This window comes from Paenibacillus sp. GSMTC-2017 (assembly GCF_016019935.1).
Lineage (GTDB): Bacteria > Bacillota > Bacilli > Paenibacillales > Paenibacillaceae > Pristimantibacillus.
Map to the genome: position 1 here is coordinate 1 of NZ_JAECMT010000004.1, position 115,343 is coordinate 115,343.

Annotated in this window: 104 protein-coding genes, 2 tRNA genes, 1 rRNA gene and 3 pseudogenes (1 of these 110 running past the window's edge); 81 read left to right on the forward strand and 29 right to left on the reverse strand. The window is 41.4% G+C overall.

Features of this window, described 5'->3' with window-relative positions; genetic code table 11:
• The 3 genes from I6N90_RS15930 to gyrA all read right to left on the reverse strand — a co-directional run.
• Positions 1 to 1,033 (reverse strand): 16S ribosomal RNA (locus tag I6N90_RS15930); the annotation flags it as partial.
• 372 nt (positions 1,034 to 1,405) lie between these two features.
• Positions 1,406 to 2,479, reverse strand: a complete 1,074-nt coding sequence (locus I6N90_RS15935) for an HD-GYP domain-containing protein (RefSeq protein WP_197936633.1) — start codon at positions 2,477 to 2,479, stop codon at positions 1,406 to 1,408.
• Positions 2,480 to 2,536: 57 nt separating this feature from the next.
• The gene (gyrA, locus tag I6N90_RS15940; protein WP_197936634.1) at positions 2,537 to 5,020 is read right to left on the reverse strand and encodes a DNA gyrase subunit A; all 2,484 of its coding nucleotides are present in this window, start codon (positions 5,018 to 5,020) and stop codon (positions 2,537 to 2,539) included.
• A 348-nt stretch (positions 5,021 to 5,368) separates the two neighbouring features.
• Between gyrA and I6N90_RS15945 the strand changes: the two genes are divergently transcribed.
• Positions 5,369 to 6,127 carry a YheC/YheD family protein gene (locus tag I6N90_RS15945; RefSeq protein ID WP_197936635.1) on the forward strand — a complete coding sequence of 253 codons (759 nt, stop codon included), beginning with the start codon at positions 5,369 to 5,371 and terminating at the stop codon, positions 6,125 to 6,127.
• A gap of 64 nt (positions 6,128 to 6,191) precedes the next feature.
• Here I6N90_RS15945 and gyrB read toward each other — a convergent pair whose 3' ends face one another.
• From gyrB to dnaA, 6 genes are all read right to left on the reverse strand, one after another.
• Entirely contained in the window at positions 6,192 to 8,102 is a 1,911-nt protein-coding gene (gyrB, locus tag I6N90_RS15950; protein ID WP_197936636.1) for a DNA topoisomerase (ATP-hydrolyzing) subunit B, read from the reverse strand.
• Between the two features lie 36 nt (positions 8,103 to 8,138).
• Positions 8,139 to 8,390 (reverse strand): extracellular matrix regulator RemB, encoded by a 252-nt coding sequence (gene remB, locus I6N90_RS15955; RefSeq protein WP_197936637.1) that lies wholly within the window; start codon positions 8,388 to 8,390, stop codon positions 8,139 to 8,141.
• Between the two features lie 28 nt (positions 8,391 to 8,418).
• The gene (gene recF, locus I6N90_RS15960; protein WP_197936638.1) at positions 8,419 to 9,528 is read right to left on the reverse strand and encodes a DNA replication/repair protein RecF; all 1,110 of its coding nucleotides are present in this window, start codon (positions 9,526 to 9,528) and stop codon (positions 8,419 to 8,421) included.
• A 27-nt stretch (positions 9,529 to 9,555) separates the two neighbouring features.
• Positions 9,556 to 9,771, reverse strand: coding sequence for a S4 domain-containing protein YaaA (gene yaaA, locus I6N90_RS15965; RefSeq protein WP_197936639.1), 216 nt, complete (start codon positions 9,769 to 9,771; stop codon positions 9,556 to 9,558).
• A gap of 33 nt (positions 9,772 to 9,804) precedes the next feature.
• Positions 9,805 to 10,947: a DNA polymerase III subunit beta gene (dnaN, locus tag I6N90_RS15970; RefSeq protein WP_197937159.1), complete on the reverse strand. Its 1,143-nt coding sequence runs from the start codon at positions 10,945 to 10,947 to the stop codon at positions 9,805 to 9,807.
• Between the two features lie 159 nt (positions 10,948 to 11,106).
• The gene (gene dnaA, locus I6N90_RS15975) at positions 11,107 to 12,459 is read right to left on the reverse strand and encodes a chromosomal replication initiator protein DnaA (protein WP_197936640.1); all 1,353 of its coding nucleotides are present in this window, start codon (positions 12,457 to 12,459) and stop codon (positions 11,107 to 11,109) included.
• Between the two features lie 566 nt (positions 12,460 to 13,025).
• Here dnaA and rpmH point away from each other — a divergent pair.
• The 12 genes from rpmH to I6N90_RS16035 all read left to right on the forward strand — a co-directional run bounded on the left by rpmH (position 13,026) and on the right by I6N90_RS16035 (position 24,057).
• A complete protein-coding gene (rpmH, locus tag I6N90_RS15980; RefSeq protein ID WP_197936641.1) occupies positions 13,026 to 13,160 on the forward strand; it encodes a 50S ribosomal protein L34 in 135 nt (44 codons plus the stop codon).
• A 100-nt stretch (positions 13,161 to 13,260) separates the two neighbouring features.
• Positions 13,261 to 13,599, forward strand: coding sequence for a ribonuclease P protein component (rnpA, locus tag I6N90_RS15985; RefSeq protein WP_197936642.1), 339 nt, complete (start codon positions 13,261 to 13,263; stop codon positions 13,597 to 13,599).
• Between the two features lie 231 nt (positions 13,600 to 13,830).
• Positions 13,831 to 14,610, forward strand: coding sequence for a YidC/Oxa1 family membrane protein insertase (locus I6N90_RS15990; RefSeq protein WP_197936643.1), 780 nt, complete (start codon positions 13,831 to 13,833; stop codon positions 14,608 to 14,610).
• Positions 14,607 to 15,227, forward strand: a complete 621-nt coding sequence (gene jag / locus I6N90_RS15995) for an RNA-binding cell elongation regulator Jag/EloR (RefSeq protein WP_197936644.1) — start codon at positions 14,607 to 14,609, stop codon at positions 15,225 to 15,227. The genes I6N90_RS15990 and jag overlap by 4 nt, the downstream gene beginning before the upstream one ends.
• 150 nt (positions 15,228 to 15,377) lie before the next feature.
• Positions 15,378 to 16,757, forward strand: a complete 1,380-nt coding sequence (gene mnmE, locus I6N90_RS16000; protein ID WP_197936645.1) for a tRNA uridine-5-carboxymethylaminomethyl(34) synthesis GTPase MnmE — start codon at positions 15,378 to 15,380, stop codon at positions 16,755 to 16,757.
• A 9-nt stretch (positions 16,758 to 16,766) separates the two neighbouring features.
• The gene (mnmG, locus tag I6N90_RS16005; RefSeq protein ID WP_197936646.1) at positions 16,767 to 18,653 is read left to right on the forward strand and encodes a tRNA uridine-5-carboxymethylaminomethyl(34) synthesis enzyme MnmG; all 1,887 of its coding nucleotides are present in this window, start codon (positions 16,767 to 16,769) and stop codon (positions 18,651 to 18,653) included.
• A gap of 3 nt (positions 18,654 to 18,656) precedes the next feature.
• Positions 18,657 to 19,382 carry a 16S rRNA (guanine(527)-N(7))-methyltransferase RsmG gene (gene rsmG / locus I6N90_RS16010; protein WP_197936647.1) on the forward strand — a complete coding sequence of 242 codons (726 nt, stop codon included), beginning with the start codon at positions 18,657 to 18,659 and terminating at the stop codon, positions 19,380 to 19,382.
• Between the two features lie 362 nt (positions 19,383 to 19,744).
• The gene (gene noc, locus I6N90_RS16015; RefSeq protein ID WP_197936648.1) at positions 19,745 to 20,563 is read left to right on the forward strand and encodes a nucleoid occlusion protein; all 819 of its coding nucleotides are present in this window, start codon (positions 19,745 to 19,747) and stop codon (positions 20,561 to 20,563) included.
• A 109-nt stretch (positions 20,564 to 20,672) separates the two neighbouring features.
• The gene (locus I6N90_RS16020; protein ID WP_197936649.1) at positions 20,673 to 21,446 is read left to right on the forward strand and encodes a ParA family protein; all 774 of its coding nucleotides are present in this window, start codon (positions 20,673 to 20,675) and stop codon (positions 21,444 to 21,446) included.
• The gene (locus I6N90_RS16025; RefSeq protein WP_197936650.1) at positions 21,427 to 22,278 is read left to right on the forward strand and encodes a ParB/RepB/Spo0J family partition protein; all 852 of its coding nucleotides are present in this window, start codon (positions 21,427 to 21,429) and stop codon (positions 22,276 to 22,278) included. The genes I6N90_RS16020 and I6N90_RS16025 overlap by 20 nt, the downstream gene beginning before the upstream one ends.
• A 107-nt stretch (positions 22,279 to 22,385) precedes the next feature.
• Complete coding sequence (locus I6N90_RS16030) at positions 22,386 to 23,558, forward strand: aminotransferase class V-fold PLP-dependent enzyme (protein WP_197936651.1); 1,173 nt, start codon at positions 22,386 to 22,388, stop codon at positions 23,556 to 23,558.
• 16 nt (positions 23,559 to 23,574) lie between these two features.
• A complete protein-coding gene (locus tag I6N90_RS16035) occupies positions 23,575 to 24,057 on the forward strand; it encodes a DUF4446 family protein (protein WP_197936652.1) in 483 nt (160 codons plus the stop codon).
• A 23-nt stretch (positions 24,058 to 24,080) separates the two neighbouring features.
• Here the strand turns inward: I6N90_RS16035 and yyaC are convergent, their stop codons facing one another.
• Positions 24,081 to 24,689 (reverse strand): spore protease YyaC, encoded by a 609-nt coding sequence (yyaC, locus tag I6N90_RS16040; protein ID WP_197936653.1) that lies wholly within the window; start codon positions 24,687 to 24,689, stop codon positions 24,081 to 24,083.
• Positions 24,690 to 24,798: 109 nt separating this feature from the next.
• Here yyaC and I6N90_RS16045 point away from each other — a divergent pair, with 109 nt between their 5' ends.
• The 16 genes from I6N90_RS16045 (at position 24,799) to I6N90_RS16120 (ending at position 37,931) form a co-directional block, all read left to right on the forward strand.
• Positions 24,799 to 25,050 (forward strand): DUF3343 domain-containing protein, encoded by a 252-nt coding sequence (locus I6N90_RS16045; protein ID WP_197936654.1) that lies wholly within the window; start codon positions 24,799 to 24,801, stop codon positions 25,048 to 25,050.
• Positions 25,051 to 25,074: 24 nt separating this feature from the next.
• Positions 25,075 to 25,929: a mechanosensitive ion channel family protein gene (locus tag I6N90_RS16050; RefSeq protein WP_332262465.1), complete on the forward strand. Its 855-nt coding sequence runs from the start codon at positions 25,075 to 25,077 to the stop codon at positions 25,927 to 25,929.
• Positions 25,930 to 25,932: 3 nt separating this feature from the next.
• On the forward strand, positions 25,933 to 26,148 hold the full coding sequence (locus I6N90_RS16055; RefSeq protein ID WP_197936655.1) for a DUF951 domain-containing protein: 216 nt from the start codon (positions 25,933 to 25,935) through the stop codon (positions 26,146 to 26,148).
• A 315-nt stretch (positions 26,149 to 26,463) separates the two neighbouring features.
• Positions 26,464 to 26,805: a zinc ribbon domain-containing protein YjdM gene (locus I6N90_RS16060; RefSeq protein WP_197936656.1), complete on the forward strand. Its 342-nt coding sequence runs from the start codon at positions 26,464 to 26,466 to the stop codon at positions 26,803 to 26,805.
• 112 nt (positions 26,806 to 26,917) lie between these two features.
• Positions 26,918 to 27,451, forward strand: coding sequence for an RNA polymerase sigma factor (locus I6N90_RS16065; protein WP_197936657.1), 534 nt, complete (start codon positions 26,918 to 26,920; stop codon positions 27,449 to 27,451).
• Entirely contained in the window at positions 27,448 to 28,524 is a 1,077-nt protein-coding gene (locus I6N90_RS16070; RefSeq protein ID WP_197936658.1) for a hypothetical protein, read from the forward strand. The genes I6N90_RS16065 and I6N90_RS16070 overlap by 4 nt, the downstream gene beginning before the upstream one ends.
• Positions 28,525 to 28,638: 114 nt before the next feature.
• Positions 28,639 to 28,729 (forward strand) — tRNA-Ser (locus tag I6N90_RS16075).
• A gap of 228 nt (positions 28,730 to 28,957) precedes the next feature.
• Positions 28,958 to 29,869 carry a hypothetical protein gene (locus tag I6N90_RS16080; RefSeq protein WP_197936659.1) on the forward strand — a complete coding sequence of 304 codons (912 nt, stop codon included), beginning with the start codon at positions 28,958 to 28,960 and terminating at the stop codon, positions 29,867 to 29,869.
• Positions 29,870 to 30,041: 172 nt separating this feature from the next.
• On the forward strand, positions 30,042 to 31,724 hold the full coding sequence (locus tag I6N90_RS16085; RefSeq protein WP_197936660.1) for a stalk domain-containing protein: 1,683 nt from the start codon (positions 30,042 to 30,044) through the stop codon (positions 31,722 to 31,724).
• Positions 31,725 to 31,994: 270 nt separating this feature from the next.
• Positions 31,995 to 32,843 (forward strand): STM4015 family protein, encoded by an 849-nt coding sequence (locus tag I6N90_RS16090; protein ID WP_197936661.1) that lies wholly within the window; start codon positions 31,995 to 31,997, stop codon positions 32,841 to 32,843.
• Between the two features lie 2 nt (positions 32,844 to 32,845).
• Positions 32,846 to 34,084 (forward strand): STM4014 family protein, encoded by a 1,239-nt coding sequence (locus I6N90_RS16095; protein WP_197936662.1) that lies wholly within the window; start codon positions 32,846 to 32,848, stop codon positions 34,082 to 34,084.
• On the forward strand, positions 34,081 to 34,866 hold the full coding sequence (locus tag I6N90_RS16100) for an STM4013/SEN3800 family hydrolase (protein WP_197936663.1): 786 nt from the start codon (positions 34,081 to 34,083) through the stop codon (positions 34,864 to 34,866). Before I6N90_RS16095 ends, I6N90_RS16100 begins: the two co-directional genes overlap by 4 nt.
• 37 nt (positions 34,867 to 34,903) lie before the next feature.
• Positions 34,904 to 36,280, forward strand: a complete 1,377-nt coding sequence (locus I6N90_RS16105) for an STM4012 family radical SAM protein (RefSeq protein ID WP_232243058.1) — start codon at positions 34,904 to 34,906, stop codon at positions 36,278 to 36,280.
• On the forward strand, positions 36,277 to 37,143 hold the full coding sequence (locus I6N90_RS16110; protein WP_197936665.1) for an STM4011 family radical SAM protein: 867 nt from the start codon (positions 36,277 to 36,279) through the stop codon (positions 37,141 to 37,143). Before I6N90_RS16105 ends, I6N90_RS16110 begins: the two co-directional genes overlap by 4 nt.
• Before the next feature lie 87 nt (positions 37,144 to 37,230).
• Positions 37,231 to 37,590 (forward strand): DUF805 domain-containing protein, encoded by a 360-nt coding sequence (locus I6N90_RS16115; protein ID WP_197936666.1) that lies wholly within the window; start codon positions 37,231 to 37,233, stop codon positions 37,588 to 37,590.
• Positions 37,584 to 37,931, forward strand: coding sequence for a DUF805 domain-containing protein (locus I6N90_RS16120; RefSeq protein WP_197937162.1), 348 nt, complete (start codon positions 37,584 to 37,586; stop codon positions 37,929 to 37,931). The genes I6N90_RS16115 and I6N90_RS16120 overlap by 7 nt, the downstream gene beginning before the upstream one ends.
• 465 nt (positions 37,932 to 38,396) lie before the next feature.
• Here the strand turns inward: I6N90_RS16120 and I6N90_RS16125 are convergent, their stop codons facing one another.
• A complete protein-coding gene (locus I6N90_RS16125) occupies positions 38,397 to 38,579 on the reverse strand; it encodes a YjzC family protein (protein ID WP_197936667.1) in 183 nt (60 codons plus the stop codon).
• A 224-nt stretch (positions 38,580 to 38,803) separates the two neighbouring features.
• Here I6N90_RS16125 and rpsF point away from each other — a divergent pair, with 224 nt between their 5' ends.
• From rpsF to rpsR, 3 genes are read left to right on the forward strand one after another with little or no spacing between them, the layout of a single operon-like run.
• A complete protein-coding gene (gene rpsF / locus I6N90_RS16130) occupies positions 38,804 to 39,088 on the forward strand; it encodes a 30S ribosomal protein S6 (RefSeq protein ID WP_197936668.1) in 285 nt (94 codons plus the stop codon).
• Positions 39,089 to 39,123: 35 nt separating this feature from the next.
• Complete coding sequence (gene ssb / locus I6N90_RS16135) at positions 39,124 to 39,648, forward strand: single-stranded DNA-binding protein (RefSeq protein WP_197936669.1); 525 nt, start codon at positions 39,124 to 39,126, stop codon at positions 39,646 to 39,648.
• A 25-nt stretch (positions 39,649 to 39,673) separates the two neighbouring features.
• On the forward strand, positions 39,674 to 39,955 hold the full coding sequence (rpsR, locus tag I6N90_RS16140; protein WP_197936670.1) for a 30S ribosomal protein S18: 282 nt from the start codon (positions 39,674 to 39,676) through the stop codon (positions 39,953 to 39,955).
• A 59-nt stretch (positions 39,956 to 40,014) separates the two neighbouring features.
• Here rpsR and I6N90_RS16145 read toward each other — a convergent pair whose 3' ends face one another.
• The 3 genes from I6N90_RS16145 to I6N90_RS16155 all read right to left on the reverse strand — a co-directional run bounded on the left by I6N90_RS16145 (position 40,015) and on the right by I6N90_RS16155 (position 41,890).
• Positions 40,015 to 40,668 carry a hypothetical protein gene (locus I6N90_RS16145; RefSeq protein WP_232243060.1) on the reverse strand — a complete coding sequence of 218 codons (654 nt, stop codon included), beginning with the start codon at positions 40,666 to 40,668 and terminating at the stop codon, positions 40,015 to 40,017.
• Between the two features lie 233 nt (positions 40,669 to 40,901).
• Positions 40,902 to 41,258: a HesB/IscA family protein gene (locus I6N90_RS16150; protein ID WP_197936672.1), complete on the reverse strand. Its 357-nt coding sequence runs from the start codon at positions 41,256 to 41,258 to the stop codon at positions 40,902 to 40,904.
• Between the two features lie 20 nt (positions 41,259 to 41,278).
• Positions 41,279 to 41,890: a superoxide dismutase gene (locus tag I6N90_RS16155; RefSeq protein ID WP_232243061.1), complete on the reverse strand. Its 612-nt coding sequence runs from the start codon at positions 41,888 to 41,890 to the stop codon at positions 41,279 to 41,281.
• A 171-nt stretch (positions 41,891 to 42,061) separates the two neighbouring features.
• Between I6N90_RS16155 and I6N90_RS16160 the strand changes: the two genes are divergently transcribed.
• The 3 genes from I6N90_RS16160 (at position 42,062) to I6N90_RS16170 (ending at position 43,569) form a co-directional block, all read left to right on the forward strand.
• Positions 42,062 to 42,214, forward strand: coding sequence for a riboflavin kinase (locus I6N90_RS16160; RefSeq protein WP_197936673.1), 153 nt, complete (start codon positions 42,062 to 42,064; stop codon positions 42,212 to 42,214).
• A gap of 22 nt (positions 42,215 to 42,236) precedes the next feature.
• On the forward strand, positions 42,237 to 42,776 hold the full coding sequence (locus I6N90_RS16165) for an NADPH-dependent FMN reductase (protein WP_197937166.1): 540 nt from the start codon (positions 42,237 to 42,239) through the stop codon (positions 42,774 to 42,776).
• A 148-nt stretch (positions 42,777 to 42,924) separates the two neighbouring features.
• A complete protein-coding gene (locus tag I6N90_RS16170) occupies positions 42,925 to 43,569 on the forward strand; it encodes a helix-turn-helix transcriptional regulator (protein ID WP_332262466.1) in 645 nt (214 codons plus the stop codon).
• Between the two features lie 51 nt (positions 43,570 to 43,620).
• Here I6N90_RS16170 and I6N90_RS16175 read toward each other — a convergent pair whose 3' ends face one another.
• The 4 genes from I6N90_RS16175 to I6N90_RS16190 form a co-directional block, all read right to left on the reverse strand.
• On the reverse strand, positions 43,621 to 44,619 hold the full coding sequence (locus I6N90_RS16175; protein ID WP_197936674.1) for an NAD(P)/FAD-dependent oxidoreductase: 999 nt from the start codon (positions 44,617 to 44,619) through the stop codon (positions 43,621 to 43,623).
• 264 nt (positions 44,620 to 44,883) lie between these two features.
• Positions 44,884 to 46,275, reverse strand: a complete 1,392-nt coding sequence (locus tag I6N90_RS16180; RefSeq protein WP_197936675.1) for a TrkH family potassium uptake protein — start codon at positions 46,273 to 46,275, stop codon at positions 44,884 to 44,886.
• A complete protein-coding gene (locus I6N90_RS16185) occupies positions 46,262 to 46,924 on the reverse strand; it encodes a potassium channel family protein (RefSeq protein ID WP_197936676.1) in 663 nt (220 codons plus the stop codon). Before I6N90_RS16185 ends, I6N90_RS16180 begins: the two co-directional genes overlap by 14 nt.
• Positions 46,925 to 47,008: 84 nt before the next feature.
• Positions 47,009 to 47,272: a hypothetical protein gene (locus tag I6N90_RS16190; RefSeq protein WP_197936677.1), complete on the reverse strand. Its 264-nt coding sequence runs from the start codon at positions 47,270 to 47,272 to the stop codon at positions 47,009 to 47,011.
• A gap of 295 nt (positions 47,273 to 47,567) precedes the next feature.
• Between I6N90_RS16190 and I6N90_RS16195 the strand changes: the two genes are divergently transcribed.
• The 6 genes and pseudogenes from I6N90_RS16195 to mnhG all read left to right on the forward strand — a co-directional run bounded on the left by I6N90_RS16195 (position 47,568) and on the right by mnhG (position 53,295).
• Positions 47,568 to 50,444 carry a Na+/H+ antiporter subunit A gene (locus I6N90_RS16195; protein WP_197936678.1) on the forward strand — a complete coding sequence of 959 codons (2,877 nt, stop codon included), beginning with the start codon at positions 47,568 to 47,570 and terminating at the stop codon, positions 50,442 to 50,444.
• A gap of 1 nt (position 50,445) precedes the next feature.
• Entirely contained in the window at positions 50,446 to 50,784 is a 339-nt protein-coding gene (locus I6N90_RS16200; RefSeq protein ID WP_197936679.1) for a Na(+)/H(+) antiporter subunit C, read from the forward strand.
• A complete protein-coding gene (locus tag I6N90_RS16205) occupies positions 50,777 to 52,303 on the forward strand; it encodes a Na+/H+ antiporter subunit D (protein ID WP_197936680.1) in 1,527 nt (508 codons plus the stop codon). The genes I6N90_RS16200 and I6N90_RS16205 overlap by 8 nt, the downstream gene beginning before the upstream one ends.
• A gap of 11 nt (positions 52,304 to 52,314) precedes the next feature.
• Positions 52,315 to 52,647: pseudogene (locus I6N90_RS16210) on the forward strand (Na+/H+ antiporter subunit E); the annotation flags it as partial.
• Positions 52,644 to 52,937 carry a Na(+)/H(+) antiporter subunit F1 gene (locus tag I6N90_RS16215; protein ID WP_197937171.1) on the forward strand — a complete coding sequence of 98 codons (294 nt, stop codon included), beginning with the start codon at positions 52,644 to 52,646 and terminating at the stop codon, positions 52,935 to 52,937. The pseudogene I6N90_RS16210 and the gene I6N90_RS16215, both read left to right, overlap by 4 nt.
• Positions 52,918 to 53,295 (forward strand): monovalent cation/H(+) antiporter subunit G, encoded by a 378-nt coding sequence (gene mnhG / locus I6N90_RS16220; RefSeq protein WP_197937169.1) that lies wholly within the window; start codon positions 52,918 to 52,920, stop codon positions 53,293 to 53,295. Before I6N90_RS16215 ends, mnhG begins: the two co-directional genes overlap by 20 nt.
• A gap of 106 nt (positions 53,296 to 53,401) precedes the next feature.
• Here the strand turns inward: mnhG and I6N90_RS16225 are convergent, their stop codons facing one another.
• A complete protein-coding gene (locus I6N90_RS16225; RefSeq protein ID WP_197936682.1) occupies positions 53,402 to 53,755 on the reverse strand; it encodes a DUF4870 domain-containing protein in 354 nt (117 codons plus the stop codon).
• 205 nt (positions 53,756 to 53,960) lie between these two features.
• Here I6N90_RS16225 and I6N90_RS16230 point away from each other — a divergent pair, with 205 nt between their 5' ends.
• From I6N90_RS16230 to I6N90_RS16260, 7 genes are all read left to right on the forward strand, one after another.
• Positions 53,961 to 55,019 (forward strand): LCP family protein, encoded by a 1,059-nt coding sequence (locus I6N90_RS16230; RefSeq protein WP_197936683.1) that lies wholly within the window; start codon positions 53,961 to 53,963, stop codon positions 55,017 to 55,019.
• An 8-nt stretch (positions 55,020 to 55,027) separates the two neighbouring features.
• Complete coding sequence (locus I6N90_RS16235; protein WP_197936684.1) at positions 55,028 to 55,453, forward strand: CBS domain-containing protein; 426 nt, start codon at positions 55,028 to 55,030, stop codon at positions 55,451 to 55,453.
• Positions 55,454 to 55,569: 116 nt separating this feature from the next.
• Positions 55,570 to 56,481: a DUF2232 domain-containing protein gene (locus tag I6N90_RS16240; protein ID WP_197936685.1), complete on the forward strand. Its 912-nt coding sequence runs from the start codon at positions 55,570 to 55,572 to the stop codon at positions 56,479 to 56,481.
• An 18-nt stretch (positions 56,482 to 56,499) separates the two neighbouring features.
• Positions 56,500 to 58,461, forward strand: coding sequence for a DHH family phosphoesterase (locus I6N90_RS16245; protein WP_197936686.1), 1,962 nt, complete (start codon positions 56,500 to 56,502; stop codon positions 58,459 to 58,461).
• Positions 58,458 to 58,901 (forward strand): 50S ribosomal protein L9, encoded by a 444-nt coding sequence (rplI, locus tag I6N90_RS16250; protein ID WP_197936687.1) that lies wholly within the window; start codon positions 58,458 to 58,460, stop codon positions 58,899 to 58,901. Before I6N90_RS16245 ends, rplI begins: the two co-directional genes overlap by 4 nt.
• A 49-nt stretch (positions 58,902 to 58,950) precedes the next feature.
• Positions 58,951 to 60,306 (forward strand): replicative DNA helicase, encoded by a 1,356-nt coding sequence (dnaB, locus tag I6N90_RS16255; protein ID WP_232243109.1) that lies wholly within the window; start codon positions 58,951 to 58,953, stop codon positions 60,304 to 60,306.
• Positions 60,307 to 60,485: 179 nt separating this feature from the next.
• Positions 60,486 to 61,769, forward strand: coding sequence for an adenylosuccinate synthase (locus tag I6N90_RS16260; RefSeq protein WP_197936689.1), 1,284 nt, complete (start codon positions 60,486 to 60,488; stop codon positions 61,767 to 61,769).
• Positions 61,770 to 61,854: 85 nt separating this feature from the next.
• On the opposite strand, the gene I6N90_RS16265 is transcribed toward I6N90_RS16260, so the two are convergent.
• Genes I6N90_RS16265 through I6N90_RS16280 form a run of 4 tightly spaced genes read right to left on the reverse strand, consistent with a single transcriptional unit; the run spans position 61,855 to position 66,019 of the window.
• Positions 61,855 to 62,994 carry a GerAB/ArcD/ProY family transporter gene (locus tag I6N90_RS16265; RefSeq protein WP_197936690.1) on the reverse strand — a complete coding sequence of 380 codons (1,140 nt, stop codon included), beginning with the start codon at positions 62,992 to 62,994 and terminating at the stop codon, positions 61,855 to 61,857.
• 27 nt (positions 62,995 to 63,021) lie between these two features.
• Positions 63,022 to 63,243: a hypothetical protein gene (locus tag I6N90_RS16270; protein ID WP_197936691.1), complete on the reverse strand. Its 222-nt coding sequence runs from the start codon at positions 63,241 to 63,243 to the stop codon at positions 63,022 to 63,024.
• Positions 63,244 to 63,274: 31 nt separating this feature from the next.
• Positions 63,275 to 64,465, reverse strand: coding sequence for a Ger(x)C family spore germination protein (locus I6N90_RS16275; protein WP_197936692.1), 1,191 nt, complete (start codon positions 64,463 to 64,465; stop codon positions 63,275 to 63,277).
• An 18-nt stretch (positions 64,466 to 64,483) separates the two neighbouring features.
• Positions 64,484 to 66,019: a spore germination protein gene (locus I6N90_RS16280; protein ID WP_232243064.1), complete on the reverse strand. Its 1,536-nt coding sequence runs from the start codon at positions 66,017 to 66,019 to the stop codon at positions 64,484 to 64,486.
• A gap of 151 nt (positions 66,020 to 66,170) precedes the next feature.
• Between I6N90_RS16280 and I6N90_RS16285 the strand changes: the two genes are divergently transcribed.
• The 7 genes from I6N90_RS16285 (at position 66,171) to I6N90_RS16315 (ending at position 74,559) form a co-directional block, all read left to right on the forward strand.
• Positions 66,171 to 66,911: a hypothetical protein gene (locus tag I6N90_RS16285; protein ID WP_197936693.1), complete on the forward strand. Its 741-nt coding sequence runs from the start codon at positions 66,171 to 66,173 to the stop codon at positions 66,909 to 66,911.
• Positions 66,912 to 67,051: 140 nt separating this feature from the next.
• Positions 67,052 to 68,647, forward strand: a complete 1,596-nt coding sequence (locus I6N90_RS16290; protein WP_197936694.1) for a M23 family metallopeptidase — start codon at positions 67,052 to 67,054, stop codon at positions 68,645 to 68,647.
• A gap of 209 nt (positions 68,648 to 68,856) precedes the next feature.
• Positions 68,857 to 69,609 (forward strand): response regulator YycF, encoded by a 753-nt coding sequence (gene yycF / locus I6N90_RS16295; RefSeq protein WP_197936695.1) that lies wholly within the window; start codon positions 68,857 to 68,859, stop codon positions 69,607 to 69,609.
• Positions 69,606 to 71,444 carry a cell wall metabolism sensor histidine kinase WalK gene (walK, locus tag I6N90_RS16300; protein WP_197936696.1) on the forward strand — a complete coding sequence of 613 codons (1,839 nt, stop codon included), beginning with the start codon at positions 69,606 to 69,608 and terminating at the stop codon, positions 71,442 to 71,444. Before yycF ends, walK begins: the two co-directional genes overlap by 4 nt.
• Entirely contained in the window at positions 71,444 to 72,943 is a 1,500-nt protein-coding gene (locus I6N90_RS16305; protein WP_197936697.1) for a YycH family regulatory protein, read from the forward strand. The genes walK and I6N90_RS16305 overlap by 1 nt, the downstream gene beginning before the upstream one ends.
• A 10-nt stretch (positions 72,944 to 72,953) precedes the next feature.
• Complete coding sequence (gene yycI / locus I6N90_RS16310; protein ID WP_197936698.1) at positions 72,954 to 73,709, forward strand: two-component system regulatory protein YycI; 756 nt, start codon at positions 72,954 to 72,956, stop codon at positions 73,707 to 73,709.
• 43 nt (positions 73,710 to 73,752) lie between these two features.
• Positions 73,753 to 74,559 carry an MBL fold metallo-hydrolase gene (locus I6N90_RS16315; RefSeq protein WP_197936699.1) on the forward strand — a complete coding sequence of 269 codons (807 nt, stop codon included), beginning with the start codon at positions 73,753 to 73,755 and terminating at the stop codon, positions 74,557 to 74,559.
• Here I6N90_RS16315 and I6N90_RS16320 read toward each other — a convergent pair.
• Positions 74,528 to 74,749, reverse strand: coding sequence for a hypothetical protein (locus I6N90_RS16320; protein ID WP_197936700.1), 222 nt, complete (start codon positions 74,747 to 74,749; stop codon positions 74,528 to 74,530). The genes I6N90_RS16315 and I6N90_RS16320 overlap by 32 nt on opposite strands.
• 165 nt (positions 74,750 to 74,914) lie before the next feature.
• Between I6N90_RS16320 and I6N90_RS16325 the strand changes: the two genes are divergently transcribed.
• From I6N90_RS16325 to rlmH, 3 genes are all read left to right on the forward strand, one after another.
• Positions 74,915 to 76,258 carry a S1C family serine protease gene (locus tag I6N90_RS16325; RefSeq protein ID WP_197936701.1) on the forward strand — a complete coding sequence of 448 codons (1,344 nt, stop codon included), beginning with the start codon at positions 74,915 to 74,917 and terminating at the stop codon, positions 76,256 to 76,258.
• Positions 76,259 to 76,508: 250 nt separating this feature from the next.
• Positions 76,509 to 76,676, forward strand: a complete 168-nt coding sequence (locus I6N90_RS16330) for a CxxH/CxxC protein (RefSeq protein ID WP_197937174.1) — start codon at positions 76,509 to 76,511, stop codon at positions 76,674 to 76,676.
• A 157-nt stretch (positions 76,677 to 76,833) separates the two neighbouring features.
• Complete coding sequence (rlmH, locus tag I6N90_RS16335) at positions 76,834 to 77,313, forward strand: 23S rRNA (pseudouridine(1915)-N(3))-methyltransferase RlmH (protein ID WP_197936702.1); 480 nt, start codon at positions 76,834 to 76,836, stop codon at positions 77,311 to 77,313.
• A 377-nt stretch (positions 77,314 to 77,690) separates the two neighbouring features.
• Here the strand turns inward: rlmH and I6N90_RS25290 are convergent.
• Positions 77,691 to 77,765, reverse strand: a pseudogene (locus I6N90_RS25290) (septation regulator SpoVG); the annotation flags it as partial.
• Here I6N90_RS25290 and I6N90_RS25465 point away from each other — a divergent pair.
• From I6N90_RS25465 to I6N90_RS16375, 6 genes are all read left to right on the forward strand, one after another.
• The gene (locus I6N90_RS25465) at positions 77,739 to 77,975 is read left to right on the forward strand and encodes an IS3 family transposase (RefSeq protein ID WP_197936703.1); all 237 of its coding nucleotides are present in this window, start codon (positions 77,739 to 77,741) and stop codon (positions 77,973 to 77,975) included. The pseudogene I6N90_RS25290 and the gene I6N90_RS25465 overlap by 27 nt on opposite strands.
• Positions 77,976 to 78,337: 362 nt before the next feature.
• Complete coding sequence (locus tag I6N90_RS16350) at positions 78,338 to 80,971, forward strand: RNA-binding domain-containing protein (protein ID WP_232243111.1); 2,634 nt, start codon at positions 78,338 to 78,340, stop codon at positions 80,969 to 80,971.
• A 315-nt stretch (positions 80,972 to 81,286) separates the two neighbouring features.
• The gene (locus I6N90_RS16355; RefSeq protein WP_197936705.1) at positions 81,287 to 82,213 is read left to right on the forward strand and encodes a restriction endonuclease; all 927 of its coding nucleotides are present in this window, start codon (positions 81,287 to 81,289) and stop codon (positions 82,211 to 82,213) included.
• A 379-nt stretch (positions 82,214 to 82,592) separates the two neighbouring features.
• Complete coding sequence (locus I6N90_RS16365) at positions 82,593 to 82,811, forward strand: Abi family protein (protein ID WP_197936707.1); 219 nt, start codon at positions 82,593 to 82,595, stop codon at positions 82,809 to 82,811.
• A gap of 15 nt (positions 82,812 to 82,826) precedes the next feature.
• Positions 82,827 to 82,991 (forward strand): hypothetical protein, encoded by a 165-nt coding sequence (locus I6N90_RS16370; protein ID WP_232243065.1) that lies wholly within the window; start codon positions 82,827 to 82,829, stop codon positions 82,989 to 82,991.
• 521 nt (positions 82,992 to 83,512) lie between these two features.
• A complete protein-coding gene (locus I6N90_RS16375; protein ID WP_197936709.1) occupies positions 83,513 to 84,214 on the forward strand; it encodes a DUF4145 domain-containing protein in 702 nt (233 codons plus the stop codon).
• Positions 84,215 to 84,861: 647 nt separating this feature from the next.
• On the opposite strand, the gene I6N90_RS16380 is transcribed toward I6N90_RS16375, so the two are convergent.
• Positions 84,862 to 84,938 (reverse strand) — tRNA-Met (locus I6N90_RS16380).
• Between the two features lie 159 nt (positions 84,939 to 85,097).
• Here I6N90_RS16380 and I6N90_RS16385 point away from each other — a divergent pair.
• From I6N90_RS16385 to I6N90_RS16410, 6 genes are all read left to right on the forward strand, one after another.
• Positions 85,098 to 86,672 (forward strand): ABC-F family ATP-binding cassette domain-containing protein, encoded by a 1,575-nt coding sequence (locus tag I6N90_RS16385; protein WP_197936710.1) that lies wholly within the window; start codon positions 85,098 to 85,100, stop codon positions 86,670 to 86,672.
• Positions 86,673 to 86,952: 280 nt separating this feature from the next.
• Positions 86,953 to 88,692 carry an ABC-F family ATP-binding cassette domain-containing protein gene (locus tag I6N90_RS16390; protein ID WP_197936711.1) on the forward strand — a complete coding sequence of 580 codons (1,740 nt, stop codon included), beginning with the start codon at positions 86,953 to 86,955 and terminating at the stop codon, positions 88,690 to 88,692.
• A 316-nt stretch (positions 88,693 to 89,008) separates the two neighbouring features.
• Entirely contained in the window at positions 89,009 to 89,905 is an 897-nt protein-coding gene (locus I6N90_RS16395; RefSeq protein ID WP_197936712.1) for a phosphotransferase family protein, read from the forward strand.
• Between the two features lie 223 nt (positions 89,906 to 90,128).
• The gene (locus I6N90_RS16400) at positions 90,129 to 93,236 is read left to right on the forward strand and encodes a BTAD domain-containing putative transcriptional regulator (RefSeq protein ID WP_197936713.1); all 3,108 of its coding nucleotides are present in this window, start codon (positions 90,129 to 90,131) and stop codon (positions 93,234 to 93,236) included.
• Positions 93,237 to 93,434: 198 nt separating this feature from the next.
• Entirely contained in the window at positions 93,435 to 100,496 is a 7,062-nt protein-coding gene (locus tag I6N90_RS16405) for an InlB B-repeat-containing protein (protein ID WP_197936714.1), read from the forward strand.
• 243 nt (positions 100,497 to 100,739) lie between these two features.
• Positions 100,740 to 101,654 (forward strand): GNAT family N-acetyltransferase, encoded by a 915-nt coding sequence (locus I6N90_RS16410; RefSeq protein ID WP_197936715.1) that lies wholly within the window; start codon positions 100,740 to 100,742, stop codon positions 101,652 to 101,654.
• A 128-nt stretch (positions 101,655 to 101,782) separates the two neighbouring features.
• Here I6N90_RS16410 and I6N90_RS16415 read toward each other — a convergent pair whose 3' ends face one another.
• A complete protein-coding gene (locus I6N90_RS16415) occupies positions 101,783 to 102,655 on the reverse strand; it encodes an SDR family NAD(P)-dependent oxidoreductase (protein ID WP_197936716.1) in 873 nt (290 codons plus the stop codon).
• Positions 102,656 to 102,865: 210 nt separating this feature from the next.
• Here I6N90_RS16415 and I6N90_RS16420 point away from each other — a divergent pair, with 210 nt between their 5' ends.
• Both I6N90_RS16420 and I6N90_RS24840 read left to right on the forward strand, forming a co-directional pair.
• Entirely contained in the window at positions 102,866 to 103,156 is a 291-nt protein-coding gene (locus I6N90_RS16420) for a winged helix-turn-helix transcriptional regulator (RefSeq protein ID WP_232243066.1), read from the forward strand.
• A gap of 71 nt (positions 103,157 to 103,227) precedes the next feature.
• A complete protein-coding gene (locus I6N90_RS24840; protein WP_232243155.1) occupies positions 103,228 to 103,446 on the forward strand; it encodes a hypothetical protein in 219 nt (72 codons plus the stop codon).
• On the opposite strand, the pseudogene I6N90_RS24845 reads toward I6N90_RS24840, so the two are convergent.
• Positions 103,402 to 103,599: pseudogene (locus I6N90_RS24845) on the reverse strand (MFS transporter); the annotation flags it as partial. The gene I6N90_RS24840 and the pseudogene I6N90_RS24845 overlap by 45 nt on opposite strands.
• 56 nt (positions 103,600 to 103,655) lie before the next feature.
• Positions 103,656 to 104,666, reverse strand: coding sequence for an alpha/beta fold hydrolase (locus I6N90_RS16430; RefSeq protein ID WP_197936718.1), 1,011 nt, complete (start codon positions 104,664 to 104,666; stop codon positions 103,656 to 103,658).
• A 135-nt stretch (positions 104,667 to 104,801) separates the two neighbouring features.
• Between I6N90_RS16430 and I6N90_RS16435 the strand changes: the two genes are divergently transcribed.
• The 9 genes from I6N90_RS16435 to I6N90_RS16475 form a co-directional block, all read left to right on the forward strand.
• Positions 104,802 to 105,692 carry a LysR family transcriptional regulator gene (locus tag I6N90_RS16435; protein ID WP_197936719.1) on the forward strand — a complete coding sequence of 297 codons (891 nt, stop codon included), beginning with the start codon at positions 104,802 to 104,804 and terminating at the stop codon, positions 105,690 to 105,692.
• A gap of 301 nt (positions 105,693 to 105,993) precedes the next feature.
• Entirely contained in the window at positions 105,994 to 108,126 is a 2,133-nt protein-coding gene (locus I6N90_RS16440; protein ID WP_197936720.1) for a sensor domain-containing diguanylate cyclase, read from the forward strand.
• Positions 108,127 to 108,622: 496 nt separating this feature from the next.
• Positions 108,623 to 110,461 carry a putative bifunctional diguanylate cyclase/phosphodiesterase gene (locus I6N90_RS16445; RefSeq protein WP_197936721.1) on the forward strand — a complete coding sequence of 613 codons (1,839 nt, stop codon included), beginning with the start codon at positions 108,623 to 108,625 and terminating at the stop codon, positions 110,459 to 110,461.
• Between the two features lie 570 nt (positions 110,462 to 111,031).
• On the forward strand, positions 111,032 to 111,604 hold the full coding sequence (locus I6N90_RS16450; protein WP_197936722.1) for a hypothetical protein: 573 nt from the start codon (positions 111,032 to 111,034) through the stop codon (positions 111,602 to 111,604).
• A gap of 124 nt (positions 111,605 to 111,728) precedes the next feature.
• Complete coding sequence (locus I6N90_RS16455; RefSeq protein ID WP_197936723.1) at positions 111,729 to 112,340, forward strand: hypothetical protein; 612 nt, start codon at positions 111,729 to 111,731, stop codon at positions 112,338 to 112,340.
• An 81-nt stretch (positions 112,341 to 112,421) separates the two neighbouring features.
• A complete protein-coding gene (locus tag I6N90_RS16460; protein ID WP_197936724.1) occupies positions 112,422 to 113,171 on the forward strand; it encodes a hypothetical protein in 750 nt (249 codons plus the stop codon).
• Between the two features lie 37 nt (positions 113,172 to 113,208).
• Positions 113,209 to 113,775, forward strand: coding sequence for a hypothetical protein (locus tag I6N90_RS16465; RefSeq protein WP_197936725.1), 567 nt, complete (start codon positions 113,209 to 113,211; stop codon positions 113,773 to 113,775).
• Between the two features lie 61 nt (positions 113,776 to 113,836).
• On the forward strand, positions 113,837 to 114,295 hold the full coding sequence (locus tag I6N90_RS16470) for an SMI1/KNR4 family protein (protein WP_197936726.1): 459 nt from the start codon (positions 113,837 to 113,839) through the stop codon (positions 114,293 to 114,295).
• Positions 114,296 to 114,348: 53 nt separating this feature from the next.
• Positions 114,349 to 115,343: the 5' portion of an ankyrin repeat domain-containing protein gene (locus I6N90_RS16475; protein WP_197936727.1), read on the forward strand. 85 nt of this gene lie beyond the right edge of the window; the window shows 995 of its 1,080 coding nt (coding positions 1-995); it begins with the start codon at positions 114,349 to 114,351; its stop codon lies off the right edge, out of view.

A 115,343-nucleotide genomic window follows, 5' to 3' on the forward strand; every position in this document is an offset into this window, starting at 1 on the left:
GCACTATCTCTAATGCGGTCAGAGGGATGTCAAGACCTGGTAAGGTTCTTCGCGTTGCTTCGAATTAAACCACATACTCCACTGCTTGTGCGGGTCCCCGTCAATTCCTTTGAGTTTCAGTCTTGCGACCGTACTCCCCAGGCGGAATGCTTAATGTGTTAACTTCGGCACCAAGGGTATTGAAACCCCTAACACCTAGCATTCATCGTTTACGGCGTGGACTACCAGGGTATCTAATCCTGTTTGCTCCCCACGCTTTCGCGCCTCAGCGTCAGTTACAGCCCAGAAAGTCGCCTTCGCCACTGGTGTTCCTCCACATCTCTACGCATTTCACCGCTACACGTGGAATTCCACTTTCCTCTTCTGTACTCAAGTTAACCAGTTTCCAATGCGAACCAAGGTTGAGCCTTGGCCTTAAACATCAGACTTAATTAACCGCCTGCGCGCGCTTTACGCCCAATAATTCCGGACAACGCTTGCCCCCTACGTATTACCGCGGCTGCTGGCACGTAGTTAGCCGGGGCTTTCTTCTCAGGTACCGTCACCTTGAGAGCAGTTACTCTCCCAAGCGTTCTTCCCTGGCAACAGAGCTTTACGATCCGAAAACCTTCATCACTCACGCGGCGTTGCTCCGTCAGACTTTCGTCCATTGCGGAAGATTCCCTACTGCTGCCTCCCGTAGGAGTCTGGGCCGTGTCTCAGTCCCAGTGTGGCCGATCACCCTCTCAGGTCGGCTACGCATCGTCGCCTTGGTGAGCCGTTACCTCACCAACTAGCTAATGCGCCGCAGGTCCATCTATAAGTGACAGATTGCTCCGTCTTTCCCGATTCRGCCATGCGACCAAATCGTGTATCCGGTATTAGCATTCGTTTCCGAATGTTATCCCAGTCTTATAGGCAGGTTACCTACGTGTTACTCACCCGTCCGCCGCTAACCATCAGAAGTGCAAGCACTTCATCAAGTCCGCTCGACTTGCATGTATTAGGCACGCCGCCAGCGTTCGTCCTGAGCCAGGATCAAACTCTCCAAATTGGTGTTTGACTTGCTCATTACTTTATATTGCTTTTTCATTACATCCATTAGGATGAATGAGGCAGTTTCGCTCGTTGTTCAGTTTTCAAAGAACAATCTTTTCTTTCATGTTTCTTGCTTGTCGGCCGTTTGTCTCAGCGGCGACTTAGATAATATATCATGTATGCCTAGTGGAATGCAAGTACTTTTTTCATTTTCTTTTAAAAAACTTTAAAATACATTAAAATCATAGCTAATTCCTTGTTAGACAACAGTTTTTAAGCACTTTAAACAATCATTTGAACATCTTTCTTCTATATAAAGAAACGCACCATACCTCAATTATCATAGTTATTGCTCCATGACGATTGATTTAGGTGCGTTTATTAAGCCTTATTTTATAACTTCTATAATATGCAGCTGTCTATTTAACGTTAAGTTCTCGATTACCCCGCCAATGGATACCCATGGTCTTGTTGGATGAGATCGATCCGAGAATATAATCTCACCAATACGGTCATCACTTAATCGTACAACTGTACCATTATGGAACTGTGTTACTTTCTCCACAAAGATTCTCACATAAGTTGGATCAAGCTTGCCAAATGCGTCGCTCTGTATTTGTTCAAGGACAAGATACGGAGATGTAGCCTTTCGGTATGCCTTATTTAGTGTCATGGCGTGGAAAATATCCGCGATACTAACGATTTTGGCGAATGGATGAATCTGCGTTGAATCAATACCTAATGGATAACCTGTACCATCTACCTTTTCATGGTGCTGTAATGCGGCTAACTTTGCCCCTTCAGTTAAAGCTGCCACACTTTTAAGTAGCTGGTAACCATGTACAGTATGACGTTGCATCTCTTCCTTCTCTTCAGAAGTGAGCGCATTAGGTTTTCCGAGTATTGTACGATCAATTCGCACGTTGCCAATATCTTTAAGCAGGCCGGCCAGCGCAACTTGCATCCAATCCTTCTGCGGTAAGCCAACCCATTGTGAAATGAGATAAGATGTAAGTGAGGACGTAACACTATTGTGTAATAGATAGTCCTTCTCTTGAAAAAGTCTCGGTACAAATGTTAATACCCTGTAGCTATCTATATGCTTCAGCAGTTTCTCCAGTTGAACGCGAATATCCATAATCGGCAAACCTTGCCCTGTGACGTATGAGTTGAAAATAAACCGTAGCACTTCGATCATCGCTTCATACTCACGATGAAGCGATGATTGTGGAACTACAGTGTTAATTCCCTGCGTTGCCTCATCTGACCGATCTTCGCCTAATTTCACTTCGCTGAAGCCATTCTCTACTGTCACACTTGGCACAAGGAAAGCTTGCAGAATTTCTATTTCCTTAGGTGTAATGATCTTGCCCTTCTGAAACAATACGCTCCCAAGCGGGGTGAGGACATCTTCTCCGATTTTGTCGCCTAGCTTTAATTGAGCTACTACTACTGTACCCACGGAAGTCCTCTCCCCTTGTGCCTGTTAATCGTTATGAATCAACTTGCAAAAATCAATCTATTCCGTAGTCGTTGAATTTTCGTCCTGTCCTTCTTCATCGGACAAAACTTCATTCTCTTCACTACGTGCAACGCGAGTAACTGTAGCTACCGTATCGTCCTCACGTGTATGAATCAATCTTACCCCTTGTGTATTTCTTCCCATCGAAGAAATACCTTCCATGCTTGTACGGATAAGTGTACCAAGAGATGTCATGATCATAAGGTCTTCTTCATTCTCAACAACTTTAAGAGAAACGATCGGACCATTCTTCTCAGTTACATTAAGTGTCTTAATCCCTTTACCGCCACGGTTTTGGATACGGTATTCACCAATTGGCGTACGTTTTCCATAACCTTTCGAAGTAACGATAAGCACTTCTTTCTCCGGTACAACAACATCCATATCGATTACAGCATCTGCTTCATCAAGACCGATACCCTTAACGCCAGTGGCTGAACGTCCCATAGAACGAACATCCTGTTCTGAGAATCGGATAGACATGCCTTGTGCAGTACCCATAATAATTTCTTGGTTACCGTCTGTCAGCTTCACGCCGATTAGATCGTCATCCTCACGTAAGGATATAGCGATTAGACCAACCTTACGAATATTGACATAATCGTCCAAAGGTGTCTTCTTAACAACACCCTGTCTTGTCGCAAAGAACAAGTAATGTTCAGCATCGAATGCTTGAACCGGGATAACAGCGTTTATCGTCTCACCCTGCTCAATTTGAATCAGGTTGATGATTGGAGTTCCACGTGCTGTGCGGCTAAGATCAGGAATCTCGTACGCTTTAAGTTTGTATACTTTACCTTTGTTCGTGAAGAACAATAGGAAGTGATGTGTATTCGATACAAAGAGATGTTCAACGAAGTCATGCTCCTTCGTATCCATACCGATTACTCCTCTGCCGCCGCGTTTTTGACTGCGGTACGTTGTTACTGGCAGACGTTTGATGTAACCAGAATTTGTGATGGAGATAATGACATCTTCGCGAGGAATAAGATCCTCGTCCAAAATCTCTTCGTCACTTGCCGTAATTTCAGTACGGCGTTCGTCTCCGAATCTCTCTTTGATTTCGTTAAGCTCGGTACTGATAATATCTAGTACAAGCTGCTCATCAGCAAGAATAGCTTTATATTCAGCAATCTTACGCATTAATTCTGCGTATTCCGCTTCAATCTTATCGCGCTCAAGTCCAGTAAGACGTTGAAGACGCATATCCAAGATCGCTTGAGCTTGTTCATGGCTAAGAGAGAATCTTGTAATTAATCCTTCGCGTGCTTCATCAGCATTTAATGATGCACGGATAAGTTTAATAACTTCATCCAAATGATCTAGCGCAATACGCAAGCCTTCAAGTATATGTGCGCGAGCTTCAGCTTTTCTCAAATCAAATTCCGTACGACGACGGATAACGATAATTTGATGCTGTAAGTAGTGATAAAGCATTTCGCGTAAGTTAAGTGTTTTCGGTTCTCCATTAACTAGCGCAAGCATGTTAATACCGAAATTAGATTGAAGCTGTGTTTGTTTGTAAAGATTGTTAAGTACAACACTTGGATTAACATCCCGACGAAGTTCTATGACGACACGCATACCATTACGATCGGATTCATCACGCAGATCTGTTATACCTTCGATCTTTTTTTCACGAACAAGTTCAGCAATTTTCTCAACTAAACGTGCTTTTATAACTTGGTACGGCAGTTCGTGTATAAGAATACGAGCTTTACCATTGTTTTCTTCAATCGTCGCTCTAGCACGCATCGTAACCGATCCGCGTCCTGTTAAATAGGCTTGACGAATACCTTGACGTCCCATAACGAATGCTGCTGTAGGGAAATCTGGTCCTTTTACAAATTCCATTAGCTCAAGCGGTGTAATATCAGGATTACGAATCATCGCTTGTGCACCGTCAATAACTTCATTTAAATTATGTGGTGGAATATTTGTTGCCATACCTACAGCAATACCGGTTACTCCGTTAACGAGTAAGTTTGGATACCGCGCTGGCAACACAACTGGTTCATGTTCTTCACCATCATAGTTCGGAATAAAATCAATTGTTTCTTTGTTAATATCGCGAAGAAGCTCCATTGCCATCTTAGACAAACGTGCTTCTGTATAACGCATGGCTGCTGCCATATCACCGTCAATCGATCCAAAGTTTCCATGACCATCGACTAGCATATAACGCATGGAGAAATCTTGCGCCATCCTAACCATAGACTCATAAACTGCTGAATCACCATGTGGATGGTACTTGCCGATGACCTCGCCTACGATTCTTGCAGACTTCTTATGTGGCTTGTCTGGTGACATGCCCAGCTCAGACATTGCAAACAAAATACGGCGATGTACCGGCTTAAGTCCATCCCTTACATCTGGCAACGCGCGGCTTACGATAATACTCATCGCATAATCCATAAAGGAATCTCGCATCTCCGTACCAATATCGCGGTCTGTCACTGACATTCGTTGTTCTTCCGCCATGCTTTACCTCCCTGACGTCATCTATCTGTAGTCCTTAATAACTAATTCCATTATATTACTTTCTCAAATGAAGCACATATAAACCTTGTACTTACATATGTTCCGATTTGGTCCCTCATATGACTTGTAGAAGGCTGACAAAAAATAGGCCAACGAACAATCTCCATATATGAAAAAAAGTCATAAATTAAACAGAACCAACTTTTATTATACCATTCATTCCATAGTCTGTCTTGTGCCTAGCCGATTGCCATGAAGAAAAACTTAGGGCTTTATCCACTTTAAGCAGGTTCAGTAACAAGCGATAAGATATCATTTATTTCTTTTAAAGAGAGAGGTGCCATTTCGTTGTCCATACAACGGGTAAGAAGCAAATGGGCGAAAACAAAAGTACTTGTGAGATCCAATGATTTAAAGCAATACATTCCACAAACGAAACGCTTCAATCGCGAATCGTTGCTATTGATGATTAATCAACACGAAATGATCTATGTAAAGCCGGATAATGGTACTTTTGGGAAAGGTGTTATTCGCGTTGAGAAAGTAACAGAGCCTTCTGCGGGTTATCGCTATCAAATCAAAACGGATCAAATATTCGTCTCTACGTTTGAAGCACTTTATAACGGTTTGCAGAGTTATACCAGACATAAGGATTATCTTGTACAAAAGGGAGTTTATTTGCTCAAGCACCAAAAGAGGCGTTTCGACATTCGTGTTATGGTACAAAAAAACTTGAGTGATCATTGGGAGACAACAGCAATTATCGGGCGCCTATCGCATCCTGAAAGAATAGTTACAAATTATCATAGCGGCGGAACTATGGTCACATACGAGCGGCTATTATCGACTCATCTATCCCCGACGGAAACTACAGCTTACAAGAAACGACTCGAAAAACTGGGTGCTTCTATCGGTCGTCAGCTTCAGACAGCCTATCCTAGACTAAAAGAGATCGGAGTGGATGTTGCTATTGATACGAAGCTGCATCCTTGGGTACTTGAAGTGAATACAAAACCTCATCCATACATCTACAAAATACTTCCTGACAAAAGTATTTATCGTAAAGTTCGCCGCTACTCTCTCGCGTACGGGGGTATGAAAGCATAACGTAAGTAGGGTGTTGTACAAAAAAAGGAGCAACCATCTCTTAAGATGATTGCTCCCACTTTCTCTATACATCGAGATTCGTTACATATCTCGCAAACTTTTGAATAAACTCACGACGAGGCTCTACATTGTCACCCATAAGCGTATCGAATATTGTATCTGCTTCGATTGCATCTTCAATCGTAACTTGTAGCATAGAACGGCTCTCAGGATCCATCGTTGTTTCCCATAGCTGAATAGCATCCATCTCGCCAAGACCTTTATAACGTTGAATATTAACTTTAACGCCTTCACCGAATTCCGCGAGAATGACGTCTCTTTCTCTCTCTGTTAGAGCATATCGTACATTTTTACCACGCTCGATCTTAAATAGCGGCGGCTGTGCGATGTAAATATAACCTGCTTCGATAATCTCCTTCATATAGCGGTAGAAGAATGTAAGCAGTAGCGTACGAATATGTGCGCCATCGACATCGGCATCCGTCATAATTATGATCTTATGGTAACGTGCTTTTGCGATATCAAAGTCATCGCTAATTCCTGTACCAAGAGCAGTAATAATTGCGCGAATCTCTGCGTTGCCGAGAATACGATCAAGACGTGCTTTTTCAACGTTCAATATTTTTCCACGCAGAGGAAGAATTGCTTGGAAGTGACGATCACGACCCTGTTTCGCAGAACCACCAGCGGAATCTCCTTCGACGATGTAGAGCTCGCTTATTGCTGCATCTTTTGATGAGCAATCCGCTAGTTTACCTGGAAGTGAACCAACCTCTAGCGCACTCTTACGACGAGTTAACTCACGAGCTTTACGTGCGGCTTCGCGAGCACGAGCAGCTTGCAAGCCCTTCTCTACAATACGACGGGATACAGAAGGATTTTCTTCAAGAAACATTTGCAATTTCTCAGCAAAAAATGATTCTACAATTCCACGTACCTCACTATTGCCAAGCTTAGTTTTCGTTTGCCCTTCAAATTGCGGCTCAGGAATTTTCACCGAGATGATAGCTGTTAAGCCTTCGCGTACATCATCACCGGAGAAGTTGGAATCATTATCTTTAAGTAAATTATTTTTACGAGCATAGTCGTTAATTATCCGTGTTAATGCACTCTTGAAGCCAGACTCATGCGTTCCGCCTTCATGTGTATTAATATTATTCGCAAAGGAATAAATATTTTCGGCATAACTATCGTTATATTGAAGCGCTACTTCCACATGAATATGGTCCTTAGCGCCTTCTACGTATATTGGGTTTTCATGCAAAGCGACACGATTACGGTTCAAATAGTTAACGAATTCGATAATACCACCCTCGTATTTAAAAGAGTTGCTAATATCTGTTCGCTCATCTGACAGAACGATTTCAATTCCTTTGTTTAGGAATGCCAGCTCACGTATACGCGATTGCAATATATCATAGTCATACTCTGTCGTTTCAGTGAAAATTTCTGGGTCAGGTTGGAATGTTACTTGAGTACCTGTCTCTTCTGTTTCACCAACAGCCTTAATATCGTATTGTGGTGCACCTCTACGATATTCTTGTTGATAGACCGTTCCGTTACGCTTTACTTGTACGGTAACAAGCTCAGACAATGCGTTAACGACAGATACACCGACGCCATGTAGACCACCGGATACTTTGTAACCCTCACCGCCGAATTTACCGCCTGCGTGGAGCACGGTCATAACGACTTCAAGCGTCGATTTCTGCAGCTTTTCATTCATCCCAATTGGAATGCCTCGACCGTTATCAATTACAGTTATGCTATTGTTTTTGTGAACAATAACATCGATCTTCGTACAATAACCCGCTAGAGCTTCGTCTATACTATTATCGACAACTTCCCATACAAGATGATGAAGTCCTTTGCCACTAGTGGAGCCAATATACATCCCGGGACGTTTGCGTACCGCCTCTAGTCCTTCTAGAACCTGTATCTGACTCTCGTCATACGTATGCTGTTCCAAAGACATGCAAGCTCACTGCTCCTCTCAACTGCTTTCCTGTCATTATCCATTCGCTGCAAAGTGATGAGCCCTTTTTTTCAGCGTTGAGGATGATATAGGGGAATAATATATTTTTTTCTTTGTAACAACGATCGACTTCGGATCTTCTTCGCCTATCGTTTCAACGTCCTTGCGCTTACGCGCACCTGCAACGAATTGCTTGGATAGCTTGGAGGATTGCTCGATGGAAATATCGAATATGGCTACCAGTTCAACAGCTCTGATAATTTTTTCGCCGCCCAAATGTATATACATCTCTCCGCCTCACCTCTCCTCAATCGTGCTATACCGTCACTTTACCTTCTTGCACATAATAGATACCGGCATCGTGGAGTCTGCTTGTGTTGACGCTCTCCAGGCCGGTCGTTGTAATAAACGTTTGTACTTTGTTTTGAAAGGTTTCTATGAGCTGCGTTTGCCGATTCTGATCCAGTTCGGACAATACGTCATCAAGCAGCAGAAGAGGATATTCTCCTATTTCTTCGTTGATGAGCTCAATCTCTGCCAGCTTAAGGGATAGTGCGGTCGTGCGCTGCTGTCCTTGTGATCCGAATACTTGTGCTTCTTTATCGTTAATAAAGAACGCCAAATCATCGCGATGTGGACCAGCCAGTGTAACACCTCTCCGAATCTCCTGATCTTTCACCTGTGTTAACTTTATCATAAATTGATCAAATAAAACAGATTCATCTTGCAGTGCATCCGTATCAAAGGACGGGCGATACGATATGGTTAGCTTCTCAGCCCCGTTCGTAATACCTGCATGAATCTGTTCTGCATAAGTTTGAAGTTTATTAATAAAGTGTTTCCTTTTTTTCATAATCTTAACACCAAGCTCTGCAAGCTGAATATTCCATACTTCGAGCATGGCATTATTCACATTACCTGGAGATGCACTCTTCAAGTAATTGTTACGCTGTTGAAGAACTTTGCCGTATTGCTGAAGCGTATATAAATAGCTGGGCTGTACTTGTCCGATTTCCATATCAAGAAATCTTCGTCTTACTCCCGGTGTCCCTTTTACAATTTCAAGATCTTCTGGAGCGAACATGACAACATTCACCGAGCCAATAAAGTTGCTTAGTTTACGCTGCTCTAATCCATTGATCTTTGCCTTCTTGCCTTGTGTAGAAAATAATAAATCCAAACTTACGGAACCATACTTTTTGTCCACCACACCAGAAACTCTAGCGGATTCAGATTGCCATCCAATAAGTTCCTTATCCTTCGATGTTCGATGTGACTTCGATAAGGCGAGTGTAAATATGGCTTCCAGTAGATTTGTTTTACCTTGTGCGTTAGGTCCTAAAAAAACGTTAACCTTATTCGTTGTAGACAATTCAAGATTGCTATAGTTGCGGTAATTTTGTAATTCAATGCTCGTTAAGAACACGATTTAACCTCCCGGTCCCTATGCGCATTATGATTTTGTTACAACAAAAACGCCGCAGCCCTCTACTTCTACTTTATCTCCTGCGTAAAGCTTTCTGCCCCGACGGTTATCAACATCTCCGTTTATGTGGATAACATTTTCCTGAAGGAAAAACTTCGCTTGTCCACCTGTGGATATACAATCGGATAGTTTCAAAAACTGTCCAAGCGCGATATATTCCGTACTAATTGCTATTTCTTTCATCTTGTTGACTTCCTCTCTTTGCCCCTTTGGACGTTAACCCGGAATCCTGTATGGCAAAATGACATACATACTGTAATCATGATCCATCGGTTTGATAATGATTGGGCGCATTGGTCCCGTAAATCCAAAAAACAGCTGTTCACTGTCAATAACCTTTAGAACATCAAGCATATATTTAGAGTTGAAAGCGATACGTAGTGGATCACCCGTAAATTGTTTTGCATCCAGCTGCTCTGTTACTCTTCCTAGCTCAGTTGAGCTCGAAGAAATTTCAATAATACCATCTTCCATCGTCGCCAAACGAACGATATTTGTTTTTTCTTCACGAGACATCAAATAAGCACGATCAATTGCATCCATTACTTTTTTTGTATCTAACACAAGTTCTGTTTCGAAAACTTGTGGAATAATTTTTGAAGTATCGGGATATGTGCCATCAAGGATACGTGTGTAGAATAACACGTTATCAACTTTAAATAAAACTTGATTGTCTGCAACTACGATATCGATAAGTGTATTTTGATCTGGAATTAGTCTCGATAGTTCGTTAAGCGTCTTTGCAGAAATAACGATATTGCTGAAGTTTATGGTGCTATCAACATCGACCTTTGTTGTGCGGCTAGCAAGGCGATGACGATCCGTAGCAACAAACTTCAGTTCACCTTCCTGCAGCTTCCAAAGAACACCTGTAAGAATTGGCGTTTGTTCGCTTGTTGATGCTGCAAGCACCGTTTGTCTAATCATCGACTTGATTAGATCACCTGGAATTTGAAGAATGTTTTCTTGTTCAATCGATGGCAGGATCGGGAATTCTTCAGGATCTAGACCAACCATCTGAATTTCTGTTGATCCAGAACGAATGACTGTCTGATACTGTGATCCAACCTCAATGCTAACTTCTTCAGAGGGCAATTTTTTAACGATTTCTACAAAAAACTTTGCAGGAAGAACAACACTACCTGGCTTTTCTACTTGTGCATTAATAATATCGTCTTGTTCTACTGTGATAAAACTTTGAATAGATATATCTGTATCACTTGCAGTTAGTGTTACAAATTGATGGTTGACGTCAATTTTAATGCCTCCAAGGATCGGAATGGCTGGACGAGTCGAGGCGGCTTTTGCCACTTGTTGAATTGCATCGTTTAGCTTATTTTTGGAGATCGTTAATTTCAATTTCGTCACCCGTTTCAGCGTTATTTTGATGATATGTTTTTAAAGATTTTTTAGTAGTAGTAGTAGTAGGGGCACTGAATATGTGGATAACCCCAAAAAACAGGGATAAAGCAAGCCTATCCACATGTGCATAGCTTGTGCATAGGCTTGCTTAGTTGTTCACATATTATTTTTGATTTTTTCGGTTAAATTTTGGAGAATTTTGAATAGCTCTTGATCGACCTTTAGCTGCTGTGTAATTTTCTCGTGTGCATGGATTACGGTAGTGTGATCTCTACCTCCAAATGCTTCCCCGATCTTCGGCAACGAATAGTCGGTAAGTTCCCTTGAAAGATACATAGCGATCTGTCTCGGATAAGCAACAGCTTTCGTACGTTTCCGTGCTTTAAATTCCTCCATACGAAGACCGTAGAATTCTCCTACTTTCGCTTGAATATCTCCCATTGTGATCATTCGTGGTCTACCCGATGGAATAATATCTTTTAGCGCTTCAGCTGCTAGATGAGACGTAATATCTGCATTTATGAGCGAAGAATAGGCTACTACTCGAATAAGAGCACCTTCCAGCTCTCGAATATTCGTATTGATTTGACTGGCAATATAGTTCATCGCTTCGTTTGGAATATCAAGGTTTTCTGAACGTGCCTTTTTACGCAATATGGCGATTCTAGTTTCCAAGTCTGGCGGCTGAATATCGGTTATTAATCCCCATTCAAACCGTGAACGCAAGCGATCTTCAAGCGTTGGAATCTCTTTCGGTGGACGGTCACTTGAGATGACGATATGTTTCCGTTCTTCATGCAGCGCATTGAATGTGTGGAAAAATTCCTCTTGTGTTTGTTCCTTTCCAGCCAAAAATTGAATGTCATCGATAAGCAAGACGTCTATATTTCGGTATTTTGTCCGGAAACTCTCACCTTGATTGTCACGAATAGCATTAATGAACTCATTCGTAAACTTTTCGGAGGAGATATATAGCACTTTCGTGTTTGGGTTGTGGTCCATAATATAGTGGCCAATTGCATGCATTAAATGCGTTTTACCAAGTCCAACGCCTCCATATAAGAACAAGGGATTGTAAACTTTGGCCGGAGCTTCCGCTACAGCTAGCGATGCTGCATGTGCAAATCGGTTATTTGCGCCAACAACAAAAGTGTCGAACGTATATTTTGGATTTAGCATATGTGAATGCGTTTCTTCTACTGCAACATTCGATTTGGACGGTTTATGCTGTACAACTACATTTTGCTCGTTGTTTTTTGGTTCACCAATCGAAAATTTCACATCAACCTGTCTGCCTAAAAATTCATACAAGGTCGTTCTAATTAGCTTGGTATAGCGACCTTCCAGCCATTCTGCAGCAAATGTTGTTGGCGCGGTTACTTCAAGTACTGAATCATCAACAAACGAAGCTTTCGTTTCTTTAAACCAGGTGTCATAACTTGGCTTGCTTAGTTTTGTCTGGATGATTGACAATACTTGTTGCCATAAATCATAAGTATGGCTGTCCACAGACTGTCACTCCTTATCTTCAATCGCCGGATGGCGCAGTTACGCAGAATTATGTCGAAAACCTTTCTTTATATACGAAAATATCCACATTATGACGGATAATTAAGTTACGAGTTATAAATAGGGGATAAGTTTGTTCACAATGTTATCCACAGGCTGTTAATAAGATTGTGGGCATAGTGGTGTAATCCACAACGAAAACATAATAATCATAGCAAATGAATCCTTATATTTCAACGAATTTACTGATTTTATCCACATCGTCAATAACTTGTGTATAAAAGCTATCCACAACACTACATATTGTTTATATCATGTTAAGAATTCGACAAAGTTCGTTTTGACCTCTTACATTTTATCCACATGTTATTACTTTTTGACGAAGGGAATAGATCCTTACTTTTATCCACATGCTGAATAAGTGAACGTGCGAGGACGATTGCGGCCAGGAGGCTGGACATTGACTTTGGGCTGTTATCGTGCTTTAATAGAAAAAGCGATTTTTGCGAAAAAACGGCATGCGTCGTTATACTCAGATTCACATGTAATATAGGAGGTGCAGCTTAATGAGACCTACATTTAAACCGAATGTAAGCAAACGTGCAAAAGTTCACGGATTCCGTAAACGTATGAGTTCAGCGAACGGTCGTAAAGTTTTGGCGGCTCGTCGTCAAAAAGGTAGAAAAGTACTAAGCGCGTAAGCAGAAGACCACGTCTGGTGGTCTTTTTTTTGTTCAATTTTAGCGAGTGAGTCAATTGAGGATTCTTCTAATATGTATATGGAAACGGTGGAGAGCAGTCATGCGTAGAAAATTGCGTCTTCGGAACCGCGAAGATTTCAGCCGTATTTATAGAGGTGGCAAATCATTCGCGAATGGGCAGTTTGTCGTGTATTGGTCGAAACAGAGGATTGCTGATCCATTCCGCCTTGGTGTATCTACCAGCAAAAAAATCGGCAACGCTGTTATGCGTAATCGAATGAGACGAATGGTGAAGGAAATTGTTCGCCATCTAGAAAATCGAATCGTTCCGAATACAGATCTCATTCTAATAGTAAGAAAGCCTGCAACGACGATGACTCTAAAAGAGATGGAAAAGAGCATTAATCATGTGCTCAAAAAATCGGGATTATTAAAATAAATGAAGTGGAACGAAAGCTGTACCGCCAATGGTCGGTTACAGCCGTTTACGCTTGAAATATAAGGTCGATAAGCATAATAGGCTTATCTTGTTCTTCTATTTCTCCGCGAAACGAAAGTTGCGTCTCCTTAGGTCGACCGCAACCGTTTACGCTTGTTTATTTGTGTAATAAATTATGGTATAGTCAATCTTGGAATAGAACTATGCAGAAGCTCTCAGAGAGGAGATTTAATGTTGTTTCGTTATACTAAACAAAAATGGCTTTTAGTGCTCGGCTTAGTCATGTTGATGGGATTATTGGCAGGATGTGTGCCAGCAGACCATACGATGGACACTCCAGATTTATTGCAGGGCAATTTCTGGGAGAAATACGTAGTTTATTATTTCGCGATCGCGCTTGATACGTTCGCCGGCTGGTTCGGCGGTTCATATGTGCTTGCGATCCTCATGCTTACGATTATTGTGAGGACATTAATTTTGCCACTTACGCTCAAACAATATCGCAGTTCAAAGGCGATGCAGGCTTTGCAGCCTCAAATGGCAGAAATTAAAAAGAAGTTTAAGGACAACCCGCAAAAGCAACAAGAAGAAACGATGAAGCTATTCCAAACCCATCAGGTTAACCCGATGGCTGGTTGTTTGCCATTGCTTGTTCAGATGCCAGTATTTATCGCACTATACAATGCGATTTATTGGAATAAGGATATTCGTATGGACAATATCTTTGGATTTGTACTTGGTGAGCCAAGCCCATGGTACTTCTTGCCTGTACTTGCAGCGATAACTACATTTATTCAATCTAAAATGATGCAGAAGCAACAAACGCAAACGGTTCCTGGTATGTCGATTATTTTGACAATCTTCCCGGTACTAATTTTCGTTATGTCGATGTCATTCCCAGCAGCACTACCTTTGTACTGGGTATTCAGTAACATCTACACCATCATTCAAAACTACTTCCTGTACGTACGTTCATCAGACAAGGGTAAGAAGGAGGTCCTTGCGAAATGAAGAAAATCGTTGCATCGGGAAAGACGATAGACGATGCTGTGCGTAATGGTTTGTCACAATGGCAAGTAGCGGAGGAACGCGTAAAGATTGTTGTGCTAGAGCAACCATCTAGAGGGTTGTTCGGGCTGATTGGTGTGAAGGAGGCGAAGGTTGAGCTCGAGCTTATTCCTGATCCTCTTTTGGAAGCTGAGCAGTTTCTTCAAGAAGTAGCAAGAACAATGGGACTACAGGTGAGCGTTGAACGAAAGCAATCGAGGGATGGTATTCAATTGTCCGTTTCGGGCGGTGGAGACCTTGGTATGCTAATCGGACGCCGCGGAGGAACGCTTGACGCACTACAGTACTTGGTTAATATTGTGGCGAATCGTTATTCAGACAGTCATTTAAGAATCGTCCTTGATGCAGAGGATTTTCGCGAGCGTCGTCGCAAGACATTGGAGGAGCTCTCCGATCGTCTGGCTGGACGAGTTATTCGTACAAGAAAAGAAGTTGTTCTTGAGCCGATGACGCCGCACGAACGCAAGGTCATTCATTCGCAGCTACAGAATCACCCTAAGGTGAGAACTTTTAGTAAGGGCGACGAGCCTAATCGCAGAGTCGTCATTGCTTTAAAGTAAATTGTGATGAAATCCTTCTATACCGTTATATAGGCATTATGCAGCAATGGCTTCCCATGGTCATTGCTGTTTTTCCATTTGAAACATAAGAAAGTGTATAATTGTAGTTCCTTTAGGTTGTCTTTTACACGTGAGAGGTGTTGATTCATCATGGTGCATGATACAATTGCGGCTATTTCTACAGCAGTTGGAGAAGGTGGCATTGCCATCATTCGTATAAGCGGTCCGCAAGCAATTAGCGGTATCGATGCTATTTTCCATTCGAAAATAAGTCTAAATGATGCCGATACACATACGGTTCATTATGGTCATATTATAGATCCTTCCACAAGTGAAAAGGTGGAGGAAGTATTAATTACGTTGATGAGAGGTCCTCGCTCATTTACAGCTGAGGATGTTGTTGAAATCAATGCTCATGGCGGAGTGATCGCTGTGAAGAAGGTTCTTGATCTCGTTTTGCAACAGAACGATATTCGTACGGCGGAGCCGGGTGAGTTTACGAAGCGCGCCTTCTTGAATGGGCGTATTGATCTTATGCAAGCTGAAGCTGTTATTGATTTGATTCGTTCTAAGTCAGATCGTGCATTTTCAATTGCGAAGAAGCAGTCTGATGGTATTTTATCCAAAAGGATTAAAGAGCTTCGTCAGACCGTAATTGAATTGCTTGCACATATAGAAGTAAATATTGATTACCCAGAACATGATGTTGAAGCAATGACAAGTGCCTACATTCGAGAGCAATGTCAGTCTGCTATAGATGAAATCGACAAGTTGCTTAAGACGGCCAATGAAGGAAAGATTTTGCGAGAGGGCATTATGACAGCTATCGTTGGTCGTCCTAATGTCGGTAAGTCTTCACTAATGAACGTGCTTACGCAAGAAAATAAAGCTATTGTTACCGATATACCAGGTACAACACGAGATGTAATCGAGCAATTTGTTACACTTAACGGTATACCACTTCGTTTACTCGATACAGCAGGGATTAGAGAAACAAATGATGTGGTCGAGAAGATAGGTGTAGAGCGGTCAAGAGATGCGCTTCAGGAAGCAGATTTGATCCTATTTGTACTTAATAACAATGAGGCTTTAGAAGCGGATGATCGTCTGTTGCTAGAGCAACTGAAGGACCGTTCTGTTATAGTGATTATTAACAAGATGGATCTACCTGGGCAATTGAATCTTGATGAAGTAAAGGCATATGTACCTGATCATGCGATTGTTCAAATGTCTGTGTTGCAGGAGAGTGGTCTCGATTCACTTGAAGCGACCATTAGTGAGATGTTTTTTGATGGTCAACTTGAGGCTAATGATTTGACATATGTCAGCAATGTACGACATATTTCGCTACTTAAACGGGCGAAACAATCGATGCAAGATGCAATAGATGCAACTTATGTAGGAATACCGATAGATGTTATACAGATTGACGCACGACTTGCTTGGGAGTCGCTTGGAGAAATTCTTGGTGATGAAGCAGGGGATTCTTTGATTGATCAAATATTTTCACAGTTCTGTCTTGGAAAGTAGGGGTTAGCAATGGGATATTTGGCAGGCGAATATGAAGTTATCGTTATTGGTGCGGGACATGCTGGCTGTGAAGCTGCACTTGCTTCAGCTAGAATGGGTTGTGAGACGCTGCTGCTCACGATCAATTTGGATATGGTTGCTTTTATGCCATGTAATCCGTCTATTGGAGGTCCTGCAAAAGGTCATGTCGTTCGTGAGATCGATGCACTTGGTGGGGAAATGGGACGGAATATTGATAAAACGTTTATTCAAATGCGTATGCTGAACACAGGTAAAGGTCCTGCTGTACATGCACTTCGTGCACAAGCAGATAAGTTCGAATACCAGCATTTAATGAAGAAAACAATTGAGGAAACAGACCATTTGACGCTTAAACAGGGTATGGTGGAAGAACTTATCATTGAAGACGGTAAGTGTGTGGGAATCGTTACGAAATCCGGAGCAGAATACCGTGCAAAAGCAACAGTCGTTACAACTGGTACTTACTTGCGTGGAAAAATTATTATGGGTGAACTTATCTATGAGAGCGGCCCTAACAATCAGCAGCCGTCTTTAAGGTTGTCACAGAGCTTGCGGGAGAATGGCCTTGAGCTTGTTAGATTCAAGACGGGCACGCCTCCACGTGTGCATAAAGATTCGATTGATTTCTCTAAAACAGAAATTCAACCAGGTGATGAGAAGCCGAAATTCTTTTCTTATGAGACAGAATCTTCGGATAATGAACAGCTGCCATGTTGGTTAACGTATACATCAGAACAAACACATCAAATTATAAATGACAATCTTCACCGTGCTCCAATGTTCTCAGGTGCAATTGAAGGTACAGGACCTCGTTATTGTCCGTCCATTGAAGATAAAATTGTTCGTTTTGCAGATAAGCCGAAACATCAAATTTTTTTAGAGCCAGAGGGTAAAAACACTTCTGAATACTACGTGCAAGGATTATCCACAAGTATGCCAGAGGATGTTCAATTAGGAATATTACGTTCAATTCCAGGTTTGGAAAATGTTGAGATGATGCGTACAGGTTATGCAATTGAATATGATGCAGTTAAACCAACTCAACTGTGGCCTTCACTTGAAACGAAGGTGATTGATAGTTTATTCACAGCTGGACAAATTAACGGAACATCTGGCTATGAAGAAGCTGCAGGTCAAGGTGTGATGGCGGGAATTAATGCCGCTCGCAAAGTGCAGGGGAAAGAACCGGTTATTATTGGTAGAGCAGAAGGTTATATCGGCGTTATGATTGATGATTTAGTAACGAAAGGGACAAATGATCCTTATCGCTTGTTAACTTCAAGAGCAGAATATCGCTTGTTGCTGCGTCATGACAATGCAGATATTAGACTTACTCCTATTGGATATGACATCGGATTGATAACGGAAGAAAGATACAATAAGTTCTTGCAGAAAAAAGAACTTGTTGAACAAGAGATTGAACGTCTTCGTAATACAAGAATTAAACCGGATGATGTAGAAGCTATGCTTACAGCTGCTGGATCAACACAGTTATCGCAAGGTATGGATATTTTGTCTCTACTTCGCAGACCGGAAGTTACTTATGCTCATCTTGAAATGGTAACTCCTTCTCCTTTGGAATTAACAGATGACATGAAGGAACAAGTCGAAATTCAGATTAAATATGCAGGTTACATCGATAAACAATTGTTGCAGGTTGAACGACTAAATAAAATGGAAAAGAAACGTATACCTGATGATATCGATTATGATGAGGTGAAAAGTCTTGCTAATGAAGCGAAGCAAAAGCTTAGCGTCATTAGGCCATTATCTATAGGTCAAGCAACTCGTATTGCTGGAGTTACTCCAGCTGACATTTCAATTCTTCTTGTACATTTAGAACATTACAATCGTGTTAGGGCGGCTAGAGGATAACTTATGGATATGACAACACAATGGTTTATAGAAAAGTTGAAGGAGAAAGGGATTACCCTTTCTCCAGGTCAGCTTCAACAATTCGAAATGTATTTCGAGATGTTGGTTGATTGGAATGAACGAATGAATTTGACTGGTATTACTGAGCGAGATGCAGTCTATGAAAAACACTTTTTCGATTCGATATCACTTGCTTTTTTTACAGATATGAGCAAAGTGCAGAGACTTGCTGATATTGGCTCTGGAGCGGGCTTCCCCAGCATTCCGCTAAAAATTTGTTTTCCTCATCTTCAAGTATTAATCGTTGATTCCCTTAATAAACGAATTCAGTTTTTGACAGCATTGACGAAGCAATTAGGACTTTCTGATGTTCAGTGTGTTCATGGGCGCGCAGAAGATGTTGCACGTATGTCTCAACATCGTGATAGCTATCATCTTGTAACGGCAAGAGCTGTAGCAAGATTAAGTGTATTAAACGAGTTTTGTTTACCGTTTGTGCGTAAAGAGGGCTTTTTTGCAGCGATGAAAGGTTCTAAGTCGGATGAAGAGGTAAGTGAGGCATCATATAGTCTTCGTGAATTGAAGGGGCGTATAAAAGCGCAACATATGCTTCATCTTCCGAATGAACAATCGGAGCGACATATTATTTTGGTAGAGAAGTATGAAGGAACGCCTAAGAAATACCCGCGAAAAGCAGGAACACCTATTAAGCAACCTCTGGTTAAGTGAAGATTGTTTCACGTGAAACAATCTTCAATAAATAATCACATCTTTTCCATTAGCATTTAGTCTGTCAAGCAGGAGTTCAATCGAAGCAAGTCGAATTAGATAATAAATACAAGAAAATATAGGTATCCAATATGTATAACTTATATTTTATCGTGAAGCGAATTTCATTATTTGTCTTTGTTTGAAGTCGCTAGCGCTTGTCTGATGGAATTTCCTCTCAGGGATGAGCTGGTCTTTCTTTTCGAAAGAAGTCTAAGCTGACAGATGTTGTAGCGAATTATGACCGTGAGGAATTGTGATGAACGCGCATGGTCTTCAGCAAAGCTTTAGATTTATCACATGATCGGGTGGTAGTAATCGATATGAAAGAACAAATTTCTCGTTTGTTCGGTTTAACCGAACAGCGCACGCCGCAAGAAGAAGTACGTCAAATACCTCTACAAGACATCGATACGAGTCCTTTTCAGCCACGTACTGTTTTCGACGATGATCGGATCGATGAGCTTTGTCAGACGATTAAGACGCATGGTGTTATTCAACCAATCGTCGTTCGAGTGCGCAATAACAGATATGAGATTATAGCTGGTGAACGCCGCTTCCGTGCTGTTACTAAACTCGGTCTTGATACAATTCCAGCAATTGTTCGTGAGTTTAACGACTCACAAACAGCTTCAATTGCTCTGATCGAAAACTTGCAGCGTGAAGGGTTAACAGCAGTTGAAGAAGCAATCGCTTATCAAAAATTAATAGAGTTGCATCAGCTTACTCAAGAGAGCTTGGCACAACGTCTTGGCAAGAGTCAATCAACCATTGCCAATAAACTTCGCTTGCTCATGTTACCAGAGTCTATTAAGATATCATTAATGGAAAGAAAGATAACAGAGAGGCATGCAAGAGCATTATTATCTCTTGATTCAGAAGAATTACAACTTAAAGTACTAGAAGAAATTATTACTAAAGAGCTCAATGTGAAGCAGACGGAAGTTCGTATTGCTTTTTTGAAAGAATCTACAAAATTAAAAAAGGCAAAGCGAGTTTCCTTCACTAAGGATGTTCGTCTTGCTCTGAATACAATAAGACAGTCTATTGAGATGGTATCAGGTTCTGGTCTGCAAATTAAGACAAATGAAAAGGATCATGAGGATCATTACGAAATCGTGATTCAAATACCTAAACGATAGCATTGTTTCGACTTCGTTTTATACCAAATTCTATGCCGACTTTATGCCGCCTTCTGTGAAGGCGGCGATGCCATTTGTACAAAAGTTTCACTTATGAGGTGAGTTTGAATTGTCGAAGATAATTGCTATTGCCAACCAGAAGGGCGGCGTCGGTAAAACGACAACGTCTGTGAATTTAGCTGCGTGTCTTGCTTCATTAGGTAAAAAAGTACTGCTTGTCGATATAGATCCGCAAGGTAATACTACAAGTGGATTAGGTATTAACAAAGCAGACGTGCCTAATTGTATTTATAATGTACTTATTGATGATGTACATCCTAATGATGCTATGGTGGAAACGAGTGTTCCTGGTCTTAAAATCATTCCAGCTACTATACAACTTGCAGGTGCTGAAATAGAGTTAGTACCAACTATTTCTAGGGAACTTAGGTTGAAGAAATCATTGCAAATGGTGAAAAATGATTTTGATTATATATTAATTGATTGTCCACCATCTTTAGGTATACTGACAATTAATTCATTAACTGCTGCAGATTCTGTGCTTATTCCAATTCAATGTGAATATTATGCACTTGAAGGTTTGAGTCAATTGTTGAATACAGTAAGATTAGTACAAAAACATCTGAATACTACGTTGCAAATCGAGGGCGTTCTACTCACAATGTTAGATGCAAGAACTAATCTTGGCATACAAGTTATCGAAGAAGTTAAGAAGTATTTCCAACAAAAAGTGTATCAAACAATTATTCCGAGAAACGTTCGTTTAAGCGAGGCACCGTCACATGGTCAAGCAATTATCACATATGATCCAAAGTCCAAAGGTGCAGAAGTTTATCTTGAACTTGCGAAGGAAGTGATCATGTATGAGCAAGCGGCTAGGTAGAGGGTTAGATGCATTAATTCCATCTCTTTCTGTTAATGACGATGATAAAGTTATCGAGATACCACTTTCGCAACTTAGACCAAACCCATATCAGCCTCGTAAAACCTTTGATGAAGATTCGATCAAAGAGTTAGCTGAATCGATAAAGCAACATGGTATCATCCAACCCATTATCGTACGCACTGTACTTAAAGGTTATGAAATCATAGCTGGTGAAAGACGTTTCCGTGCGTCGCAGTATTGTGGTAATACGACAGTCTCAGCAGTAGTAAGAACCTTTACAGATCAGCAAGTTATGGAGATTGCATTAATTGAAAATTTACAACGTGAGGATCTTAACGCTTTGGAAGTTGCAATTGCGTACCAAGCACTCATGGATAAGTTTAAATTAACGCAAGAAGAGTTAAGCCTTAAAGTAGGTAAATCCCGTTCACACATTGCAAACTTCGTAAGATTGCTAAGTCTCCCAAATGAGATTAAAGAATATGTTTCACGTGGAACAATTTCGATGGGTCATGCAAGAGCTTTGGCAGGAGTGAAGGATCAAGATGTACAGAGAGAGTTAGCTAATCTAACTGTAACATCTGAGTGGAGTGTTCGTGAATTAGAAGACGCCATTCAAAAGTTGGATACAAAAGGGACAGGGCAACAAAAACAACAGAAACAAACAAAAAGAGATCCCTATATTGACCAATTGGAAGAGACGTTACGGGAACGTTTTAAAACAACGGTTAAGATCAAACAACAACGAGATAAAGGGAAAATTGAATTACAATATTACAATAAGCAGGACTTGGAGCGGTTGTTGGAATTGCTACAAAAGCTTGCTTAAAATAGTTTGAATCGAATGGCATATCTAAGTTGTAATCTTTCTGATGAAGGATTAAACTAAGATATGCCATTGTTGTTTAATGTCTACCGGAAAGGAGTCTGCAAATTATGAACACAGAAGAGCAAGGGTTAATTTACTTAGATCATGCAGCAACTTCATGGCCGAAACCGAAGGCAGTAACAGATGCAGTTGTGAATGCGATAATAAATGATGGGGCTAACCCTGGTAGAGGCAGTCATGCTATGGCTGTTAGGGCAAGTCGTATATTGTTTGATACACGTAAGCAACTAGCTAAATTGTTTAATATTAAAAATCCAAATGATATTGCATTTACTTCAAATACTACGATGTCGTTAAATATGGCAATCAAAGGATGGCTTAAGCCAGGAGACCATGTTATTTCAACGACAGTTGAACATAACTCCGTTAGACGACCACTTCATTATTTAGAACAAACGATCGGAATTGAAGTTAGTTACATTGAAACGGATCAGCAGGGAAAGATAAGAGTAGATGAGATAGAGGAAGCGATACAAGGACGTACAACGTTAATCATCGTTAATCATAGTTCTAATCTGCTTGGTACAATTCTCCCTGTAGCTGAGATTGGTGAGCTAGCGAAAAAACATGGTGTAAAGCTGCTTGTTGATGCTGCACAAAGTGCGGGAATCATTCCAGTAGATGTACAAGCCATGGGTATACATATGTTAGCATTCCCAGGACATAAGGGATTGTTAGGTCCACAAGGAACGGGAGGGTTATATATAGCCCCCGAAATTGATTTAGAACCTTTATTGCACGGAGGCACTGGTAGTCAATCAGAAACGCCTCACCAGCCTCTTGTAAGGCCTGATCGGTATGAGGCAGGCACACAGAATACAGCTGGCTTAGCGGGGCTCCAGGCGGGCGTTAAATACGTGCTAGAAGAGTCGGTAGAAAAGATCCATGCTAAAGAATGGGGATTAGCGCAACGGTTGATGGAGGGACTCTCCAAACATGAAAATGTACAAATTCTCGGACCAGCATTAGGAGAGCCAAGAACAGGAATAGTAGCATTTAATGTAGATGGAGTTGATCCTTCAGAGTTGTCCTTTATATTGGATCAGCATTATAAAATAGCTGTACGAGCTGGTTTCCACTGTACGCCATTAGCTCATGTAAGTGCAGGGACGGTAGCAACTGGAGCGGTACGTGCAAGCGTAGGGGTATTTACAACAGAGGAAGAAGTAGATGCATTACTAATAGCCATAAAAGAAATATCGCAGCAATATAGCTTGTAGGGGATGGGATTAAGACATGAACGAATGGTACTTGGAACCCTTTAATGTGGTGGCTGCAATTATGGCAGTTTTGGTAGTTGTTTTAATGATAAGAATGGCTGTAATCGGAAGTAGATTAAAGAAGTTACGAAAACAATATGTAGCCGTAATGGGTGACACAGGGGTTACTAATATCGAGGAAGTAGTTATTGAGCTCAAGAACAATCTGGAATCGCAACGACAAAAGACAGAGCAACTCCAACAACAATTGGCAACGATGCAGGCAACGTTGCCGAAGTTGAAGAGCAAGATCGGCATCCATCGATACAATGCTTTTTCGGATGGTGGCAGTGAACTTAGCTTCTCAATTGCTATCGTTAATGATGAGAAGGATGGGGCAGTGTTTTCTGGGCTCCATAGTAGAGAAAGTACTTATGTATACGCAAAGCCGGTGGAGAAGGGTGAATCACCATATCCACTAACACCAGAAGAAAAGAAATCAATACAAGAAGCGAAATAAAAGGTTAACCTGCTTAAATTCAATTATTTATGGTCAGAAGCGGCGGTTTGATCCCTTACAGTTGAGGAAATATGAATGTGGTTCGCTATTGCAGTGAATAAACTAGTAGCGATGATTTCGGACAAGCGCATCACGAGATGAAGTCTTGTATTTTGTAAAACAAAGTATTCCATGAATCCACCAACATTGACGATACCAGTAACATGGATATCACCCACTGGAGGGAGATCTTTATTCACGCCAGCACCAGGCCGAACGGGTCCTTCTGCAACTTGAATACATCCTACACTTGCAACTTGGCCTAAACAAGCATCAATTCCAATTACAAATGGTGAAGCATGTTTATCATTAATTTCAAGAAGTGTTTCTTCTAAATTCATTGCATGTACAGGGTTCTCTAGAGTCCCATATAGATGAAAATGAGGGCTTCTATACTTCAATAAAGATGTACCGATGAGTGGGCCAAGTGCATCACCAGTAGAACGGTCCGTTCCGATACAGACGACAACGATAGGGCGGTTGGTAGGTATATCTTGCAAAAAACCTGTTAAACGATTCACTAGTAGACCAATAATGTTGCTGGTGGTGTAAGGCAGCTTAAACGGAACATCCCTCATAAATGGTAGTTTCATATAATCCCTCCCAAAAGCGCTTATATGATACTAGTATATGGATGGGACAACCATTTTATACGTTCCTGTCTGTTAAAAATATAGAGGGACAAACTAGTAGGAGGGTGTCATGCTAATTGCGTTCGACTCAACACAACAAGCTCTTCGTGCAGAAATGCTGCTGGAATATGCAGAAGTCGAAATCGACATCTGTCCGACACCAAAGGAAATAACGGCAGGTTGTGCGTTATCCATTCACTTTCCTGAAGAAGATTTAAAGATCGTTCGAGATGTGATTGAACAAGAAAACGTAGAAATAAGAGGCATCTTCAAGCCAGTTGAACAAGGCTACGAACAGCTAGAGCTAGATAAACAAAAATGATGGTGCTGATGGAGATGATCCAGAGTGATAACAATATACAATGAAACATTAGAATGGCTTAAAAATCCCGATACATGGCAAGCATTTGCTTATTCGGCTCTTAGAATAGCATTAATTTTACTAATCGGAAGATTTGTTGTATGGCTTGTCCATAAATCTGTCGATCGTTTCGTCATCAATCGAGCGAGTAAACAATCACCAGGTCATGCTCGCAGAATGACAACTGTTGGAAAGCTAATGAAAAATGTCATTTCATATGCCTTTTATTTTATCGTTATAATGATTGTTCTATCAGCGATAGGCATAGACCTTGGTCCGTTAATTGCAGGAGCAGGGGTAGCCGGAATTGCTATCGGATTTGGTGCTCAGAGCTTGGTTAAGGACATATTGACTGGCTTTTTCATTATTCTTGAGGACCAATTTGCAGTAGGAGATGTTATTCAAACGGGGCAATTCAAAGGTACGGTCGAGGTTATTGGTTTGCGTACAACTAAAATTCAAAGCTGGACTGGCGAGATACATATCGTCCCGAATGGTATGATTAATGAAGTAACCAACTTCTCCATAAACAATACGCTTGCAGTGGTAGATGTGCTAATCGCTTACGAAGCAGATGTAAACAAAGCAATGGAGATCATTAGAGAAACGACGAAACAATTGAAGCATGAACATCTTGTAAAAGAACCCGATGTGCTAGGTGTACAGTTAGTCGCTGCATTAGCAGTAACGATACGAGTAATAGCCGAATGTAACCCGAATATGCATACGTTTGTTGCAAGATATATGAATAAAGAAATAAAAGATGCTCTGGATCAGAACGGCATCGAAATTCCTTATCCCAAGATGGTTACCTACCAACGATCATATGAGGAGGTATAATGGATGGAACGGAAGCAGTTTGAACTGGGCGACATCGTACAAATGAAAAAGCAGCATCCGTGCGGAACGAATGAAATGGAAATTATAAGAATGGGCATGGACATTCGAATTAAATGTGTAGGTTGTAAGCACAGTGTCCTCATCCCAAGAATGAAGTTTGAGAAAAACATGAAAAAGGTGTTAAGGTCTAACCCGGATGCGACAGCAACACTAGAATAATAGGTGAAGTAAAGCGAACGAACTTATAAATGAAATGAAGAATAACGATCTCATAAGAGGTCGTTATTTTGTGTTTCTAAGAGGAAGTAGAAAGGATCAAAAACAATATAAATTGTAATATTTGTAAATTAAAACTAAAGGTAGATACGTATTATTGCAATCTCTATAATAAATGAATACCATCGATATATAAATGAGATGTATGAGTAGTTTGAACAAGGTGGGTAAACGTGTTAGACTTTTATGAGATTGTATGGATATATGACTAATCAGTAATTATTATTTTACAAACTACGAAATGGAGGACATGATTACATGTCTACTATACCTGCTTGTCCGAGCTGTAGCTCACAATATACGTATGAAGATAGAGGTTTGTTTATTTGCCCAGAATGCAGTCATGAATGGACGACAGAATCGGCTACAGAAAACGAAGAGACTGCTAAGGTAGTTAAGGATTCTAACGGAAATGTGTTAAACGATGGAGATTCAGTTACTGTCATTAAAGATTTGAAAGTAAAGGGCAGCTCCTTAGTTGTCAAAATCGGAACAAAAGTAAAAAGTATTCGTTTGGTTGAAGGTGATCACGATATTGATTGCAAAATCGATGGGTTTGGCGCTATGAAGCTGAAGTCTGAGTTTGTAAAAAAGATATAAAAGTATAAGTAAGACCCGCATCTTAATCGTAAGAAGCGGGTTTTTTTGTGCTACAAATAAAAAAGGGAACTTATGGATGATCACTACTGTCTAATAGGGTGGAGGTGATGAAATGGAAATTCACTATGCTGCGTATATGGAAAGCATGGATAAGACAGAGTTATACAATTTGATGACACAGTATGGTGATGATGTTTGGAAATACGCTTATGCAATAACTAGAAATCGGGAGCAAGCGAAGGATATTGCCCAAGAAGTCTTTATTAAAGTATTCCATAACATCAAATCGTTTAGAGGGCAATCTTCAATGAAAACTTGGTTACTATCGATTACAAGGAATATGGCTATTAATGAAATGAAGTCTAGTTATATGAGACGAGTTGTATTGTTCGAATGGGTTAAATCAGACAACAGAGCAGAGTCGGCTGAAATGGTTTTTATGGGAGAGCAGTCTGCAAAAGATATATGGGACATTATAATGAGTTTGCCTACTAAACTTCGAGAAGTGATCATTTTACAGCTAGAGCATAATTTAACGATGACAGAAATGGCACAGTTGCTAGATGTTTCAGAAGGCACTGTTAAGTCTAGGTTGCATCGAGCTCGTAAAGGGGTAGAACGAAGATGGAAGGGAGCATACGAATGAGTGAATATAAATCCGAATGGGTCGATATCGTGAAGCGAGGATCACTTAAGGAATCAGCATTTACAGAAGAGATGAAACGTACTATTTTGGAAAATGTAGATCGACCTAGAAGAAGGAATCGTCTTAATGTAACTGGATTTATGTCGGTTGCTGTTATGGCTTGTTTAATTATTGGATTACTATTTATAAATGGAAACAATAATGAAGACAGTACAAAATCGATGGGTAGTAGTGGGCTGGGCGGTAATAAAGCGACAATTAATGAAGTAACTAAACCAAAAGAGGATGTCGTTACAGACGTAAATGGTAAAAAGCAGTATCCCATTGAATACAAAGTTTTAAAAGCGAAAGAGTGGAAGCGTGGTGACATGGGATCAAATAATGATCCATTTATACTTCCTGGGATATTCAATACCTTTAATCCATTACTGGATCCAGATGAGTCATACATGGATGGGGTACCAATCAAAAGTGTGGAAATAATAAATCAAAAGAAAATAGAAGGCATTGGAGTATTAGTTCATTATCGATATCCCGGAGAAGAAAAAACATTGGTTAATAAATATGGTAATAATGAACTTGTAAGTTATACGGGGTTAGTTCTCGGAGAAGCAACAGGGGATAGTGTTGTTTATCAAGGGTCTTATGGTCCTATAGACAATGAAGAAATTAGTATGACTAAGGTGTTTGGTCAGTCTGTCATAAAAACTACATGGCAGTGTATGGCTGTAAAAACAACAAAATGTTCGATGTACATTAAAAATGATGATGGAGAGCTAAGCTACTATCTTAATTTTGATTTAATATCTAAAACTTATGAACAAGATTTAGATGGTGACGGACTAGAAGAAGTAATCGTGGCGACTGTAAAAGGGAATCAAATCTATGTGTTTAAAAAAGTGAATGAGAAGTTAGAATGGGCCCCTATGAGGGAAACACTTCGATTAACGAAGGATGACGTCTTAGTCTTCTCTGAAGTAGATAACTCATTTACTGTACGCTCATATGGTGCTCAAAAGTCTATTAAGAAATACCTTTACAAACAGGGATCAAATAAGCTTGTAGAGGCGTAGTAGGGATTAGATTTTAAATACAAAAAAGCTATCATAACCTTATTAGTCACTGTAAAAGTTCTGTTGCGTTCACTATGCACAATATGATACAATCAATTTTGTGTCACAGGCCGCGGAGAGGTACCCAAGAGGCCCAAGGGGGCTGACTCGAAATCAGCTAGGCGGGTCAAACCGTGCGTGGGTTCGAATCCCACCTTCTCCGCCATTCTAATAACCATTAAGTAATTCATAAACCTTCTACATAGATCTATGTAGAAGGTTTTTTTGTTTTCCCATTTATGGATTATATAGATAAATTAGTCCTAAATAATCTTGAAATCTATGACACTCATCGGAAGATAGTAAGACTTAATACCTAAATTTTTGTATCTAATTACTCATATTGATAATATAATAGAAATTATGGCAAGTTAAAATTTAGGAGGAATAAGACGTGTTTGAAATTCTTGGTTTGATTTTTTTAATAATATCACTCTATTTGTTTGTAGCCATCATCAATCCATCAGTATTTCTAAAGTTTATAAAGAAACCGTTTTCTCGTAGTAAAACAGCGCTATTTGCGGTCATTTCATTAGTATTGTTTATTGTGTGCATCATTTCTTCAGTTCCTGATGATGTGAAAAAGGAAATTAAAGATGGTACTACTGTAGCAATTGCAAATGAAGATGCTAAAGCGAAAAAAGAGGCTGAGGCAAAAGCTAAGGTAGCAACCGAAGAAAAAGCTAAGGCGGAAGCTAGTGCAAAAGAGGAAGCTGACGCAAAAGCAAAAGAAGAAGCTGACGCAAAAGCAAAAGAAGAAGCTGAAAAGAAGGCTATAGCAGATAAAAAGAAAGCCGAAGAGGAAGCTATTGCAAAACAAGCGGCAGAAGAAGCTGCGAAAGGTAAAGGGAAAATTTTCGAATCTGCTGCAGAGTTCAAAACAGCATTTAATCGTGCAGCAGTAGAGTTTCAATCGGAACTAAAAATCGATGACATAGTAGTAAGCGATGGAGAAGCCCAAGATGCGTTTAATGTTATGTTAAATGATTATATTGCTCTTATCGGTAGCGTTAACAAAGACGATAAGACAGTACGAGACTTGACGATGATTGGACAAGGCGACGGTACTACAGCATCTGGAGCAGATATAATTTTTACAATGGGAATGCTTATGACTGCTGCGGACCCTACCATTACTGCAGATGAAAGAGGAAATCTTTTGGCTAAACTTGGACTAATGGGGGAAGATGTTGATCTCTCAACATTGGACGAAGAGGTAGAGTTTAATGAAATACGTTACAGCATCATGTATTTGGACACAATGGGCATGATGTTCTCCGTCTCAGATGCAAATGAAACGGAGTAGAGCAGAAATCAAAAGATGATGTGATCATAGACGAAAATCTCATTTTTTTGTTTTTCAAATTGCAATAAACTAGTTCATCCACTAAACGGAGATAAATATAACAAAATTTAAAAAGTGTATATAAATCTTATTATGTATTTAGTTGAAAAATAGATTGAGAGGAAGAAATGTCATGAAAATATTGAAGTCATTATTGCTTATTTCTATGCTGGTAACGTTAATAATATTTCCTACGAATGTTTTTGCTGGAAAGTCGATTGAAATAATAGTTGATAGGGAAAAACTAAACTTTAATGTTCCCCCAATAATTCAGGAAGGCACTACATTAGTACCGTTCAGAACGATATTTGAAAAACTTGGTTTTAGTATTACTTGGGACCAAGAAACGCAATCGATTGTGGGTAATAAAAGTGACTTAAATATTCAATTAAAAATTGGCAATAAAACTGCAACAATAAATGGAAAATCAGCAAGTCTTGAAGTCGCACCAACTATAATTAATGGAAGTACTTTTGTACCATTGCGATTTATTGGAGAAAGTGCAAACGGAGATGTTTATTGGGATGGTGATAAGAGAGTAATTACAATTTATACAATTATAGAATTAAAACTTAAGAATGCAGTACTTGATAATGATGTAAATAAAGTAAAAGAGCTATTGAAACAAGGTGCAGACCCCGATTACGTTGACTATTTAGGTATGACCCCATTAGAGTGGGCAATACCAGATAATAGTGATGTAGTTGAGGCATTGCTTGAAGGTGGAGCAGACCCAAATAAAAAGAATGAGCTAGGAAACTCCCCCTTACATCTAGCTATTATATACACTAACCCTCAGGCCGTTAAATTATTGATTGACGCTAAAGCTGACTTAAACGTTACAGATGCCTATGGAATTACCCCTCTTGATTCTGCAAAAAATAAGATAAATGTAGTTGATAGCAAATACAAGCCAGAAGTACAAGAGATAATAGATATAATATCAAAATCGCAAAACTATGGCAGTATTAGATTTGATGGAATGATATATGAAGGTGATTTGCTGGATGGTGTTCCGAATGGTAAAGGTATTTACACTATGGATGATGGATCAAAATACGAGGGTGAGATTAGAAATGGTAAGCCTGATATTCATGGGAAATTCACATTGTCAGATGGAACTTATTATGAAGGGCAACATGTAAAAGGTGTGTTAGAAGGTCAAGGTACCTTCGTTATGACTGATAAGAGCAAATATGTTGGACAGTTCAAAAATGGTAAGTTTAACGGATTTGGTACTATGTACGCCCCCTCAGGTAGCATTGTTATGCAAGGAGAGTTTAAGGATGGATATTTGATTAGAGCAACAACAACGTCAACAGGAAATACAAATAATAATACTAATTCTGACCTGAGCGGGACGCCCACTACAAAAGATGAGTTGAAGGAGTACCTTAAAAATAATTTTGGCGAATTGAATACATCGTTAGGTACAACTAAATTTACATTTGATATTTACGAAAACAATACAGTATTGTTTGCTTATGATTATTGGATAATGGTCAAATATGAATCAAGCTTCTTTTATGATGTAAAATATAGCAATAAAATTACTTCTGACGTAAGAGCCCAAGTAAAACAAGAATTAAAAGACCATCAAGAACGTATAGGTAGGGCGGTTGTCCAGGCTATGCCGAGTAAGAAATTCGACGGTGGGTATTATGACTCCTGGTATAGATACCCTAATATAAAAGTTGATTTAATAACTAGACGTTATTTTAGTTGGAATAATTACGAGGGTACAATAATAAGTAGCTATGAGGAAACCAAGCCATCATCATTTAAATGGGAAACAAGTATTGATGATGAATTATAAGAATTGTGTAAGTCTAAGACAAATGATAAACAAAGTTTAAAGAAAAGAAATTGAGACAAACATCTATCTGACTGCTAAAATAGGCTTTTTGAAAGCCAAAGTAAAAGCAAATCCTTTACCGATAGGTAGAGGGTTTGTTTTTTTACAACTCGACTACAGTTTCCTTCATTGTATAGATAGGCCATTTATGGTACATTAGCGGTATTATTTGGAATGATATTCCTAGAGTGGACTGCTTAAATACTTGAATAACAATGGGGAGGAATCACTTTGTCAGAGGTTAAAATTTCGATAGATTATGAGCAATTCGAGGCAGATGTAAAGATTGTAGCTTTAATAGAGCAACTCGCAAATAGTGAAGCAAGCGCGACGTTAGAAAGTCTTATTATTGGTGACTGGGGCGGAGCATACGAGAACGACTCTAGTGAGGTCGTTGAAGCACTTGTCCGATTAAATGCTAGTTTTCCGAAGCTTCGTAGCTTATTTATAGGGGATATGTCTTACGAGGAATGTGAGGTGTCGTGGATTAATCAATCTAATTTAGCGCCGCTACTCACTGCTTATCCTGAACTAACGTCACTTACGATTAAGGGAAGTACAGGACTTGAACTTGAGCCAGCACAACATGAGAAGTTAGAACAATTAAGTATTATTTGCGGAGGACTAGGTAAAGATGTACTTTCTAGTATTCAAAATGGTAGTTTTCCGCGCTTGAAGAAACTGGAGTTATATCTGGGTGTTGAGGATTATGGATTCGATGGAGAGCTTTCTGACATCCTTCCATTAATTGAACCTGGAAAATTCCCTGAGCTAGTGTACTTGGGCCTTAAAGACAGCCAAATTCAAGATGAAATTGCAATCGCTGTTGCGGATGCTCCTATATTAGATCAGTTGCACACGCTTGATTTGTCGATGGGTACGTTATCAGATGAAGGAGCAGAGATACTCATTAAAAGCAGTAAGATTAAGGGTCTTAAAAGCTTGGATTTAAGCTATCACTATATGTCTGATGAAATGGTAGAACGTTGGAAACAAACAGGTTTGAATGTTGATGTTAGTGATCAACAAAAAAATGATGATGATGACGAGGATTATCGGTATCCTTCATTAACGGAATAACAATGAACGAGATGATTTTGATCGGTAATGGGGGTAATCGCAGAACGATGGGGCTTCAGTCTGCTAAGCTGAAGCTTGGTCTGCCGCCCGCATTAGAATTGAATTATATAGATTTATTACAAGGTAACTCTTCATTAACTTCATTTATAGATGCGCACAACGTTGATAAAAGCTCAAAGCCGCTGCTGCGGCTGGACGCACCAGGTGAGAACTTCGAAGTAGAACGAATGCTGATTGCTAATGGCGCACCAGATGCTCTCAACTACGATGATGATTTATCGCCTTCATACGGTGTGAAGTATCCGCAACCTATATCAAGGAAAAATGCACTCATAATGCATGAACAACGGGGACGGCTCTATCATCCCTCACAGTGGTTTAGAGGATATAAGAGGTTATTGGCACAACTTTCGCGTGAAGCCAAAGGTTTGTGGGAGGAGCCGAACTGGATGAATGCACCTCAGGACATAGCCATTATGTTTGATAAACGAGCAACGTATAATGTGTTGTCTAGTGCTGGTATACCAATGCCTAGGAGGCTTGGTGAGCCTGAGGCTATTACTGATTATGACGTATTACGTGAGCTTATGAAGACACGCAGAATGCCACGTATCTTTCTTAAGCAAGCTTCGGGATCTGGTGCATGTGGTGTTATGGCCTATCAGATTAACCCTCAAACAGGGGCTGAGATTGCCATTACGACTATTGGTGTAGAAAATTATATGGCGAAACCGCCCCTATATTATAATGTGAAGCGACTTCAACGTTATACTGATCGCTCGACAATTCGTCAGATCATTAATTGGCTTCTTAGTCATGGGGCGCATGCGGAGCAATGGGTGGCGAAAGCTTCTTTTCAAGAACGTGTTTTCGATATAAGACAATTAGTTGTTAATGGTAGTTCATGTCATAGTGTGGCTAGAGTTAGTTCAACACCGATAACGAATCTCCATTTGCAAAGTACAAGAATGAGTTTCGATGATGTAGGACTTTCCCAAGAAGCGCAGATTGGTATAAGGCAGTGTGCAGAGCGAACGCTGCAAGCATTCCCTAAATCTAGTGTAGCAGGAATAGACATTGCTTTGAGCGCAGGAGCGGGTCAGCCTTATGTATTAGATGTAAATCCATTTGGCGATTTACTTTATGAGGTTAGTTATGAAGGCTACAATACGTACGAGTGGGAAATGAAGCAAATTGCAGCTCAGCAGAAAGCTATTGGCAAGAGGGAGATTGTGCAATGATTAATATGAATGAAATTGTGGGAAGTCATGATATTCTCATGATTACATTAGATACTTTGCGGTATGATGTTGCCCTCCTGGAAGAGGGAAATTGTCCACATTTATGCGGAGACGGACCATGGGAGAAACGACATTCGCCAGGAAGTTTTACTTATGCGGCTCACCATGCTTTTTTCGGGGGATTTTTACCGACACCAGCAAATACAAATAAATCCGAACATGTTCGGTTGTTTCACTCCAAAAATACCGGGTTCAAAACGCACCCGCATACGTGGTTATTTGATACACCAGATATCGTATCAGGGCTTGCGCAAGAAGGGTATCGAACAATATGTATTGGCGGCGTTATTTTTTTCAGCAAAAAGGTTCCATTGGCAAAGGTGCTCCCTTCCTATTTTCAAGAGAGCTACTGGAGGATGACGTTTGGTGTAACAAACCCACGTTCCACTGAGCATCAAGTTAACCATGCGATTCAGTTATTGGATAGGGCTGACGCAAGCCAGCGTTTGTTTATGTTTTTGAACGTATCAGCGATGCATGGTCCCAATCATTATTTTGTACCTGGCGCCAAACGAGATTCTATAGAAACTCAACGTGCAGCACTACGGTATGTGGATGGAGAGCTGGGCAGGTTGTTTCAGACGATGAAGCAGCGGGAACGCCCTGTATTTTGTATGGTTTTTTCAGATCATGGCACAGCATATGGTGAAGATGGTTACGAGGGTCATCGGCTAGCTCATGAGGTTGTTTGGAACGTTCCTTATCGACACTTTATAGTATAGACGCTTAGAAGAAACTTCGGAAAGGATGAGTGAGCCGATGAATAATGTAGATTCCTCCTATTCCGTTAACAGGATTGAAGATGAGGCAAAACTTCGCAAGTGGAAAGAAGATTTACTTTCAGAACCGTATCGCTCTTATCTATATTCTTACCCGCACAAAATGTCCTATCGAAAATTAGAGAACGCACTGCCGCTAGCAGATTTGTGGAGAAAAGAAGCGGTAGATACGTTTTTTCTATATATGCACATACCATTCTGCAGCGCACGATGCGGATTTTGTAACTTATTTACCCTTCCAGATAAGCGGTCTAATGTACATGAACAATATGTTGATGCATTAGAACGACAAGCAAAACAATGGGCACCTTTTATAAGCGGAAAGCCCATCGCCAGATTTGCTATTGGAGGCGGGACACCAACGCTGCTCCAATCTGATCAGTTAGATCGTTTATTTCGTATAGCGGAAGATACGATGGGATTGGTACCTGGACAAGCGTCTATTTCGGTGGAAACATCACCAGAGACGGTAACAAACGAGCGAATGCTCGTATTGAAGGGTAGAGGTGTAGACCGCGTTAGTATGGGCATTCAGAGCTTCGTGGAAGCTGAAGCCGCTGCTATTTACCGTCCTCAGAAACCACTTGAGGTGGAGCGGGCGCTTGAGCAATTGAAGCTACATAACTTCCCCATTCTCAATTTAGATTTAATTTATGGCTTGCCAGGGCAGACGATTGACTCTTGGTTGTATTCATTGGATCGTGCATTATCGTACCAACCGGAAGAAATATTTTTATATCCACTTTATACACGAGAGCACACAATCGTAAAGCCTGGTCATATGAAAGAAATTGGAATCGATAATCGGATGGAACTGTATGTTGCAGCACGTGACAGACTTCTTGCTGAGGGTTATGTACAGTCGTCTATGAGAAGATTTGCAAAACCAGAAGTGAGCTTGGATAAAAAGCTGCTACCTTATAGTTGCCAAGAGGAAGGGATGCTTGGTCTCGGCTGTGGTGCCCGTTCTTATACAGCTGACGTACATTATGCAACACGATATGGAGTAAGCCGCAGTGCTACTGAAAGTATTATTGCTGATTATGTGGCAACATCTGATTATACAACAACGGATTACGGGTTTATTTTAAATAGGGAAGAGCGCAAGCGGAGGTTTGTTCTGAAGGCAATATTGCATGCGGAGGGTCTTGAGCTGAGTTCATATGTGGAGAGGTTCGGCACTAATCCACTGGAAGATCAGCCTGATTTAAATAGGTTGCTACTCACTAGACTAGCAATACTGGAATCCGGTGTACTCAGACTTACAGAAGAGGGATTAGCATACTCAGATTCAATTGGGGATTGGCTCATTTCTCCTGAGGTGCGAAGTCTTATGGAAAGTTTCGTGCTGGCATGAAGGCCACAATTTACTTCCGTGGGAGCTTAACCTCCTGCAATTATGACTGCCCCTATTGCCCATTTAGCAAAAATAAAGATAGTGCAGAGACGTTAGCTAAAGATCGTGCACAAATTGAAGCTTTTGTAGAGTGGGCTAGGGAACAAGCGGGGATTGGCAATCACTCGTTATCAATCTTCTTTAACCCCTATGGCGAAGGTCTTACTCATCGATGGTATCGTAAGGCAATAACGGAATTATCGCATATGGAACATGTGAGCAAAGTTGCAATTCAAACTAATCTATCTGGCAGATTAGATTGGACATCAGAGTTGAATAAAGATAAAGCAACGTTTTGGGTTACTTATCATCCAGGTCAGGTGTCTGAAGATAAATTTCTTGAGCAATGTAACAAGTTATATGAGCAAGGGATTTCGTTTAGCGTTGGATCGGTAGGTTTAATTTCTGCATTTCAACCTTTATTATCACTACGCAAGGCTCTTCCAAAAGACGTCTATATGTGGGTGAATGCATACAAAGATAGACCGAACTATTATGTTGAAGAGGATATTGTTTTTCTGCAAAATATTGACCCGCACTTTCAAATAAATGCTTTGGACTATATTAGTAAGGGTAAATCATGTGATGCAGGGTATGATGTTTTCTATGTGTTAGGCGATGGACGTGTTAAACGTTGCTATAAGGATCGACAAGTCATTGGGAATTTATATCGAGATGGACTAGAAGGTTTGTCAAAACGCCGTACATGCCGTATGAATTGTTGTGATTGTTATATTGGCTACATTCATATGCCGGAGCTACAGCTTGAACAAGTGTATGGAGATAAAATGATTGAACGCATTGCAATTACACGATTGAAGTAATGACAATAAATAACTAATGCATAAAAATAAGCAGGGTTCAATAAAATACTCCTGTAGTTGAAATTTCTACTATAGGGAGGGATTTCTGTGTCGTGGTATACAAAGGTCTTGAAAGACTACGTAACATTTACGGGTAGAGCAAGACGTAAGGAATATTGGTTATTCGTACTAGTCAACGCTATTATAGGTACTTTGTTGTATTCACTCACATTCATTAGTGAAAGTTTAGTGTTCTTATATTGGATTTATGGGATTGCAGTGTTCTTACCTTCATTAGCAGTGTTAGTGCGCAGATTGCACGACACTAACCGAAGTGGATGGTGGTTCTTAATCAATTTTGTGCCATTTGTAGGTTGGATTGTACTGTTAGTGTTTCTCTGCCTTGATGGCAGCCCTGGTACAAATGAATATGGTGAAGATCCAAAAGGATCAGCTAGTCAATACTAGAAGAGGTACATAGAAAGGCTACCCCAGCTAAAGTAGAAACTTTACGCGGGGGTAGCCTATTTAATTTATTTTATGTACTAGTCCTTTTATTGCTAAATAGCTTAACATTGATTAGTGAGTATGCTGTCATTTTGGTTGCTATTTATAGTATTGCATTGTTTCTTCCTACACTAGCAGTGACGGTACGTAGACTTCATGATACAGGCCGCAGCGGTTTGTGGTATCTCATAAGTTTTGTACCATTCGTGGGCGGAATCATATTGCTTGTGCTCACTATTCTCGAAGGAGAAAGCGGCATTAACAATTATGGACCAGATCCAAAGGTATTTTCTCAGTACTAATACATAAAATCAGATTATTAGAAAAACGATCTCTTTATATGAGGTCGTTTTTTATTTTATAAAAGAAGACAAAGGAATATGCTCGTTGTTATGAAAAAGAAAAGAGGGCTCTCGCGAGCCCTCTTTCTTGACGGTGACGTTGATGGATTAAAGTATCATTCGCACTACAAGCATTGTGAAAACATAGAGATGAACATTCGTCATACGGAAATTATCGGCCATAAGCGTCATGAAAACCTAATGAGCACAAATATTTAAGATACGTTCGCACGTTCTCTAGAATATATGCTCGAATGTGTGTTACAGACAAGTGTCTTTAGCACAACCCCTCGCTTCTATACTGAGTGTTAGAAATGAAGTACTTGAAGATCCTTGCACCGAATAGGCCAACGGAACCACACCTCTCTATCACCGTCACAATTAGAATGGCCAGAATGATGTGCTCTTATACATTGTCTTTAAAAATTATTTCGGCATCTTCTTCCACTTGCGCTCATGGTTCGTCGTATCTGGGAATCGTTGTCCCTTTTCAAGATGAACTTTTTTCGGATTTTGGATACCCATGTGAAAAGAATTGACGCCATCTTCAATATACGTGCCGTCATTTGGCGCTTTGTCGCCTGGAGAGAATAATGTGAACTCGCCCATATGCTGCACCTCCGTTTAAATAGTGGAGCGAACACTGTATTCGTCAGCATTCCTCCAAGGTTTAGTATGGGCAACAGTTCGCGCTGTCATGATTAGCAGATTACGGATGAAGCGGGTAGACACTTGTCATGGGCATTCAAATTTGATATAGTATAGAGATGCGAGTGAAAGCTCGTTCCTTGCTCCAGTTATGGGGCCGTTAGTCCAAAAGGAGGTGAAACAATATGCGCAAATATGAAGTAATGTACATTATTAATCCAAACGTTGAGCAAGAAAACGTTCAAGCTCTCGTTGAGAAATTTAATGGCGTTATCTCCAACGGTGGAGAGGTTACGAAAACAAACGTAATCGGCAAACGTCGTCTTGCGTATGAGATCAACAAACTTCGTGATGGTTACTTCGTTCTGGTACATTTCAACGCAACGACTGAAGTTGTGAATGAACTTGATCGCATCATGAAGATTGCGGACGAAGTTATTCGTTCGTTGATCGTTAGAGACGTAGCTTAATCCACTTAGGATTTTTCAATGGGGAGGTCGAAAAAATGTTGAACCGTGTTATTTTGATTGGCAGATTGACGAAAGACCCAGAGCTTCGTTATACACCTGCTGGAGTTGCAGTTACGCAATTCACTTTAGCCGTGGACCGACCGTTTACGTCGGGTCAAGGAGAAAAGGAAGCGGATTTCATACCAGTAGTCACTTGGCGTCAACTTGCAGAAACCTGTGCTAACTACTTGCGCAAAGGCCGTTTAACGGCAGTTGAAGGTCGCATTCAAGTTCGTAACTACGAGAACAACGAAGGAAAACGTGTGTATGTAACGGAAGTTATTGCAGACAATGTCCGGTTCTTGGAGTCGAATCGTGAAGGCGGAGCACCACGCGAGGATAATGGTGGCAGTGGGTATAACAGCAATGCGGGCAGCTATGGTGGTGGAGGCAGTAATGCTTCTAATAACGGTGGCGGGAACAGCGGCGGTAACCGATCGAATAATTCAAGGAACGACAGTGATCCTTTCAAGGATGACGGACGCCCAATTGATATTTCTGAAGATGACTTGCCATTTTAATTTTTGAACGAAAGGATGGATTTCAATGAGCTTCAAGCAAAGAGAAAGCGGCGACGATCGTCCAGAACGCAAATTCAGCGGACGTAAAGGCGGACGCAACAAACGTCGTAAAGTTTGTTTCTTCACTGTTAACAAAATCTCTAACATTGATTATAAAGACACTGATTTGCTGAAAAAGTTTATTAGCGAGCGCGGCAAAATTTTGCCACGTCGTGTAACTGGAACAAGCGCTAAGTACCAACGCGCTTTGACAATTGCAATTAAACGTTCACGTCAAATTGCATTGCTTCCTTACACAACTGAATAGGTTGTTAGGTAGTAATAGGAAAAGGACCTCTTCGCGGAGGTCCTTTTTTGGTTGAGTTCCTATTTTAATGGCTCGTACTTAATACCTTTCATCACATCTAAAAATATAGGTCTAGCCTCTTTCAGTTCATCATCCCGAAAGGAAAGCATCACAGTATATGCTGATTCTTTGTATTCAACTTTGAAATAATCACTCCACCTACCACCCTCATCTTTACTTCCAGCGTATTCTTTGTATTGTACTAGTTCTTCATCCCATATAGGTTTTTCAGGTAAAGCTAAGTGATCTTCAGTTAAAATAAGAAATTCTGAAGTGCCACTTTGTAACTTATAAGTAATGCCTTCATAGATTTTGACTTGTTTCATCTGGGGAGGCATATAAAATCCAAGATCACTGTAAGTTGATCGCATCCATTGAGAGGATTCCTCTTTTCCTTGAATCGTAATTTTTTTAACCTCTGTGCCATCATATTCTTCTATATTCGTTAATTGCACTGTAGCTGAAGGAATAGGACTAGGTGATTCTGGTGAAGGACTGGCTGTAGCTGGTGTTGGACTTGGGGTCATCTTCGGGGTAGTGATTAATGACTCTGCGGGAGAAGGATTGTTATTGGATTCTTTTGGGGAATTATCCGTAGAATTGTTTGTACAAGCTGTAATTAGACTTATGCTGACAACTAAAATGGAAATCAATCGAATAAGTTTGATCATCATGTCCACCACCTATTTCTAAAAATTGTTATAATAGTATGACGTATACAATTTTATTTTTGTTGCAAGTGGATAAATGTTTTCGTTAATGAAACGAGGATGTTTGAAAAAACTGCTATTCATGGTTTAGCAACTATCGAAAAAAATGATACAAAACGAATTGAATCAATTTTATGAGTATAAAAAAGATCGCTTATTCAGTTTTAGATGAATAGCGATCTTTTTATGTCGATTTGTTAATCACATTTTTTGCGAGTACCTTTAAAAGTAGCCGTTCTAAAGCTAGCTCCACAACCACAAGTAGCTTTGGCATTTGGATTATCAATAGTAAAGCCACCGGTCATTCCTTGATTCATATAGTCAATTGTTATACCCTCTAAATACTCTTCAGTACGATTGTCCCAAACAACTTTAAAATTGTCATTTTGAGTGAATTTATCAAACTCTGAAATGGAATCATCTAATTTGATATTATAGGACAATCCGCTACAACCACCATCGTCTATTCCAACTCTAAGAAATAGGTTTTTGTCGTTATTTTCGATAATCATTTGATCTATGATCGATTTTGCCTTGTCGCTTATTTCAATCATCTTGTATTCACCTCTACTTACTACTTAATTTCAGCTTCGTAACGGTTACTAACTTCGTTCCAATTAACAACATTCCAGAAAGCTGCGATGTAGTCAGGGCGTTTGTTTTGGTAGTTCAGGTAGTAAGCGTGCTCCCAAACATCAAGACCTAGAATAGGGGTTTTACCTTCCATTATTGGACTATCCTGATTGGGCAAGCTATAAACTTCGATTTCTCCATTAGCGATAGCTAGGAATGCCCAACCGCTACCAAAACGAGTTGTTGCTGCTTTAGCAAATTCAGCTTTGAAGTTATCGAAACTACCGAATTTGTGATCGATTGCTGCTGCAAGTGCACCAGTTGGAGTGCCACCAGCATTAGGTCCGATTGTTTCCCAGAATAAGCTATGGTTAGCGTGCCCGCCACCATTGTTGCGAACAGCAGTACGGATTGCTTCAGGAACGCTATCAAGGTTAGCTATAAGATCTTCAACGGATTTGGATTGAAGCTCAGGCGCTGATTCCAAAGCAACGTTAAGGTTTGTTACGTAAGTATTGTGATGACGATCATGATGAATTTCCATAGTCAAAGCATCAATATGAGGTTCAAGAGCATTTTTTGCATAAGGCAATTCAGGTAATTTATGTGACATAATAATTCCTCCATTAGATAAATAGTGTGCTTTCATATTCAATATACTCCACTCTAGAAACATATTCAACATAAATATATAAAAAGTATAATATTTGTTGACAAACGTTTTATAGTCTCTTCATAATGAAGATATCAGGGATCAAATTGTTAAGATCGAAGAGGGGATATAATGGAGTACATCGAGATTTCATCAAAGCCACCGAAAGATCAACCCCTTCGTTATCTTCGTCCAGAACTAAAGTTTTTCGGACTGGACCCATTGGTGGAACAAATGAAGCTTGACGAGCTTCAAGCCAGAGCATACTTTGATGCAAGCAAATAGTAAGGGAAGGAATGATACAGAGATGAAACTAGTAGGGTTATCAGGGGCTTTAGCAGGTTCAAAAACAGCTAAGGTAGTTCATGATATATTGATTTGTGCAAAAGATATTCAACCAGACATACAGACGGAGCTGGTAGATCTCAAAGATTATGACATAGATTTTGTACGGGGGACACCCCTTCAATACTATAATAAAGACACGATAGAAGTAGTAAATAAGCTATTATTCGCAGATTTACTCGTGATTGGAACTCCAATATACCAAGCCTCGATAACAGGGGCTTTAAAAAATGTATTAGATCATTTACCAATGAATGCATTTAAAGAAAAGGTAGCGGGTATAGTAACTTTAGGTGGATCAGACAAGCATTTTCTTGTTGCAGAACATCAGTTAAAGCCTATTTTAACTTTTTTAAAAGCTACGGTACCTGTCGGCAATGTTTTTGTGCATAATGATTTGTTTGATGAAAATAAAGAAATATCTAATCCTGATTATTACAGACGAATTAAGAAATTAGCTGAAGAGATGGTATTTCTTCAAAACTCTTTAACTAATCGCTAAATGAAAAGTGCTAACGAAAAATAGTTTTGTTTTCGTTAGCACTTTTATTGAATCGCTTGATAAGACAATATACTATGAAAATGTTATGATTACAGTATTCATTTATAGTAAAACAGATAGAAATGATTGTTCAGGATGGTGATTATAGATGGCAATGATAGAACAAGAGCAGCTTTCGACAAGAGAGTATATTTTGCAGCTTCTTAAAACGAAGGGCGCTTTAAGTACAAAGGATCTTACAGATGAACTTGGCATAACAGTTATGGCTGTTAGAAGGCATATTCAATCTTTAGAAAAAGATAACCTCATTACTCCTAAAACGATAAGACAATCTATGGGTAGGCCGACTGCAGTGTACACGCTAACCGAGCAAGCAGAGGGCTTCTTTCCACGAAAGTATCATACTTTAACATTAGAGTTATTAGGTGAGCTTGAGGATCATTTTGGTGAAGATGCGGTTGAAAAGCTCTTTGAAGGGCGTAAAAATAAAATGCTTAAAAAATACGACGCAAGCATGCAAGGGAAAGAGATTTCTGATCGAGTAGCAACGCTTGCAGACATTCAAAATGAGAACGGGTATATGGCCCAGTGGGAGCAGGTCAATGAAGAAGAGTATTTGATCAAAGAGCATAACTGTCCGATTGAGCAGGTTGCAGTAAAATATCAGCATGCTTGCCAATACGAACTAGAGCTGTTTGAATCTTTGTTAGGGGATGCGGAAGTTTCGAGAACAGATTGTCTTGCCAAAGGTGGACAAAGATGCACCTATTCCATCAAAAAAAGAAAAGAGTAAAAATAGCGAGACACCAGCGGCGTCTCGCTATTTTTGTCTAACCAAGTTGATTTATAACTTCATATTACTACTATGTCCTGGTGAAAGTTTAGCAGTAGGATCTATATACACTTTAGCATTATTGATTGCAGTAGGTGCTTCTCCAAAACCGACAGCTATAAGCTTCAGTTTTCCAGGGTAGGTCGTAATATCACCAGCTGCAAATATGCCAGGAATAGTAGTCTCCATTCGAGTATCAACAATAATAGATCCATTTTGAACCTCAAAACCCCATTCTGATATAGGCCCAAGAGATGAAATAAAGCCAAAATTTACGATAAGTGCATCACAAGGAAGATTTTTTGTCTCACCTGTTTTATTAAAAGTAATCGTAATTTCCTCAATTTGTTCTTCACCATGAAGTTCGGTAATTTCAGCTGGTGTCACGATATTAACCTTAGATTTCATTAAATTCTCTACACTATGCTCATGAGCGCGGAACTTGTCTCGTCTATGAATGAGAGTGACCTCTTTGGCGATAGGCTCGAGCATAAGTGCCCAATCTACAGCAGAATCACCACCACCGTTGATGACAACTCGTTGTCCTGCATAATGGTTTAGATCTTTAACAAAGTAATGAAGGTTTGTTTTTTCAAAACGACTAGCCTCTGTAAGATCTAACCGACGTGGTTCAAAAGCTCCAACGCCTCCAGTAATAATGACGGACTTACTATAATGAGTAGCTTTATCCGTCACGATTTCGAAGTGACGTTCATCCTTTTTGATTACTTGTTGAACCTTTTCCTCTAAGCAAACTTGTACTGGGAATAGGCTCATCTGTTCTGTTAAATTATGAATAAGCTGTGCTGCTGTTACTTTAGGAAATCCGGCAATATCATATATGTACTTTTCCGGATAAAGAGCGATGGGCTGACCGCCAAGCTCAGGCATACTATCAATAATTTTGACACTTGCTTGACGCATACCCGCATAAAAGGCTGCGAACATCCCAGCAGGACCACCACCAATAATGGTTATATCTGTTATTCGATCTAGTTGCTTGGTTGTCATAAACAGTTGTCTCCCTTAATTATATATATTATATATTAATGTATAATAACATTATCTTAGAATGAACAGAGTGTCAATGTGCTCATTGATCGTTCTAACAACCAAGATTCATCGTGATGGTACCCCAATTAAGTTTGGTAACGGTATTGCCTTGTGCATCCAACCGAGGGATTAAAGGACCCCCAAAAAAGCGCTGATTCACAAGTAGATTAATCTACCGATGAGTCAGCGCCAATGTGCTTAGAAAGTGTATTGGTGTATCGTTTACCCAACTAAAATATGATCTTCTGGGTAGCCGATTTTGTTCGTTTTCTTATTTTGCGTCAAGGCAAATGCGAGTGTAAGTGGACCAAGACGTCCGATAAACATCGTTATGATAACGATAATTTTGCCTGCTGGTGATAAGTCAGCTGTAAGTCCTACAGATAGGCCTGTTGTACTGAAGGCAGAAGTAGCTTCGAATAACACGGCTAGGAAGTTATCTTCTGCTACATTTTCAGTTAAAGTGAGCAGGAAGGTTACGATTAATACAAAAGCTAATGAGCTCATGACTACCGCAAGTGCACGCATGACGCTTTCCTGAGATATTTTACGCTGAAACGCATGAATCTGTCCGCCGCCACGGAAGGTTGTAATTGTAGCCAATATCAATATAACTAGTGTGTTCGTTTTGATACCGCCTCCGGTTCCGCCTGAAGCAGCTCCGATAAACATCAATATGATGAGCACAAATTGGGAGACAGCGAGCATACTTCCAATATCAATGGTATTATAGCCAGCACTTCGCGGTGTAAAGCTTTGGAAGATGGATGCCATAATACGTTCCCATAAGCTCAAATGTCCATAGGTCGCGCTATTCCAGCTTTCTAGAAGAAATAACAATATAAATCCTATTAGTCCTAGAATAGCTGAAGCTAACAATACGACCTTGGAATGGAGAGAAAGTTTCTTCCACGATCGTTTCCGGAGAATATCAACGATAACAATATAACCAAGTCCACCGACAACAAACAGAATAATGATGGTGAAGTTGACGACAGGATCGCCTACAAATTGGCTTAATCCATCCGGCCATAAGGCAAATCCAGCATTGTTGAATGATGATATAGAGTGGAACAAGGCGTAATAAGCAGCCTGACCAAGCCCCATTTCGTCTTTCCAGTGGAGTGTCAAAATAAGTGTGGCCAGCGATTCTAATACGAACACAATAAGAACCACATAAAGCGATAGTCGAACGAGTCCCTGCGCCGATGTTGACTGAGTAGTTTGCTGAATAATTAACCGCTGCCTTAGTCCGATTTTCTTACCGAGTAGAATGGCGACCATAACGCCGAGTGTCATGAAGCCAATCCCACCGATTTGGATAAGGATCATAATGATGACTTGCCCAGCAGTGGAATAGACTGATCCTGTGTCCACAACAACAAGACCGTTTACACATACAGCAGAAACGGAAGTGAATAAGGCGTTAAGCAAACCTACAGATTCACCACTGCTGGCGGAAAACGGCATGTTGAGCAAAATAGCTCCAACCCAGATCAGGATAAAGAAAACGATAGTTATGAGCTGAGGTGGGCTTATTTTATTTTTTAATTTAGTGACTATGGATTCTAATAAGGATTGCTTCTTACGTTTATGATGACTAATTGCGTTCATAATCATCCTCTAGTTCGCGGATATCATCATTGCTTCCTATAATAAGTAGGATATCACCAGTATGAATGACATCATCTGCTTTAGGTGAAATATTGATATCTTGGCCAGTCTTGATTGCCATAATCGTACAGCCGTATCTGGCTCTAATATTAAGGTTCTTCAAACTAAGTCCATTCATAGCAGGTGGAGCTAAAATCTCTGACAAATTGTAGTCAGGTGACAATTCGATATAGTCAATGAGGTTATCAGAGCTAAGCTGATTACCGAGCCTAATACCCATATCACGTTCAGGGTAAATGACGGTATCTGCTCCGATCTTCTCTAGCACTTTGCCATGCATTTCGTTACGAGCTTTTGCTGTAACTTTAGGAACCTTCAATTCTTTTAATAGAAGAGTTGTAAGAATGCTAGCTTGTAAATCTTCACCGATAGCTACAATTGCATGTGTGAAGTTGCCTGCACCAAGCTCTCGGAGCACTTGCTCATCCGTACAATCAGCTTGAAGGGTATGCGTTGCGATAGAGGACATTTCTTGTACTAATTGTTCGCTTTTATCAACGGCCAGCACTTCGTGACCGTTCTCAATTAATGTTCGTGTTAAACTAGAGCCAAATCGCCCTAGACCGATGACGATAAACTGTTTTTTCATAGGATCACATCCTGATAAGAGTAGGGATAAATACACGTAATAATAGTAATTGCTTTGATGTGTTACATGATAGGAGACTATACGTTATTTGTCAAAGAATATCTGCTCTTGTTCGATATTTTTATGAATGATTTTCACATATTCACGAGGTAAAAATGGTGAGTACTGCTCGATACTCCTATTCATATGGTATGACTCGGTCTTTTTCATACGAAATGAGCTATCTGTAACAGGAGGCCACATAAAGTAGGTAAGCCGTTTTTGCTGCATTTCAGTATGGAGCATGAGTCCAAGACCGACTATAAAGAGGAAAATAAATATACTAATTGCGATCTTTGTTCGCAGCATGAGAAATCACTCCTTTGTTAAAGAGTAATCCCCTTTCGAGCGTCATTTCATTCTTGCGAACGCCTGATTTATTTTGACAATTCACCTGTTGAACGATATAATTGACTAGATTTTAACGCTAATATCATATTAATCTTTATCGGAGGAGCCTGCCAACAGCGGGCTCTTTTTGCGTTTTTTTGGGCTTTCGAAGTAAAAAGTTGTAAACGGTCTCTTTTTTTCTCGATGCTTGTATCGCTTATATTTGGGAAATACTGTTGTTGAAATATGGATTACGTTATAGGAGGTAGCATCTGTGTCTTTGCTTCATCTCGTCATTATTTTACCTTTTTTATTCGCTATTGGAGTGCCGTTACTGCATAAGCTTATGCCACGGGTTCATACGGGTTGGTTTATTTTGCCTGCACCTGTAGTTGTATTCGCCTATATGCTTAGTTTAATTCCAACGATTAAAGAAGAAGGAGGATTGTATGCCTCAATTCCTTGGATACCATCGCTTGGTATAAATGTTCAAGTTTACGCTGATGGGCTTGGGCTACTCTTTTCACTCTTAATATCGGGAATCGGGTCGCTTGTTATTCTGTATTCAATCTTTTACCTCGATAAGACGAAGGAAAAGCTACAACATTTCTACGTTTATCTGATGTTATTTATGGGTGCTATGCTAGGGCTTGTACTATCCGATAATGTAATGGTGCTATACGGCTTCTGGGAACTTACGAGTATTTCTTCGTTCTTGCTTATTGCGTTTTGGCATGAGAGGGAGAAGTCCAGATACGGGGCGTTAAAATCATTAGTTATTACGGTTAGTGGTGGACTCGCGATGTTTGCAGGTTTCGCTATGCTATATGTCATTTCAGGTACATTCAGCATTAGAGAGATGATTAGCGAAGGTGCTGCAATTGCTCAGCACGGCTTGTTCATTCCTGCGATGGTACTAGTTCTTTTAGGTGCTTTTACGAAATCTGCTCAATTCCCATTCCATATTTGGTTGCCGGATGCGATGGAGGCTCCAACACCTGTAAGTGCGTATCTTCATTCCGCAACGATGGTAAAGGCGGGAATCTATTTGGTTGCGCGTATGAGCCCGATCTTTGCAGGAGAAGCGCTCTGGTTATGGCTTGTATCAGGAATAGGATTGTTGACTCTGATCTACGGTTCGTATCGTGCGATGAAACAGCTCGATCTAAAAGCTATGCTCGCATTTTCTACGATAAGCCAACTTGGTCTTATTATGAGTTTGTTCGGACTCGGTTCCGCTGCCTCTCTATATGTAGGAACAGATCAAGCAGACTTTTATAGTAAAGCGACTTTGGCGGCTATCTTTCATCTGATTAACCATGCGATATTCAAAGGTGCGTTGTTTATGGTTGTCGGTATCGTCGATCATGAGACAGGTACACGTGATATAAGGAAACTCGGCGGCTTAATGGCTGTTATGCCGATTACGTTTACAATCGCAGTTATCGGTTCGTTCTCGATGGCGGGTATTCCGCCGTTTAACGGCTTCCTCAGTAAAGAGATGTTCTTTACTGCGGTACTCAACATTACAGAGATGAATGTGTTTAGTATGGACACTTGGGGTCCGTTGTTCCCAATAGTGGCTTGGATTGCAAGCATATTTACTTTCGTATACAGCATGTTGCTTGTGTTCCGGACATTTGGCGGCAAGCCCCAATTCGAGAAGTTAGCCAAAAAACCACATGAAGCACCAATGGGTATGTTGCTTTCTCCAATTGTATTAGCTTCCTTAGCGGTCGTATTTGGGCTATTCCCAAATATTCTTTCGTATTCGCTTATCGAACCTGCGATGGCGGCTGTTCATCCGAATTTATTAGGTCCGGGCGAGCAATTCCTTGTTCACATAGAAATGTGGCATGGATGGAAGATGGAAATATTCATGACGATAGGTGTTGTATTAATCGGTATCACTCTGTTCCTTGTGCACCGTAAAGTAGCTTTATTACATTCGCCGTTGTTTAGTAGTGTGTCGCTTAATAAAAGCTATGACGTTGGCTTAAAGTTAATGGATCGAGGGTCTAAATCGCTCACTGGGCGCTATATGACGGGATCGATTCGTCACTATTTGATCTATATCTTTGTTTTCCTAGTCGTAGCAATTAGTGTGACGATGTTCACTCAAGGTGGATTCTATCTGGACACGACTGGTTTTGCAGACACTTCATTTTATGAGGGTATCCTTATTATTGCATTGATTTTGTCTGCTATTGCTGTACCGTTCGCCAATTCACGATTGATGGCGATCATCTTGACGGGTGTATCGGGATATATGGTTACATTGTTTTTCGTCATCTTCCGTGCGCCTGATCTTGCCCTTACTCAGATGATTGTGGAGACAGTTTCTGTGGCGTTGTTCCTACTCTGTTTCTACCACCTACCTAAGTTGAAGAAAGAAATAGTAGCTTTGCGCTTTAAGCTAGGAAATTTGATCATCGCGCTAAGTGTAGGTACGGTCATGACGTTAATCGCATTAAGTGCGAGCAGCAGCCGTTCCTTTGAATCTATTTCTCATTATTTCCTGGAAAATAGTTATAAGCTAGCGGGCGGTAAAAACGTCGTTAATGTCATCCTTGTTGACTTCCGTGGCTTCGATACGATGCTGGAAATCGTAGTTCTCGGTGTCGCATCTTTCGGTATTTATGCTCTTATTAGAGTGAAGCTGAAGGGCGACGAAGTGGAGGGTGCATTGACGCCTAGAGCAACAGAGATTGTGGATTCGATTTATGGCTCAAAGAGCAATGACGTTATTTTGCAAACGGTAGCTAAGATCGCCATTGTTATTATATTGTGTTTCTCGCTCTACCTGTTATACATGGGGCATCATAACCCTGGCGGCGGCTTTATTGGCGCATTGATGGCTTCATCAGCGCTTCTGCTAATGGCAATGTCATTCGGTATGGAGTCAGTGCACCGTCTTATTCCGATTAACTTTAGAGCGTTGACGGCAGTTGGGATAGCTATAGCCTTACTGACTGGTATGGGCTCATTCGTATTCGATGCGCCGTTCTTAAGCCATGCGTTCGACTATTTCCAAATACCATTGCTTGGCGAGCTGGAGCTTGCGACAGCGACCTTGTTTGACCTTGGCGTTTATTTAACGGTCATCGGTGTAACGATGACGATTATCTTTACGATTGGGAGGGATCAATAGAATGGAACTCTATATGTCCTTAGCGATCGGCGTATTGTTTACGGTAGGGGTATACCTCATCTTATCGAAGAGCTTGCTCCGTATTATTTTGGGAACATCATTCCTGACTCATGGAGTGCACTTATTGCTACTAACGATGTCGCGGCTTAAGACGGGTGCAGCACCTTTACTGGGGGAGAAGGCAGAATCTTACGTTGATCCGTTGCCTCAAGCACTAATCTTGACCTCAATCGTTATTAGCTTTGGAGTAACTTCCTTCTTCTTCGTTCTTGCTTATAAGGCTTATCAAAAGCTTGGAACGGACGATATGGAGCAGTTAAGGGGGAAAGAAGATGAATAATTTACTCGTTTTGCCGCTTCTAATCCCTTTGTGTACGGCTGTTCTGCTCGTATTTCTAAAAGAACGCATTATCATCCAGAGATGGATTAGTGCGATTAGTAGTCTATTGAATGTGGCAGTTGCCGGATTGATCTTGTATCAAGTGAAAACAGATGGTATCCAAACGTTGTATATGAGTGGCTGGGTGCCGCCGTATGGCATTGTGTTTGTAGCGGATATGCTTGCTGCGGTGCTTGTTCTGACGACGGCTATTATTGGATCGTTTTGTTTGTTTTATTCTTTCAGAAGTATCGATACTGAACGGGAGCGCCATTATTATTACCCGCTATTTCAATTTCTGCTTGTCGGAGTAAGTGGTTCGTTCTTGACTGGCGATATATTCAACCTGTTCGTCTGTTTCGAAGTCATGCTCATTTCTTCTTATGCACTGATCGTGCTTGGGGGTACGAGACTACAGCTTCGGGAATCGCTTAAATATATTCTCATTAACATCTTATCGTCCGCGCTATTTGTAGCAGCAGTTGCTTATCTTTATGGCGTGACTGGGGCGTTAAATATGGCAGATCTAGCTGTAAAGGTTGCGGAAGCGGGACAAGGGGGCGTACTTAACGTTATCGCCATGTTGTTTATGATCGTATTTGCGCTTAAAGCCGGACTATTTCTATTTTTCTGGTTGCCAGGTTCTTATAGTGCACCTCCAACAGCGATTACAGCAATATTTGGAGCGCTTTTAACAAAGGTAGGGCTTTATGCGTTATTGCGTACATTTACACTTATTTTCTATCACGATCAGCATATAACTCATAGCTGGATTGGCTGGATGGCAGGAGCAACGATGGTACTAGGTGCAATCGGCGCTTTAGCTTATAAGGATATTCCACGGATTCTGAACTACAATGTCATTATTAGTGTAGGATTTATTGCTTTCGGACTAGCGGCTGCAAATAAAGATGCTTTCGATGGGGCAGTTTTCTATCTATTGCATGACATGGTTGCTAAGGCATTACTCTTTATACTCGGAGGCATCATTATCGCTAAGGCGGGTTCGAACAAACTGGAGGATATGGGCGGTTTGATTAAGCGATATCCGTATCTTGGCTGGATGTTCTTCGTTACAGCGTTAGCCATTGCCGGTATTCCGCCGCTAAGTGGCTTTGCAGGCAAACTAATGATCATAAGGGGCGGCATTGCAGCTGAAAAATATGTATTGGTGGCTATATCGTTAGCTTCAAGCTTTATCGTGCTATATTCTTTGATTCGTATTTTTATGGCGGCATTTTTTGGCGAAGAGCGGAGTGTACAGAATCATAGTGGTGAAGGAGGAAAACTTCCTCAAGCTGAAGATCAAGTTAAAGTTCGGCAAGCAGGAATTACGGGACTACTTCTACCGGGAGCGGGATTGCTAGCTATTGTCATCTTTATGGGTATAGGAGCGGAGTGGATCTACTCCTTCGTTCAAGTTGCCGGAAACACGCTCTTTGATCCCACCATCTATATCGATGCTGTACTAAAGGAGTAGATGAGATGACTTATATCAAAAAAATTTGGCCGATTATAAAGCTGTTTGTCTTATTTAATAAGGAGCTTTTTCTATCGAGCTACGCCGTAATTGTTCAAATTATTAAACCGAAGCTTTCGATTCGTCCTGGTATCTTCGCAATGAAGACAGAGCTTAAGACCAATTGGGAAATCACGCTACTATCGTGTCTCATCTGCCTTACGCCAGGCACACTAACGCTGGATGTATCCAGCGATGGAGAAACGTTGTATATTCACGCGATGGATATTGAAGATGCTGAACTACTTGCTAGTCAGATTAAAGGATCGTTCGAAAGAGCCATTATGGAGGTGACGAGAGCATAATGTCAGCACTATTAGTTGCCTCATTAGTAATATTGTCACTTTCGATGCTTGGCTGTATGTTCCGGCTCCTTATCGGTCCATCGATTCCTGACCGGATCGCTGCACTCGATACGATTGGTGTTTTGCTCCTTGCGATCATTGCGATTATCGGAATGTTGCTTCGCACGCAAGCCTTTTTTGACATCATATTATTGATCGGCATATTAACTTTTATCGGAACGACGGCATTCGCACGATATATTGAAAGAGGTGTAGTCCTTGAAACCGGAGATGATAAGCGTGATCATTGAATTGACGCTTGGGGTCATTGTACTGTTAGGATCACTCATATGCGCACTTAGCGTTTTCGGTCTTATACGACTGCCTGACTTCTATTTGAGATCCCATGCCGCAACAAAAAGTGCGACGTTAGGTGTTTTATTCATATTGTTCGGCGCTTTCCTCTATTTCTGGATATACGAAGATCATTTCAGCATTAAGTTGCTTCTCGGAATCCTATTCGTCTTTATTACGGCACCGGTTGCAGGACATTTGAACGGAAGGGCTGCTTATCGATCGGGTGTATCGTTATGGAAGGGTAGCGTTCGTGACGATTGGAAGGAAGCGCTGAAACGCGAGCGGGGAGAGCACAAAAAGACGAAAAATTAACATTCACGTCACATAAAAACAAATAAACGAACCGATTGGAGCTAAGCGCTCGATCGGTTCGTTTTATTTTGCCCAAAATGGTGTATATCGTAGTGTGGTTTCATCATTAAAAGTTGCGGGCTTGTCCCTCAACCCAATCACCGATAATAGGCAGCTTAAATCGTTTGCCCTGCAAGGCGAGAAGCATAAGTGCGATCCAAAGAATAAAGGCAAGTGGTGTAATGACAAGTGAGACTAACAAGCCGATTACGGGAATGATTCCGAGTACTAAGCTCACTACAATAATTAATGCAAATACGACTATGGATTGCATCGCATGAAATTTAACGAAGCTGCTCTTTTTCTCAATAACCAAAAAAATGATGCCAGTAATGAAACCTAACAAGTAACAAAGAAGACCAGCAACTTTTGGGTCTAGACCAGTTGAAGATGGATCGGGATTGACGTGTATAGGCTGCATAAGAGGAGTATCATCCTTTCTTCGTTTGTTTTTTTCATAGAGTGTATGCTTTCAAAAAAGGAAATATTCCAATTATTTTGACGAAATTCCCACATTTGGAACTAACATTTTGTCATATTGCTGTAACCAGTTGGATGTATAATTCGTCTAGAATGGAGGAAGCGTCGAAGAAAGAGTTTCAAAGAATGATATAGGAGGAACAAGAATGAAGAAAAAATATAAACGATTATATATAATAAGCGCAGCGTTGTTAGTTATTTTTACAGCAGTATATTTCAATAGAAATGCACTTGCGATGACGGGATTCGATTGGTTTCTACAAGATGGATTTGAAAAGAAGTTAGAAACGAGCTATAAGCCTGCGGAAGGTCGCGATCCGAAACATGTAGGTGTCGATTTGACGAAAGAGCAACCTTTCTCCATGTTGCTAATGGGTATAGACCAACGTAAAAATGAGGTTGGTAGATCAGATACGATGATTTATACAGTAGTTAGACCTAGCGACGGCAATATGTTGCTTGTTTCTATTCCACGGGACTTATATGTAGATATTGCAGGGCGTAAACATAAAGATAAAATCAACCATTCATACGCTTTCGGCAGAGCAGCTATGACGATGGATACGGTAGAGCAGCTATTTGATGCTCCTGTTAATTATTATGCAACGATTAACTTCGAAGGTTTCCGAGATGTAATCGATGCAATGGGTGGAATAGCGCTGCCGATTAAAGAAGATATGGTGAATGATAACTATAATCACGAAAAGTTTGTTATAAAAGGCGGTCAAAGTCTATACAATGGTAAAGACGCGCTTAATTTCGTCAGATACCGTGAAGATGCAGGCGGAGATATGAATCGAACAGAGCGACATCAGCAGTTCATTTCTGCTATGATAGATAAAGCGACAGGTATGAAGCAATGGACGAAGATTCCTCAAATGATCGAAATTATGGGGGAAAACTTCACTACAGATATGCGACCAGGCAAGATGATTGATCTTGCTCAAGGTATGTTGCAAACGAAAGAGCGCAAAATGTACAGCCATACACTAGATGGCAGAGGTGAACGCTTCGATAACGGGTTATGGTATTACCTAGCTGATGAGAAGGATTTGAAAAACGTTCAAGATATGATTGACAATTGGTTGGATGCGGAAACACCGACGGCAAGTCTCATTATGCCTCCAAAATATGCGGAGGAGAAGGGGAAAGAAACGAAATCTCTCTCTGTTGGGACTTCATCGCTCGAGAATAGAACGGAGTGAATGAAAGCATGAACATTGCTTTTTTCTTGCTTCCTAAGCAAGATGTTGTCTGCTTGCCGCACGATGCTACATTAAGGCAGACATTGGAGCGTATGGAATACCATCGCTATACCGCAGTTCCAATTATTAATGAAGAGGGCGTATATACGGGGACGGTTACGGAAGGCGATCTGTTATGGTTTATGAAAAGTCGTACTGATCTGACCTTTGAATCTGCAAATAAAGTGAAGCTCAGTGAAGTGCCGCTGCGAATAAACAACAAGACTGTAAATATAGACGCAACGATGGACGATTTGATCTCACTGACGAAGGTTCAAAACTTTGTACCTGTTGTGGATGACCGCAATCATTTTATAGGAATTGTACGTCGAAGTGAAATTATTGATTATTGCCAGAAGGGACTATCCCAAAGGATCGAAGTATCCGGAGGGTAGTCCTTTTCCCTTTCAAGCACACTATAGAGAGACACCTCAATTTGCGTGCGGATTATAGCTTTTGTGCTATAATGATTGATGAATATGAGAAACGTAAAAGAATTAATGTGTAAGAGGTGAAAGGATTGAAAACTGGGTTGAAACCAGTGTTATGGAGCGCGGGTGCGTTCTTGCTGTTATTGCTGCTTGCTGTGCCTGTATTGAATTTGTTCGCACTATTGCTCATGATGGTACCGTATGTCGTTCTTTACTCTACATTGTCAAGACGGTCATTCCTGCTACATTTGCTACCTGTGTGGATTCTTGCAGGAGTACTTATCGGACCTGCTGTTCTTATTATCGGATTGTTTTTTGTCGTCCCGTCGATCATAATGGGACATTTGTATCGGAAGGGTGTAACGGCTGCCAAAGTAATAAAAATGGTATGTGTCGTCATTTTGGCTCAGCTCATGCTGGAGCTTCTTTTATTCGAGCTAGTGCTCGATTTGTCGCTTCTTGATGCAATGGGTGACTCTATTCGAACAACCTTTAATGAAATGATGGCTCAGAACATGCTCGTTAAGGAATGGGATTCCACCTATACGGAAACCTTGATTGATACGGTCATAAACTTGATCCCAGTTACCTTTATTATCTTGTCGTTCTTTTATACGGTTATTTCCCACTATATTGCTCGAAGAGCAGTTATTTATAGTGCTCTTGAGGTGCCTGCATTCGCAGAAGCAAAGGATTGGCGCTTGCCCCGAATACTGGTCATTTGTTATTTAATTGCTTATATTCTCGAAATGTTTATGACGCGGAATAGTGACTCGTTTATATCTTTAGCCATTATGAACCTTGTGCCGCTTCTTCAACTAGTGTTTGCTATTCAAGCGGTAGGTTTCTTCTTCTTTATTGCTCATCAGAAGAAATGGAACAAAGTAGTGCCTATACTCATAGCTATTCCTGTGCTAATAATACCGCCGTTAAGCTTGATCGGCGTTCTGGATACTGCTTTTCCGATTCGGAAGTCGTTTACTAAACAATAGCACAGGAGCGAGTGGGAAATGCCTAAGTTTCTAGTTTCAAGGTGGCACGGTATGCACCATATTGCAGCGATAGTTGTTATGTTGATCCTATCGGCTACGCTGGCATGGTTTCAATGGATAGTTGGTCTCATTGCCCTCGCACTGACGATTGGTGTTGCGGTATTCAGCTTCTTCGGTGAGAGGGCATTCCGCAAAGATCTGAAGGTGCATCTCAGCACGTTGTCTTTCCGCGTGAAAAAAGGCGGTAACGACGTTATCAGCGAGCTTCCGTTCGGAATTATTTTGTATAATGAAGATCGTTCGGTTGAATGGCATAACCCGTACATTGCTGAATTAATGGAACGCGAATCAGTGATTGGGGTTCCACTTACAGAGCTATTCCCTACGCTTCAGCATGCGAAAGATCGCGAGGGAACGGTGGAAGCATCGATAGGAAACAACATGTATCAGCTCCTCTTTAAAGCTAAAGAGCGAATCCTGTACGTTAGGAACATTACGGAATTGTGGCAACTTGGCAGAAAATATGATGATGAGAAGTTATCGCTCGGCGTAGTTATGATCGATAACCTTGAAGAAGTTACGCAAGGTCTTGATGATCATCAGCGAAGCTCGCTGCTATCCAAGGTGACAACAGAAATTACGGAATGGGCGCAAAAGTATAAGGTGTATTTGAAGCGACTGACGTCAGACCGTTTCCTTCTCGTTACTGATCAGAAGACGCTTCGTCAGCTTGAGCATTCCCGTTTCGTCATTCTTGATGAGGTGCGTGAAATAACGGGTGATCACAAAATACCTGTCACACTAAGTATTGGTTTTGCAGCTGCTGCGGAGCATGTGCTAGAGCTTGGCCAATGGGCTCATATGAGCCTTGATATTGCATTAGGCCGCGGCGGTGACCAAGCTTCAGTAAAGGTAGGAAGCAGACAAACGTTCTACGGCGGTAAGACGAATGCGGTTGAGAAGCGGACACGCGTAAGAGCGCGTGTTGTAGCACATGCGCTACGCGATCTTATTAAAGAAAGCCATAATGTCGTCATTATGGGCCATAAGATGCCGGATATGGATGCGATTGGCGCAGCTATCGGTGTGCTAAAGGCAGCGCAGCTATTCGGAAAAGAAGCTTATATTGTACTTGAAGGCGTTAATCCTTCTATTGAAAAAATGATGCTACTGCTGCGTGAAGATGAGAAACTGTCGAAACGGTTTATCTTGCCTGAACAAGCAGCATCACTATTAACGCCGCAATCGCTAGTTGTTGTTGTAGATACACATAAAGCATCCTTGGTGAAAGAACCGAAGCTGCTGCAAGGACGAGATCGTATCGTCGTTATCGATCATCATCGCAGAGGCGAAGAATTTATTAACAACGCTATTCTTGTTTATATGGAGCCGTATGCTTCATCAACATGTGAGCTTGTAACGGAACTGCTGCAGTACATTCATGAACGTGTGGCATTGGATGTAAGGGAAGCAACTTCGCTGCTTGCAGGGATAACGGTAGATACAAAAAGCTTCTCCCTCCGAACGGGTGCGCGTACGTTCGAGGCAGCTTCATTCCTTCGCCGTAATGGCGCAGATACGATGATGATTCAGCGTATGTTGCAGGAGGATCTAAGTGAGTACGTAAGCAAGTCGGAAATTATTAAACATGCACAGATTTTACATGAGCATGTAGCGTTTGCGGTTGTGGAAAGTGGCAAAAAAAATTCTCAGCTGCTTATTGCCCAATCTGCTGACACGCTACTGAACATGACCGATATATTAGCATCGTTCGTAGTTGGCGAGAGACCAGATGGGTTAATCGGCATTAGTGCTCGCTCACTTGGTGGGATGAACGTCCAAGTCGTCATGGAACGTATGGGCGGCGGCGGTCACTTAACGAATGCAGCTGCACAGATGGAAGGCACTGTCGACGATGTGGCAGCAAAGCTTAAAACAGTACTTAAACAAATAGAATCGGAAGAGGGGTTATTTGAATGAAAGTAATTTTCTTGCAAGATGTTAAGGGACAAGGGAAAAAGGGGCAAGTTAAGGATCTATCGGAAGGTTATGTTCGCAACTTCTTGTTGCCGAAGGGTCTAGCTAAGCTAGCATCTGACGGCAATCTTAAGACGCTTGAATTGCAATCTGCTTCTGAAGAGAAACGTAAAGCACAAGAAAAAGCTGATGCTCAAGCACTTGGCAAAAAGTTAGAAGAAATGACGATCGTAGTGAAAGCAAAAGCGGGTGAAGGCGGTCGTCTATTCGGCGCTATTACTAGCAAACAAATTGCTGAAGCACTTGCGGCAAAAGGCATTAAGATTGATAAGCGTAAAATTGAGCTTGAAGATCCAATTCGTACACTCGGTGTTACTCAAGTGCCAGTGAAGCTTCACCCTGAAGTAAAAGCAAAACTTAACGTTCAAGCATCGGAAGAATAATTGAGGCTAGAATGAAAAAGATAGATGAAAGGAGATGCGCGAATTGAGTATGGATCTAACATTCGATCGGGTTCCCCCGCAAAACCAAAAGGCTGAGCAGGCGGTTATTGGAGCTATCTTACTTCAGCCAGAAGCACTTATTACCGCAATGGAGCGGGTAAGAAGCGAAGATTTCTATAGCAGCGGCCATCAGAGGATTTATGAGGCGATGATTGAGTTAGGCGAGAACAACCAACCGGTCGATCTCGTAACGCTTACGGCGCATCTTCAAGATCAAGGACTGCTAGAGGATATTGGCGGAGTGAGTTATTTATCTAGTCTTGCAAATGCCGTACCAACTGCTGCAAATGTTGATTATTACGCTCAAATTGTTGAAGAGAAATCAATGCTTCGTCGTTTGATACGTACTGCGACTAATATTGTGACAGAAGGGTATGCTAACTCTGAGGATGTTGGCGTACTTCTAGGCGAAGCGGAGAAAAAGATTCTTGAAATCGCGAACCGCCGATCCAGTACCGGATTTGTTTCTATCCGAGACGTCTTGATGGAAGTGTTCGAGAAAGTCGAATTTTTGTACTCCAATAAGGGCGGAACGTCCGGTATTCCGTCGGGTTTCGTCGATTTGGACAAGATGACCGCTGGTTTTCAAAGAAGTGATCTGATTATCGTAGCGGCTCGTCCATCTGTTGGTAAAACCGCATTTGCGCTAAATGTCGCTCAAAATGTTGGCGTTCGTGCAAAAGAAACAGTCGCTATCTTTAGTCTAGAGATGTCAGCTGCTCAGCTTGTACAACGTATGATCTGTGCGGAAGCGAACGTAGATGCAACAAGAATGCGTACCGGTAACCTAGAAGGCGACGATTGGGAAAAGCTGACGATGGCGATTGGTGCTTTATCCGAGGCACAAATCTTTATCGATGATACACCAGGCATCACCGTAGCTGATATTCGTGCAAAATGCCGTCGACTTAAAAAAGAACGTGGACTTGGCATGATTCTCATCGACTACTTGCAACTGATCTCAGGCCGAGGTAAAGCTGGCGAAAACCGTCAACAGGAAGTATCCGAAATTTCACGTACACTTAAACAAATTGCTCGTGAACTTGAAGTACCTGTTATCGCACTGTCGCAGTTAAGCCGTGGTGTTGAGCAACGTCAAGACAAACGCCCGATGATGTCCGATCTACGGGAATCTGGATCGATCGAGCAAGATGCCGATATTGTATCGTTCTTGTACCGGGATGACTACTATGATAAAGAGTCCGAGAAAAAGAACATCATCGAAATCATCATTGCAAAACAGCGTAACGGACCCGTTGGAACGGTAGAACTGGTTTTCCTTAAAAACTACAATAAATTCGTAAGTTTGGACAGAACGCATCATGATCCGTCCCAAGCTTCGTAAATATCCGAACAATTGTATGGGCGTCCATGCAATTGTTCGTTTTTCGTTTGACTTATGAAAGTGAGACTGCTACACTAAATATGCTGTCTTAAGGCCAAATGAGTGCGAATTTTTGGATTCGTACAAACCGCCATGACGGTAATTTTCGATGTTCGTAAACATCGGACGGGGGTATGATTATGTCTACGGTTGTTGTTGTTGGTACACAATGGGGAGACGAAGGAAAAGGCAAAATCACTGACTTCCTTGCAGAGGGAGCTGACGTTGTTGCTCGTTACCAGGGAGGAAACAACGCTGGGCATACTATTCTCATCGATAATAAGAAATACAAATTAACGATGATTCCATCAGGCATTTTTAATCATGATAAAACATGCGTAATCGGCAACGGAATGGTTATTAACCCAGAAGCGCTGATTGACGAAATTAACTATATTCATGAAAATGGTTTTTCCACAGATAACTTAAAAATTAGTGATCGCGCGCATGTTATTATGCCGTACCACCTTATTCTTGATGCACTGGAAGAAGATCGTAAGGGCGCTAACAAAATCGGTACAACTCGTAAAGGTATTGGCCCATGTTATATGGACAAAGCAGCCCGCAATGGTATCCGTATTTCTGATTTGATGGATGCTGAAGAGTTCGAAACAAGAGTGCGCAGTGTACTCGTTGAGAAAAACTATTTGATCCAACAAGTATATGGCGGAGAAGCGCTTGACGGTGACCAAATCGTTAAGGACTACCTTGGTTATGCAGAAATTCTTCGTAAATATGTAACAGATACTTCTGTGATTCTAAATGACGCTATTGACGGCGGCAAAAAGGTATTATTCGAAGGTGCTCAAGGCGTTATGCTTGATATCGATCAAGGTACGTATCCGTTCGTTACATCGTCCAACCCATCTGCTGGCGGCGTATGTATCGGTTCTGGCGTAGGTCCTTCCAAGATTGAGCAAGTTATTGGCGTTGCAAAAGCGTACACGACTCGTGTTGGTGATGGTCCGTTCCCTACTGAGCAAGACAATGAAATTGGCCAACTTATTCGTGATAAAGGCCATGAGTACGGCACAGTTACTGGTCGTCCACGCCGCGTTGGTTGGTTCGACACCGTTGTTGTCCGCCATGCTCGCCGCGTAAGTGGTATTACAGGCTTGTCGCTAAACTCGCTTGACGTGCTAAGTGGTCTTGAGACTGTTAAAATTTGCACAGGCTACGAGTATCGTGGACAGGTAATCGAACATTACCCAGCAAGTCTTAAAATGTTGTCCGAGTGTACAGCGATTTATGAAGAGTACCCAGGTTGGTCCGAAGATATTACCGGAGCGAAAAAGCTTGAGGACTTGCCAGCAAATACGCTGAACTACTTGAACCGTGTGTCCGAACTAACTGGCATTCCGATTGCAATCTTCTCAGTTGGCCGTAACCGTGAGCAAACAAATCCGGTTCGTCCTATCTATTAATAAATACCATACAGATTGAACATAAAGAGGCTCGGTCCATTGTCGATTAGACATTGGAACGAGCCTCTTTTTTCTTAAAGTGCAGCTATTGTTGGCCTGCTTGCTGGGTGGAAATATTCGAAGGTTCAGCATGCTCTTTGTTTGAGCTGCCTGAGTTTCGTACCATGGCTACTATATACAAAAGCAGGGGTATGACAATGTAGGCGCCAAAGAAGATAAATGACATGTGTGGTGAAGCTGCAAAAAGGTCTGCGATACTCGGTGTTCCCCAGAAGCATATAGCAATAACGAGCATGCCGACGGGAAAGGCGAGCGGGCGGTAATCGGATAGCTTGAGAAGCTGAGCGATGCCTAACGATAAGGCATATAGGGTGACAATTGTTCGAATAAACACATTCATAACCCAAAACACCATAATGACCGCATCGAACTGTTCAAGAAAATCAAACATGGACAAGTAGCGGGCAAGCACCATAAAGGGGTACTCATAAGAAGAAGTCGCAGGTCCAAGAATAAATAGAATCAATAGCATAACAGACGATAGTGTGACGACAGTTGCTAGCAGTGATTGCAAGCAGCGTTTAGCCGCGTGTTTCACATCTGAGAGGAAAGGGAGAAAAAAGCTGGCGTACACGTACATGGGAAGCCAGATTTGTATATAGAACGAGCTTCTTAGCACGGGTGTCATTCCATCATGAAACAATGGCAATACCCGATCCAGTTGCACATCCTTATAGAACGGCAGGAAAAAGGCGACAACAATTAGGATAACAAATGGCATGAACAATAAAGAAGCTCTTCCAATGACCTCAACACCTAATCGTACAGCTAGAATGCATACGACAAATAAGGTCGAGATTACAACAGCAAGGGGAGTCCTTTTGAAAAAAAACTGGTTCATCAGTTCACCGAATTGCCTGATTTGATTGGCGCTTTGAAGAAGGCAAGTGAGCAGAAATGCTACGTTAAGTATCGTGCCCATCCAATTTCCCATAATGGAACGACTGTATTCAATGAGTGACTTCCCAGGATACAGGCGATGCAATGTGCCCAGCATTCCGATGAGAGCGAAAGCAGGAATTGAGCCGATTATCGGGGAAAGCCACATATCATTCTCTGCCTGACTATGGGAAAAAGAAGGGGCGCTCATCATAGAAGTTGCGATAACCGTCAAATACATAATACATCCAAGCTGCAGAGATGACAGCTTTCCGCGTTCGATCATACGTGTAACCTCCTCGAATGTATAACGTTATTCATGTAAGCGATAAACCCAATTCGCAAGAGGGTCCATCAATTTAGCAATGAGTTGTGGCGGACCAATTAAATGACTGTTTGTCATAACGACGAAGGAGGCACTTATAGCTGCAATCAAGATAACAGTATAGGCGACAACGAGCCGTTTGTTTTTTAGCAAGGGCCGATCAAGAGAAAAGGCAGCGGTGGCTGCTATGACGAGAATGATGTAATTCATCGGTAGGGGACATCCTTTCTCAGCTTTCGATTTATTCATCTGTTTCAATTTTGTCCGATATTGATCGGTTCTCCCCAACTAGGCCGATTCGCTGGATTTTTACATCGATGTGGTACACCGTTTCAACTTTTGGGAAGATTTCATTCCACTGTGCTATATTTTTTTTCCATTCTTTAGGGCAATGACGAGAAAACTGCTCACCAAAGCCAATTACATCCGTATTAGCTTTCTGTACAGGCTTAATGGAGCTGTCAATTCGACTCGTAAGACTATTTGAAAATTGTTTTTCCATTTGTTTAAGCACTTTTGGATTCGCCGAATTGAGTTTTGTCGTATTTTCTACCAAGTTCCCAATAGCGTTGATATATAAATGCATTCTCCATTTACCACCTTGAACGTCAGGTTTCAAATGTGAATGGATTCGGAAAATGTTGATTGATATTTCACCTATGGTGCCATCCATCATTGTTGTCAGTGTAGATTCTTTTACCTCTCTGCGAACCCATATCATTCCTCTAGTATGCTTTACAGGATAGTGATGGTTCATCTTCAGATTTTTGAAGGTGGCAGACCCTGATATAAAAGGGCTAGGCTTATTGCCACTTGGTTTCATCCGTATAGTAGGGATAATGGCAGTACCAGCCACATCGGACAAGCTGACTATAGTTTCCAAAAGCGTAATGTTGAACCCGGTTTGGATGAGTGCCATTTCTCTTAGCACTTCCGCACTGTTGCGCTCGATATTGGGTTTCCACTTCAAGATGCCCTCTGTAGGACCATCGCTAATATATAGATTTGCTCGTTCTCGGGGATGAGGATGCCGGGTAAGGAAATCCAAGGGATCTTTAATGCTGGACTTGGCGAGCTTGTCGCTTATGATAAAGACGTCTGCTTGCCCCCAGAAAAGCTTGCGCGATAAGAGCTCTTGAAGCTTGGCCGAGGCATCTGCAGAGTCTATGCCAACTGCACTTTCGACAAGGGATTGATTCAAACCGATGGATGGTTCGGCTCCAAGTGATCCACCTCCTCCGACGGAATTTGCCGGTGCGAATAGTTGAACAGATAACTTGATCTTGTTATCTTCGGTCAGATCGAATCCAGCGGCTGTCACAATTGCGAGGTCGTTTACCTCAGTCCGGTCCCAGCAGCCGGTTAAGATGAAGAGTCCTAGCGAACACAAAAGCAGGTATGCAATTATGCGGAGCGCGAGGGACGTTATCATCTTTCATTTTCTCCTTTGCTACTGTCTTCTGGGTTTTGACGGTTTTGATCTAAACCTATTCCACGGTCCGCCCGTGAAGTGGGGACGTTCGTCTTGTGCCCAGCGAGGAGCTCGAATAATGGTATCTCCAAGCTGAGAGGTTTGGAGTGGAGCAACCGGCGATAGATAAGGCACCCCGAAAGAGCGAAGGGAGAGCATGTGAATTAGGATAAGAAGAACAGCTAAAACAACGCCATACAACCCGAGAAAACCGGCACAGAACATAATTGGAAACCGAATAATTCTTAAGGCGATGCCAAGCGGGTAGCTAGGAATCAAAAATGATGCTACTCCTGTTATAGCAACTACCATAATCATGGGAGAAGAAACGATGCCTGCGGATATCGCTGCTTGTCCGATAACGAGTGCGCCAACAATGCTGACAGCAGAGCCTACCTGCTTCGGAAGACGGATACCTGCTTCGCGAAGCGCTTCAAAGGTAATTTCCATTAATAAGGCCTCCACTAGAGCAGGGAACGGAATTTGCTCTCTTGATTGAGAGATCGTCAAGAGAAGGGTCGTCGGAATCATCTCTTGATGATAGGAGAGAACGGCGACATAGATAGACGGCATGAATACGGCGATGAGGCTGAGCAACATGCGAATCCAGCGTATTGCGGTTGAGACGTAAGCGCGTTGGTAATAGTCTTCTGGCGATTGCATGAGAATGAATAAGGTAGCGGGCGCAATTAATGCAATTGGCGACCCGTTAACGAGCACAGCAATGCGTCCTTCCATCAAGGCGGAAGATACAACATCTGGACGTTCCGTAGTCTGCAATTGAGGGAAGGGAGACAATGGCTCATCCTCGATCATCTCTTCAATTAAACTGCTGTCGATAACAGCTCCAACATCAATACGACTTAGCCGCTGCTCCATTTCTTCAACTAAACCAGGATCGGCAATGCCTTCTATGTAAGCAAGTACACATGTTGTCTTGGTGTATCGACCGAACTTAAATGGTTTAAGTTTAAAAGCCGGAGATTGAAGCCGTCTCCTAAGCATAGCGGTATTCATTCGAAGCGTTTCGACAAAGCCTTCTCTAGGACCACGAATGACTGACTCCGCATCAGGCTCCATAATAGAACGTGAATTCCAGAACGGGAGATTGAATACCGCTGCGCTTGCTTCCCCTTCCAATAGCAGAAGTGTACTTCCTTCCCCGATGCTATCAATGGATTCTTGAATGGTATGCACCACGTTGGAAGGTATAAGCGTCACTTTCATTAATATCGATTCCCAGTTTTTGTCCGTTTCATCGTCTACCTGTTGCTTAAGCGGCTGAAGGAGTTGAAGATCGATCTCTTGTATTCCCGTCATGCCATCAACGTAGGCGATAGCAAGCTCTGCGCCATTTGACAGTTTAAATGAATGGATGATGATGTCAGATCCGTCCGCATATAGACGGCGAAGAACACTTAAATTGGTCTCGAGCTTGGAGTCAAGCGGGAGGGCAATGAGATCACGCTGTTCTTGAAGGGCCTCTTCAACAGGCGATTGTGGTCGTGTTGCCAACGATATCCTCTCCATTCCTTTCATTCGCTGCTTTAGCATGCGACATTCCATAGAAAAATATGTAATAATTTTCGTTTCGCTGACCCCAAAAAAGAATGTCCCTCCTATTTGTTGACCATAATGGTAGATAACAGATAGGAGTTGAGGGACTATGTTTAAATATGTGGCATGGCTTGGAAAGTTAATTGCAGCGGGCTTAATTTTGAGCTTTTTGTCTATTTGGACGACGGGCTATATTGTTACTAGTTATGTAGAATCGATACTTAAACAGTATGAACTACCACTTGAAGTGCCGCCGATGGCGATGTCTGGTGTATGGGGCAAGCTTTGGGGTAGCCAATTAGAGCCGCAAGTGGATATGGAGGCACCTACTGATAAGACAACTGTTGATCAGGAGCAGAGTGGAACTAACGGAACGGCCCAGTCAGAAAACGTAGATGAACCTGATGCAATGGAAGCATTCGGAGAAATAGAAGAAGCGCCGATCACTGAGATTGGTAGCGAGGAAAACAGTCATACTTCTAGCGAAAGTGGAGCAGAAGACCCGCCGACAACAGAGACCGGTAGTGGTGAGGGTAGCCGTGCAGCAGGCGAAAGCGAAGTAGATCCGGGGCGTGAAGTTCAGGAAGGTAGTGCAGGTGTCGATGGAACGGAAATAGCAGTATCAACGGGTGAACTAGAGTCGACAAAAGAGACCATGAGCGAAGAAGATAAGACACAATTATTTCAATTATTAATGACAAAATTATCGCAAGAATCGTTGCAAGAAATCTCTGAATATGTAGAAAATGGGCTGACAGAAGTAGAGTTAATTAGCGTAGAGCAGATCATGGCACAGCATCTTAACGAGGAAGAATACCAGAAAATGATGGAGATTCTGAAAAAATATTAATATTACGATTGTGTACCAAAGGTTGCCCCTATTGTAAACCGTATGTTAAAGTATTAGGCGAGTGATCCGACAGGAGGATTCGTCTTTTTTCATGTTGAAACTCACAAATTTCTATGCACAAGTGCGAAAAGGAGACAATCATGACCGGTTTCAGGGACATGAGTCGTATTAAGAAAGTCTGGGAACGATCGACTCAGTACTTTAGACGTACGAACTCGCAAAACTTGATAGGTAACACCGAGCAACAAGCGGCAGACGTGAGCGTTTCTACCCCACTTTGGCGGAAGAAGTCGACGGGGATTATTAGCGGAGCAGTAATCTTGCTCACGGTGGCTGGCATTATTGGGTACCAGCAATATACGCAATATGTAGAGAGAAACACATTTGAGTTTTTTAATGTATATATGAATGGCCAAGCAGTTGGAACAGTAGAGACTAAAGAATCAGTAGAGAAATTGATTGCCTCAGAAACGACAGAAATTCAGAAAGCCAATCCAAAAGTAAACATGGTGCTGGCAACTGGTGACATTACATACGAAAGCGATAAAGCTTTTAAAGCAATTCCAGAAACAAAAGCGACATTAGCTAAGCTGGAAGGTATGTTCACCTCTCATGCGGTTGGTGTTGAAGTAAAGATTGACGGCAAAGTAGTTGGTGTCGTGAAGGATCAAGAAACAGCGGACAGCATACTAAAGCGAGTACAGAGCAAATTCGCTCCTGAGCTAGCGGCAGCAGCAGCAGCTAAGAGTGCACCTTCCGTTAAGACACTCTCCTTCAAAGAGGGTGATGACCTAACAGCTAAGATTGATCCAGATGCGAAGGCATTAAAGGAACCGGGCAGATTAGTGACCGAGGTTGCTTTCATTGAGAAAGTACAAGTTGCAGATATCAAAACGGAACCAGGAAAAGTAGCTGATGCAGATGCGCTCTACAAGAGAATTGTAGAAGGCAGCACAAAACCAACAAAATATGTTGTACAAGAGGGAGATTGTGTCGGATGTATCGCACAAAAGTTTGATATATCTCCTCAAGTCATTTACGAAAACAATCCTTGGATAAAAGACGATAAAATTACGATTGGCGATGAACTTGATCTAACCGTTCTTATGCCGGAGCTAACTGTTCGTACAATAGAAAATCTAGTCGAGCTCGAGAAGATTGCGGCTCCAACCGAAATAGTCAAAAATAATAAGATGCGAGTCGGTGAATCGAAGACGATTAAAGAGGGCGTGGAAGGTACACAACGTCTAACTTATCGTATTGAGAAGCAAAACGGCTACGTTATGACGGAAGAACTAGTTGATAAAGAAATATTGGTAGAACCTATAGCAGAAATTATCGAAAAAGGAACAATGGTTGTACTCGGAGAAGGTACAGGCCGTTTCATGATTCCTGTTAAGAACTATCGTATTACAAGCAAATACGGTCCGCGTTGGGGCCGTACCCATAAAGGATTAGACTTTATCGGAAGCAAGACGATACTGGCATCAGATTCAGGCATTATTGAATTCGCTGGTAATAAAGAAGGCACAGGCAAAACGATCATTATCAATCATCAAAACGGATTCAAAACCCTTTACGGTCATATGAGCTCTCTAAAAGTTAGCAAAGGTGACAAAGTGGAAAAAGGTGACGGAATCGGTATTATGGGTAACACAGGTAACTCAACAGGCACACATTTACATTTCGAGATTCACAAAAAAGGTGCTGCTCAAAACCCGCTTAAGTACTTATAAATTCTTTTATTAATCGATATTAAGCATGGCTTGGACAATAGGTCCAGGCTGTGCTTTTTTTATTCCAACAATAAAGCTTAAGAATGTTGTCGATCCTAAACAACGAATGGTACTATTTCCATGGAATGAAGGAAGTTTCATTGTGAAGGTTGAGCATGCGTGTGTTAGAATAGAGACAATACTAAGGACAAGCGACAGGCGGTGTAACGATGCACGGAAAAATATTAGTGGTCGATGACGAGCAGCCGATTGCAGAAATTATTAAATTCAACTTGGAAAAGGAAGGCCATCAGGTCATCTGTGCATTCGACGGCGGGGAAGCAGTTAGACTCGCGTTTGAAGAACAGCCCGATTTGATATTGCTGGACTTAATGCTGCCCGTTAAAGATGGTATGGATGTATGCCGTGAAGTGAGAACCAAGCTGCATATGCCGATCATTATGTTAACAGCTAAAGATACAGAAATAGATAAAGTACTTGGACTTGAATTAGGTGCGGATGATTATGTGACGAAGCCATTCAGCACAAGAGAGTTACTTGCAAGAGTAAAGGCACATCTCCGCAGGCAAAATAAACCTGAGCAAGCAACGGATGGAAGCGGAGCAGACGCATCACAAGATCCTCATGCAGAGCAACAAGGTCTTAAGTTATTTAACTTGTTTATCGATACGGATATGTATGTCGTCTATAAAGATGCTGAACCGCTCGATTTAACACACCGGGAATTTGAGTTAGTCCATTACATGGCACGTAATAGCGGTAAGGTGATGACAAGAGAGCATTTACTACAAGCTGTGTGGGGCTTTGAATATTTCGGTGATGTTCGAACGGTGGACGTAACGATTCGAAGACTTAGAGAGAAAATTGAGGATGATCCTAGCAAGCCGGAATATATAGTAACTAGACGTGGTCTTGGATATATGATGCGAAATGCGAAATCAGGGGGCTTTGGTAACGGATGAAGGCGCGGAATTTTTTCCGTACCATACAGGTTAAGCTTGTTATTATCTATTTGCTACTTATTCTAGTTGCGATGCAATTAATTGGTGTGTACTTTATTAGTACGGTCAAAAACTCGCTAATAACAAGTTTCACCAACAATTTGAAAGAGCAAGCGGACATCTTGTCCAAGTTTGCTGCGCCAAGTTTGCTTCCTAATATAGAGACGGATAATAATCCTGCTGAAGTAGCGACAGAGGATTTGAACATGGTCGTTCGCAATTTGTTTAGTATTAGCGGTGCTGAAGTGCAGGTTCTGGATGCAAACGGGAAAATTGTAGCGACTTCTCTACAAGTACATCAATCTCGAATTGGCCAGAAAAACAATTCACTTGCGGTCAGCAGGGCACTGCAGAACATACCGGACAACGAAGAAGAAATTATTGACGATGATAATACGAGGAAGAAGCTTATTGCTCTACCAGTCACGCACAACGAAAAAGTTGTTGGTGCTGTTTATGTTGTAGCTTCTATGACGGAGCTATATGAAACCGTTAATCGGGTTAATCAAATCTTCTTTTCGGGGACACTTATTGCATTAGGCTTAACAGGTGTACTTGGTATATTGCTTGCGCATACGATTACTAATCCGATTCAGGGGTTAACTCGGCAGGCAGAAGCAGTAGCAGAAGGACGATTCGATTTGAAAGCACCGGTATTAGGTGAAGATGAAATCGGACGGCTTAGTATGGCATTTAACGATATGACGATTCGTCTGAAAGAAGCACTTTCCGTTAATGAGGAAGAAAATGAAAAATTAGTTTCTGTTCTATCCAATATGAGTGATGGTGTCGTTGCGGCAGATGAGCGCGGTGTTATTATCGTCTGGAATCGCCGTGCAGTGGAACTGCTCGATGTGGAAACGTTCCAAGGTGTAGAACTGTCGGAATTGCTTGGCATCGGTCAGGAGAAGCTTACGGAGCTTCAGCACGGACGTGGCAGAATTATGATGCTAACTAAGGATGAGCAAGAAGGAGAAGATAGTGGCAGTCTCCTGAAAGTGACGTTCACTCCTATTCATAGAAGAGGCAAAGGGATTACAGGTACGATTGCTGTATTGCAGGATGTAACGGAGCAAGAGAAACTTGAACAATCACGGAAACAGTTCGTAGCGAATGTATCACACGAACTTCGCACACCGCTCACAACGATTAAAAGTTATGCAGAAGCGCTAAATGACGGGGCCTTAGAAGAAAGAGAGCTGTCTGAAAGATTTGTTGGCGTTATTAGTAATGAGACAGAGCGAATGATAAGGCTTGTAACAGATTTATTGCATCTGTCCCGCCTTGATTCCAATAAAGCCCCATTAAGACGACAGTTTACGAATATTCATGAGATGCTAGATGAAATGGCGGATCGATTCTCCTTTCAACTACGTCAAAAAGCGATCAAAGCTAACGTCCATGTGGACAGAGGACTTGAAGGAGCTTGGCTCGATCGTGATCAGATTGACCAAGTATTGGACAACCTATTTTCGAATGCGATTAAGTATACGCTTGATGGTGGATCAATCCAGCTTGCAGCTCGCAAGTCTGCCGATTCAAATTTTCTGGAGATTAGTGTGAAAGATACGGGTATCGGTATTCCAAAAAAAGATCTTACACGCATCTTCGATCGATTCTATCGTGTAGACAAAGCTCGCTCGCGCAATATGGGCGGTACTGGCCTCGGATTATCGATTGCCCGGGAAATTGTAAAGGCACATGGCGGTACGATCGCATTACATTCGGAGCTAAATGAAGGTACAACGGTTACGTTTACGCTTCCACTGCTGCATGAAGGAGGCGTTACTGAATAATGGAGAGAGCAAAGACGGCTGTATTAATAGCGCTCGTTATTATTAGTTTGCTTCAGAGCTACTTGCTAGCTTACAGTATGCCTGGTCTTGGTGCTACAGTAAGAAGCGATCAAGATTATGTTAACGCTGAACCGCTCGGAACACCTTCTGGCGTGGAAGATGTTATATTTCCAGATGAATTAATTATTCATATGGGCAATGACAAACATACCGTCATCTACCCAGGTACACAGTTTTACGAGATGATTCTTAATCAACGTATTGTAGGCAGAGAGTTCAAAGGTTTCCAAAGAAGTCCGGCGTCGCTGCTGAACTGGGATGATGTAAGGCGGAACGATATCGGGATTGAGCTTCGATTTAGTGGCGGTATCTCTATTGAACTATTGCAGAAGTTGCTTAAGGTAGAGGGCGACTTGTTATTTTTGAATGAGAAGATCGATAAAATTTGGATATTCAAAACGATGGAAACCGAAGAAATTCGTACATTTTTCTTTAGTAGTGACGGAGAAATGGTGTATGAATCCGTTCGTGCGGATTTAACCGTTCGTGATGTTCAAGATTATGTAGGTTTCGGTCAACATTTGCCTAATTACCGAGTGACGGTTGATGGTCTTTATATCCCATCTGAGCCACTAAAGGCGACAGAGATTGTGTATGCATACGAGATGTATTCACCTGAACAGATGCAGCGCAACCTATTCTTTGATTCCAGCACTACTAGAGCGTTCGAGGATCGGAGTGGGTCACAAATATTCACTGACGGTAAGCGTGGCCTAAAAGTAGAGCAAAAGGGTATGTGGATTAGTTATACGAATCCAGCAGCAACTCAAAGCAATGAAACGCAGCCTAATGAGAATGTGTATGCTTCAGTTGATTTTATTAATGAGCATGGGGGCTGGGACGGTGTTCATCGTTTGATGGGCTCAAAGTCTGTTGATGAGAAAAAATATGTTACGTTTCGTAAATATATTGAGCATTATCCCATTATCGACTACTTGCCATTTCGTTATGGCTTTATGAATTTGACATTACAACAAGGTGTTGTAACGGAATATTCACGGTCCCTTATTACCCTTAATGAAAAGTCGGAAAGCCGTACTCCGCGATATTTGCAAGGCGGCGAGGAATTGGAGAAAAGGTTGAATCGTTACGATAAACGGGGTGAAATTACTTCCTTATTTCCTGCGCTAAAAGCAGTGCCAATTAATGATAATCGCATACAGTTTATACCCGTATGGGCGGTTAGTTTAAATGATGGTTCAGAAGAGATATTGCTCGAAGCTTATCCGAAAGGATACATTCCACCACTAGAAAAGAAGCAGGACGAAGTCGTGCAGGGGCAAGCAGAATCAGCTCTCCAGAAACAGCAAAAGAAAAGAGTTGTACAAACCGGAGCAGCCTCTGCGCCTGAAGTTGGTCGTTTGAAAGTTGATGCTCTCGAAAACGAAAAGGAAAGTAATGAACATTTTGGCGATATAGAAATGCGAATTGAAAGGTAGGTGAAGGTGTGTGGATTGGGGAAGAGCAAAAAGTGTACTAATCATATCGTTTCTGATGTTGAATATATTGCTTGGTTATCAATTGTGGCTCGACATAAGTGATCAAATGAATGCTAACGTTAACTCAGCAGAGTTGCCACAGGACAAACTATTGCTTATGGAGCAGAAACGAATTACGTTTGCCGCCGATCTTAATCTACCGCCCGAAACGCCTAAGCTTAGCGATCTGACCTATATGCTAAGCTCAGCAAGTCAGCAGAAATCGTCTCCTACCCCACTCAAAAATGCTGTGGACAGCGGACTAATCTTCTCTCATGCGGAGCTAGTAAAGGCACTTGATAAACAGATTCCTGATATTGAAGACTATCGTTATGATCATCATGGCAGCTCTTCTCGTGAAGGTCCATTCGTGCTTCATCCTATTGTGGATGGCAGACCGATGTTTAATGTGAAGTTAGAAATGTACATTAGCAATTTGAAAATAACGGATTTCAAGCAAGATCGCGTCGAATTGATTAGTCGTGGTGAGCCGAAGAAGGTTATACCTGCGGTTAAAGTAGTAGCCAGTTTAGTGGAAACGTATTTGGAAGAAGGTTCTGTTATTACGGATATTCAGCTAGGCTACCATGGGCAAATATTCGACTCCGAGAAACAAGTGTCTAACCCGTCTTGGCGTGTCATGCTTGAAGATGAAACGGTGTATTATGTTCATGCGATTAGCGGTGAAGTTGCAACAGATAGTGATGTAGGGCAGGAGTCAAAATAGATTGATAGAATAGAGATTTACGTGTGAGAGAGGATTGGATGTTTTGGGACTTCGATTTACGGTGTTGGCAAGCGGGTCTACAGGTAACGCAACAATTGTGCAAGGCAGTGAAAAGACAGTACTTGTAGATGCGGGACTAAGTATGAAAAAGCTGGATGAGCTAATGCGGGAACGGGGAATATCGGGACATGACCTAGATGCTTTGTTCGTCACGCATGAGCATTCTGATCATATAAAAGGGCTTGGTGCGTTCGCTCGCAAATACGAACTTCCGATCTATGCGAATGAAGCGACTTGGGGAGCGATGGAGCGTCATGTTGGTACGATAGCTCCTGAGAAACAGGTCATTATGGAGACAGGTGAGCAATTAAGTTTTGGTCCGATGTACGTACAATCTTATCCTATCTCACATGATGCGGCAGAGCCTGTCGGTTATTGTTTTGAAGAGCAGGGTGAGAAGCTTAGTCTTGCAACCGATCTTGGTTATGTAAGCGAAAAGGTAAAGCGCCAAATTATCGATTCCGATGTGCTTGTGCTTGAATCTAACCACGATACAGAAATGCTGCGGATGGGACGTTATCCTTGGAATATTAAACGCCGCATCTTAAGCGATGTAGGCCATTTGTCCAATGTAGCAGCAGGAGAAGCGTTAATAGAGTTGATGACTGACCGTACGAAGAGGGTCTATTTGGCCCATTTAAGTCTCGATCATAATCAAATGGACCTAGCTATGCTAACCGTCAATTCTATATTGGAGAACCACGGAATATTTTATAAAAAAGAAGAAATTCCGCTACGTATGACCTATCACGACAAGCCTACGGCATGGGATGAAGTGAAGCGGAAATAAGGGAATCTAGCTGTGATTCAAGCGATTCAGCTTTTGCGTCTAATTCTTCTCTCGTCAGAATACCTTTGTCTAGAAAGAGCTCAAGCATTGCACTTAACGTAAGAACCGTACGGTAATGTTCATCTTTCAGGTCTGCTAGTTTGGCGACAAGTTGCACTTGTTCCCAAGCGGGGGACGGCATTGATTTCATTATGAATCACTCCTTAAGCTTGAATTTGGTCAAATCAACGGGATTTAACAAAAAAATTGTGTAATTGCCTCTGTGAATCTATTATTATTTTAGTCAATTCTTCCGAAAACATTCCTAGATTATAAAAATAGTTATATCCCCGGACCAATGAGAGGAGCGAATCTAATGAGCATATTCGATGATGATTTTTATTCGACCAAGGTATCAAGGCGAACCGCTCGTAAGAGTCGGCAAGAGGAACCACGGTTACCTTTTGGCAGTAGTGACCGTAAATGGTCGAGTATGCGAATCGCTTTTATATCCTCCTCAACTAGTGCAGTAGCAGTAGCTTTGGTGTTCGGATTATTTTTTGGCGGCTTCGGTGGGGCAGACGGTGGCAGCAGTGATGGGTCCCGTGCCAAAACAGCTATGACGGGTGATCCGTCTGAGCGGACAATTGTTGCAACTGCAAAGGTGAAGCCTGCTGTAGTTAGTATTATCAAAGAACAGAAGTTCTCCCTTGGTCTTGGTGGAACCGTATTAGAAGAAGGCGATGATAGCCCAGGCGTGCTGCGAGAAGCGGGCGTTGGTTCGGGCGTAATTATACAGAAGAAAGCTGGCAGAGCTTTTATCGTAACCAATTACCACGTTGTGGCGGATGCTGTGAACGTTAAGGCGGTACTGACAACTGGTGAGGTTCGAGAAGCTCGCATTGTTGGCCTTGATCAAATTACTGATCTAGCAGTACTTGAGATCGATGCTAAAGGTATCGATACAGTTGCAGAGATTGGAGATTCCTCCTCGCTCAGAGCTGCGGAGTTTGTTATGGCTATCGGAAATCCGCTAGGCATGGGTGAGTCTATTACGATGGGGATCGTCAGCGTTATTCGTGAAGTGATTCCGGTATCGCTTAACCAGAATGGGGTTAACGATTGGGAACAAGAAGTAATTCGTGTAGATGCTGCTATTAATGAGGGTAACAGTGGCGGGCCGCTTATCGATTTGAACGGCCGAGTTGTTGGAATCAATAGTATGAAAATTACTGACTTTGGCGTAGAAAGTATCGGTTATGCGATTCCGATTAATAATGCGATGCCGATCATTGAAGATCTAATTAGTAAAGGCTATGTGCCTCGTCCTTATCTTGGTGTTTATTCATTAGATCTAGAGCAGTATTGGGAACAGCAAAATTTGGAGCGGGCATACGAGGAAGGTCAGGAAAAAGGATCGGAATCGTTAGATATACCAGATCCATTGAAGCCAGAGGCTAAGGAAGAGGGCATCAAATTGCCTGATGAAGTGCTTGCTGGTGTAATTGTACTAGAAGCTGTCGGCCCAGCTGGGGATGCTGGACTCGCTTTTAATGACGTGATTGTTAAGCTGGATGATCAGAATATTGGCAGTACAAAAGAGCTTCGGAAGTACTTGTACGGGAAGAAAAAGATTGGTGACGACATTAAAGTGACCTTCTACCGTGATGGTGAGTTGAAGACGACTACGATTACGCTTGGTGAGAAGGAAGAGGAGTAGTTGTAGACGGATGTGTGCAGAAAAGCGGGTTAAACAGCTGTAAAGTACACGAGGTACTCACTTAAGAGCCGCAACAAGTAAACGAGAAATCGTTCGCTTGTTGCGGCTTTATTTTGTAAGTTGGAGATAATAAGGATCTAAGGGAAAGACATTTAATGCGGGACGAGCCTTTCAGCAAATTGGATTTTCTGATATGCTGGAGGTAGAAAAAATGGGCAATTACCAACCAGAGATAGGATGCGAATTCGATATGTATTGTGTATGCAAACCTTGTATAGAGAAAGCATTGGAACGTTTTGTAGATGAATATGAAGATGCACCAGATGTAGTCGATTTGAAAGAAACACAATTTGCAGATTGGGACCCTCCGCGGAAATGCGATTTCTGTGAAGAGCATGCTGCTTTTTTGGTGGTATAGAGAAGATTGAGCGAAACGATAATAGGTGAGTCACAGAGTCTAATTGCATAATGAGTACAGCGATATTTGAGGATAGTATAAAAGGCAAACGAAAATAGATGAATGAACTTGCTTAGCGGTACAACAAGGAAAACGAAATTAGAGGAATGGATCAACTATGCATATACAGATTGCTGCCGTTGGTAAGCTGAAAGAAAAGTACTTAGTGCTTGGCATCGCGGAATATGCCAAGCGGCTCGGGCCTTACGTGAAGCTAACGCTCACGGAAGTGCCCGATGAGAAAGCGCCGGAGAATATGAGTCCGGCGGAAGAATTGCAAGTGCGAGAGCGCGAAGGGGAGCGGCTTCTAGCGCAGCTGAAGCCGGACGCCCACGTAGTGGCGCTCGCACTTGATGGCGAGCTGTGGTCCAGCGAAGATCTCGCTGGCCAGCTCGATAAATTAGCCACGTATGGGCGTAGCCACGTGGCTTTTGTTATAGGCGGGAGCACTGGCCTCGCTCCCGCAGTTCTTAAGCGCGCCCAACAGAAGCTTAGCTTTGGGCGCATGACGTTTCCACACCAGCTAATGCGTTTGGTGCTGGTGGAACAGATTTATAGGGCGGTTAAGATTAATCGGGGTGAACCTTATCATAAGTAGGGTTGAACTTTTTTATTAACTGATTGCTTGGCTTGGAAGGTTTATCTCAAGTGGGGAGTCGAAAATATAGCTATTAAGGATTTTTGGTAATTGTCTCGAGAGTATTATCTTGTCGTGTCATAAATGCGATATTTAAAATGAACTGCACCCCATTTGTTAGACACCATCTAACGAGTGGAGTGTATTTTTTTGGAGAAGTTTTCTGAAGTGGAAAAGTATCAAGCCGTATAAGCCTATATAGAAGATAAAGAATCCTTCAGGGAGATAGGTGTACACATCGGTGTGAATCATAAAGTTGTTGAAAAGTGAATAGCTCTTGACCTAGTAATGGTATGGGAGGTTTGTCCAAATTATATGCAGCCTACTCATAAGCGTTTAATGGTTATGGAAGCTACAGCCTTCATGCAACCTTCAGAGTTCACTCGGTGAAGTCTGGCATCAGTAATTTGCACTTGTGTTCATCACCTTTGCCTTTGCTTGAGTTGGCTCAAATTCCGAGTATCAGTACTTTCAAACGCCCAGACAAATACATAGCTATAAAAGCGCGAATTACAGCGATTTATTACGAAGACAGGGTCGCTTATGGGTATCGTTGTATTTCAGATGTACTGCACAAAAAAGATGAGCGTGTAAATCATAAGAAGGTGCAACGAATCGTGTAGGAGCTTTGCTTAAAATCGATTGTACGGATGAAGAAATATCGTTCATATAAAGAGAATGTAGGTAAGGTGAATCGAAAATACTGGAGAGGAACTTCATCGCATCAGAACCGAACGAGAAGCGGGTAACAGACATTGCGGAGTTCAAGCTATTTGGAGTGAAATTGTAAATATTATTGATGCTCGATTTGCTTAATGGTGAAATCATCGCCTAATAAGTGAAATCCTGCTTCATCTACTCACTTGTTTCAAAAATGCTAGATCATAAGGTAACGTTTCCTTTAAATCCCTATTGAGAAAAATGAACTATAATACAATAGTTAAAAACTGGACGAAATATATATATTAAGTGTATTGTTGAAGTGATGTTAAAAAACCACATAAAATATCTTAGAGGTATTGAAATTATGATAAGTACTCGTAAACCAATAATCAATGAAGAAACTAAACTCTTAAACCTTGAAGAAAGCCATTTTTGTGATGTGAAAAGCTGCAGAATTAAGCCTAATAAGTTACACCCACACTTTGTTGCGTTTGCCAATTCTGATGGTGGTGAAATTTATATTGGCGTAGAGGACAGAAAGAGTACCGGGGAAAGATTAGTCGGTTTTCGTACAAAAGAAGAAGCAAATGAGATAATAAATGTACTTGCAGAAAAAACTGATCCTACACTAATTGACTATTCGGTTGAATTTATTGACTTTCGTGAAAAAGGATACGTGCTACATTTAACAATTCCTAAAAGCCCATTAGTTCATTATACTTCGGATGGAAGCTGCTTCATAAGAAGAAATGCTAGTACTAAAGAAGTAAAAGGGGCGACAATAACTGAACTTGCTTTTTCAAAAGGGATATTTTCATATGAAACAATAATAAAAAAACATGTTGCAATAAATGAAATTTTAAATGGAGCATATCTAATTGATTACATAAAAAGAATTGAAAGTTCGCAAGAACCGCTAAATTTTCTTGAAAAACTTAAACTTATACAACGTGATGGCGAAAATCATGTTCCAACAGTTAGTTGCTTGTTATTTTTTAGTGATGATCCCCAAATTGGGCTTAATACTAAATGCGGAATCAAAATATATAGACTAAAGACTTCACAAAGTGAATATAATAGAGATTTTTTAGAAGATCGACCTAAGAATATTCGAGGTCCAATAGAACTTCAAATAATTAAAACAAAGGAAGTTATAGCAGAATATCTTCAAAAAAGTATGATTGAGATCGGAAATAAATATGTGGATTACAGTTACCCATCCAATGCGCTTCATGAGATTATCGTAAATGCAATAATTCACAGGGACTATAGCATTAATGATGATATACACATAAGAATTTTTAATGATAGGTTAGAGTTTGAAAGCCCTGGAAGGTTGCCTGGAAGTATGACGACAAGTAACCTATTAGTCGGACGTTCATCGAGAAATCCATTAATCGAGCGTTTACTTAATCAATTACCCGATATGTACAACCATGACATTGGTGATGGTTTTAATACTATATATAAAGAATTAAAGAAATTTGGTTTTGTTGAACCTAAAATTCTGGAATTAAATAACTCAGTTTTAGTGACAGTTTATCATCATTTTGCTAATAACTCTGAAGACACAATCAAACTTTTAACTTCAATTCAGATAAATGCTGAACAAGAGGATTTTAAGTCGGATAAGAAGGAGACGGAAGAAACGTACCTTTTTGTTAAAGAAAAAGTTAGTATTCAGGCTTTTTTGCCCAATTATCCGGACACTATGGGGAGTTGCTTGATTATTTTCAATCGATTCCCTGATGTAATGATCACTTTCAACTTTAAAGATATTTTAAATGATTTATTTCAAGGGTTATACACTAATGCGATTTATAAACTACGACGCTTTATTGTAGCAATAGATAAAGAAAAACATATATATTATGTACAATTAGGAAATAATAGGTTTTCCTTAAATGAGATCGAAGTTGCACAATTATGTGATATAATAGATGACTTTTCTGAAAAATATTTGGAGGGTTTAAGAAAGATAGAACTTCATTTTGGTACTTTTCCATATGAAAAATCTTTAGCATTTGAAGCAGGAATTCCAATTTTAAAGATTAAGCGTAGTTTCTATAAAGAAATAATGGAATTTGTGCAGGAACATGATTATGAAAAAGGCGATACAAGTTGGCATATTTTTGATGCAAATCCTACAATGATTAAATTATATAGCAAAAAATCAGATGAAAGATATGACGCAGGTCATCATGTAATTCTTTATCCAAAACAAGTGCAAAATGAATCCTATTCTTCATTTAAGACTTTTGATGAAGAGGTTGCAATCGTTTGGGAGCCTTTTCACGATTTTGGGAACAAAAAGTCACTAATGAATTTTAATGATCGGTATCTCTGGAGTGCTGAGAAATCATATGAGTGGTTTACTAATGAATTAATTCCGTATGTTATATATTATAATGAGATGAAGAAAAGAAAACCGTTATTTAATACATTTAAAAGAAACACGTTTGAAGATTTTAGACAAACTCTTAAAATTAAGGATTATTTTAATGACTGTAAGGTTAGAAAGAAGATCAATCTCTCGGATGTTTTAACAATTAAGAGGTTGTTGGAATTAGTAAACAATATGCAATATTTTTATCATAATAGGGGGTCTCAAAGTGGCTGGTTTACAGCAGAAGAGTTAATTTCATTGTACCAGTCCATTGTTATTTGTTTAAAACATACACCTTTGAATGAATATTATTATATAAGTGGAAATTTGAGATTCGCAACTGGAACAACGCTAGATGGGATACTATCTGATATTGATCGACATATTTCAACTATTGAAAATGGTAAAAATTCATTTTCTATTGTAGATACTGCTCTTAGATGTTTAATTGTATCTTTAAGAGATAATAAAAGTAATCTAAATATATCTCAAATTGGCGAAATGGTTGGTTATTTAACACCTTTGTTTAATAAACAACAAAAAATTGATGAAATAGATAGATACTCATAGATTTTATATTTCTGAATACATTACTCTGTAAATTTTAATAACTATTTATTATATTTATCCGATGTAAAAATTACGAGTATTTTCGGTAAAAAGGACTAAGCTTATCATTACACGGGGGAGATGTTTCAATAATCTAAAAATACCAGCCTCTTTTTGATAAGATCATGCGTATTACAAGTGAGGCTAAATTTTTGGGATACAAATCAAGAAATTTCGTTTTTGGGTTGTTACGCTGAACCTTATCATAAGTAGGGCGAATTCCAATTTAGCCGTATAATAATATTAAAGTTTTTATTGGGATGTGAAAAATAGTCTATGCCAGTGCCTAACTACCAAGTGATTATGCTTCCTTTACTTAGGTTCTCAAGTGATGAAATGGAACATTCCTTAAGAGAGTCGGTGGATTTTCTTGCTGAGTACTTCCAATTAACAGAGGATGAACGACAGGAAATGTTACCCAGTGGTAAGCAAACATTATTTCAAAATCGAGTTGCATGGGCTTCGACATATTTAAGAAAATCGTTACTTCTAGAAGCAACAAAACGGGGATCGTTTAAAATCACAGAACGAGGAGCAGCAGTTGTAAAACAAAACCCCACAGAGATTAATGTGCGGTTTTTAATGCAGTTCCAAGAGTTCATTGATTTCCTCTCACATAAAAAGGATAACAATGATGATAGCGAAAACGATTTGATTGTGAGAGAGAATTCAATAAACGATGAAAAGACTCCTGAAGAGGCCCTTGAATATAGCTACCAAAGAATAAGAAATGAATTAGCTGTAGAATTGCTTAATCGAACTAAATGTTGCTCGCCTAGTTTTTTTGAGAAGCTTGTGGTGGAATTGCTAGTGAAAATGGGCTACGGTGGGTCTCTGAAAGATGCAGGGAAATCTGTTGGTAAAACTAGGGACGGCGGAATTGACGGAATTATAAAAGAAGATAGATTGGGACTTGATATTATCTATATTCAAGCTAAGAGATGGGAAGGTACAGTTGGTCGTCCAGAAATTCAAAAATTTGCAGGAGCACTTCAGGGCCATCGGGCTAAAAAAGGTGTATTTATAACTACTTCAAGCTACTCGAAAGATGCTGCCGAGTATGTATCTCTTATTGACAGTAAAATAGTCTTGATCGATGGGGTCACTCTAGCGAACTTAATGATTGACTATAATTTAGGTGTCTCAAAGTTTGCTCTTTATGAAGTGAAGAAAGTTGATTCTGATTATTTTATCGATGAATAGATTCGAGTTGGCGAATTTTAAAATATTTACAAACAATGCCATCCATATAGTGATATTCCTACCAGATCTTGCTACGCATACCTGTAAAGGTTTCGTACTAGGGCGAGACAATTTTTATATGAAGATATCCAATGATAAGAATTCCTCACGCATTTAAACCTTCAAAAAACATTGATGAACAATTAGGAATTTTTAAATGCAGAGGACTAATTGTAGTGCATGAAGCATGGGCTAAAGGGATTCTAAAACGAGTAAGCTATTATAGGTTTATAGCGTACGCATTATCGCTAAAGACGTATGATGTATTTCATGTCGGAGTTACGTCGTTTAAGCAAATATATAGACTATATGAATTTTACTTAAAGTTTAGGTTGTTATTATGGAAATTATTAAAGTTGTAGAAGTGCCGATGAGAACTCATATTGCTCTAGTATTAGCTAAAAAATATGATGATATTGGAAATACAGTTAGCCGGGATTTTCAAGATGAATCAAAGCATGCAAAGTTTATTAATAACTTAAATGAGTTACCTAAACAGTCTAAAGATGTTTTCGTAAAGCACTACTTTTACCAATACGATGGTGAATTTCCGACTTGAGTAGTGAGCCAGTTAATGACTTTTAATCTGCTATCTAAGTTGTTTGTAAATATGTTGAAACAAGATAAAAGTGAATTAGGCTGGAATGTTTACGATGAAATTAAGGGTGTTATTTTGAAGGTTGACTACACGCACTTTGCAATCTTAAAATGTTTGCACCCATTATTGTCTTACATATAATAGGAATATTTCCTTTCCTCCAAAATTGCTTGCCCGCGATAAAAAAGTAATTCAAGATAACCAAAAGGTGTATACAATGTTTCATAGTGTAAAATATATGATTAATGACAAGATATACTGGAATAGTTGGGTTGAACGATTAAGAACCCTTATAGACGAGTATTTAGAAGTTAACAAGGTGCCTGTCGGGTTCCCTGAGAATTGGTATCGTTTATTGAAAATATAGAGCGCGTACCTAATAGGTAGCGCTCTTACTTTGTTTATGGACAAAAATTTCGCCTCAAAGATGATAAACTGATTCTTATCATAAGTGACTGCGAAGTTCTGGTTGCCATACATTCGCCCTGTTATTGGCTGTTGTGATGAAGGATAATTCACATAGAAGTAGGAGCCTTGGTTTTAGAAGAGATGCATCTATGTTGAAATGGGATTAGCTCTTATGTAAATAGCCTTTGATGATATACATGCTGATGAATGGCAAGACGTATCTGAAATCGAATTATTAGAAAGGATGTATATCGTTGCAATTAATCGAATCTAAGAATATTGTAAAATATCTCGACTCGAATAAGTATAAATTAGCTAAATCTGTAGATTTTAAATGTGGCTACTGCTCAAGAACAGTCAATTACTTATTAGTTTGGGATTCATATGATGAGAGTTCAATGTTTACATCTTCAAGGTGCTCTGGATGTGGAGAGGCATCAAGATTCTACTTTGTTGAAATAAAAGAAAATGAACAAAAAAAATTGGTTGGTGATTTATACATATCCCCAAGCTCAGAATTAAGAACAACTGTTGATGGGGTGGAGATCACCGAAAAGTTTTCTAGCAGTATGCTGAGAGCATATAACTCAGCAGTAAACGTGTATAATCTTGGTGAGTGGTCTGCGACCGTTGTGTTATGCAGACGTCTACTTGAAGGCATTACAAAATCTCTACTACCAGAAAGTGAACAAAATAAGCCATTAAATAAACAGCTAGAAATTATAGCAGGTCATGCTGAACTGCAAAAACCATTATTAACATTAGCTCATGCAATAAGAATTGGAGGGAATTTGGGAGCGCATTTTGATTTGGAAAGGGAACCTGACGAGGTTGTTTCAAAGTACATTATTGATATGCTCGATTATCTAATTGAATATTTATATGTATTACCAAAGAGGATTGAAGAATTACATACACATATTGAAGAGCTATCAAATAAAAACGGTGAACGTTAATCACTAAAGTAATCGTTATTTGAAAACAAAAAAATTTCGCCCTGATGGATAACTTGTTTATGTCCATCCGAGTATTAACAAGAAAGCGGATCTGTGGACACATCTTGCGCAGACCGTGGGCATTACGGTCACTTCGCGCCGAGAAGAAGCTATGTTCGGGCACATGATCTATCCGCACCAACTGATGTATGTGCTCTGCTGGAGTAGGTGATTCGGGCTATTAAATTATTAGTGGAACAGTACCATAAGTAACGGTGAAAGATTAGTGACAAAGTGAGTATCGCCATATATTCGCTCTGTTCCTGGCAGTTGTGATGAGAGATAATTTACATAGAGATATGGCTGGTAGAATAATAATTATTGCAATGTCCAAGGGGAATAATTGAATAAAAAAGGATATTCTCCTTTGTGTGGATTAGCGATACGTGTGTGAAACTGTGATCGAACTCCATATTTACAGTGCTCCTTCCCTCTGGAATAATCGAACTACACCATCAGCGCGACTGCCCATAGGGGAGCAACTGGCTCGCTTTATCGCGGTTTTATGTACAGTACCCATAGTTTTATAAGATAAAGAAAAAATGCCTTTAAGCCACATCCAGTGGTTTAAAGGCATTTCATATATGTGCCGAGACAGAATTGTAAGTTGGTTGCGGGGGCAGGATTTGAACCTGCGGCCTTCGGGTTATGAGCCCGACGAGCTACCGGGCTGCTCCACCCCGCGATAAAAAAAGCATTTTGGTCTTTTGTTTGCCAGACCACTTATACTACAGCAGTTCAAGCTAAAGCGCAAGCTCATTAATGGAAATCTCTCTTGAGGGGAATTCGTAAGGTGAGGATGATATAATCACGCTAGTGTGTTGAAACTAGAAGGGTGATGGCAATGAGCGTAATACGTTTGGAGAACGTCACGAAGAAGTATGAAGGGTCCATGATTTTTCGCGACATTTATTTTCGCGTTATTCAAGGGGAACGCATCGGCCTAATCGGGCGAAATGGTGCCGGCAAGTCGACGGTATTTAAGCTCATCATGGGACAAGAAGAGCCGACGTCCGGCAAGGTGGAGATAGATCCTCAGGTGCGAATCGGGTATTTCTCGCAATTCTCGGAACTCAGCGGGGGCTTGTCCGTTCAACAAGAACTAGAAGCATGCTTCAAGCAGGTTGCCCTTATTGAACGAGAGCTGCAAGAGGTCGGAGATAAGCTTGGATTGGTTACTGATGACAACGAGATGGATGTGCTGCTAGCAAGGCAAGCGGAGTTATTCGAACAGATGGATCATCTGGACGGTTGGAACGTGTCTGTCGAAATTAATACGGTGCTTACGAAGCTAGGGTTTAACGATAGATCCCGGAATCAGCCGATCGGTGAGTTGTCCGGAGGATGGCGTAACCGCGCGGCACTCGCAAAGATGTTAATTGAGCTGCCCGATGTCGTTCTGCTCGACGAGCCGACGAATTATTTGGATATGGAAGGGATCGCATGGCTGGAGCAGTGGTTATACCGATTCAAGGGAGCCATGATTCTGGTGTCGCATGACCGGCAATTCATCGATAAGGTCGTCACGCGCACGATCGAGATCGAGAACTATCATTTTCAGGAATACGAAGGCAACTACACAGATTACGTCCGCAAGAAGAAGATGCGCAAGAAGGAACTGGATCGTCAGTTCGAGTGGGAGGAAGAGTTGCTGCTCATGGAATCCGAGGCGATCGACGATCGCGCGAACAGGAAGTCCGGTTCCAATGACCGTCTCTCGCGTAAGCTTGCGGATAACAAGAAGCGGATAGAGCCGCATCCCGTTAACGTGTTAATTACCGACATTTACGAGAGGCTGCGCTTCCCGGACAAGCTATGCGAAGTTAAGAAGATCGGGCAGACGTACGAGGGTAGGCAGATCTTCGAGAATGTTAGCTTTGATATTCAGAAGGAAGATCGCTTGGTCATCGCGGGACCGAACGGAAGTGGGAAGTCCACACTCATTAAGGCGCTTACCGGGCAGGAGAAACCAGATTCCGGGGAGGTTGTCTGGGAGAAGGGCGTTAACTACGCTTACTTCAACCGGATGTGGGAGGAGCTTGATCCTAAGGATACCGTCAGCCACGCGGTCAATACTTATGGATTGGGACTGGACGCACCACGCAAAAAGGTGAACAAATTTCTAGCTATGTTGCAATTCTCGGAGGCGGATCTGAGCAAGGCGATCGGCAATCTATCCGGCGGGCAGAAAGCTCGGGTGGCGCTGGCTAAGTGTCTTCTCTCGGGTGCGGCCGTTATCATCTTGGACGAGCCAACCAACCATCTGGACCTCACGAGCATACAGGTTATGGAGCAAGCTCTGATCCATTTTCCCGGTGCGGTCATTACGGTAAGCCACGATCGCTTCTTCATCGATAAGATCGGAACCAAGATGCTGACCTTCGATCCGGTAACGGGAGTGACCGAACAGAGCTTGTAATACAGAATGGCCCTTCGATACCTCTCAGCGTTAGCTAAAGCGGATTCGAGGGGCCATTTTCCATGCGTGATAGCTGTTTTTGTCGCAGAGAACGCTCCCCGACTTATTCCGCTCGTTATTCGTCATGAGGTAGCATGGAATTTGACTCCCCAGGGATGGGAATACAAATCAATTGAAGTTGATTGTAAACAGTGTTACTCTAACAACGGTAAACGCAAATCTATATTTTGCAATACTTCTAATAATAGTCACTATTTTAGTTATAAAGAAAGGTAATACTATGATAAAAATTGATAACTTATCCTTCTCATTTCCGCAAAAAGAACTATATAACAACATTTCATTTACGCTTGAAGAGGGACAACATTGTGCTTTTATAGGAACGAGTGGCAGTGGGAAAAGCACACTGATCGATATACTGATGGACCCAGAAAGATATTTGTTTGACGGCATGTTAGAGATAGACTCAACTTGCACAATTGGGTATGTAAGTCAGTTCTCAGAAATAGACAAAACGAAAGAAACAACCGTTTTTGAATATTTAGGGGAAAAGTTTATTAAGATACAAAATGAAATAACATCTATTTGTACCGATATGGAAACATCATCAGATATTGAGACCCTACTAGAAAAGTATCAATTAGCTTTAGACGCATTTGATTCAATCGGCGGGGATGATTTTGAAAGCAGCATTAATAAGAAACTAAATCTAGCAAACCTCATGAAGCTAAAAGATGTTAGAGTATCGGACCTCAGTGGCGGGGAATTCAAACTTATTCAAGTGATGAAGGAAATGCTTAGTAGTCCAGACTTAATGATTATGGACGAACCAGATGTATTTTTAGATTTTGAAAATCTAAACGCGCTTAAAAATCTTATTAATTCTCACAAAGGCATGTTGCTAGTTGTTACGCACAACCGATATCTATTGAATCATTGTTTCAACAAAATTATACATCTTGAAAACACGGAGATCCAAGAGTTTGAGGGGAGATATATTGAGTATAACTTCTCATTACTTCAGACTAAAATTGAGTTACAAGAACTTACAGTCGCTGAGCAAGAAGAAATTGAGAGAAACGAGAACATCGTCAATAATCTAAGAGCTATCGCAACTTATAATTCAGAAGCCTCTAGAGGTAGAGCGTTAAAAGCTAGAGTTAGGTATCAAGAAAGATTGGAAGCGCGTAGACTTAAAGCGCCATTTGTTGATATTAAGCAACCAAATATTAGCTTTGGTATTGAGAATGAAATGGAAGACACCATCGTTGTAAATGTCAATAATTATAGTGTTGCCTTTGATGAGTTGCTTTTAGACAATGTTAACTTTGAGATAAAATCTACGGATAAAGTAGCCATTATCGGTTCAAATGGTACCGGGAAAACGACTTTACTCCGAGATATCTTTAAAAATAATCATGCTTCAATTGAAATAAATGCTGATGTTAAAGTAGCTTATTTATCTCAGATTCAAGGCGAAGTGCTAAAGGACTCTAATACAATATTAGAAGAATTTATCGATGCTGGGTTTAAAACGTATGATGAGGTTAGATCGTATATTTCAAACTATGGCTTTGAAGGAGAAAGCGTTAATCAAAAGATAGGATCTTTATCTGGTGGAGAAAAAAATATTCTTCAATTGGCTAAAGTTTCTGCTAGTAAAGCAAACGTATTACTTCTTGATGAACCGACAAGCCATTTAGACACCTATACACAACTCGCACTGGAGAAAGCGATTGAAGACTACAAAGGTGCAATTCTCATGATTTCTCATGATTTCTATTCGGTTGTAAATGGTATGGATTATGTTCTAATCATTGACGATAAAACGATTAGAAAGATGAAAATGAAAAAATTTAAACAGATGATTTATGCTAGTCATTTTGATAAGAACTATTTAGAAGCTGAACAAAACAAAAGATCAGTTGAAATGAAAATCGAATTGGCTTTAAAAGAGACTGATTTTGAAACTGCAAAGATATTGGTAGAAGAGCTAGAAGAGCTGATTAAGTTGCTTTAACGGATAACCCTCTGATTGAAATGGTTACAAGAATATTGCTAAAGTGAATTAGTCCCAATTCAACGATGAAACATGATGATAATGGAACAGGATCAATGCAGTAAAAAGACACTGATGAATAGAATCTCAGAGTCTTTTTACTGCATTGATTTGTTGATAGCTCTTGCCATGGTGAGTGGTTTACTTATTATTAAAAATCTCTCTCAATACATCTTGGCCATAGTATTCTGTTGAGGATCTTCACCAAGAGATCCCGAGAAAGCAAAAGTTTTTAATCGGGATTATCGTTTTGCAATCCAAAACGAGGAGGTACTTTATGAGCTCCATTCTAAACGTTATTGAAAAGTTAAAGCTGAATGTCCTGAATGTAGAAGATGTACCAGATTCATTTAGTTCTGAAGTACACAAACTTACTCTCGCCAACGGAGAAAAAGTGTATGTAAAAATTCCGTTTAACAAGGATAAACTATATCGTGAATTTCAGATGCTTGAAACATTGAAGGACGTAATACCTGTCCCTAAAGTATTGGATTTTTGGGATGGGGATGAAATGACTACTGGAGCATTGCTTCTTTCGGCTATTCAAGGCATACCTTGTACAGAACATATTGATGAGAAGCTATCTTTTCAAATGGGCGCGTATCATGCGATGCTTCATGAGGTTAAAACGCCAGGTTACGGTTACCATGTGACTGATGGATTCAAGAGACTTGACCCAAATAATTGGAGACTACATATTAAAGATAATGTTGAAAAGTGGAAAGAGCCCTGCAAAAAGATTCTTGATCCAGTGCTGTATGAAAGATGTATTTTTCACTTTGATGGCTTATTTTCGGCTTTACCAGAACCTGATGGGCCATGCATTGTTCATATGGACTTTAGACCTGGTAATATATTAGTAAATGATAACAAGGTTACTGGCATTATAGATTTCGAGAGTGCCCGTGGTGGCTCCACTGAAATAGACTTTACAAAAATCAATCGCTATATTTGGGAAGTAAACCCGAGAACAAAGCTACCGTACGTTAATGGGTATCAAACGATTCGCCCTATGGTGGATCTAGAGACAGTGCTACCATTCTATGATCTTTATGATGCCTTCTGTGCAGTTTTTTGGTGTAAAAACAGAGGTGTCGAAAAAAATCAGTCTTTTCTTCAGGAAAATATTGAAATTTTACAGAAATCAGTGGGATTTGAGCAGATACGTTATTAGATGTTCGATAAAATGTAATTAGAAAAGCCATCCGCCAAGATGGCTTTTTTCAATAACTTTCCGTTACAGATAGAGTGGTGAATTCTATCACATATAGGACTAATTGCTAACTAACTCATCACATAGATAGATACTCCATACCTAGTAAAGGAATTTAACACACTGGTGTCGAAATCACAATTTATTGCGCATTTTCTGTTTTTTACATCTGGAGGGTTCCCCAATGATTGTTGCAACGAAGTTGCATATTCCTAATGAACGACACGGTTTGGTTGCTCGCGAAGAACTGCTGCGACTGCTTGATGAAGGCTTAGATGCGAAGTTGACGCTCTTATTCGCTCCGTCTGGTTACGGAAAAACGACGGCGTTAAGCGAGTGGGCAAAACAAAGAGGTAAGCTTGTTGCATGGGTGTCACTCGGCAAGCAGGACGACGATTGGATTACCTTTTGGAGTATGGTTATCGCTTCGATTCAAAATCGTGTCCATGGCTTTGGACTCACTGTTAGTCCATTGCTTGCGGAGGGGCCATCAGCATCTTCCGCATCAACTGAGCTGGCGATGACTGCGCTGCTGAACGAGTTGAGTCGATTAACGGACGAGCTGGTTATCATGTTCGACGATTATCATCTCGTAACGTTGCCGGCGATTCAAAAATCAATGAGCTATTTGCTGGAGTACCTTCCTAACCATATACATATTTATCTCGCAAGCCGCAATAACCTTTCTTTTCCGACGGCTAGATTGCTCGCAAAAGGGGAGATGCGGCGGATTACAATCGAGCAATTACGTTTCCGACAGGAGGAAGTGTATGATTTGTTCCGAGAGACGACGGAATTGAATCTTTCGGTGCAGCAGCTCCATATTTTATACAACCAAACCGAAGGTTGGATTAGCGGCTTGCGGCTTGCAGCCATCGCACTGAAACGAAGCGACAATGTAGATGAATCAATTCGTAGATTCAGTGGCCGTCAGCAGCAAATCTCCGATTATTTACTAGAAGAAGTCATTCACGATCTGCCAGAGGCGATGCGTGATTTTTTGCTACAGACTTCTGTGCTAAGCCAGATGAATCACGCCTTGTGTGAGGCAGTGACCGGTCAAGCATTAGGCCAGCAACAGCTGGAGCAGTTGGTACAGCTCCAGCTATTCATCATTCCGCTTGACGATAAGCACAACTGGTATCGTTATCACCATCTGCTGTCAGACTTCCTTCAGTCAATGCTCGCTCGAACAGCACCGGAACTGTGGGTACAGGCGAATATACGAGCCGCGCAATGGCTCGAAAATAATGGGTATATTGTAGAAGCGGTGGAACATTATTTAACGGGACGACAGTATGAAGATGTCGTTCGTCTAATCGAAGCGCATCTGTATGAGCTTTTTGGAGGTAAAAATATCGTCGTTGCTCGTTGGGTGATGCAAGTACCTGAGGATTATGTCGCAAGCCGACCGCTAGTTGAAATTTTTTATTTAATGGCGATGGTCGGTATACGACAGTTTCATAACATTCCGTATCGGGCGGAGCGGCTTCGTATCCGTATCGAAGCCATGAAGGATAATATGGCAGCTGACGAATGGAACGCGATAATAGGAGATGTCTATTATTTATGCGGTACTGCCGCCTATGTGAAAAGAGACCTTTTAGGCACGGCTGACTATTTTATCCTTGGAGATACGTTTGCACCCGAGCAAAGCCTTTTTATTAGAGGCGGCAACAATAATCATTATTCGGTTGAGGAGTTTGACGATCATCTTTGCTTCATTAATGATTATCGTGATGCAGAACTATTTTTTATGAAAATGTTAGTGCATTGGCGGGATCGTGTTAACCATCCGTATGCGACACCGATGTATGCTTCTTATGCCAAGGTATTGTACGAGTGGAATCGGTTAGAGGAAGCGGAAGAGTGGATTAACCGGATCATACATGCAGACGGATTTGCGCCAGTTCCTCGCAATCGATTCCAGATCGCTGTCGCTGCTTCGACAATTCTGCAAGCAAAGGGAAATTTACGAGAAGCTACGGCGCTGCTTGAGCAAGTTAAGCAAAAGATTGATTCACCTGATTACGACATTTTTATTCGCAAAATTGAAGCGGAACAAGCAAGCTTGGCAGTGCGTCAGGGCGATATGGAGTCAGCTCATCGGTGGTTGTTGCGGTGTAGACAGTCGCATTCTGATGAAGCAACGCTGGATCAGTCTTCTGAACAATTGGCGTTCGTTCGTGTGCTTGCAGCATGTGAACAATTCGATTCGGCGCTATCCCTTGCAGAACGGATTTATGATTTGATGACAAAAGAAAACCGTTTACGGGATCGCATTCGTATTTTGATTCTGCAAAGCATGGTACTTTATAGCTGCAATCAGATTGAACCAGGGCTTGCGAAGCTGGATACCGCTTTACGTCTGGCTGAACCTCAAGGGTTTATTCGCAGTTTTGTGGACGAAGGCTCGGCGATGGCGGAGCTGTTGACTACGTATGTGCGGTTAAATGAAGATAAGGGCACGGTATCAAAGGAGCAGTTAAATTATGCTCGTGGCTTACTGCAAGCGTTCCATGGTCATCAAGCACTTCCACGAATGAAAATTCAAACTTTTGGTAGGTTGCGCGTAGAGTCGGAGAAAGGCGTTGCAATTAAGTGGCGGACATCCAAATCCGAGGAGCTGATGGCATTTCTCGTTCACCATCGCGGGAAGTCGGTGAGCAGGGACAGCATTCTGGATGCTTTGTGGGGCGAGGTGGAAGCTGATCGGGCAGGAGCTCAGTTCCATACAACGTCACACTATTTGCGAAAAGCTTTAAAACAAATTGGATTTGACGGCATCTTTCAGCATGCGGAAGGCGGTTATCGTATCGATAACAGTCAATGGTTCTGTGATTTGGACGAGTGGGAACGTTTGCTGGCTGTCGGGGCGCAAACCGATGATATCATCTTGCACGAATATGCAGGTGAGCTTGTTCAATGCTATGGACAAGGTTATTTGGCAGGAACTTCGTACGAATGGGCTTTGCCGACGCGAATTCGCCTTGAAAACGAATACGTTGCGATGCTGCTTAGCCTCCATGAACGAGAGAAGGAGAAAGGGCAATATCATGCCGCTGCGGAACTGCTAGGCAAGGCGCTTGCTCACGATCCGCTGAACGAGTATATTCATGAGCAGCTTGTTCGCGTGCTGGTACTTGCAGATGACCGTATTTCAGCGATCAAGCGATATGAGGCGTTAAGGGTGATGCTGCTCACTGAATTCGGTCTTGAACCGAAAGAAGAGGTTAGGAGATTGCTAGATTTCGATGATCAGAGCAAGCCCAATTCACGTAACAATGAATAGGCATTTGCCAAAATAGGAACATCCCTTAGTCATTGAAGATGATTGAGGGATGTTTTTTTGATTTCTAAATCGACACTATTCTACACAGACCGTGAATTGTTGAGGTTTTGTTTAGGTTAGCTGTGTTATGGTGAGGAAAATTGTTGAGATTTGGCATAAAACAGATGAATGTGATGAAAAATGTGGGAGGAAAACACCTTGTATAATCGTTTATTAAGTTTATTGCTCTCATTTTGTATTCTATTAACCTTAGTTCCAGTTGAGATTTTCGCTGCTGAATCTCCTACTATCAGCTCTTCGGCAATAAACTGGCATGACCAGACACAAGAAATCGCGGTCGGCGCCGCGAATGGTTCTGATGAGCAACCAACTGTTCCGAATTCTTTTGAGGATGTAAAACCAACGGACTGGTTCTATCCAGCGGTCACGTATGTCCAGCAAAATGGACTTTTCAGCGGCACGGATAAAGATAGCTTCTCGCCCGGCGGTACAATGACTCGCGCGATGTATGTAACTGTACTAGGGCGTATGGCGAGATTAGATGTGAGCCAATATGCAACTACTGCATTTAAAGATGTGCAGTCAACTGCTTGGTATGCGCCATATGTGGGATGGGCCGTAGACAAAGGCATTACAAGCGGTACGGGCAACGATACCTTCTCACCGAACGCGCCGATAACAAGAGAGCAGATGGCCACGTTGACCTTGAAGTATTTTGAAGTGTACAAGATTCCCTATCAGACGAAAGTTAGCTTGACCTCTAAACCAAAAGATATAGCCAATATTTCTCCCTGGGCGGCCGATGCGATCGTCAAGTTGTGGCAAGCAGGTTTGCTTACTGGTGATGCTAAAGGTAATTTTAATCCGCGCTCCAAGGCAACTCGCGCTGAGGCAGCTATGTTCTCCATGCGAAGCAACGAGGTTGTGAAGGCGGGGTTGGAGGCGGAGGTGAACCCAAATCCAACTAATCCAACTACCGAACCATCGAAGCCAACAACTGGAGGAGGCAGCCAGAGCACCCCTCCCCCTAGCACCACTCCTAGCACTTATATCATTACGTTCGAGACGAATGGCGGATCAGCAATTACTAGCCTATCCCTGGAACAAGGCAAACGGCTGAATAACCTTCCGGTGCCATTTAAGGTAGGATCTATTTTCCAAGGGTGGTATAAGGATCGTGAGCTTACGCAAGTATTGCTTAATGATGATGTTTTGGGCGGCAATATGACGCTGTATGCCAAATATATCGAAAGCGTCGATGAAGCCGTGCAAAGCATTCCGAGCATAACGGTACTGGATCAAGCACCGAGCTTGACGATCAAGGTGATTGATACTACAGGCAGCATGACGGTAGACCAAGTGAAAGCGGGAATGAAATTTGACTCTCCGGCTAACCCGCAATTTGCCGGTATTGAAGTGACAGGTTCCAATGGCCAATTTACTGTAGCTGCTGCAGGCGGCGCATTCGAAGAAGGCAACACGTACCGATTGACGCTGACGGACACTAATCTTTCTTTTGCAGGACAAGACCAAACGACCAGAATCTATATTTTCAGCATTGCGAAACAAGAGGTTGCCGAGTTACCTCTCAATGCTGACATGATATTTGTACCGTTTGCAGACATATCAAATATGACTCGTGATGGTAAGCTTGTTGGCTCTACCTCGATTCCGGTAATATCTGCGAGTGTAGGGGATAGTGGAACGGGTCTAGAGTTGGCTGATGTGACAGAAGGTACATTTACATATAACGGTAGCACGAGCATTCAAGTCGGCGATACCGTTGCCATGTATGAAGGAATTCGGCCTGATCAGCGTACTACGGATACAAGTGGTACCGATAGTGGCGATGTAGCCTATGTACAGATCACCGCAAAAAACGGCAATAAGTACACCTATACCCATGCAGATGCTAAAAACGTGCTATTGAAACCGAACGTTCTCCCGGTAAGCACGGCAGCGGATACCGACGGGGACACAACGAACCTCTCCATCACGGTAGAACATTCAACAATGAACTACCAGGAAAGTAAGTATGCGCCACTCGGGCTGAATGACCTTACAGTTGTCAAAACAGGCGACTTTATCGCTTTCTACAATGGCGAATTCGGCAGCGAATCTACTTCTGCGGGATACGGACTTATTACGTCCATCACTCCTGTCGGCGAAATGGATGTCATCGCCTATTCGGATGCAACGCAGGAGCAAATAACAGGCGTCCTTGATTTCTATCAGAAGCAAAAGATTGAAGGAGATCAATTATTGTCGGAAGCCGATGTCGCTAGTATGGAAGGGCAAATTAAGCAGCAAGCAGTAGAAAGCGGCTTTGTGCAAGAAGCTGCCGATTATTTATCGGCGGTGGCGCTACAAACCGAAACGTTCAAGCAGCGCTACGATGTGAAAACATTAGGGGCTTCAGGGGACGATGGTATAGATGTTAGTGTGGAGAATTTGACTATCGTACCTTCTATAAGCAATAAACTGCAACATTTTCCTGGTTACACGGGTGCAAGTGTCACCCTCCAAGTTCAGTGCGATATAGTCATTAATACGGATAATGGTGATCCTAATAATATTGTTATTCATTTGACAAGCACATTCGTCGAAGAAATGCGATTTGAGCTCGGCGTAAACGGGGATACCCAAATAAAATGGTATTGGTTTATTCCTGTCATCAAGGATTATATCATTACCGCTAACCTGGATGCCTACACCTATACAGGAATTACTGTAACAGCTGAGATTGGTACGATCGAGAAGAATAAGTTAGTCAATTGGAAAGAAGCGAAAAACGTACAAAACATCGCTAAGGAAATCCAAGTGCTGCTGGATGGCGTGGGTAGTAAAGGTGCGGTAAACGCCGATACATTAAGAAACAGGTATCAAAGCATATTGGAGAAGGAAACAGAATGGGTTCCGCTATTAAGCAAAGAACTCGTTAAGAGAAGCCAAAGAGTATGCTTGGGCATTATTGAGATCGAATTTGTTGTCAACTTTGTCATTAGTTTAAATCCGAATCTTACCGTGGGTATTGATTTCAATTACAAGAGCGCAAAACGATATTCGGTGACGGTACGCGTCCTAAGTGGATCAGGCAGCAGCGATACTGTAAGCCTATCGGGCGATGGCGAGTATCAGTTTAAGCTTTATGTGCTGGGTACGTTAGCATTGCGAGCAGGTATTCAAGTAGAGCTTAAGGCAGGTATTTTGAGTGTCGATCTGAACAGCATCGGGTTTGAAGTAGAAGCGGGTCCTTATTTGAAAATGTGGGGATATTTCTACTACCAGCTGACAAACTCAGCTGCTGCCGGCAAGCAATCCAAATCTCTCGGAGCTCTGTTTATAGAGATGGGTATTTACTTGGATTCTGCATTCATCGCACAGGTAGGTGATGGTTGGCTCTCAGCCGAAGTCCCCATCTATGAAAAGGAATGGCCGCTTTATTCGGTAGGGGCACAAGATAATATCTATGACTTTGTATATCCGCAGGAGGATACGCTTGAATTTAAGTTCATAGGGAAGGCAACATCGGTCAAATTGCCAGACAAGCTTTTTACAATGAACGTAATGGATTTGAAGACAGGCGAGACGAGCGAAAAGGTGTTTGATTCCTCGAATTTCACGGTGACGGTTGATAATCGTGACTTTGAATATGATCCTAGCACCAAGACATTAAAGGTTAAAAACACGAACACATTAGGAAGCACGGGAAACTTGACGATTACATGGAAAAATGCACCGTTAGCCTTCACTTCGGCCCAAATAAAACGTACGTTTTCTATTTATTTTTCAGCAGCGTTATTTGATTGGGGATTCCAGTTTTACTTTAATAATGGTGACATGCCGCTGGCGATCGTCGCGCAATATAATGCTAAAATTACGTCCCCTGCCGATCCCGTACGTCCAGGGTATAAGTTTGCAGGTTGGTATGACAGTAATGAGGGCGGTTCAAAGTACACAATTCCTGAACGAATGCCTGCTATTTTTAAGACGCTATATGCGCGCTGGACGCCAAACACGGATATACCGTATACAATCGAGCATTATCTGGTAGACCCTAACGACTACGCTGCGACTCTCGCGGCTACAGAGCATTTGAAGGGTACGACCGATGCCGAGATTAAACTGACTTCTAGCAAATACGTAGACCAAGGTTATGCGCCAAGCACAGTACCTAAAGGTGTATTTATTAAAGCGAATGGTTCGACCGTCGTAAAGATTTATTATTATCGTGCTTCGAAAAAAATGACGTTCAAGCCGGGTTACGGGGATTTACCAGCTATAAGCGTAATAGAGGAGCAAATCGGAAAAACGATCTCTTCGAGAATACCTGTGGGGATCAGACCAGGTTATACGTTTAACGGATGGTCGCCATCGGCTCCGAGCACGGTGCCGAATCAAGACACCACATACACGGCGAAGTGGATAGCTAAAGATGACACGGCATACAAGGTCGTTCATTTGCAACAGGATATTGCAAGAGGTACCGATGGATTCCCGATCTTAGGAAGCACATACAGTGTCGTTGCTGAGGAAAATATGAAAGGAATAACGGATACTGCAACGATCACAGCATCTCCTAAGAGTTACGAAGGCTTTACCTATGACAGCAGCGCTCCCGGTACGCTTCTATCAAGTACGATAGCAGGGGATGGAACGACGGTTCTAAGGCTGTTCTACAAACGTAACACGTATTCGGTAACCTATGACCCGAACGGAGCTAAGTTCCAAAAAGCAAATGAGCCCAATGTACGAATGATTCCATACGGAGCACAAATTAAAGCGCCAGTTCTAACCAATACGCCTGGCGTGCAGGATGGCTGGATGCCACGTGTAGGCATCATGCCGGCGCAAGCTCTAAAGCTAACAGCTAAGTGGGAAACGGCTCCTTATGTAGTGACCCATACGAGACAAGCCTTAACTGGTGAATATACAATAACTGAATCTGAAACGTTAGAGGGTCTAACATTTAATGAAGTCATAGCAACGCCGAAGAGCTATGAAGGCTTCACTTATGACAACAGTATACCGGGTACAGTTGAAAAAGGTATTATTAGGGGGCCGAAGGATAGCCCGCCTCAACTGAAGCTGTACTACAAACGGAATACCTACAAGGTAACCTTTGATGCGAATGGCGGCACAGGGGGTACAACGACAGATGTTGCATATGGTGCATCTTTGGCTTCCTTATCCGAGCCGCAAGTAACAAAGGCAGGCTATATATTTAAAAGTTGGTTTCCGACTAGGGTAAGTACAATGCCAGCTCAAAATGTCACCTATACGGCACAGTGGGAGAACGGTCCGACGGTATCTAGTGTAGGCATCAGCAATGCTACACCTACAGTTGGCGATACCCTTACTGCCGATGTGGTTATGAGCGATAGCGGCTTAGCAGGCAGTCGCGTGACCTATCAATGGCAGGTAGAGACAGAAGCAGCAAGCGGGAGCTATCAAAATGCAACAGGTGCGGGCAATACAACGACCAGTTATACAGTTGCCGCGGAAGACGCAGGCAAGAAGCTACAAGTTATCGTTACGGGAGTAGGCGAAGTATCAGGATCAGCAACGAGTGCAGCAACAAGTGCAGTTCCCGTTCCTGTTACGGGGGTAACCATAAACATCGTAGATCCAACTATTGGGGATACCCTTGTCGCTACTGTAACGATGGGCGATGGAAATGCAGTTGGCAGCCGTGTTACGTATCAATGGAAAGTAGAAACAGCAGCAGGAAGTGGATCGTATCAAAACGCGACAGGCGCTGGCAACAAGACATCCAACTACACAGTAGCATCAGCAGACGTAGGTAAGAAGCTACAGGTAGTGGTCAATGGTATAAGTCCAGCTATAGGAACGAAAACGGCAACAACAAACTCAGTTGTCGTCAAAGTAATGAGTGTAAGCATCAATAACGTTGCACCTTCTGTTGGCGATACGCTTATTGCTGAAGCGGTCATGAGCGATGGCAATGCAGCGGGCAGCCGAGTAATCTTTCAATGGCAAGTCGAGACAGTAGCAGGAAGCGGCACGTATCAGAATGCAACAGGTGTGGGCAACAAAACGGCCAGTTACACGGTGGCCGCAGTAGACGCGGGCAAGAAACTACAAGTGGTAGTTACAGGCGTAACTCCGGCGGCCGGGACGCAAAGTGTGGCAACAAGTGCAGTATCCGTACACCTGATATCGGTTACGATAAACAATTCAGACCCAACTGTCGGCAATACCGTTTATGCGACTGTTACATTAGATGATGGTAACCCGGCAGGCAGTCGTGTTACGTATCAGTGGCAAGTGGAAGAGACGGCGGGAAGTGGAACATACCAGGATGCAACAGGCACCGGAAGTATAGCGGCAGCTTACATCATTCCATCGATAGACGCAGGCAAGAAGCTGCAGGTTGTTGTTACAGGTGTAAGCCCAGCGGTTGGCACACTAACAAGCAGTGCGACGAATGCCGTACTTACTTCTCCGACACTCTCATTCATGGCCGATGCTGCGGCAGCAGGATTAACCAATGTCGTGCAAGTATCCGAAACAGAAGTATCTGTATCAAGCACGGCTACGTTGACGGGTAATCTGATCATCCCGGCAGGAGTAACGCTGAGTGTGAGTGGTACATTTACGGTCAATGCAGAAAAAACGCTTACTGTTGAAGGTGCTTTGAAAGTTACTAGCCAATCATTTACGAATAAGGGTACCGTTATAATTGGCAGCAGCGGGACGGTAACCCTTCATGGTCAAGTTATTAGTAATGGAACGTGGATTAATGACGGAACGGTTAGCATACCGGTAGGGGGCTTATTAAAATCGGATGCAGGTTCGAAAATTTCAGGCGCAGGTATCACGAATGTTGATGGGAAGTTCGAGACCTACTTAGCTACGGTAAGTATTACGGGTAGTATCGTAATATCTCCTAGTGCTCAGTTCGTAAAAAACTTTCTACCGATGTTTGGTAATTTTGATACGAATATCCAGTTGCTCAAGGGTGCCAGTGCAACAGTGACATATATCAACGGTATATCCGTTTATACATTTAGCGGCAGGCTGATGTTAATGTCCACGCAATTCAAAGTAAATGCAAACGAGCAGTATGTTTTTGCTAGTGGCTCAACATTTGATATAAATCGTAACTATTCACTTACTATTAATGCTGGTGGAGCAGTTATTAATAATGGCACTATTACAAATGAAGGTACAATTACGAATAACGGCACATTTGATACAACGGGAGGTACACTTATCAACAATGGTACACTTCAGTAGTTTGCTTTAATACTGCTAACGTCAGTCTAACTAGACTTTCAGCTTAGTCTTTGTTTGAACAGCTCTGGGATTGAATAAAACATAACTATAAAGGAAGTTTAGAGCCTCTGAGACCTTGAGTTTCAGGGGCTCTAGATCGTTCGAAACACATAATTCAATATAATTATTCATTACCAAACGAAGTATGAATAAGGTGGTAAAATACTATTTGTGGAAATTTTTTAAAAATGGAGGTGTTTTGGCATGAGCGAAGTAGAAGTCCGGATATTTACAAAGGATGATATGCAGCAGTTAGGTGTTTTGTACCATGCCGTTACATCTAATAACGATGACACCGTTTTTTGGTGGGTTGGAGAAGAAGAGAATTGGCCGAATGTATTCGTTGCGATTGAGAGCGGACAAATTATAGGTAAGGGACAAGTTGGTGTTATTTCCACGATTCCGCCAGGCAGCCCCCAAGAGCATGCGCACTATATTTATTTCAATTTGAAGACACTCCCACAAAGGGAAGACGACTATCCCCTCTATGACCTCTTATATAAGTGTTTGTTAAATAGAGCGTACGAGTTAAAAGAATCGCTGCCTAGTTCTAATCGAACAATGATTGCTGTAGGAAACCAATCAACTGAAGAGTACAACAACAACTATTTCGAATCAAAAGGTTTTGTGTATTGGAAGAGTTCGTATACGATGCGAAGTGACTTATCCGAGAAGATTGAGGAATCCGTTCTCGTTGCTCCTTATCGTTGTTTGCAAGAGACACTGGATTCGGATAAAAGTATCGATGAATATTTAGAAATGGATATGGAGATTTGGCCAGAGGCACCAATTGGATTTAAGCAGTTAAAGGATCATCAGAACAATTCTTTGTGGACTGCTTTTGTTATAAGGGAAAATACAACCTTAGTAGGAAGCGTCATGGCTTGGGTGGATGAAGATGGAGAAGGCATAATTGAAGATCTATTTGTGAGAGATCATTGGCGGAAGCAAGGGATTGCACAGCATTTGCTTTCTCGGGCGCTCACCTATCTCAAAGACCATGGATGTGCGTTTGCAGAACTGCAAGTTGAGGCGGCCAATAATTCTGCGCTATCTTTATATCACTCAGTTGGCTTCAAAGAAGTATCGAAAGAAGTACGTTATCATCGAGAGCTATAAGTATGGAAGCTTGTTCAAAACCTTTGAATTGGGTATAAAATGTTGGCAATGATGCACCGCGCTGGATTTTCCACCGATGCTCCGTTAAGCCGGATCGTATCATAAATAACAGCAAGCTATTGCCAAGTTCACTCATAATTAATCATTAGGTCTCCGTATTTTTGCTTTATTAATGCTAACGTGAGGCGAACTAGCCTTTCAGGTTGATCTTTGTTTGGTATTACTTGAGCAATATCTAATTTCTTGTTTTGTTTATAAGCAGTTAGCGAATCTTCGGGCGGCGATTGTACGAAATGAAGGATTGGTTCTACTGCTTTCTGGACGGGTAGTCCGATTATTTTGTACATGAGCTTGACGAATATGTTGATCATCTTGTGATCGAATGCTTCCGTCGCCCCTTTTGTTTGAACGGCTCCGGGATTGAATAATACATATTTGATATTCGTATTTGCTGTGCTTTGGGCGAATGCCGCACCAAGCAGGTTATTAAGTCTGCTGCCATGCATAATGGCTTTAATGCTATTAAAGGAACGCTGATTTTGTAGCTGCAAATCGTCCCATTCAATATCTCCCTTCACGCCCGGAGCGCACACGTTGATAATAAGAGGGGCCGTAGCATTTGTAAGCAGTTCTCGAAATTGAAAGCTCAAAATAAATCGACTTAAATAATATAATGAGAAATGATGCTCAATTCCTTCTTTCGTTTCCCGATACACTTTGCTCAATTTTTGGGATTGTGCACAAAGAATCAATTGATCGATGTGGTTTACTCTTCGGCTAACTTCATGGATGATCCGAATAGTTTCCGAAATAATGCTTAAATCTGCTTGAAGAAACAGAAATTTTCTTTCCCCATCTAGCTTTTTGGCCTCCAGTCGCAAAGCTTCTCCCTTTTCCGAACTACGACCGATAACAATGACATATTCCCCATTACGTATAAATTGTAAGGCTAATTGTTTTCCAATCCCATCGGTTCCACCGGCTATTACAATCGTACGCATGGTGATTTCCCCCCCAAAATTTATTCGTTTCCATGATCGAATTACTACGAAGTATAATGGAACCAACGATGGGGTTAAAGAAGGCACTTTTTTCTTATTTAGTTTGTTTTGATAAAGCAACTTACTAAAAGTATGGGCGAGGTGTATTTGATGTACACAGAAAGCCAAAAAGAAGAATGCTCTGCCTCAATGGGAGAGGCTATGCAAATCATGGGGAGTAAGTGGACCTTCTGGGTCATTGGCGAACTCGCTACTTCTCCTCGGCGATTCAATGAGCTGAAGAGAGGCTTAGGTCGTATCAGCACCAAATCGTTAACGGATGTACTGCGTAACTTGGAGAAGATGCACATCATTCATCGTCAGGTATTTGCAACCGTACCAGTAACCGTAGAGTATTCCATGACAGATAAGGGGAAAGATTTCCTTCAAGTGTACTACGCTATGCAAGGCTTTGGAGAGAAGTGGAAGGACTATACTATTCAAATGCAAGGGGACAAATAAAAAAGCACTAAGAATCAACTTAGTGTTTTTCGTTTTACAAAGGAAAGCTTTAAGTACCCTCTTTCATTTTCGTGAACAGCAGAAAGGCTAACAGTAAAGCTATACTCACAACGCCAAGTCCTAACCAATTCAAGTGGAGGATGGAGGAATGGCTAATTACAAGACCGCCTAAACCAGAGCCAAGTGCAAATCCAAACTGGATGAAAGAGGTTTTCACACTTAAAGCAATATCAGGTGAATGGGGGACTAATGGTCATGGCAATCAAAATCGGTGCACCTATAGCTGCTGAGAGCGCAAATGCAGTCACTAATAATCCTGCGGCCGAAGTAGAAACTTCCAAGTCTAGCGCAATCATTTCGATGACTCCTGTAATAATGTATTCAATGGTTCCGATCAAGAAAACAGCCAGAGCCAGAATATAGATTACTGTATTGTTTTTCAATTTTCTCTACCTTTCCTTGATCTGATAACTACTTTTTCGATCCATGTGTGAAGTTTTCATTCAAGCAAAAATCTTTTTAGATTTTTATCTATTAAAATGGAATCTGGTTCATGCTGTCCGATGCCTGCACAATGCCCCCACTTCGATTCAATCGGGAGGAAGAGCGCAGCAGGCATATGTTGTGTCTCATATTTGTTGTCCTGGGGAGGAAAGAATAGGTCCGTACTTCCCGGCATGACCAGTGCCCGTGCTGTAATCCTGCTTAATGCAAGTTCAAAATCGCCGTCATACGCTGGATCTGCACTAACGTCACCGGTAATTCCGGTACGTAGCATGGTGATGAGGTCATTGGCGTCGAAAGTAAAAAACACTTGATCCCAGTAATCTACGAGATATTCCTCCAGTGTTTTGTAACCCTCTTGCTGATAGAGATGCTCTAGATAATAGGCTTGAGAGAAGCCCCAAGGTGCATAGACTCGACCCATGGCTGCTAACCCAGCTTTGGGCTGCTGTGTGTAAAAGCCATTCTTCCAGGCAGAATCAGCCTGAAGGGCAGCAATCATTCCTTCAAACACAACTTTTGCATGCGGTCGGGTCTTGGCAGTCCCTCCGAATGGAGCGATTCGTTCGACCATATCGGGATAGCTTGCGCCCCACTGAAAGGTTTGCACGGCTCCAAGTGACCAGCCTACTACGAGAAAGATTTTCGCAATGCCAAACTTCTGGGTCACCAATTGATGCTGCAGCCGCACATTATCATAAATCGTAACCTGCGGAAAATTAGCTTGATCATAGGGCGGAGGTGTATTGCTTGGCGAAGAGGATAACCCATTGCCCAACATATTAGGGATGATGATAAAATACTTTTCTGGGTCCAGCGCCTTGCCAGGTCCAATTAACCATTCATTATCGGTATGCTGGCCTGCGAACCATGTGGGGTACACAATCACATTATTTTTTGCTGCATTTAACGTTCCATAAGTTTTATAGGCAAGAACGGCATGTGGAAGAGTTTCACCGGATTGCAGTAGAACATCGCCTAGTTCATAAATTTCATAATCTCTCATGTGAATATCTCCTTTTCATAACTAAAAGATGGAATGGCTTTCTTGTGATCACTCTACGATGATGTTATTGTTTGGTCAAAGAAACGTTTGTGAATAGAACGTTCAATAATTTTGAATTAAGGGGTAGGATGTACCATGGAACTGCGTCAACTAAAAACCTTTTATACACTTGCTTCGACGCTCAACTTTACACGCGCTGCAGAGGTTCAAAACTATGTCCCCTCTACAGTTACGATGCAGATGAAGGCGTTGGAGGAAGAACTGGGTGTAAAGTTAGTAGACAGATTGGGTAAAAAAGTGACTCTGACGGATGCAGGAAGAGGCTTTCTTAGTTATGTAGAGAATATATTGTCTTTAATTGAAGAAGCAGAGCATGCCGTCAAACAATCAGGAGAGGTGACGGGTACGGTAGTCATAAGCGCCGATGAAACGTTATGTACATACCGGCTACCGGCCGTACTGCGCAGTTTTCGCCTACGCTATCCGGGGATTCGGCTGATGTTTCGACCACTAGCTAATTCAAACCTCAAACAAAGCTTGCGGGAAGGGGGCGCGGACATTATTTTTATGCTGGATGAGGACAAGGGAGAGGCAGGGTTTTGCGGAGAAAAAATGCTGAATGAGCCCTTTTATGTATTGGTAGCACCGGATCATCCTTTGGCTTCATGCACCTCATTGGCCATTGAAGATTTTAATGGTGAAACCTTTTTGTTGACAGAGAAGGGATGTTCCTATCGTACGTTTTTTGAGCGAAGTCTTTCACAAAGGGGAATGGGGGGAATTACTGAATTAGAGTTTAATAGCGCTGAGGCGATTAAACAATGTGCGAAAATAGGAATGGGCATTGCCATATTGCCTGAAATGGCCGTAACAGCAGAGGTAAATCGGGGAGAACTGGTTCCGTTACCGTGGGATTTGACCGCGACATCGTTTGCAACCCAAATGTTTTGGCATGAAGAGAAGTGGATCTCACCTGCGATCGAAGCCTTTTTGAACTTAACCAGAGATACATTCCTTGAAAAATAGTACCTTTTCTTGCCCTGAACAAGAAACAAGAATATATATTTATTTTAACGGAGTCCGTCCTAAATTGAAGTTCGACAAAATATCGCTTTCTTCTACAGGAAAAACTCTACTACACTTCCTAATTATTCATTATAATAAAGTGAGTTAATCAGTTTGTTCACAACATTTGCGATGGATAGTTAAGTTATGTAATATCATCTTTTTATATATACCTCTTCGCTGCTCCAAGTGGTTAAAATCGCTTATTAAAATTATATAAGGACTCAAGTTAAATATAATTGAGAAACTAGGTGAAGATGAAATGTCGCTGGAGGAGTTATACAAAGAACTGGACAAGCTGAAGGATGATGAAAATTACATCCATAATATTTGCAATAAATTAAAAGAAATGGAATCCAACATTGCGATAGTAGCCTACGAATCAGCTATTAAGTTTGTAAGAGAAAATAATATGTCGACCTGTGCTTACCCATGGCTTCTTTACCACCAAGGTTGGTTATATTATAATTTGGCAGATTTTAATACTTCTATCATTCTTTTTGAAGATGCGTATCATATTTTTAAAGAAAATAACAATATAGATGGTCAGTTGGCGACTATCGGTGCTTTTGTAAGCGGTTATTCAGTACAACAAAAAACTTCTAAAGCCATAGAGCATGGTATGGAGGGTATAGCGCTAGCAGAAAAAGTAGGTAATTATGAGCGAACAACTCAAATCAAAATGAATCTTGCAGCGCTGTATATGGAAATCGATAATTATGAAAAGGCAAAAGAGCTATTAGATCAGATCGTAAACACACCTCGTGTGTATAATATGTCTTTTAAAGTGGTCTGTTACATTAATCAAGCTGAATGTTGCAACCATTTAGGCGATTCAGATCAGGCAATAGTGTACATAACAAAAGCGCTTGAGTTAGCAGAAGAATACTCCCCTAAAATGGTGCCTAATGTATTAAAAGAAATGGCTCATATTTATGCGACCAAAGGATGCTACGATACAGCAGAAGAATATTTCGTCAAAAGTGTAGAAATGGCGAAAGCACGAGGAGAGCAATTGTTTCTTCAAGATGCACTATCGTACTGGGCGGAGCTGGATTTGGTACAAGGTCGATTTAAGGAGACGATTGATAAGCTGCAACAAGTAGAAGAAGGGATAGAAAAGGCTGATTCCATAAGGAATTTAAATAAAGTGTATTTAAATATGAGCAAAGGTTTTAAAGGACTGGGGGATTATGAAGAAGCTTATGCATATTTAGAAAAACATATGGAATTAGAAAAACAAATGCAGTCTATACGTAGTGCTGAGAGTATGGAAATGCTGAATCGAAAAGTAGAAGAGGAAGAAGGGAAGCTCTACAAGCTTCTATATAATCAGACTGAAGCATTAAATGGTGTAGGTCAGAATATCCTGTCTAACTTGGACAAGGAGAGCATATTCAATATTGTTGCCAAAGAAATACAAAATTTAATTCAAGCAGATATTGTTCAAATAGGCATTTATAACGAAGCAGAAGGAATACTTAACTATGAGTTGGCCATTGAAAAGGGGCAACGTGTGATTGAAGAGCCCATGTCTATTTTACAAGACAGCTTTTGGGCATATTGTGTCAAGCACAGGCAGGAAATCGTTGTTAAGGATATTGAAAAAGAATATAGCAGTTATTTTGAAAACTTTAAGGAATACTTAGAGAAGTTAAGGTTGAAAAAAGAGTATGTGACAGAGACAGTACCTTATTCTCTTATATTTGTACCGATTATTATGAATGATAAGATATTAGGGATATTAAGTACTCAAGCTTATAACAGAAATTTCTTTAACCTAAAAGACTTAAGTACACTAAAGACGTTATCAAATTATTTAGGGATTGGGTTAGAGAATGCTAGATTATATAAGGAAGTTGAATATGCATCAAAGTATGATGTGTTAACCAAAGTCTTTAATCGAAAAGAGTTATTTCAAGAAACGATTAACATCTACGAGCAACTTAGAGAAAGCAAGAGCCCAATTGGAACACTATGTATTCTGATGATTGATGCGGATAATTTTAAGAGAATAAATGATTTTTACGGTCATCAGGAAGGCGATAGAGTGCTAGAGCATGTGGCAGATCTAATTCAAGCTAGTTTAGGAGAAAAGGATAGGGTAGGCAGATATGGCGGGGAAGAGTTTATGGTGGCAATTCCCGGAGAAACATTGGAGCAATGCAATCAAAAAGCAGAGAGTATCCGAAAAGGTGTGGAGAACGCAGTGTTAAAATCATCTCAAGGGATACCCATTCCTGTTACCGTAAGTATAGGGGGAGCCAACCTAAATACAAACAAATATACGTTAGAGCAAATGATTAATTATGCTGATAAAGAATTATTCAAAGCTAAAAACGCAGGAAAGAATAAAGTATTTATACATAATCAAGAAGAAGGTACATGCGATTAAATGTAAGCTTATGCTTGATTTAACGGTATAATAGTCAACAGACTGAAATCATTCCATTAAATGGTGCGACGATCATACTATTATTTAAAAAACTTGCCGTTACATACAGCGCGGAGAACCATATCATAAATAAAGCTAGAACATATAAAAGCTGTGTACCTTTTAGGTAAACAGCTTTTTGGTATTATCCAATGTTGCAAAAGTATTTATTTTTTGTTCCTAAATCTTAATAGCCTCTCAGTTGAGCAAGATCTTGAGAGCGTGCAAAACGATAATTAGAAGCAGTTGTGACATCAAAGGTACGCACAACTACTACGATTTCTGAAAGTATCAAAGGAATGGGAGTAATAAAATTACATATTAAGGTTAGGGTAATATATACAAACATAGTAATATGGATGTAGAACAATTAGTGTTTGAATATAGGACATTTCTATATTCGTCGAAATCTTGTTTAGAATAATATATTTATTCTAACCGATCGGGGTGACGATCAATGAAATTACCGCAGGTTTGGGCGAAGCGTCTTATGGATATCACGCCGAATGTAGTCATTGTGTTATCGGCATTCGCTCTCTCTATGAATATGATCAATTCCGTAAGCAGTTTGCAAGGTCTCGCCTTTGCCGTCACCTTCGCAGGTTTCATCTTTGCTGCGATTCTTGTCAGACCAATATGGCTTAAATATGTGCTCGCTACTGTCGCTTATGTAGCGTTCTTCAACGTGTTTCCGTATCTATCGTTTGATAAGCTAGTCAGTGTCATATATTTATCGATGATTATTCTTGCGTTCCTGCTGCCATCACCCCTACCTACATTCCTAGCTGCGGCATATATCCTCTATTTCACTCCATCTTATTCGCCTGAAGTGCCGATGGAAATGATAAGCACGATAATGATTGGCGTCGGCATCAATATGATCCTCTATTCACTACTGGCATTCTATCTTCGGAATTTGAAGAAAGAGAACGGGGTCAATATGGAGTTAAATACAAAACTTCATCTAGCGCTCGCTAAGCTGGAGCATATCGCTTACTACGATACGCTTACCAAATTGCCAAACCGTGAATTGCTCAGGGGAAGGATGGCTGAAGCGTTGTCTGAAGAAGCACCGATGGCCGTTCTGTTTCTCGACCTCGACCATTTCAAGAACGTTAATGACATGTTAGGTCACAACGCGGGAGACCAGATGTTGCAGGCCGTCGCCAGTCTTCTACGCGACGTGGTCGGTCATTCGCACTTTATTTCCCGCTATGCGGGGGACGAATTTGTGTTGTTAATGCGCTACCAGCAGCAGGAGGAGATCAAAGCGCTGGCGGAAAAGCTCATTGATGCATTTCAGATTCCGTTTCAAATCGAACAAAGGCAGATCTATACGACGCTAAGCATTGGCATCAGCTTGTATCCTGAAGATGCGCGAGAAGCCGATGCACTAATCCAGTACGCCGATAAGGCGATGTACAGCGTCAAGATTGGCGATAAAAATGAATTTCGTTTCTTCTCGGCCATCAAGAGCGAGGAGTTACTTCGTCAGGTCAAGCTAGAGAACGATCTCCGAAGCGCAGTGAATAAGAAGGAGTTTGTAATCGTCTATCAGCCGTTGGTGGAGATGAGTACGGGGAGAATTCAGGGTCTGGAGGCGCTGCTACGTTGGACGCATCCAGAGATGGGACCGATCCCGCCATCCGTCTTCATCCCGTTGGCCGAGCAGACAGGAGTCATCGTCGAGCTGGGTGAGTGGGTTCTTAAAGAAGCATGTAGGCAAGTGCGTGACTGGCAGCGTACTGGTAATCCCGATCTGACGTTAGCAGTCAACATTTCGATCCGTCAGTTTAGGACGCCCAAATTTGCATCAAAGGTGTTGAGTATTTTGGAAGAGACGAACTTCGAACCCGCTCTTTTGGAGTTGGAAGTTACGGAGAGCATGATGCAGAACCTGAACGAGTCGATCACGATTCTCGGTGAACTTAGGCACCAAGGCGTGAAAATTTCAATCGATGACTTCGGAACGGGGTACTCTTCCCTCAGCGTCTTGGGGCATCTACCTGTTGATTTTCTTAAGATCGACCGTTCGTTTACGCAGGAATTGACAACCGTCAACTCCGCCACTTCGATCGTCAAGCTTATTATCGATATAGGCCATAGCATGAATTTACAAGTCATTTGCGAAGGCATCGAGAAACAGGAGGAGCTCAAAATACTCCAGCAATTCGGCTGTGAGATCGGGCAAGGATATTACTTTCATCGTCCCTCCCCTGCAGAAGAGATCGAGCTTCTACTTAGCAGCAGGACCCCTGTTGGGGTGTCAAATATTCCAACAAAAATTCGCAATTAGCCCCGTTACGGGGAAACTTATCATAAATCGGGCGTAATCAATTGATAAATATAAGAGCGCTTAGCACGCTGTTGTCCAGCGCTCTTCTGCACCGTCCCCTAATCTTCCCAATTAAAGTAATCAAACCATTAGCCTACTGGCTTTTCCTTTATTTCTACAACATCCGTATAAGCAGGTTTAATTTCCCAATGAAATAAGCCTATATAAGCCAAGGGGAGCACGGTACACGATAATGATGCTAAAATAAGGCCTTTCATAAACGTTTTTATTTTTGTGTGCTTCCTGATAACAGGGCCATCCCGCATAGGATAGCCCTAAAACTTGCCGTTACAGACAGCGTGGAGAGCCTTATATAAGTGACTGCGAAAAATGTTGCTGTGGAAAGTTGGAGAGTGTAGTTGTGATGTGGAATTGCAAGGTCACTTCTCCCAAAATTCAGGTAAAAAGTAGGTAGACTCAGGGCAAGCGATTAGATTACTATGATGGAAATAAGTGTAATGAATAAAATCGATCTATAGGATATAAATAAGAATCAGGCTGAGTAAAAAAGCGATTAGAGGAGGCCATCTCGTGGGAAGATCATTCGCAAATTTGCATATCAAGTCGAAAAACCTTGAGAAGACTGTTGAAGCATTAAGAGAGCTAAGCCAAGAGCATGCCAAAGTATTAGGTGAGCCAAATAATGAAGCTCAAGAGATCAAAGTTGTCATGTATGTAAGCAAAAGCAACGAGAACTGGATCAGCGTGCTCCACGATTATTTTGTATGGGGTACGGTGAAGGAGATAGGTAAAACGTTGTCCCGACTTATCGAGGAGCCAGTGATGACTGCTGGATATATAAATGAGGAAATATTCGAGTTGTCATTTTTCGAGAATGGAGACATTCAAGCTGAAAGAATCTTTTGTGAACAGTGGACGAGGGATGAATATGAGGAACTCAAAGAAGAGCTTATTAATGATGACTACTTGCGGAAAGTGTTGGATATCCGTAATGAGGATTTTGACGACTTCATTAGCATTACGAGTCCGCAACAAGCCGTAAATGAGTTGTCAGAACTGGTCAGAATGTCTTTATGGTGTGATTCGGAGTGGATACCTTACGAAGAAACTCTCAGAAAACGTTTTGAAAAATATGAATTCTGAAAAGCCATGACCTTATAGGCACGCTTCATTGCTTCAAATAAAGATGATGAAGATTGGTAGTTAACCAGAAATAGCTAGGGCGTCTGGGATAACATTTTAAGCACATGGCGGTGAGAGAAAGGAAATGGACAAATTAAAGAACAGCGGATTTTATAAACTTAAATGCTTTATAACGCCGGAAGAGTTTAAAAGCGTTTTGAAGCTTTTTGAACATAAGCAAGCGCAATTTCATCTAACTAACTATGTCCAGACAGAGCATGATCAGAATCAGGTGTATGAGGCGTATCAAACATTTTATCAGTATTTTGCAGCAGAGGAAAAAAGAAATGATTATCACCCCTTCTTTGTTTATTCTATTTCTGTTGTGTCTGATAATGAACGCTCCGGATTTTTTGTGAGAAATGAAGGTGTCCATTTTCCATATTTCGGACAATGGGCAGAGGATGAATTGCCGTGTATCTTGCTTTCATTTCCTAAAGGCTTTCAAATTGATTTGGAAGATGAAAAAGGGAAGTATTATATTTATGAGGATATCCAGGATCATAAGCTGTTAACGTATACGTTTTTTAATGAAATAACGAACTCTATTAAAAAAATGACTAAGCCGCTTCGCTTCTCGGCGCATGACGCAAATGCTATGAAGGAGCAAAAGCCTTCTGTGCGTATAAGCTATGATGCGATTCGAGACTTGAACAAATCGTGGATTTTTAGTAGATATGGACTTGTGATCAAATAGGAGAATTAGGCAAATGATTAAGCATTTCCATTTCAAACTGAGCTATGCCTATTAATCGTTTTCGTAACAGGAGGAGTATTTATGTACATTGTATCTCAGCCAAAACTGTTGTCTGATAGTCAAAACAAAGCACTTGCGAAGGAAGACTTCGCTGTTTATCCACAGGGCTACCTCCGGTTTTTGCAGCGATTCGGCGAAGGGACTTACAGAGGGTGGTTGAATGTCCAGCTGCCGGATACGGAGGTGCTTAAACCTTTTGCCGAGTACGGGTTATGGGAGCATGACGAGGACAGCCCCATTACTGAGCAACAGATCGGCGAGTGTATCGTTATAGGTACAACGGTGGACGGCGATTTTTTGGCAGTGCATCCCCAGACGGCTGGGCTACTCTGGCTACCTCGGCATGCGGAGAAAGTTAAGGCGATTTCCCTGCAGGCACGGGAGCAGGAAGACGAAGGGATATACGCTTTGGTGCTGGACGAAATATATCGTCAGGTGTATGGAATCAGTCAAGAGGAGGCCGTCTATTATGAACCGTGGACAGGTACTCGGAGCCATCGCTTTTTGCGTTTGCCACAAGTGCAGAACCAGCTTTCGTTACCCGATCTTGCCGGAATGTGCCAAGCAGAGTTTACTCCGGATTTATCTATTGAGACCCCATATGCATGCTTTCTGTTCTACCGGCAACTAGGTGGCTATGTACGATTAAATTATGCCTACCAGCAAGAGGTGGCCGTTTTCTATGAACAGGATGCACAACAGGAGTTTGCTGTTATAGAGCAATGGCTCTTGTCAAAAGGGTGCGAAGCGATTTCAAATCATAACAGATGATCTGGGTGCTCCTTAAGTGAGGGAGAGGGAGGTATGCATGAAACTAGATTTTACTCTGGATACACATGGAACGTGTGTGGGTCAATTGAGAGATGAACTGCTACCGTTAGAGGAATTAGCAAATAAATGGAAGTTTCCGTATGATATCTTTGTAGTATTTCGTGTTTTACCTGAAAGTTATGGTCGAAAAACATCCAGACGTTTTGATAGTAGGGATCATACCCTCGAATTAGATATCAGCATTAGTTATGAGCAGTATCAACGGATGTCCAAGCATGAGCAACGTGAGGTATTGGGTATTTACCTCTATAACTATCTAATAGAGTCAGTTGCTAAATATAATAAGCATGCAGATGAGGAAGCCCAAAATCAACTACTGGGCCTGGTGAAAAAATGGATGCTTGAAAACAATTGGCTAAATGGAAAGATAAATCTAGCACGGAAACTTCTTTCGCAAGACATGAAACTTTATGAAGTCAGCCAACAATTGAAAATGCCTCTAGAAGAAATTGAGTATATCCTTCTCCGTATGAATGACTATGAGCCAACTGACATTCATCCTGATAACATTGTAGTAGAAAAAGCGCCGCCATATTATTTGTAGAAGGTACGAGAGATATCCAAAACTTACAATAAAACATGTATAGGGAGAGTGAATCGAAATCATGTATGAGCGCTTGGAAGAGAAACTGAAAACGACTTCCGCTTTAAAATGGTTTCCTGGTCATGGTGCGGAAGAGAGCTGGATAGCGGAAGTCGAAGAGGAATTAGGATTCCGCCTGCCGCCATCTTATCACTGGTGGCTGGTTCATTACGGTAATGCCCGGTTGAATGGCGGGAATATTCTAGCCATCACTGCTCCCGAACACAGAGAGTATTACGACGGCGATCTTCTTTACATACATAGACTGAATAAAGCCGAGGAATGGTGGGTAGGCAAGTTTCCCCACAGACTGGACTTATTCGTGCCGGATAGCGACGAGCTTTATTTTTTCGATACGTCCATTAGAGATACACAGGGTGAATTTCCGATCATGTGTTATGATCTCATGAATGATTTGATCGACAAATATGCGTCAACGTTTGCAGAGTTTCTAGAACAGCTGATTGACGAGCGTTCTTAAATAAGAATAAATGATGAGTTTTTCATAAGACTTTGAGTAGGAGCGGTTAATGGATGATCAATCTAAAAGGTATCGGAAAGTTCGAGAATCTGCCGGAAATCGCGATGCACATTTATAAAGGAAATATTGCTGCTTTGCAGGCTGCAATTACAGCAGGCTGGGATATTGAAGCTGGTATCATACTTAGCAAACATACCACGTTAAGTCCGCTCGATCTGGCACTTGTATTGCAGAAAATGGATGTTGTAAAGCTGCTGGTAGAGCTAGGCGTCAACTTGAATGTCAATCAAAATCCGGCCTTTTTGCGAGCAGTTCGCTATTGCAAGGAAGATATCATTCGCTATATTGCAGCGCAAGGAGCCAAGATGGACAAGCTCAATCAAGTCGGGTCAGGCGCATATTCACAAGCCTACTATGGCAACAAAAATAATATCCCGCTAATTCATGAGCTGGGATTAGATATGAAGTTGCATGGCGGTGCTGTATTGCGTCAAGCTGTATCGGATCATGATTATAAGACACTTACGTATTTGCTCGATCATGGGGTGGATATCAACTATAATAAGCCGGATATGGTCTACCCTTATCAAGCGACTCCGTTAACTGTTGCCGTGCGCATAGGTAATCTGGCCATGGTCAAATTTTTGATTGAACGCGGTGCGGACGTGACTTTTACGGAAAAGGATGGCGAGCGCCCATATACGATTGCGGTGAGCAATAAGGATACAATTTTGGCTGACTATTTGAAATCGCTGGAACCGGCTGAGTTTCATGATTTGGAGAATAAAAAGGTTGAGCTGAAAAAATATAAACTGACCGATGAGCTGATCAGCATTCTTACTGGAGACAAGCTGCGCCTTGAGCTATCGCAAAATGAATATGGAATCGGGTATATCGATTTTTTCACATTGACCGATACGATTGAGATGAAAGTCGGCTGGCAAAAGCTGCTGCGTCTGTCAGCCGATATCGACAATTACTCCGCTCTGCAGCTAGTGTGGAATCCGAAGAAAAAAGGCTTGGTAGGCTGCTATGACGTGGAGCATCA

Coding starts and splice junctions, on each gene's coding strand:
- gyrA (WP_197936634.1), bottom strand. CDS start 5,020: ATGGCGGAAGAACAACGAATGTCAGTGACAGACCGCGATATTGGTACG.
- gyrB (WP_197936636.1), bottom strand. CDS start 8,102: ATGTCTTTGGAACAGCATACGTATGACGAGAGTCAGATACAGGTTCTA.
- remB (WP_197936637.1), bottom strand. CDS start 8,390: ATGTATATACATTTGGGCGGCGAAAAAATTATCAGAGCTGTTGAACTG.
- yaaA (WP_197936639.1), bottom strand. CDS start 9,771: ATGAAAGAAATAGCAATTAGTACGGAATATATCGCGCTTGGACAGTTT.
- rpmH (WP_197936641.1), top strand. CDS start 13,026: ATGAGACCTACATTTAAACCGAATGTAAGCAAACGTGCAAAAGTTCAC.
- rnpA (WP_197936642.1), top strand. CDS start 13,261: ATGCGTAGAAAATTGCGTCTTCGGAACCGCGAAGATTTCAGCCGTATT.
- I6N90_RS15990 (WP_197936643.1), top strand. CDS start 13,831: ATGTTGTTTCGTTATACTAAACAAAAATGGCTTTTAGTGCTCGGCTTA.
- jag (WP_197936644.1), top strand. CDS start 14,607: ATGAAGAAAATCGTTGCATCGGGAAAGACGATAGACGATGCTGTGCGT.
- mnmE (WP_197936645.1), top strand. CDS start 15,378: ATGGTGCATGATACAATTGCGGCTATTTCTACAGCAGTTGGAGAAGGT.
- mnmG (WP_197936646.1), top strand. CDS start 16,767: ATGGGATATTTGGCAGGCGAATATGAAGTTATCGTTATTGGTGCGGGA.
- rsmG (WP_197936647.1), top strand. CDS start 18,657: ATGGATATGACAACACAATGGTTTATAGAAAAGTTGAAGGAGAAAGGG.
- noc (WP_197936648.1), top strand. CDS start 19,745: ATGAAAGAACAAATTTCTCGTTTGTTCGGTTTAACCGAACAGCGCACG.
- I6N90_RS16025 (WP_197936650.1), top strand. CDS start 21,427: ATGAGCAAGCGGCTAGGTAGAGGGTTAGATGCATTAATTCCATCTCTT.
- I6N90_RS16030 (WP_197936651.1), top strand. CDS start 22,386: ATGAACACAGAAGAGCAAGGGTTAATTTACTTAGATCATGCAGCAACT.
- I6N90_RS16035 (WP_197936652.1), top strand. CDS start 23,575: ATGAACGAATGGTACTTGGAACCCTTTAATGTGGTGGCTGCAATTATG.
- yyaC (WP_197936653.1), bottom strand. CDS start 24,689: ATGAAACTACCATTTATGAGGGATGTTCCGTTTAAGCTGCCTTACACC.
- I6N90_RS16045 (WP_197936654.1), top strand. CDS start 24,799: ATGCTAATTGCGTTCGACTCAACACAACAAGCTCTTCGTGCAGAAATG.
- I6N90_RS16055 (WP_197936655.1), top strand. CDS start 25,933: ATGGAACGGAAGCAGTTTGAACTGGGCGACATCGTACAAATGAAAAAG.
- I6N90_RS16060 (WP_197936656.1), top strand. CDS start 26,464: ATGTCTACTATACCTGCTTGTCCGAGCTGTAGCTCACAATATACGTAT.
- I6N90_RS16065 (WP_197936657.1), top strand. CDS start 26,918: ATGGAAATTCACTATGCTGCGTATATGGAAAGCATGGATAAGACAGAG.
- I6N90_RS16070 (WP_197936658.1), top strand. CDS start 27,448: ATGAGTGAATATAAATCCGAATGGGTCGATATCGTGAAGCGAGGATCA.
- I6N90_RS16085 (WP_197936660.1), top strand. CDS start 30,042: ATGAAAATATTGAAGTCATTATTGCTTATTTCTATGCTGGTAACGTTA.
- I6N90_RS16095 (WP_197936662.1), top strand. CDS start 32,846: ATGAACGAGATGATTTTGATCGGTAATGGGGGTAATCGCAGAACGATG.
- I6N90_RS16100 (WP_197936663.1), top strand. CDS start 34,081: ATGATTAATATGAATGAAATTGTGGGAAGTCATGATATTCTCATGATT.
- I6N90_RS16105 (WP_232243058.1), top strand. CDS start 34,904: ATGAATAATGTAGATTCCTCCTATTCCGTTAACAGGATTGAAGATGAG.
- I6N90_RS16110 (WP_197936665.1), top strand. CDS start 36,277: ATGAAGGCCACAATTTACTTCCGTGGGAGCTTAACCTCCTGCAATTAT.
- I6N90_RS16125 (WP_197936667.1), bottom strand. CDS start 38,579: ATGGGCGAGTTCACATTATTCTCTCCAGGCGACAAAGCGCCAAATGAC.
- rpsF (WP_197936668.1), top strand. CDS start 38,804: ATGCGCAAATATGAAGTAATGTACATTATTAATCCAAACGTTGAGCAA.
- ssb (WP_197936669.1), top strand. CDS start 39,124: ATGTTGAACCGTGTTATTTTGATTGGCAGATTGACGAAAGACCCAGAG.
- rpsR (WP_197936670.1), top strand. CDS start 39,674: ATGAGCTTCAAGCAAAGAGAAAGCGGCGACGATCGTCCAGAACGCAAA.
- I6N90_RS16145 (WP_232243060.1), bottom strand. CDS start 40,668: ATGATGATCAAACTTATTCGATTGATTTCCATTTTAGTTGTCAGCATA.
- I6N90_RS16150 (WP_197936672.1), bottom strand. CDS start 41,258: ATGATTGAAATAAGCGACAAGGCAAAATCGATCATAGATCAAATGATT.
- I6N90_RS16155 (WP_232243061.1), bottom strand. CDS start 41,890: ATGTCACATAAATTACCTGAATTGCCTTATGCAAAAAATGCTCTTGAA.
- I6N90_RS16160 (WP_197936673.1), top strand. CDS start 42,062: ATGGAGTACATCGAGATTTCATCAAAGCCACCGAAAGATCAACCCCTT.
- I6N90_RS16165 (WP_197937166.1), top strand. CDS start 42,237: ATGAAACTAGTAGGGTTATCAGGGGCTTTAGCAGGTTCAAAAACAGCT.
- I6N90_RS16170 (WP_332262466.1), top strand. CDS start 42,925: ATGGCAATGATAGAACAAGAGCAGCTTTCGACAAGAGAGTATATTTTG.
- I6N90_RS16175 (WP_197936674.1), bottom strand. CDS start 44,619: ATGACAACCAAGCAACTAGATCGAATAACAGATATAACCATTATTGGT.
- I6N90_RS16180 (WP_197936675.1), bottom strand. CDS start 46,275: ATGAACGCAATTAGTCATCATAAACGTAAGAAGCAATCCTTATTAGAA.
- I6N90_RS16185 (WP_197936676.1), bottom strand. CDS start 46,924: ATGAAAAAACAGTTTATCGTCATCGGTCTAGGGCGATTTGGCTCTAGT.
- I6N90_RS16190 (WP_197936677.1), bottom strand. CDS start 47,272: ATGCTGCGAACAAAGATCGCAATTAGTATATTTATTTTCCTCTTTATA.
- I6N90_RS16200 (WP_197936679.1), top strand. CDS start 50,446: ATGGAACTCTATATGTCCTTAGCGATCGGCGTATTGTTTACGGTAGGG.
- I6N90_RS16205 (WP_197936680.1), top strand. CDS start 50,777: ATGAATAATTTACTCGTTTTGCCGCTTCTAATCCCTTTGTGTACGGCT.
- mnhG (WP_197937169.1), top strand. CDS start 52,918: ATGATAAGCGTGATCATTGAATTGACGCTTGGGGTCATTGTACTGTTA.
- I6N90_RS16225 (WP_197936682.1), bottom strand. CDS start 53,755: ATGCAGCCTATACACGTCAATCCCGATCCATCTTCAACTGGTCTAGAC.
- I6N90_RS16230 (WP_197936683.1), top strand. CDS start 53,961: ATGAAGAAAAAATATAAACGATTATATATAATAAGCGCAGCGTTGTTA.
- I6N90_RS16235 (WP_197936684.1), top strand. CDS start 55,028: ATGAACATTGCTTTTTTCTTGCTTCCTAAGCAAGATGTTGTCTGCTTG.
- I6N90_RS16245 (WP_197936686.1), top strand. CDS start 56,500: ATGCCTAAGTTTCTAGTTTCAAGGTGGCACGGTATGCACCATATTGCA.
- rplI (WP_197936687.1), top strand. CDS start 58,458: ATGAAAGTAATTTTCTTGCAAGATGTTAAGGGACAAGGGAAAAAGGGG.
- dnaB (WP_232243109.1), top strand. CDS start 58,951: ATGGATCTAACATTCGATCGGGTTCCCCCGCAAAACCAAAAGGCTGAG.
- I6N90_RS16260 (WP_197936689.1), top strand. CDS start 60,486: ATGTCTACGGTTGTTGTTGTTGGTACACAATGGGGAGACGAAGGAAAA.
- I6N90_RS16265 (WP_197936690.1), bottom strand. CDS start 62,994: ATGATCGAACGCGGAAAGCTGTCATCTCTGCAGCTTGGATGTATTATG.
- I6N90_RS16270 (WP_197936691.1), bottom strand. CDS start 63,243: ATGAATTACATCATTCTCGTCATAGCAGCCACCGCTGCCTTTTCTCTT.
- I6N90_RS16275 (WP_197936692.1), bottom strand. CDS start 64,465: ATGATAACGTCCCTCGCGCTCCGCATAATTGCATACCTGCTTTTGTGT.
- I6N90_RS16285 (WP_197936693.1), top strand. CDS start 66,171: ATGTTTAAATATGTGGCATGGCTTGGAAAGTTAATTGCAGCGGGCTTA.
- I6N90_RS16290 (WP_197936694.1), top strand. CDS start 67,052: ATGACCGGTTTCAGGGACATGAGTCGTATTAAGAAAGTCTGGGAACGA.
- yycF (WP_197936695.1), top strand. CDS start 68,857: ATGCACGGAAAAATATTAGTGGTCGATGACGAGCAGCCGATTGCAGAA.
- walK (WP_197936696.1), top strand. CDS start 69,606: ATGAAGGCGCGGAATTTTTTCCGTACCATACAGGTTAAGCTTGTTATT.
- I6N90_RS16305 (WP_197936697.1), top strand. CDS start 71,444: ATGGAGAGAGCAAAGACGGCTGTATTAATAGCGCTCGTTATTATTAGT.
- I6N90_RS16320 (WP_197936700.1), bottom strand. CDS start 74,749: ATGAAATCAATGCCGTCCCCCGCTTGGGAACAAGTGCAACTTGTCGCC.
- I6N90_RS16325 (WP_197936701.1), top strand. CDS start 74,915: ATGAGCATATTCGATGATGATTTTTATTCGACCAAGGTATCAAGGCGA.
- I6N90_RS16330 (WP_197937174.1), top strand. CDS start 76,509: ATGTATTGTGTATGCAAACCTTGTATAGAGAAAGCATTGGAACGTTTT.
- rlmH (WP_197936702.1), top strand. CDS start 76,834: ATGCATATACAGATTGCTGCCGTTGGTAAGCTGAAAGAAAAGTACTTA.
- I6N90_RS16350 (WP_232243111.1), top strand. CDS start 78,338: ATGTTAAAAAACCACATAAAATATCTTAGAGGTATTGAAATTATGATA.
- I6N90_RS16355 (WP_197936705.1), top strand. CDS start 81,287: ATGCCAGTGCCTAACTACCAAGTGATTATGCTTCCTTTACTTAGGTTC.
- I6N90_RS16365 (WP_197936707.1), top strand. CDS start 82,593: ATGGAAATTATTAAAGTTGTAGAAGTGCCGATGAGAACTCATATTGCT.
- I6N90_RS16370 (WP_232243065.1), top strand. CDS start 82,827: ATGACTTTTAATCTGCTATCTAAGTTGTTTGTAAATATGTTGAAACAA.
- I6N90_RS16385 (WP_197936710.1), top strand. CDS start 85,098: ATGAGCGTAATACGTTTGGAGAACGTCACGAAGAAGTATGAAGGGTCC.
- I6N90_RS16390 (WP_197936711.1), top strand. CDS start 86,953: ATGATAAAAATTGATAACTTATCCTTCTCATTTCCGCAAAAAGAACTA.
- I6N90_RS16395 (WP_197936712.1), top strand. CDS start 89,009: ATGAGCTCCATTCTAAACGTTATTGAAAAGTTAAAGCTGAATGTCCTG.
- I6N90_RS16400 (WP_197936713.1), top strand. CDS start 90,129: ATGATTGTTGCAACGAAGTTGCATATTCCTAATGAACGACACGGTTTG.
- I6N90_RS16410 (WP_197936715.1), top strand. CDS start 100,740: ATGAGCGAAGTAGAAGTCCGGATATTTACAAAGGATGATATGCAGCAG.
- I6N90_RS16415 (WP_197936716.1), bottom strand. CDS start 102,655: ATGCGTACGATTGTAATAGCCGGTGGAACCGATGGGATTGGAAAACAA.
- I6N90_RS16420 (WP_232243066.1), top strand. CDS start 102,866: ATGGGGAGTAAGTGGACCTTCTGGGTCATTGGCGAACTCGCTACTTCT.
- I6N90_RS16430 (WP_197936718.1), bottom strand. CDS start 104,666: ATGAGAGATTATGAAATTTATGAACTAGGCGATGTTCTACTGCAATCC.
- I6N90_RS16435 (WP_197936719.1), top strand. CDS start 104,802: ATGGAACTGCGTCAACTAAAAACCTTTTATACACTTGCTTCGACGCTC.
- I6N90_RS16440 (WP_197936720.1), top strand. CDS start 105,994: ATGTCGCTGGAGGAGTTATACAAAGAACTGGACAAGCTGAAGGATGAT.
- I6N90_RS16445 (WP_197936721.1), top strand. CDS start 108,623: ATGAAATTACCGCAGGTTTGGGCGAAGCGTCTTATGGATATCACGCCG.
- I6N90_RS16455 (WP_197936723.1), top strand. CDS start 111,729: ATGGACAAATTAAAGAACAGCGGATTTTATAAACTTAAATGCTTTATA.
- I6N90_RS16460 (WP_197936724.1), top strand. CDS start 112,422: ATGTACATTGTATCTCAGCCAAAACTGTTGTCTGATAGTCAAAACAAA.
- I6N90_RS16465 (WP_197936725.1), top strand. CDS start 113,209: ATGAAACTAGATTTTACTCTGGATACACATGGAACGTGTGTGGGTCAA.
- I6N90_RS16470 (WP_197936726.1), top strand. CDS start 113,837: ATGTATGAGCGCTTGGAAGAGAAACTGAAAACGACTTCCGCTTTAAAA.